Origin of the sequence: Desulfomicrobium escambiense DSM 10707, from assembly GCF_000428825.1 — a bacterium.
GTDB lineage: Bacteria > Desulfobacterota > Desulfovibrionia > Desulfovibrionales > Desulfomicrobiaceae > Desulfomicrobium > Desulfomicrobium escambiense.
Genome location: NZ_AUAR01000007.1, coordinates 115,344 through 212,955 on the forward strand (window position 1 = coordinate 115,344; position 97,612 = coordinate 212,955).

Genomic DNA, 97,612 nt, shown 5'->3' on the forward strand with positions numbered 1-97,612 from the left:
TGCGCACGTAGCGGGCCAAGTCCGAGCTGCACCCAACGACATCACCGGCCGGGTCGGGGGAAAACGACTCGTCGAACCCCATGTGACTCCGTTTTGGGGCGGCGCGTGCCGCCCCGGTTTATTCCGCGCCCACCCCGAGATAGTTTCGCACGCGCTGGCTCTCGTACTTGGCCTGTGCGTCGGAGTCAGGAACCAGGACCGATCCCAGCCATCCGGCAAAGAAGGCAGCGGGAAGCGAGATGAGGGCCGGGTTCTTCCACGGGAAGATCGCCTGGGCGTTGCCGAGCACGTCGACCCAGACCGTGGGGCTGAGGATGATCAGCCCTACCGCGAGAACGGCACCCACGGCAATGCTAGCCGTGGCGCCGACGGTGCTGAAGCGACTCCAGACGATGGACATGAGCAGGGCCGGGAAGTTGGCGCTGGCCGCGATGGCGAAGGCCAGGCCGACCATGAAGGCCACATTCTGGCCTTTGAAGGCGATGCCCAGGCAGATGGCCAGGATGCCCAGGGCCACGGTGGCGCGCTTGGCCATCTTGACCTCGGCCTCCTCGGTGGAGCGGCCCGAGCGGAAGACGTTGGCGTAGAGATCGTGGGAGAAGGTCGTGGCCCCGGCCAGGGTCAGGCCGGCCACCACGGCCAGGATGGTGGCGAAAGCCACGGCCGCGATGAAGCCCAGGAACATGATGCCGCCCGTGACCTCGGCCAGGAGCGGGGCCGCCATGTTGCCGCCCTTGTCGAAGCCGGTGATGACGTCCTGGCCCACGAGGACCATGGCCCCGAAGCCGATGATGAAGGTCAGTATGTAGAAATAGGAGATCAGGCCCGTGGCGTAGAACACGGATTTGCGCGCGGCCTTGGCGTCGGGCACGGTGTAGAAGCGCATGAGAATGTGCGGCAGGCCGGCCGTGCCGAACATGAGGGCGATGCCCAGGGACACGGCGTCCCAGGGGTTGGAGACCAGTCCGCCCGGCTCCAGGACCTTGGGGCCGTACCGGAGCACGGCGGCGTCGAACAGGTTGACGGGGTCGTAGTCGAAGCGCGCCAGGACCATGACGACGACGATGGTCGCCCCGCCCAGGAGCAGCACGGCCTTGATGATCTGCACCCAAGTCGTGGCCAGCATCCCGCCGAAGAGCACGTAGGCGATCATGATGCCGCCGACCACGACGACGGCCGCCTCGTAGGGCAGGCCGAACATGAGCTTGACCAGGGACCCGGACCCGACCATCTGCGCGATGAGGTAGAAGGCCACGGTCATGAGGGAACCGCACGAAGCGGCCACGCGGATGGGTTTCTGGCGCAGGCGGTAGGCCACCACGTCGGCGAAGGTGTACTTGCCGAGGTTGCGCAGGGGTTCGGCGATGAGGAACATGATGACGGGCCAGCCCACAAGGAAGCCGATGGAGTATATGAGGCCGTCGTAGCCCTTGAGGGACACCAAGCCGGCGATGCCCAGGAAGGACGCCGCGCTCATGTAGTCGCCGGCCAGGGCTATGCCGTTCTGCAGGCCCGTGACCGAGCGGCCGGCGGCGTAGAACTCGGAGGCCGTCCTGCTACGCTTGGCCGCGTAGTAGGTGATGACCAGGGTGAAGGCCACAAAGACCAGGAAGAAGCCAATGGACACGGCGTTGGGCTGGCCGATGGAGGACGCGAACTCGTTCATTTCCCCTCCCCCCTCATGCCGTCCACGAGGTTGCGCACGGACTCGTCGTAGACGCTGTTGGCCCAGGCCACGTAGATGCCGGTCAGCACGCAGGCCGAGAGAATAACGGCCAGGCCCACGGGCACCCCGAGGGTCAGGTGCTCGCCGACCTTGAGGGCCAGGAGATCGCGGCGAAAGGCCAGAATCAGGATGAAGCCGAAGTAAATTGCCAGGATGAGGGTGCTGAGAACGGCCGAAACGGCCCTCTTCCTGGTGACGAGTTCCTGGAATCGCGTCTGATCCAGGCTGCCGATGGACACGATTGGCATGAAGTCCTCCCTTGCTGCGGTGAAACGGGGCGCCGGTTCATTCCGGCAGCCCCCTTCGTACCATAGTTCACAAGGGAGACACGCCTTTCTCGGTCAGAGGGACGTTGAGCCCACTGTACGGCATGGCGCCATCGGCGTCCCGCAAGAGGCCATTGGCCTGCGCCCCGCCGCCGCTGACCGCGGGCATCCCCCGGCGGCCCTTGTCAGCCGCCCGGTTTGCGGGATTCGATCCGGTCAAGATGCGGCCTCGGAACGGTCGCGAGATGTCGATTCCGACCGCCATCCATCGGCGAGCGGCGCGTTTTGCCGGGCGGATGCACACACGTACGTAATCTGCGTCTTGTCTGGTAACCTCGAATGTGCGATACTTTCCATCGATTCGTCAGACATGTGTATGACAAGCAGACCGAAACCGGAGCCCGTATGTCCATCCCCCCCGTCATCCTGATCATCGAGGATGAGGATTTTCTCCGCTCATCCCTGGCCGACTACCTGGAGGACCATGGCCATACGGTCATGACGTCCCCCAACGCCGAAGACGGTCTGCGTCAGGTGGAAACGGGCAGTCCGCAGATCTGCATCGTGGACATGCGCCTGCCCGACATGAACGGCAACGAGTTCATCCTGCGCGCCTGCCGCCTCGATCCCAAGCTCAGGTTCATCATTTTTACGGGCTCGGTTGAATACAACCTGCCCGAGAGCCTGTCTGCCATCGGCCTGACCACGTCGGATATCCTGTTCAAACCCCTGACGGACATGAACGTCCTGCTCACCAAGATCGCCGAGTTCGCACCCGCCTTCTGACCTATCGCCTTAGCCTTGAATTTCCTGGAAATTTCCTTTAGGTGCAAAGCGATTTCCGACCACCGCCCACCAAGGACTGCACATGCGCATCGGACTCGTCACAGCACCCGTTCCCGCGTCCATCGATGACGCCGTCGAGACGATACTCGGCTTCATCACCCAGGCGGCGTCTTTCGACGTCGAACTCCTCTGCTTTCCCGCGGCGTATCTGCCCGGACTGCGCGGCCGGAAATTCCGCATCCCGCTCTGCGAACAGCATCAGATCCGGGAGGCCCGTGACCTCATCCGCCGGGCGGCCGCCGAGCACGCCATCGGCGTCATCCTGCCCATGGAGTGGCCCTCGGACAAAGGGCTCTACAACATGGTCCAGGTCATTTCGCCCACCGGCAGCATCATGGGCACACAGTGCAAGATCCAGCTCGATCCCGGCGAGGAGGACATCTATGTGCCCGGCAAGGGCAGGCGGATGTTCGAAATGGCGGGGGTCAGGTTCGGCGTGGTCATCTGCGACGAAGGCTGGAAATACCCGGAGACCGTGCGCTGGGCCGCCCGTCGCGGGGCCAGCATCGTTTTCCACCCGCAGTGCACGGGCAGCAACGTGGCCGGGCACACGCCCCGGCACTGGTGCGACCCCGACGCCCCCTACTATGAAAAGGCCATGATCTGCCGCAGCGCGGAGAACGGCGTCTACTTCGCCAGCGTGAACTACGCCCTGGCCCGCCAGGAGTCGGCCACGAGCGTCATCGCCCCCGACGGCACCTGCCTGGCCCACCAGCCTTACGGACAGCCAGGCCTGCTCATCCAGCTGGTGGAGACGGACCTGGCCGACAACCGCACGGCCGACCGCTACGCCCCCGAACGCTACTGACGCGTCTCAGGGCTCAAGCCCGAACTTCCTCATCTTGCTGCGCAGGGTGACTCTGGTCACCCCGAGCACCCGCGCGGCCTCGCTCTTGTTGTGGCCGACCTGCTCCAGGGTGCGCGTGATGGCCTCGCGCTCGGCGTCCTCCAGCGACACTCCGGCGGTGCGCCCGGAGCTTTCGTGGTCGAGTCCGGGCCCCCGGTCTCCTGCGCGCAGGCCCGCTGGCAGGTCCCTTTCCGTGATCATCTCGCCCGGTGCAAGGATGACGGCCCGCTCCACGGCGTTCTCCAACTCGCGCACGTTGCCCGGCCAGTCGTGGCGCAGCATGAGGTCCATGGCGCGGGGTGTGAAGCCGCGGAAACTCTTGCGGTTGCGCTGGGCGAAGCGGTCGAGGAAATGTCTGGCCAGGAGCGGAATGTCCTCCGGCCTTTCACGCAGGGCCGGAACGCGCAGGGCGATGACGTTCAGGCGGTAATAGAGGTCCTCGCGGAAATGCCCCGCGGCCACTTCGGCCTGCAGGTCGCGGTTGGTGGCGGCGATGATCCGCACGTCCACGCGCACGGGCCTGTCGCTGCCCAGGCGCTGCACCTCGCCCTGCTGCAGGGCCCGCAGCAGCTTGGCCTGCAGGGCCACGGGCATCTCGCCGATCTCGTCCATGAACAGCGTGCCGCCGTCGGCCTGCACGAAAAGCCCGTCACGCTGGCGCTGGGCCCCGGTGAAGGCGCCCTTCTCGTGCCCGAACAGCTCGCTCTCCAGCAGATTCTCGGCCAAGGCGGCGCAGTTGACCGTAACCAGCCGTCGCGCGCCGCGCGGGCTGCCCTCGTGCAGGGCACGGGCCACCAGTTCCTTGCCCGTGCCGGACTCGCCCAGAACCAGGACCGAGGCCTCGGACGGGGCCACGGCCCGGATCATGGCGAAAAGCTCGCGCATGGCCGGGGCGGACCCGATCATGCCGGCCGGGACGGCCGGCGACTCCCCTTCCTGGCCCTGCCGCAGACCGCCGTGCGCCAACGCCCGTTCCAGGCCGCTGCGCAGCTCGTCGAAATCCAGGGGTTTGTGCAGATAGTCGAAAGCCCCGGCCTTGAGGGCGCCGATGGCCGTGTCCACGGAGGAATAGGCGGTCATGATCAGCACGGGCAGGCAGGGGTTGAAGCCCTTGATCCGGCGCAGGGCCTCGATACCGTCCACCTCGGCCATGCGCACGTCGGTCAGGATGGCGTCGTAGGCCTTGCCGCGGACCATGTCGACGGCATCCGAACCGTCGGGGGCCGTCTCGACCTCGTACCCCCAGCTTTCGAGCATGGCCGTGAGCATGGTCAGGTGGGCCCGGTCGTCGTCGACCACGAGAATGCGCGCCTTCATCGTTTTTCTCCTCGTTTCGGCAGATCCAACGTCACCTCGGTCCCGCGACCGGGTTCCGAGACGATGCGCACGCGGCCGCCGTGAGCCTCGACGACGGTCCGCACCGTGGCCAGCCCAAGCCCCGTGCCCTGGTTCTTGGTGGTGAAATAGGGGTCGAAGACCCGGTCCAGGTCCTCGCGCGGGATGCCGGAGCCCGTGTCGGCCACGCGCAGTTCCAGGCGGTCCCGCACGGCCTGGGCCGAAACGCTCAGAGTCCCGCCGTCCGGCATGGCCTGGATGGCGTTCAACAACAAGTTCAAGACGGCTTGCAGCATGCGGTCCGCGTCCAGCACAACCGGGCCGACGTCTCCGAAACGCGTCTGCACGGCGATGCCCCGGGAACGGCAATCGTCCTCCACAAGCCTGAGGGCATGGGTCAGCAGGACCGCAGGGACCGTGCCGGCCAGCCGCAGCTCCGACGGACGCGTCAGTTCCAACAGCTCCGAAACGACGCGGTTCAGCCGGTCCGCCTCGCCGATCATGACCTCGGCCAGATCATGGTCCTTGGAGCCGGGTTCGAACTTGGTCCGGAAATACGTGGCGAAGCCCTTGATGGAGCTCAAGGGGTTGCGGATCTCGTGCGCCACGCCCGAGGCCAGGGTGCCCATGGCGGCCAGGCGTTCCTGGCGGACCACCTCGGCCTGCAGGGCGGCCACCTTGCGCCTCCAGGAAAGCGAGGCGCCGCCGGCGAAGACAAGGGTCAATCCCAGCCCTGCAGCCATGGCCAGGGTCAGGATGTCCTTGCGCGCGGCCTGCAAATAGAGGGCGGCGTCCAGCCCCACTGCGATGACGACGCGTCCCTCCGGCTGCGCTTCCGGGGAGTGCATGCCCCCGTGCATGGAATTGCGTATCGGTCGACGGGGCGGCCGCGACAGGCGGTAGACCACAAAGACCGGCTCACGGCCTTCGCGCACGACACGCCAGGAGGGATCTTCCGAGACGGGCAGCGCCGACAGGACCGTAGCCGGTGCGGCCGCCCCGTCCTCGGCCTCGCTCAGGCTCTCGATGCTGCCGTTTTCGTCGATGACGGCCACAAAGCGCAGGTCGCCCTCGCGGACCATCTCGTCCATCAGCCCGCGCAGGCGGAACTGCCGCCCCTCCATGCCGCGCATGCCCATGCGCCGGCCGGCCTCGACGGCGCGGATGAGGGTCTCCCCCTGGGTGGTCAGGATGCGGGCGATGGTCCGCTGCTCCCGCGCCCGGCCCTGAACCGCGATCCAGATGAGAATAAGGGCCGCGGCGACGGCCAGGATGATCAGGGCCCGTCGGTAGCCGGAGGGCACGGCCGTGCCCGTGGATTTCGTATGTGTGGCGTCCATGATGCCTCGCGCGGGACGTGGAACGGATGTTCCCGTAGGTTCCCGCGGTGTTGGTGTGAAAGGAAAGGTACCAGTGAAGGGAATGCATAGCAATTTCCCTGCCCGAGCGCCCAGGCCAAACCGCGTTGCCAGGCCGGGCGGTATTTCGTAGGCGTGAGAAAAAGGAGGGGCAATGCAGCTTCGCGAACTTCAGGACGACATCGACGCATGGGTCAGGACCTACGGGGTCCGCTATTTTTCCGAACTGACCAACCTCGGCATCCTCATGGAGGAAGTCGGTGAAGTGGCCCGGATCATGACCCGGCGCTACGGGGATCAGAGTTTCAAGGGGACCGAGAAGAACGATCTGGCCGACGAACTGGCAGACGTGCTCTTCGTGCTGACCTGCATCGCCAACCAGACCGGCGTGGACCTGACCGAAGCCGTGCGCTCCAATCTGGAGAAGAAGACCAGACGCGACAAGGATCGGCATTGGAACAACCCCAAGCTGACCCGCGGCACGGATGGTCAATAACTGACCAGGCGGCATGGCGGGCCTGATCAGTTTCTATCCGCCGGGACGTCCCGAATCCTGCCCGAACACCGATCTGAAAAAATAAACCAATTCAATTCAGCGAGTTAAACATAAGAAAACAACTTGGCACGGCCCTTGATATTCTCTGTGCACAAACGATGTCACATCAACCACCGGAGGATATCATGAAAAGAACGAGCATCATCGCAACGCTGGCCATCGTCGGCATCATCGCCGTCAGTTCCCTCGGCTTCGCCGGCCCCATGCGCGGCATGGGCGGACGCGGCGACTGCCAGGCCCTGGACCGCAACCCGGCCGTGGCCCAGCTGACCCAGGAAAAGCAGGATCTGCTGAAGGCCATCCTGGACGAGCATCGCAAGGAAACCCAGCCCCTGCGCGATACCATGTGGGAGAAGCGCACTCTGCTGAAGGCCCTTTCGGGCAACCCCAACACCAAGCCCGAAGCGATCACCGCCCTGGTGCGCGAAATGGGCGACCTGCGAGGCCAGCTCCACGCCAAGCGTGACGCCCTGGAAGCCCGCGTGCAGAAGGAAGTGGGCATCAACCTGCCCATGGGCTTCGGCCACCGCGACGGACATCGCGGCATGGGCGGACGCGGCCAAGGCGACTTCGGGCCCCGCGGCATGGGCGGATACGGCCAGAACGACTTCGGGCCTCGCGGCATGGGCGGCTTCGCCCCCTGCACGGCGAACCCGGACAATTCCGGCCCGGACGGCGACAACATCTAACCCCGCGCATCCCGCCCGGCACGGCGCCATCGCCCCTCTCCCTCCGGCGGCCTTCGGGCCGCCTTTTTTTGTCCTTGCCCCACGCTCCCGGGCAGCCTATAGCCCCGAACCATGAGCCTTTTCACACGCCCCACCCTGGCCCAGCCCCCCTTCCTGCCCATGACCCGTACTGAAATGGAACGTCTGGGCTGGGACGAGCTCGACGTGCTTCTGGTCAGCGGCGACGCCTACGTCGACCACCCGTCCTTCGCCATGGCGCTCCTGGGCCGGACCCTCGTGGCCCACGGCCTGCGCACCGGCATCGTCACCCAGCCGCGCTGGGAAGGACCCGAGGACCTGACCGCCATGGGCCGGCCACGCCTCTTCGCCGGGGTCTCGGCGGGTGCCATCGACTCCATGCTGGCCCACTACACGGCCTTCCGCAAGAAGCGCTCCGAAGACGCCTACACCCCGGGCGGGATGGCCGGGGCGCGACCCAACAGGGCGTGCATCGTCTACACCAACCTCCTGCGCCGGGCCTTCCCCGGGCTGACGGTGGTCCTGGGCGGCATCGAGGCCTCCCTGCGGCGCATCACGCACTACGATTTCTGGACCGACGCCCTGCGCAAGCCCATCATCCTCGACGCCAAGGCCGATGCCGTGGTCTACGGCATGGGCGAGCGGGCCCTCATCGACATCGCCCTACGGCTGGAGAGAGGTTCGGATCTGACGGGTATTCCCGGCACCGTGACCGCGCCGACGGGCGCGGCCGCCGATGCCATCGAAGCGGCCATCCTCTTCCCCTGCCACGAGGAAATCGTGGCCGACCCGAAGCTCCTCATGCGCGCCACCCTGCTCATGGAAAAGCAGGTCCACGACGGGACGGACCGGGCCGCCCAGCGTGCGGGCGACCGCGTCGTCGTGGTCGAGCCGCCGGCGCAGCGCCTGGCCACGTCGGAGATGGACCGTCTCTACGCCCTGCCCTTCGCCCGCACCGCCCACCCATCCTACGACAAGCCGATCCCGGCCGAGGAGATGATCCGAGACTCCGTGACAAGCCACCGCGGCTGCGGCGGCGGGTGCTCCTTCTGCACGCTGGCCCTGCACCAAGGCCGGCGCATCGCCTCGCGCAGCAGCGCCTCCATCGAGGACGAGGTCAGGCGCATGGCCCAACGCCCCGGTTTCCGGGGGCAGATCACCGACGTGGGCGGTCCCAGCGCCAACATGTGGGGGGCCGAGTGCGCCAAGGACGACAAGCCCTGCAAACGCGCCAGCTGCATGACGCCCACGGTCTGCCCCCATTTCCGCATGGACCAGAAGGCCCACCTGGACCTTCTGCGCCGGCTGCGCAAGATGCCCGGCGTGAAGGGGGTGCGCGTGGCCAGCGGCGTGCGCTTCGACCTGGCCCTGCAGGACATGCCCGCCCTGCAGGGGTACCTGCGCGAATTCGTCGGCGGCCAGCTCAAGATCGCTCCCGAACACGTCTGCGACAACGTGCTGCGCCTGATGCGCAAGCCCGGCATCCGCGTCTTCGAGGAATTCCTGACGGTTTTCGCCCGCGAATCCGAACGGGCCGGCAAGGAACAGTACGTCATCCCCTACCTCATGAGCGCCTTCCCCGGCACCACCGACGAGGACATGCGCGCCCTCGGGCGCTGGCTCGCAGCTCGCGGCTGGAAACCCCGGCAGGTGCAGTGCTTCATCCCCATCCCCGGCGCTGTGGCCACGGCCATGTTCGTGGCCGGCATCACCCCCGACGGCAAACCCGTCCATGTGGCCCGGACCGACGAGGAGCGGCTGCGCCAGCACCGCATTCTCATGCCGCCCGAGGAGCACAGACCCGCGCGCAAGGGCGCATCCCCGGTCAAGCCACACAACTCGCCGCGCCCCGCCTCCTGCGGCGCCGCCTGTCCGCGCCAGAAACCGAGCGAACGGAATGCATCACCGCAAAAACGCGCGGAAAAATCTGTGCGACGAGTGAAACGCTAGCCCAACCCTCTTTTTTTGCCCCGACCGCACCTGAAGTCGGGGTGAAATTTTTATGGCTGTCTTTTCAAGAAGATAGTTGTCTTTTTATTATTTCCGCTTTAATATCAGGGACAAGTGACATTTCCTGTCTGCCTCCCGCACGGCCTGCGGCCGCGAGATGCGGTTCCACGACGGCCCAATGAATTTTTTTTGGCAAACATGTCCAGAATAACTTCCCAAAGTTCTTGGTTTTTATTATCAAGGTTTCAATTTTCGGGGGGAAAGCCGCACGCGGACCGGACATGGCCAAGGCCGCAGCGGTGTGATGGCAGGGATGGTACATGCCGGCATGGGAGAAACCCGCGCCGCGATCCGCAGTATTCACGAATCGCAATCCGGAGCAGAAGATGAACAAAAGCGAACTTATTCAGTCCCTTGCAGAAAAAATCAAAATCTCCAATGATGAAGCGTCAACCATCGTCGACAGCTTCTTCGATTCCATGCGCGACGCGCTGCTGCGCGGGGACCGGATCGAAATCCGCGGGTTCGGCAGCTTCAAGATCAAGCAGTACGAAGGCTACGTTGGGCGCAACCCCAAGACCGGCGACTCCGTGCAGGTCAAGCCCAAGAAGATGCCTTTCTTCAAGGCGGGCAAAGGACTGCTGGACTTCCTGAACAGCTAAAACCCGTTGACAGCAGGCCGTTTCGGCGCAATTGCTCGCGGCACACTTTCAACGACGGTTTCAATCGGTCTCTCCAGGAAGGATTGAATGCCGTGTCATGGAGCTCCGGCATTGCATTCCGTTATCCAGCGCGTAGCAGCCATCCACGATCTCTCCGGATTCGGCGGGGGGTCACTCTCAGCAGTGATCCCCATTCTTTCGGCCATGGGCATACAGGTCTGCAGCCTGCCCACGGCCATCCTCTCTACCCACACTGGCGGCTTCACGGACTTCCATTTCCGCGACCTGTCCGACGACATGCGCCTCATCATCACGCACTGGCGCAGGCTGTCCCTGTCCTTTGCCGCCATCTACTCCGGGTTCCTGGGCTCCGTCGAACAGATCGACATCGTTCGCGACTTCATCCGCGACTTCCGCAACCCCGACACGCTGGTGGTCGTCGATCCGGTCCTGGGCGATGACGGCAGGCTCTACAACACCATGGGCGAAGGGATGGTGGCCGGCATGCGCAGCCTTGTCGCCTCGGCCGACGTCATCACCCCGAACATCACGGAAGCGGCCCTGCTGCTGGGCGAATCGTCCCTTCCGACCCCGTCCGACACGGCCGAGATCAAAGTCTGGACCGCCGCCCTTTCGGACCTCGGACCCCGCTGCGTCATCATCACCAGCGTGCCCGAAGACTCTGTCCGGGGCACGTCCGTCGTGGCCTACGACCGCGCGGCCGGCCGCTACTGGAAAGTCGCATGCCCTTACATTCCGGCATGTTACCCTGGGACTGGAGATATCTTCGCCAGCGTGATAAGCGGATCCCTCCTGCAGGGCGACTCGCTCCCCCTGTCCCTGGACAGGGCCGTGCAGTTCGTGTCCATGGCCATCAGGACGACATTCGGCCACAATTTTCCGGAGCGCGAAGGCGTTTTCCTGGAACGGGTGCTGCCAAGCCTGAACGCACCCGTGTCCATGAGCAGCTTCGAACTGATATGACTCCGTACCGCGGCATCTTCGTCAGCGACCTGGACGGCACCCTGCTGCGCGACGGACGCATCTCCCCCGAGGATCTCGACGCCTTCGCGACCCTCGGCAATCACGGCATCCTGCGGGTCGTCGCCACGGGACGCGCCCTGCACTCGGCCGAAGCCTGCCTGCCGGACGGCTTTCCGGCGGACTATCTCGTTCTTTCCACGGGAAATCAGGTCGTGCACTGGGGAACCCGAGAGGTACTGCGTTCTTCCCGCTTGTTGGCGGACGAAATTCAGGCTATCTGTTTAGCTTTGCGCGGGCTCGACCTGAGCTTCATGGTCCATGACGATTTCCCGGGGAACCGGGGCTTCGCCTTCAGCCGAGGCCGGAAGCGGGTCGAGGACTTCGAGCGCAGGCTGACCCTCTATGCGGCGCATGGACGCGAGATGAGCGGTTGCCCGGGCATGGACGCCGCGTCCCAGGTCCTGGCCATTGTCGACGCCGAGGACGAGGGGATGCATGCACTCCTCGCCCGGGAGTTCGCGGGCCTGAGCGTCATCCGGGCCACCTCGCCCCTGGACGACCGCTCCGTATGGATTGAGATTTTCGCGGCGGGCGTCTCCAAGGCCAAAGGCGTGCGGGACATCGTCGACCGTCACGGACTGCAGGAAACGCTGATCGCCGCCATCGGCAACGACCACAACGACAGGGACATGCTCGACATGGCGCATGTGCCCTTCAAGATCGGAAATTCATTTTTGGGCGACGACACCTACATCACCGCCCCGAACACCAGCGATGCTGTGGCCAGAGCCATCGCGCACTATATGGAATTGCTGCAGGCAGACGCAGAGCGTTCATGAAAAGCATATTCGCCTTCCCCGCGCTGATCGGGGCAACTTCGCTGTCCATCGTGCGCAACGTGGGACAGTGGGGAGTCTTCTCCCTGATGTCGCTCCTGGGCATGATCCACGTGCGCAAGCTTTTCCCCAAGGTGCTCTACAACATCCACTTCATCGGCTTCAAATCCCTGAACATCATCATTCTCGTGGCCTTCTTCACGGGCATGGTCCTGGGACTGCAGGGCTACTACACCCTCATCAAGTTCAGCGCCGAAGGCATGCTCGGCGTGGCCGTGGCCCTCTCCTTGGTGCGCGAACTGGGGCCGGTGCTGACGGCCATCATGCTGATCGGCCGGGCAGGGTCGAGCATCAGCGCCGAGATCGGCATCATGCGCATCTCCGAGCAGATCGACGCCCTGTCCACCATGGACGTGGACCCCGTGCGCTACCTCGTCACGCCCAAGGTCATCGCTTCCCTGATCTGCTTCCCGCTGCTGACGGCGATCTTCGACTGCGTGGGCATCATGGGCGGCTACTTCTCGTCCCTGCTCCTGAGTACCCGCTCGGGCATCTACTTCAGCAAGATCCAGTCGAGCCTGCTCCTGGAGGACGTCACCGGGGGCTTCATCAAATCCTTCGTCTTCGCCTTCATCGTCATCACCATCTGCTGCTACTGCGGCTACTACACCCACCAGAACCAGTCGAGCGCCGGCGCCGAAGGCGTCAGCAACTCAACGACATCGGCCGTGGTCCAATCCTGCGTGTACGTCCTCATCGCCGACTACGTCATAACCTCCTTCCTGATGTGAGCCCATGAGCGAGACACCCCTCATCCAACTGCGCAACATCACGAAGGCCTTCAGCGGCAGGACCATTCTGAAGAACGCCTCCCTGGACATCCGGCGCAACGAGATCACGGCCATCATCGGCAAGAGCGGCGGGGGCAAGAGCGTCTTGGTCAAGCACATCATCGGACTCATCGAGCCCGACAGCGGCGACATCGTCTTCGACGGACAGGCCTACTCGACCATGAACCGCCGCCAGTTCTCGGCCGTGAAGAAGCGCTGCAGCTACATGTTCCAGAACAACGCCCTCTTCGACTCCATGACGGTCTTCGAGAACATCGCTCTGCCCCTGCGGGAGAAGTTCGTCTTCAAGCGCCGTCAGATCGAGGACAAGGTCAGGGCGCGCATCGAGCAGCTCGAACTGCAGGAAGTGGCCCAGATGTACCCCAAGCAGATCTCGGGGGGCATGCAGAAGCGCGTGGCCCTGGCGCGAGCCCTGGTCACGGAGCCGGAGATCATCTTCTTTGACGAGCCCACCACGGGCCTGGACCCCATCCGCAAGAAGACCGTCTTCTCCATGATCCACCATTATTACGAGAAGCTGAACTTCACCGCGGTCATCATCACCCACGACATCCCGGACATCTTCTACATCGCCCAGACCGTAAACATCCTGGACGAGGGACACATCGTCTTTTCGGGCTCCCCCATCGCCCTGGAACAGTCGGCCGACCCGGAGCTCTACCCTTACACCCACGGCCACGAACTGCTCATCGACGAGCTGACGGGACTGCACAACAGGCTGGCCCTGACCCGCAAGATCGACGACTTCAGCGCGGAATCGGGCCGGGACGAGCACGTGGTCGTGGCCACCATCCGACTGGTCGGCATGCGGACCATCATGGACTACAAGGGGAACCTCCTGGCCCACGCCATCATCAAGCAGCTGGCCAGATACGTGCAGGGCTTCCTGCCCGCGGGCGCCTGCGCCGGAATGTTCTCCAAGGAAATCCTCGTCCTGGCTGCCAAGACCAGGGACGCATCCCTTCTCGAAACCTTCCTGAAGCGTCTCGCGGACTATTTCGGGGCCCTGAGCGTCGAAACCTTCTGCCATCGGCACAGACTGCAGGTCGAAATCGGCGGGACCTTGGCCACCAAGGGCGTCAACGCCTGCACGGCTGTTCAGGAAGCACTTGCAACCTCCAAGAAGTACGTATGAAAATCTCAAGCTCATCCATGCACATCTCCATCGGCCTGTTCATCCTGATCGGGCTCGGCTGTACGGCGTATCTGGCCATGACCCTGGCCAACACGACATTCTTTTCCGGCGACTCGTACATGATCTCGGCCAAATTCACGGCCGTGAACGGCTTGCGCCCTGGAAGCAACGTCGAAATATCCGGCGTGGCCGTGGGCAAGGTCGCCGACATCACCCTGGATCAGACCCTGTACCAGGCCGTGGTGACCATGCAGGTCCAAAACGCCGTTGGCATCCCCGTGGACTCCGTGGCGGCCATCAAGACCAGCGGCCTCATCGGCGACAAGTACGTCAGCATCACGCCCGGCGCCGATGACGCCATGCTCGAGACCGGAGGCGTGATCCAGGACACCCAGGCTGCCCTCGACATCGAGGAAATGATCTCCAAATACGTATTCGGAAGCGTCGAAAAATGAAAAAACTGTTTCTTCTCCTGCTCCTGCTGCCCTCCGCGGCCCTGGCCCTGGACACGCCGACAAGCTACATCCGCTCCAATGTCGACGCCGTGGTCGCCATCCTGGCCTCGCCGGAATACAAGGACGAGGCGACCCGTGAGGCGCAGATGCAGAAAATCGAAGGCATCGTCGACGGGTTCTTCGACTCCGAGGAACTGTCCAAGCGCTCCCTCGGACAATACTGGCGGACCTTCACTCCACAGCAGCGCGACGAGTTCCAGGTTCTGTTCCTGGAACTCATCAAGAGCGTCTACCTGAAGAAATCCGTGGCCTACAACGGTGAGGTGGTCGCCTTCAACCAGGAGATCGTCAAATCAGACACTCAGGCCGAGGTGCATACGACCATCACCTCGCCGCAGCTGAATATCCCCGTCATCTACTACATGCTGCGCAAGGACGCCTCCTGGAAGGTCTACGACGTGTCCGTGGAGAACGTCAGCCTGGTCAAGAACTACCGGTCGCAGTTCCAGAGCATTTTGCAGAAGAATTCGCCCGATCAACTCATCGCCATCCTGAAGGAAAAAACCAATGAGTAAGCGCATCCTCATCCTCGTGTGCGTCGCCCTGGCCGTGTTCATGCTTCAGGGCTGCGCAGGAAAGAAAACCGGCCCCTCCATGGCTGCGGACGCCTCGGCGCAGGCCGTTCAAAACGGAGACGAATACGAGGACAACGGGAACGGCGAGCCCTACCCCGACTCCATCGAGGGCTTCAACCGAGGCGTGTTCTCCTTCAACGACGGGTTCATCACCTACGTCTTCTCGCCCTTCGATACGTTCTACACCGGCTTCTTCCCCCAGGACATCCGCAACGGCTTCGGCAACTTCTACCGCAACCTGGCCTACCCCGTCAGGCTTGTGAACGCCCTGCTGCAGTTCAAGTTCGACAAGATGGCCAAGGAGACGGCCTCCTTCGCCCTGAACACGGTCTTTGGCGTGGGCGGCCTGTTCAACGTGACCCGCAACATGCCGGCCCTGCAGGCCTCCCCTGAGGACTTCTCCCAGACCATGGCTTTCTACGGACTCGGTGAAGGCACGTACGTCGTACTCCCCATCATGGGCCCGTCCTCGGTGCGCGACATCTTCGGCACAGTGGCGGACTCCTTCCTGAACCCCCTGTCCCTGGTCACGCCCGACAGCGCCAAGTACGCCCTCGTCGGACATGACAAGACGAACGCGGCGTCGGCGGCCTTGCCTGCCTACAAGGAGATCAAGAAGGAATCCTTCGATCACTACACGAGCATGAAGGACGTCTTCTTCCAGTATAGACGGGGCCTCGAAAAGGAATAGCGACGAGACCGTGACACCCCGTGGCTCAGCTTGACTTTTTCCCGAACGGACTATCTTTTGATGGCTGACCTCGATCAGGATCACCTCAACGATAGGGAGGAAGACATGTCCGACAAGAAGAAGCTCGTTGAAATCGAAGAAACCCGCCTGGCCTACATGGCCGGAGTTCTGCTCAAGGAAGTCGCGGAAGGTCTCTCCCGCCGCCGGTTCGAATTCAAGACTGAAGACGGCCCCGTGACGGTCGACGTACCCAAGGACGTGGAGATCGAATACAGCGTGGAACGCAAGGATAAAGACGGCGAAGCCAAGACCAAGCTGGAAATCGAAATCAGCTGGAAGACCTGCTGAGGCATCTGCCCGTTACCCGAAGCCCTGCTGAGACTCACTGCACGAAAACCCTCGTCGCTCCATGCGGCGGGGGTTTTCGTTTGCTGTATCTTTACCGCTGCTTCACTGTTGCGGCACAGGTCAGAACCCGACGGTCGGAGCACCCACCAAACGTCGTTAAAACCTTACTGGCACGCTTGAAACGCGATGGGGCCGGAATTTCTTCCGGCCCCGGTACAGACGAGTTCGAAGGAACAGGAGCGGGGCTGCGCCCGCCTGTGGTTTCGGCTACATGAGCGACGGAAGAAAAGTAACGATCTGGGGGAAGAGGAAAAGCAGGACGATGCCGAGCATGGTCGCCATCAGGAACGGGTAGATGCCGCGGAAGATGGACTCCAGGCTGATGTTCTGCTTCATGCCGGTGGTCACACCGTAGACCACGTAGACGTTGATGCCAACGGGCGGCGTGATGACGCCCATCTCCGTGACCAGGACGATGATGACCCCGAACCAGATGGGGTCGTAGCCGAGGTTCATGACCACGGGATAGAAGACGGGCACGGTCAGCATGACCATGGCCAGGGAGTCCATGAAGCAGCCGCCGAGGAAGTAGATGAGAACGATGAGCCCCATGACGGCCAGGGCCGGGACGTCCAGGCCGCCGATATAGCTTGCCGTGGTGAAGGGAATGCGGGTCACGGCCAGGAACTTGCCGAAGACCACGGCCCCGGCCACGAGAAAGAGAATCATGGCCGAGGTCCGCAGAGTCTCCTCCAGGGATTTCATGATCAGCTTCAGGTTCAGCTGACGCCGGACCAGGCCGAGCACGAGCACGCTGAAGGCGCCGACGGAGGCTGCCTCGGTCGGCGTGAACCAGCCTTTGAACAGCCCGGTGAGGACGACGGCAAAGACGATGAGCGTGTCTGTCAGCCCCGACAGGGACCGGATGCGCTCGGACCAGGAGAAGTGCTCTGCCGGCGGGCCGTACTCGGGATGGCGCCTACAGGTCACGGCGATGGCCGCCAGGAAAAGGGCCGTCAGCAGAAAGGCCGGGAGGATGCCCGAAACGAAGAGCTTGCCGATGGACTGCTCCGTGAGCACGCCGTAGATGATGAGCACCACGCTCGGCGGCATGACCATGCCGAGCCCCCCGCCGGCGGCCACGGCGCCTGCGCTCAGGCGGTCACGGTAGCCGAAGCGCTTCATCTCGGGGATGGCCACAGTGGCCATTGTTGCGGCCGTGGCCGGGCTCGATCCGCAGACCGCGCCGAAGGCCGTGCAGGCCGAAACCGTGGCCATGGCCAGGCCGCCGCGGATATGCCCGAAGAAGCGGTAGGCCGTGGAGTAGAGGCGGCGGCTGATGCCGGCGTTGAAAGCCAGTTGCCCCATGAGGATGAAGAGCGGGATGGTCGTCAGGTCATAGGAGACGAAGACTTCGTACATGCTGCGGCTGATCATGTTCAGGCCGCCCTGAACCGAGGTCAGGACAGAGAACCCGACGAAACCGACAACGGCCATGACGAAAGCCACGGGCATGCGCGTGCAGAACAGGGCGAGCATGGCCGCGATGCCGATGAAACCGATGACGGCCGGGTTCATGACTGCCTCCACTGGCGGAGGAAACGGAGGAAGTCGACGCTCATGGCCAGGGTGGTCACGGCGAAGCAGGCGGAGAGAACGTAGATCAGGACATGCTCGGGCAATCCCAGGTTCATCGACACCTCGCCCGAGAGCTGCTTGTCACGCGCGTAGAAGCCTATCATGACCGTGGCCGTGGCGAAGAAAAGGATCGAAAGGATCTCCCGAAAAAGCTTGAGCCGGCGGCGCACCCGCATCGACAGAAGCTGCACGAAAACCTCCACCCCGATGTGGGAGCGGTGCGAGTGGGCGTAGGGCAGGGTCAGCCCCAGGGCCAGAACAGCCAAAAAGCTGACCATCTCCTCGGATCCGAAGATCGGGCTCTGCTTCAGCCGCCCGCTGATGTCCGCCACCGTGATCAGGACCATGGCCATCAGGCTCAGACACGCGGCGACGCGCATGACGCTTTCGACCCTGGCCAGTATTTTTTCGATTCCTTCCACAAATACGCTCCCTTACGCGAAAAGGCGGCGACGCCCTGAGTTGCGGTGGCCACAACACAGACCGTTGCCGCCTGTCAATCGATAATCGAACTGTCTACTTCAAATTGGCGCGCATGAAGTCGACCACGGCCTTGCCGTCGGCACCGGCCTTGGCGCACTCAGCCTCATACTCGGTGAAGATGGGCTCCATGGCCTTGGTCCAGCGCTCGGCCTCGGCCGGGTCCAGGGTGACCACGGCATTGCCCGGCTGGGCCAGGAAGAAGTCGAGCCCCTCCTTGTCGCTGTCGTCCCAGGCCTGGCCGTGCTTGCCGACCCACTCGACGCTGACGTCGGTCATGGCCTTCTGCACCTCGGGGGACAGGCCAGCCCAGACACCCTTGTTGATGACCACGAAGAAGGTCGTGGTGTAGGCCACGGCCGTGGTGTCTGTCAGGTAGTCGACGACCTCGGCCATCTTCCAGCCCTTGTTGGTTTCCACGGGGTAGATGCCGCCGTTGACGACGCCCTTCTGGATGGACTGGTAGGAGTCGGGCATGGACATGGCCACGGGATTGCCGCCCAGGGCCGTGATGACGGCCGCGCTGTTGCCCGTGGCGCGGATCTTCATGCCCTTGAGGTCGTCCATGGTCTTGACCGGCTTGCCGGCGGTGTGCAGCTTGCCCGGTCCGTGGGCGTGGAAATACAGGACGTGGACGTCGTCGAACTCCTTGGGCTTGAACTTCTCGAAGACGGCGTTGGCCAGGTTGGTGGCCTGGATGCCGGACGTGTAGCCCATAGGCAGGTCAACGCCGGACAGGACCGGAAAGCGCCCCTTGGTGTAGCCAAGGGCCGAGAGGCCGATGTCGGAAATGCCCTGGACCACGCCGTCATAGCAGTCCTTGGGCTTGGTCAGGGTGCCGGCCGGGTAGTAGTCGATGACGACCTGCCCGTTCGTGCGGGCCTCGACCTCGCGGCACCACTGTTCGGCCAACTGCGACTGGATGTGGGTCGGCGGGAAGAAGTTGCTGTAGGAGAGTTTGACCGGCCCGGCGGACATGGCCGAACCCGAGAAGCCCAGGACAAGCACGGCGGCGACCAGCGCCGCGACCCGAAAAGACAGCCTCATCTCGAAAATCCTCCGTGTGACAGGTGCGGCCGCGCCCCATGCGCCGGCCCGTTTCATGCCTGGGGGTCCAGGGCGTTGGCCAGGGCCAGCCGCATGGCGGCCCGGCGGAAATCCTTGCGGTCGATGGTGCCCGTGCCCAGCAGCGAATGGATCAGGAAACCCTCGAACAGGGCCGTGTTCAGGGCCCCGATCTTGCTCGCCGGGTAGCCGCTCTTCACGTACGGGGCGACGATGTCCTCGAAGATGTCGTTGGACAGCCTGTAGAGGGACTGGTTGAGCTGGGCGCGGAGTTCCTCGTTGCGGGAGGCGTGAATGGTGAACTCCAGGAAGACCGATGACCAGTTGCGATCGTCGATCATGGTCTCCAGAAAATCGAGGATGCGGTCCATGACTTCTTCGAGACTGCGGGCATGTTTCAGGGCCGCGTCGCGCATGGCCCGGTAGGACTGCATCTTGATGGCGATGATCTCCAGCATGATCTCGTCCTTGCTCTGCCAGTGCCGATAGAAATTTCCCTTGGCATAGCCGGCGTCGGCCGTGATCTCGGCCACGGTCGTGGCCACGAATCCCTTGGCCGCGAAGAGCCTTTCGGCGGATTCGAGCAGCTCGCGCTGGGTCTGAAGCGATTTTTCCTGCTGTTTCCTGGCCACGTCATCCCCTTTATTGGACAATGGTCACAAAATGACCAAAAGTCATTTTGTGACCACTTATTCGCGCAACGACAGGAATGTCAAGCGCCATCGAGAAGATTCCGCAACCTCTCTTGCGGAACACCCGAAACGCCCCACTTTCCTTGACAGCCTCCGAGCCCCCGACTAGCCTTCCACCCACTTCGGATACCTTCGGGTGTAAAAGGGAATCCCGTGCAAATCGGGAGCGGACCCGCCGCCGTGAGTTTCAGCAAGGCCATCCTCCGCGCTGTCCACTGGGAACCATCCTGGGAAGGACGAGGACGGTGAAACGAGTCGGAAGACCTGTCCGAAGGCCAACCACAGTCTGTGCCGTCCGCAACGGGGGTTTTGCGGGCCGCGCCCCGGACCCGCGTCCGTCTTCATCCATTTCCCCCGCCAAACCTGGAGGTCTCATGTTCAAAGCCTCGCATGTTTGCGGACTCGTTCTCGTCATTTCCATTATGTTCCTCGGCGCCCAGGCTTTCGCCGGCCACGGTGGGGATCGGCCGACCAAAAAGGGCATCCTGCTGGTCGCCTTCGGCACCACGGTTCCCAAGGCTCGCGCCGCCCTGGACACCATCGACGCCAGGGCCAAGGCCCGCTTTCCCGACCTGGAGGTGCGCTGGGCCTATTCTTCGCGCATCGTGCGCCAGAAACTGGCCGGCGAGGGACTGCACTTCGATTCCCCGGCCATGGCCCTGGCGCGCATGATGGACGACGGCTTCACCCACGTGGCCGTGCAGTCCCTGCAGACCATCCCCGGCGAGGAGTTCCACGCCTTGCAGCGCACGGTCGAGGCGTTCTCGGGCCTGCCCAAGGGCATGGAACAGGTGACCCTGGGCCTGCCGCTCCTGGCCGAACCGGCCGACGTCGAGGCCTGCGCCAAGGCCGTCATGGCCAGCCTGCCGCCTGAACGGAAAAAGAATGAAGCCGTCATCCTCATGGGACATGGCACCCATCACCCGGCCAACATCTACTATCCCGGCCTGCAGTACTCGCTGAGCCGGCTCGACCCCCTGGTCCTGGTTGGCACCGTCGAGGGCACGCCCTCCCTGGACGATGTGCGCGCGACTCTGAAAGAACGAAAAGTCAGGAAAGCCTGGCTCCAGCCCCTCATGGCCGTTTCCGGCGACCATGCCGTCAACGACATGGCCGGCGACGGGGACGACTCCTGGAAGTCCGTGCTCACGGCCGACGGCGTGGCCTGCGAAGCGGTGCTGCGCGGCACGGCCGAGATCCCGGCCTTCGTGGACATCTGGCTTGACCACCTGCAGGCCGCCGTGGAGCGGTTGAACTGACCATGACCGGGCCGCGTCACACCCGGGCCTGGCTGCTTCTGGCGGCCGCCGTGCCCCTCTCGGTCTACGCGGCCCTGTTCTTCGGGTCCTACCCCCTTTCGGCTGCAGCTATCCACGAGGCCCTGACGGCATGGCTGCGGGGCGGGCCCGAAACCCAGGATCTGGTCATCGTGCGCGACATCCGCCTGGGCCGCATCATCCTCTCGTTTCTGACCGGATCAGCCCTGGCCGTCTCGGGCGGGGTCTTCCAGGGCCTGCTGCGCAACCCCCTGGCCGACCCCTTCACCCTGGGCATATCCAGCGGCGCGGCCTGCGGGGCGGCCTTGGCCCTGGGCTTTGGCTGGGCCCTGCCGGGACCGTCAGCCCTGCCCCTGGCCGCCCTGGCCGGAGCCTTCGCGGCCATGGGGATGGTCCTGGGCCTGAGCCGTCTGGCCGGGGATTTCTCGCGCGAGAGCCTGGTCCTGGGCGGCATCGTCGTCTCGACGTTTCTGGGCGCGCTCATCGCCCTCATCAAGTCCCTGAACGAGGAGTCGGTCTCGGCCATCGTCTTCTGGATCATGGGCAGCTTTCAGGGCAGAGGGTTCGACCACGTGGGTGTCATGCTGCCCTACCTGGCCGTCGGGGGCGCAACGGTTTTTCTGCTGGCCCGCGAACTGGACATCCTGGCCCTGGGGACCGAGCAGGCCGCCCAGGTCGGAGTGGCCGTGAAGCGGGTGCGCATCGCCCTGCTGGTCGGCGCCGGCATGCTGACCGCCGCGGCCGTCAGCGTCTCCGGGATCATCGGCTTCGTGGGCCTCGTGGTGCCGCATCTGGTGCGGATGCTCGTCGGGCCGGACTCCCGCCGGCTGCTCCTTTTCTCGGCCCTGGGCGGCGGGATTCTGCTGCTGTGGTCCGACGTCCTGGCCCGGACCATCCTGACACACGGTGCCGAACTGCCCGTGGGCGTGCTCACTGCCCTCTTCGGCGGGCCCTTCTTCTGCCTGATCATGGCCCGCAGGCGCACGGCATGAGCGCGCCCATGATCGAGATTTCGGGCCTGGTGGCCGGCTACGACGGCCGGGCCGTGCTGCGCGGCGTCACCCTGAGCGTGGGGGCCGGCGAATTCACCGGCGTCCTCGGGCCCAACGGCAGCGGCAAGACGACCCTCGTCCGCGCTGTGTCCGGGGTCCTGCCGCCCCTGTCGGGGAGCATCCGCATCGGCGGCGACGACATCGCGGCGCTTCCGCCCAAGGCCCGGGCCGGCCGCTGCGCCACCGTGGCCCAGAAAACCCCGGCCCTGCCCGGCGTGCGCGCCCTGTCCCTGGTGCTCATGGGCCGCTACCCCTACGTGTCCCTTTTGGGGGGCTACGGCGCCGCCGACGTGGAGCGCGCCAGGGCAGCCATGGACGAGACGCGCAGCCTGCACCTGCGGGACCGGGCCGCGGACACCCTCTCGGGCGGCGAGCTGCAGCGCGTGGTCATGGCCAAGGCCCTGACCCAGGACACGGAGCTGCTGCTTCTGGACGAGGCGGCATCCAGCCTGGACGTGGCCCGAACCGTGGACCTCTACGAGCTTTTGAAAGTCCGCAACGCCACCGGGACGACCATCCTGACCGTGGCCCATGACCTGAACCTGGCCGCCCTCTATTGCCGTCGGCTCGTCTTTCTGAAAAACGGGTCCGTCGCGGCCGACGGCCCGACCCGTGACGTGTTCACGGCCCAAACCCTGAGCGAAATCTATGAAACACCCCTTGCCGTGGCCCCGCACCCTCTCACGGGCGCTCCCCAGGCTCATCTTGTGCCTCGCCCTTAGCATCTGCCTGACGAGTTCGGCGGCGGCAGAAGTGCGCGTCACGGACGACCGGGGCGTGGAGATCCTTCTGGACGCCCCGGCCGCCCGGATTGTGCCCCTGTACGGCGCCTTCGGCGAGATCCTGGCCGACCTGGGCCGGGAGGAGGCCGTCGCCGCGCGCACGGCCGCCGACGATTTTCCGCCGGCCATCGCTTCAAAGCCGTCCATCGGCACGCACCTGCGGCCCAACGCCGAGCTGATCCTGGGCCTTTCGCCCGACCTCGTAGTGCAACTCGGCGGCCGTCCTGAAGCCCTTGAGGCCGTGCGATTTCTGGAGGAGCGGGGGCTGACCGTGGCCGTCTTCGACCTGGAAAATTTCGGGCAGCTCTTCTCGGTCATGGAGCGCCTGGGCGTGCTGACCGGCAGCGGCGAACGGGCCGCAGAACGCACGGCCGCCATGCGCGCCGAGCTGGCCGCCATCGGGGCCGCGCCCGCGGGCCCGCAGCCGCGCATCTTCTTCGAAGCCCGCTACCCCAACCTCCTGGCCGCGGGCCAGGGCTCCATGGTCGCGGAGATCATGGCCGCGGCCGGCGGCCGGAACTGTGTCGAGGCCCCGGACAAGCTCGTGCGTCTTGGCGAAGAAGAGGTTTTGCGCCTGGCGCCGGACATCTACCTCATGCAACAGGGCCCCATGAACCCTTCCCCCGTGCCCCTGGCCGAGCGTCCCCTGTTCCGCACGCTGCCCTGCCTGGGCACTGGCCAGGTCTTCACCGTGGACCAGGCCCTCTTTTCCCGGCCTGGACCGCGCAGCATCGAGGCCGTGCGGCAGCTTTCAACCATCATCGCAAACTGGAAAACGGAGGTCCGCCCATGAGCGGCCATTTATACGGCATCGGCGTCGGCCCAGGCGACCCGGAACTTTTGACCCTCAAGGCGGCGAAAATCCTCGGCAGCGTCGACGTCATCCTGGCCGCGTCCTCGACCAAGAACGACGACTCCATGGCCCTGGACATCGCCCGCCCGCACCTGCGGCCCGAAGCTCGCGTCGTCCGCCTGGGCTTCCCCATGAGCCGCGACGAGGGCACCCTCCAGGCCGCCTGGGAGGAGAACGCCCGGCTGGTCCTGGCGGAACTCGACGCCGGGCACGACGCCGCCTTCCTGACCCTGGGCGACCCCCTGCTCTACTCCACCTTCGCCTACCTGCTGCGCACCCTGCGCCGACTGGACCCCGAACGGGGCGTGACCGTGGTCCCCGGCATCACGTCCTTCCAGGCAGTGGCCGCGGCCACGGAAACCGTGCTGGCCGAAGGGTCCCAGAACCTCATGGTGCTCCCGGGCATCCGCGACGCCGGGGAATTGCGCCGCAACCTCGACGGTGCGGACAACGCCGTCATCCTCAAGGCCTACACCAATTTCGCCGCCATCCGCGAGGAACTCCGCACTTTGCCGTCGCGCCCCCATTGCGTTTTCGCCTCGAAAATGGGCATGAAGGAGCAGTTCATCACGCGCAGCCTCGAAGAGGCTCCGGACAACCCGACGTACCTATCGCTCATGCTCCTGACCGCAAACGAACCACGCTGAACCAAGGATACGCATATGCCCAAAGCCATCCTCATCGCCGGCACCTCCAGCGGGTGCGGAAAAACATCGGTCGCCCTGGGCCTGATGAAGGCCTTCGCCCGCAAGGGCCTCGTGGTCCAGGGCTTCAAATCCGGGCCGGATTTCATCGATCCGGGCCTGCACCGCATGGCCACGGCCCTGCCGAGCCACAACCTTGACGGCTGGATGCTCCCCACCGAAGAGATCCGCCGCATCTTCCGCCGCAACCACGAAGGGTGCGACATCTCCATCATCGAGGGGGCCATGGGGCTCTTCGACGGCATCGGCGCCATCAGCGAGGAAGGCTCGGCCGCGCAGCTGGCCAAGATCCTGGGCGTGCCCGTGCTGCTGGTGGTCAACGCCCGCGGCATGGCCCGCTCGGCCGCGGCCCTGGTCAAGGGCTACGCCGAGTTCGACCCGGCCCTGAGCCTCGACGCCGTGCTCTTCAACATGACCGGCAGCCAAGCCCACGGGCAGATCCTGTCCCAGGCCCTGGAAGGCCAGGACGTGCGCGTCCTGGGCAGCCTGCCGAGGATGCCCGGCCTGGAGCTGCCCTCACGGCACCTGGGCCTGGTCACGGCCGAAGACCTGGACCGCCGGGAGGAACGCCTGAACGGCCTGGCCGACTGGGTCGAGAGCGCCCTGGACCTTGACGCCCTGCTGGCGGCCCTGCCCGAGTTCTCCCTGCCCTCCCTGAACGACGGCGGCGTGAAGATGCCCGAGGTCCGCATCGGCTACGCCCGCGACCGGGCCTTCTGCTTCTACTACGAGGAGAACCTGCGCATGCTGCGCCAGGCCGGGGCCGAGCTGGTGCCCTTCTCCCCCCTGGAGGACTACAACCTGCCGCCGGCCCTCAAGGGCCTGTACCTGGGCGGCGGGTACCCCGAGCTCCACGCCGAGAAGCTGGCCGCCAACACCGCCATGCTCGGCAAGATCCGCGACTTCTGCGCCAGCGGCAAGCCGGTCTACGCCGAGTGCGGCGGCTTCATGTACCTGATGAAGAGCCTGCGCACCCGCGACGGCCGGGAGCACGCCATGGCCGGGGTCTTCGATTTCTCCTGCGCCATGCAGGGCCGGCACCAGGCCCTGGGCTACCGCGAGGTGGAGCTGGCGTCGCCAACGGCGCTGGGCGGAGCGGGCGAACGCGTTCGCGGGCACGAATTCCACTATTCGCAGCTGCGCGGCGAGGATCCGGCGGCCGCCGAGGCCTACCGCGTCTTCGACCGCTGCGGCCGCAGCGACGGGGCCGGCGGCTTCCTGAAGGGCAACTGCCTGGGCTCCTACGTGCACCTGCACTTCGGCTCAAACCCGGCCATGGCCGAGCGCTTCGTCGGAGCCTGCGGAGTATGACCCTGCGCCACGGCTTCACCACGGGCACGGCGGCGGCCGCGGCGGCCAAGGCCGCGGCCCTGCATCTGCTCGAAGGGCGGATGCCGGACGCTGTGGACGTGCCCCTGCCCATGGGCGGACGCATGTCCGTGGTCGTCCTGGAAAGCCGGCCCGAGAACGGCGGCGTGCTGGCGGCCGTGGTCAAGGATGGCGGCGACGACCCCGACGCGACACATAAGGCCGTGATCCGGGCCTTCGTGCGGCCCAAGGACGGCATCGGCATCGTCCTGCACGGCGGACGGGGTGTCGGCCTGGTGACCAGGCCGGGGCTCCCCGTGGCCGTGGGCGAGGCGGCCATCAACCCCGTCCCGCGCGAGCAGATCCGGCAGGCCGTGTCCGAGACGGGGCTCGGCGGCGCGGACGTGGAGATCCGCGTGGACCGGGGCGAGGAGATCGCGCAGAAAACCTTCAACCCGCGCCTGGGGATCGTCGGCGGCATCTCCATCCTCGGCACCAGGGGCACGGTCAAGCCCTTCAGCAACGCCGCCTACCAAGCCACCATCCGCCAATGCCTGGACGTCATGCAAGCCTGCGGCGTCAAGCGCCCCTGCCTGACCACGGGCGGCCGCAGCGAGTGCTTCCTGCGCCGGGCCCGGCCGGACACGCCCGAGACGGCCTGCGTGCAGGTAGCCGACTTCTTTTTCTACTCCATGCGCGAAGCCGGGCGGCGCGATTTCATCGCAGTGCAGTGGGGCGTGTTCTTCGGCAAGCTGGTCAAACAGGCCCAGGGGCACCGCTACACCCATGCCCGCAGCGCTGACCTGGACCTCCCGGCCCTGGCCGGCTGGTGCGCCGAGTGCGGGTTTCCGGCCGATGTCTGCGCCGACGTGGCCGGGGCCAACACGGCCATGCAGGCGCTGCAGACCGTCGCGCCCATGCCCCAGGCGCAGGGGCTCTACGCCCTGCTGACGGGCAGGGCTTCCCGGTTCGCAAGGGAATTCAGCGGCCGCGGCCTGGCCGTGGACTACCTGCTCTTCGATTTCGACGGACGCCTCCTGCACGACACCTCGGAGGCGGCATGATCCACGTCGTAGGCCTCGGCCTGTGCCCCGAGCACCGCTCCCCGGAACTGCTGCGTCTCGTGTGTTCCGCCGCCCTCGTGGCTGGCGGCCGCAAGGTCCTCGATGGCATGGGCATCGAGAAGGAGCGCAGGCTGACCCTGACCTCCATGGCGGGTTTCGCGGCCGATCTGCGCCGCCATGCCGCGAAACAGGCGGGCGACATCTGCGTCCTGGCCGACGGCGACCCCCTGCTCTTCGGCATCGGCGCGAGCCTGCTGCGCTTTTTCGAACCCGGCGAACTGACGTTCCACCCCAACATATCCGCCTTGCAGGCGGCCTGCGCCCGATTCGGGCTGCCCTGGCACGACTGCGCAGCCCTGTCCCTGCACGGCCGCGAGGGCCTCACGCCTCTTTTCGCGGCCCTGACCCACGGCCGCCTGGCCGCCCTGTACACGGACGCGCGCATGAGCCCCGACGCAGTGGCCCGGCTTCTCCTGGAAAGGGGCGTCACGGGCTGGCGCATGCACGTGGCCGAGGCCCTCTGCTCGCCAGAGGAGCGCCTGACCACCACGACCCTGGCCCAAGCCGCAGAGCGGCCCTGGCATCCGCTCAACATCGTCGTGCTGGAGCGAACCGAAACGCCGCCCTTGGCCCTGGCCCTGGGATTGGACGAAGGCGCACTGGCCCGCGAGGACGGCCTCATGACCAAGCAGCCCGTGCGCGCCCTGGCCCTGTCGTTCCTGCGCCTGGCCCCGGACTCGGTCCTGTGGGACCTCGGCGCGGGCAGCGGCGCCGTCAGCCTGGAGGCGACGCGCCTGCTGACCCGCGGTCGCGTGGTGGCCGTCGAGCGCCGGGCAGGGCGAGCGGCGCAGGTCCGGGACAACATCGTCCGGACCGGCGCTTGGCTGATCGAGGTGGCCGAGACGTCCCTCGAAGCATTCCTGAACGACCGCATGCGGGAAGCTTCCGAGGCAGCCCCGGCCCGGAAGGACGATACGCCGGAACCCGAGCCCCGCCCCGACGCTCCCACGCATGTCTTCCTCGGCGGCGGCGCCTCGGGCCCGGTCCTCCTGTCCTGCGCCCGCCTGCTGCGGCCCGGCGGACGCATGGTCGCGGCCGCCGTGCTGCTCTCGACCCTCGAAACCGTCCGCGCCGTCATCGACGAACTGGGCTGGCCCCTCACGGTTCACCAGCTCATGCACCACGCCAGCGCCCCGCTGGGGACCGATCTGCGCCTGGTGCCGTCCAACCCGGTTTTCCTGCTGGAAACGCATAAACCTTCAAGCGATACATGAATATCTCACCGCACGTGTACTTCATCGGCGCAGGCCCCGGAGACCCGGACCTGATCACGGTCCGCGGCCGCGACCTGGTGTCACGCGCGGACCTGGTGCTCTACGCCGGGTCCCTGGTCCCGGCCGAGGTCGTGGCCTGCGTGAAGCCCGGAGCGAAGATGATCGACTCGGCCGGCTTGAGCCTGGACGAGACCCACGCCCTGATCCTCGAAACCGTTCGGCGCGGCGGCACCGTCGCCCGCGTGCACACCGGCGACCCTTCCCTGTTCGGGTCCGTGCGCGAGCAGACTGCCCTGCTGGACCGCGACGGAGTGCCCTGGAGTGTCATCCCCGGCGTGACGGCGGCCTTCGCCGCCGCGGCCCGGGCCGGGGTGTCCTTCACCGTGCCCGAGGCCACCCAGAGCCTGGTCATCACCCGCCTGCACGGCCGCACACCGGTGCCGCAGGCCGAACGCCTGCGGGAGCTGGCCCGCCACCGCTCCTCCGTGGCCGTGTACCTCTCGGCCGACAAGGTTTCGGAACTGACGGCGGAACTGCGCCTGGCGGGGTTGGCCGAGGACACGGTCATCGTGGTCGGACACAAGGTCGGGCACCCGCAGGAACGGATCATCCGCACCACCCTGGCGGGGCTCGAAGCCGACATGGCGGGCGTCACGCGCCAGGCCGTCTTTCTCGTCCTGCCGGCCGAAGAGGCGCCCGTCGTCCCGTCGCGGCTCTACGACCCGGCCTTCGGACACGGCTTCCGCGCGGCCGCGCGGCCGGAATCCTGGCCGCGCCTGGCCGTGTACGCCCTGACTCGCCAAGGGCTTGAACTGGCGCAGCGCATCGCCGCCATGGCCCCGGCCGACCTGTTCGCCCCCAGGCGCCTGGCCGGGGAAGGGGTTTGCGGTTTCGAGCGCATCGCCGACCAGGTCCACACCAATTTCCATCTCCACCACGCCCACGTCTTCGTGGCCGCGTCAGGCATCGTCGTGCGCGCCATCGCGCCCCTGCTGCAATCCAAGACCACGGACCCGGCCGTGGTCGTCTGCGACCAGAACGGCGAAAACGTCATCAGCCTCCTCTCGGGGCACCTCGGCGGAGCCAACGACCTGGCCCGCCGTCTGGCCGCCCATCTCGGCGGCAGGGCAGTCATCACCACGGCCACGGACACGGCCGGGACGCCGGCCATCGACACCCTGGCCGCGGATCGCGGCTGCGCCATCGCCGACCCGGCACGCATCGCCGCGGTCAATGCCGTTCTGGCCGAAGGAGGCACGGTCACGGTCCACGACCCGCAGAACGACCTGGGACTGCGCGGGAATGCCGAATGGAGGGATTTCTTCGAACTTGCGGAGCAGCCTACGGCGCAGGTCGTGGTCACGCTGGAGGCGTCGTGCGCCGCGGGATTGGTCCTGCATCCACGCCGCCTCTTCGCCGGCGTGGGCTGCCGCCGCGGCGTCTCGCGGGACGAGGTACTGCAGGCCCTGCGCGAAGCCCTTGATGCCGGCGGCCTGGCCCCGGCCGCACTGGCCGGCTTGGCCAGCGTGGACCTCAAGGCCGACGAGGAGGGACTTCTGGAGGCGGCCGGGCACCTGAATCTGCCCACTTATTTCTTCGAACCGTCCGTGCTGGACGAAACGCCGGTCCCCAACCCCTCGCAGCGGGTACGGGACAGGATAGGAGCGGGAAGCGTATGCGAAGCGGCGAGCGTGCTGGCGGCGAGAATGAAAAACCCGGAAGCGCGGCTGATCGTGCCCAAGACCGTCCGCGGGAACGTGACGGTGGCCCTGGCCGGCTGACCGTGGTGGGCCTGGGGCCCGGCAGCGCGGACCTCCTGGCGCCCATGGCCCTGGAGAGCCTCGTGCGGGCCGGGGCCGTGGTCGGCTATGACCGGTACATGGATCTGGTGAATCCGGAGCTTCTGGCAGGCAAGACCCTGTTTTCGAGCCCCATGAAGAAGGAGATGGAACGCACGGCCAAGGCCGTGGACTTCGCCCTTTCGGGCCTGGACACGGTGGTGGTCAGCTCCGGCGACAGCGGCGTCTACGGCATGGCAGGATTGGTGCTGGAGTATCTGGAACGGGAAGGGCTCCTGGACGCCATGGAGTTGGACATCGTGCCCGGCATCCCGGCCCTGTGCGCGGCGGCCGCCCTCCTGGGCGCACCCCTCATGCACGATTTCTGCGCCGTCTCCCTCTCGGACCTGCTGACCCCGCTGCCGCTGATCATGCGCCGCGTGCGCTGCGCGGCCGAGGGCGACTTCGTCATCGCCCTCTACAACCCCAAGTCACGCAAACGCGGTTCCTACCTCGCCCAGGCCCTGGCCATGATCGCGGAACACCGCGGCCCGGACGCGCCCGTGGGCTTCGTGCGCAACGCCTACCGGCCCGACCAGGATGTGCGCACCGCCACGCTCGGCAGCTGCGACCCCGAATGGGCGGACATGCTGACCACGGTCATCGTGGGCAATTCCGCAACGCGACTCGTGAATGATAAGATGCTGACACCGCGGGGATATTACGAGAAATACGGACAGGAAAACGCCGGGAATTGATTCCGGACCGCGTTGCTCACCGTTCAGGTGAAACGCAAAAGATCGCCTTTCAGCATCCACATCACGGTAGGCGTCGCCGCCGGATGCCCTTCGGCGCGGGCCTTCAGGGACGCCCAATCCACGGGATGCCGGGTCCAGACCAGCACCATGCGCATGAGTTCCAGGTCGACCCGGCCCTCCACGCCCGCATAGACTACCGGAAAATCCTTGCCCCGGTACACGGCCTGCCCCAAGTCCGTTATTTCCAGCATATCTTTGTCTTGCAGCCTCCGCGTCGGGTAAGCGCCGAAAATCCTGCCGTGGTCCAGCGCCAGGGGATGGAGGCTCTCTCCCTCTCCCGGCGCGGGCGCAGGTTCCGCCCCCAGCCGCTCCCATAGTGCAAGATACCGCCCGATGACCGTCGGCCAGTCGAAGGCCGCCGAGTGCTCTCGGGCCGCCCGCCCCATCTCCTCCCTGACCTCCGGCCGCAGCATGACCCGAAGGCTTCCGGCCAGTTCACCCACGTCCACGGCCACGTCCTGGGCCAGCCAGAGGTGGTATGCCGTGTCGTACAGGAGCGGCGCCAGGAGCGAGACCTCGCCGACCTCGCCGCTGTCCGCCGTGGGGACCAGCAGCCCCGTTTTCCCGTGGGCCACGAGGTCACGGTAGCCGTCGTAGTCTGAGGCGATGACGGGCTTGCCCGCGGCGGCCGCCTCCAGGAGGGTCAAGCCGAAAGTCTCCTGGGGGTTGTCGGCCAGGGACACGACCACGTCGGCCCGCCCCAGAAGCGCCTTCTTGGCCGCATCGTCGGGGCAGCGCACGACCACCAGGCGCAGGCCGATGTTGGCCGCCAGGTTGGTCAGGGTCCCGGGCAGGGACGCGCCCTCGTCGGGGCTCCCGGCCAGAACCAGACAGACGCCGCCCAGGTCCGCGCCGCCCTGGCGCAGACGCTGGAAGGCCCGCAGCAGCGGCAACAAATCCATCTTCGAATAGGGGCTGATGCGCCCCGGCACCAGAAACACGGTTTTTCCCGCCGCAACGTCCGGCAGGCTTCCCCCTCCAAGATCCGCGAACTCATCCCGCCACACGCCGAGTGGTACCATGTCCACCTGCGGCGCGGGAGCGTTGCAGTGCTCGCGAAGCGCGGCCAGTTCCTCGCGCACCACAGCCGCCCCGGCCCGCGACGTGGCCACGATGCAGTCACGGGCCGTGGCCCCGGCCCAGACGTGCTGGGCGAAGGACTGGCCGTAGCGGGCGTAGGACAGGGAATGGGTCACGCCCGTTATGGGGAAGACGTTGCGGGCCAGGCGGTTGCGCACGGCGGCCAGGAAACCCTGGTGGGTCAGGCAGTCCGAGAGGTGGAAGCAGTGATACGCCGTGGAGGCCAGATACTTTGGCAGGGCTGAGCGCGGCAGGATGCGGATCTTGGGCGCCGCGCCGGGGCAGGCGGAGTGCACGAAGGTCTCCAACGCCGCCCCGCTGTGCCGGTCTGGCAGGAAGAAGTGGTACTGCTCGAACCGGTCCACGGTCAGCAGAGCGTGCAGAAATCCCGTGTTCGCGACCCTGCGGCCGAGAATGGGCCCGTCCTCCACGAACGGGTCGAGGGTGCCCCAGACGGGGCCTGATTCATGCGCCATGCCCGCATCAAGCAATATCCGGGCCTGCGCGTCGCAACGCAGCGGGATGAAGGCGCCCGTTCCCACTGTGACGCCAGACACAGCGAACGACTTACGCTCGGTCATTTGGCGAAAGAACGCACATTCCCCGCCCGAATCCGAAGACAGCGACGAAATGGCAACAAACTTGCTACTTACGTAAAAAATGTCATTTTTCCGTTGTCTGGAGGAAGCATGAATACCAGCAAACGCCCAACCCTGGGCGTGGCCCTCGCCCCGAAACTCGCTGCCGAATTGGCATCGCATCTGCCCGACTCGCACCGGCTGGACAACCTTCCCGTCGGCGAGGCGATGGCGTTCATGGCGACGAATGCGCAGGGCGGCCTCGCCTTTGTGGCTGTCTCCACCTGGGAGGCGCTGGACGCGGAAAGCAGAGAAAAAATCGCGGCCCATGAATCCTGGCAGCTCCTGCTCATCGCCGACCAGGCCGATCCGCAAGCCCTGGAATTCATGGCTACGGGTTCGTTCCTGACCCTCATGACCTGCCCCCTGGATGGGGCAAAAATTGCCCGCGCCCTGCATCAGGCGGAAGAAGTGTCCAGCATGTATCAGGATATCTTCATGATGGCGCGGGAAATAAGCCTCGAGCGCGAACTCCTGGCCCGCAAGAACGAGCAGCTGGCATTCCTCAACCAGGTCCTGACCCGTGCCAGTCAAACCCTTGACCCGGCGGTGATCCTCTCCAACAGCGCCGAGGATCTGGACCTGCTGCTCGATGTGCGCTCGGTGTTCGGAGTCTTCTGGAATGCCGCCGAAGGCCAGACCGAGGCCGAACTGTTCCTGCCTGAAAATCTCCCCCAGGCAAGGCAGGAAGACTGGGTCAACCACCTGCTGAGCGTGGCCGGGCGGCTGTGCAGGGATGCCATCCGCGGCTACCAGGTGTCCTTCCTGACGCCCCGGGAAGGCATCGAAGGCGATGCGCCGGAATTGGATCAGCTGGTCACCATCCCCTTGAGCGTTGGGCCGGAGCCCTTCGGGACCCTGGTCATCTGCTCGCGGGAGGCTTCGGCCCTCGGCCAGGACCGTCTGCGCATCCTGACCTCGGCCGCCAACCACCTTGCCCTGGCCATGCGCAACAGCCTGGAGTTCCGCAAGACCAAGGCCCGGGCCGACCATGACGGCCTGACGCGCATCTCCAATCGTCACCATTTTGACATGCGGCTGCGCGAAGAACTCAAGCGCCACCAGCGCCACCAGGACGAACTGAGCCTGATGATGATCGACCTGGACTACTTCAAGTCCGTCAACGACACCTACGGCCATCAGGCCGGCGACATGGTGCTCAAAGAGGTCGGCCGCATCCTGCAGAAGACCCTGCGCGAATCCGACTTCCCGGCCCGTTACGGCGGGGAGGAGTTCGTGGTCATCCTGCCCCAGACCAGGGAGGACCAGGCCTGGACCCTGGCTGAACGACTGCGCGCCGTCATCGGGCAGACCGTGTTCCGCGTGCAGCGCAAGCGGTTCAGGGTCACGGCCTCCATCGGTATCGCCGGCGTGCAGCCCGGCGCCCTGGCCAAGCCCGAGTCCCTCATCTTCAAGGCCGACCAGGCCCTCTACCTGGCCAAGGCCAGCGGACGGAACATGGTCTGCTGCTCGGCCATCGAGGAGACGTCCGTGGCGCACTGAAACGAAGATTTGTCCCGAAGAACGCGAATGGCCGCGGGCTGAGACACGCCCGCGGCCATTCGTTTTTCCGTGCTACCTGAGGATCGACGGCAGCCAGGTTGAGATGACCGGAATGTAGGTCACCATCAGCAGGCAGAGGAAGAGCAGGGCGAGAAACGGCAGCACGGACCGGGCGATCTCCGTCAGCGGCTTGCCGGTAATGCCCATGGCCACGAAGAGGTTCAGGCCGAAGGGGAAGGTCAGGAAGCCGATCTCGACGTTGACGATCATCATGATGCCCCAGGCCACGGGGTCGATGCCGAAATGGGTCAGCATGGGCAGGAAGATGGGCGTGAGGACCAGGATGGAGGTCACGATGTCCATGACGCAGCCGATGAGCAGCAGGAGCACGTTGACCAGAAAGAGAAAGACGTACTTGTTGCCGATGTGCGCGCTGATGAACTGGGCGGCCTGGGCCGGCAGCTGCTCCCGCGTCAGCAGCCAGATGAAGGGCATGGCGCAGGCGATGATGAACAGCAGGGCCGAGGACAGCACCGCGCTCTTGACCAAGATGGCCCGGAACTTGGCCCAGGTCAGGGAGCGGTAGACGAAGGTCTCGACCAGCAGGGCGTAGACCACGGACACCCCCGCCGCCTCGGTGGGCGTGAAGATGCCCGAGTAGATCCCGCCCAGAACGATGACCGGCATGGCCAGCCCCCACAAGGCCCGGCCGAGGATGCGCATGGTCTCCCCGAAGGAATGGGAGGACGTCGCCCCCCAGCCGTGGCGCCGGGCCATGTACAGGGCGAAGGCGCCCAGCACGACGACGCGCACCACGCCGGGCACGACCCCGGCCATGAACATGTCGCTGACCGAGGTGTTGCCCACCAGGGAATAGAGGACCATGGGGATGGACGGCGGGATGAGGATGCCCAGGGTGCCGGCGCTGGTGATGAGGCCGATGCTGAACTTCTCGTCGTAGCCCGCGCGGATGAGGGCCGGGATCATGATACTGCCAACGGCGATGACCGTGGCCGGGCTCGACCCCGAGATGGCCGCGAAGAACATGCAGGTCAGGATGCCGGCCAGGGCCAGGCCGCCCCGGAAGCGCCCCACGCAGGCGTTCATGGACTCGACGAGATAATGCGCGATGCGCCCCTCGGCCATGATGTTCCCGGCCAGGATGAAGAACGGGATGGACAGGAGCAGGAAGTTGTCCAGGCCGCGGAAGAGCTGCTGCACCAGGGCCGTCAGGGGCACGTTCATGAACAGCGTCACTGCCCCGGCCGTGGTGGCCAGGACAACGATGGCGATGGGCGTGGACAGCAGGAGCAGTCCCAGAAAAACGCAGACGATGAACCAGACCATCAGGCCCCCTCCCCTTCTCCGCCGGCAAGGACGATGCGCACCTGCTCCCAAGCCTTGTGGCCAAAACGTGCGGCGATGCTGAGCCCGAAGACGGGAATGGGCAGATAGGCCACCCACATGGGCAGGCCGAGGGCTGCCATGGTCATGCCGTAACGGGCCAGCAGCGCGGTCTGCTCCCAGCCGAACCAGGCGATGACCAGCATGACCGCGGCGCTCAGAAGGTTGGCCAGGGCGCGCAGGCCCGCGCCGACGCGTCTGGGGGCGTACTGGGTCACGGCCTCCATGGAGAAATGCGCCCCGTGTTTCACGGCCATTCCCGCCCCGGCGAAGGTGGCGAAGACTACGAGGTAGCGGCTGCCTTCGTCGAACCAGTCGAAGGTCAGACCAAGGAAATAGCGGGTCAGGACCTGGATGGTCGTGCCCACGGCCAGGAGCAGGAGCAGGCCGCCCACGGCCAGCTCTTCCAGATTGCCGAGAATGTTCAGAAACTTCTTCATGTCGCTCTCAAAAAAGGCAGGGCCCGCAGGCCCTGCATCGTTGGCATCATATGCGGCCACGGCACCGGGTCCGGGGCCGTCAGCAGAAGCCTATTTACTGTACTCGCTCACCTTGGCCACGATCAGGTCGTAGTAGCGCTTGCCCGCCCACTTGCCGAACTTGGGGTCGTTCGGGATGGTACCGGCCTGCTGGGCGAACTTCTCGTGCACGGGCAGGACCGCGTCGTGGAAGGCCTGACGCTCTTCGGGCGTCAGTTCGGCGATGGTCGCCCCGAACTTGTCCTTGGCCAGCTGTTCGAGCTCCGCGCGCATCTTCGTGTTCTCGGAGCGGTTGATGTCCTCGGCGATCTTGGCCGCATCGACGAAGATCTTCTGCTGCTCCGGAGTCAGGCTTTCCCAGACCGGCAGGCTGACCATCTTGTACAGGCAGGTCAGGGAGTGGGAGGAACGCGTGAGGAACTTGGCCACTTCCGTGAACTTCATCATGACCGAGGTCGGGATGGGGTTCTCCTGCATGTCCACGGCGCCCTGCTGCAGGGCCGTGTACAGTTCGGGGAACGGGATGCCCACGGGGTTGGCGCCCAGGGCCCGGAAGCTGTCCAGGAAGACGGGGGAGTCCATGACGCGCACGCGCACGCCCTTCATCTGCTCAGGCGACGTGATGGTGCGGTCGCGCACGCCGAAATCGCGCATCTCGTTCTCGGCGTAGCCGATGGGCATGAGCCCCATCTGCGGCATGAGGGCGTCCATGACGGTCTTGAACTCCTCGTCGGCCAGGACCTTGTAGGCCACCTCCTTGCTCGGGAAAAGGAAGAAGAGGTCCAGCAGTCCCACCTGCGGGATGAGGTTGGACATGACCGCCGTGGTGCAGTCCATCATGTCCAGGGTGCCGAACTGGACCTGCTCCAGCATGGAGCGCTCGTTGCCGAGCTGGCCCAGGGGGAAGACCTCGATCTTGATCTCGCCCTTCGTCTCCTTCTCGACGTGCTCGGCGAAGGCCAGTGCCGCGCGGTGCATGGGGAAGGGCTTGTTGTCGATCTGGGTCGGGGCGATGTGGCCGAACTTCAGGACGCGCGCGGCCTGGGCCGAGACGGCGCAGAACAGGGCCAGGACCAGGAACAGGATCGCAACTCCTTTCGCTTTCATTGGGGACTCCTGCGGAACCGTGCTGAACGATCTCGTCGCAACAGCACAACCCTCTGTTTTTATTGATTATATTGAAAAAAAGACCGTATGCGAAGTATAAACAATTATCGATCGTCGCGTCCCTTGGCAACCCTTTTCTGACCATCGGTCACTCCGACAGAAGGGCGGAAAACGCGGCGCATTGACTTCAACACAACCGGCACCTAGTGATTCTGACTTTCAAGCATACCCGCCCCGGCTCAGCGTTTCCGGGGCCTTGACCATACGGAGCGACCATGCTGCCACCAGATCTTTGCGCCGGGCTGGCGCGCATCCTGCCCCCCGACCGCGTCCACCTCGATGCCGTGCGTGCACGCGTGTTCGCCCTGGACGCGAGCATCTACCAGCCCCGCGCCAGGGCCGTCGTGGACATCGAGCGCGAAGCCGAAGTCCTGGCCCTGCTTGAGCTGATGCGCGTGCACGGCGCAGGCGTGACCTTCCGCGGCGCGGGCACGAGCCTCAACGGACAGGCCACGGGCGAGGACATCGTGGCGCGCATCCGCGGGCCGCGGTGGCGGGACCATAAGGTGCTGGAGGAGGGACGCTTCATCCGCCTGGGCTGCGGGCTGACGGGCGGCGAGGCCGACGCGCTGCTGGCGCCCTTCGGGCGGCGCATCGGCCCGGACCCGGCCTCGGCCGCGGCCGCGACCATCGGCGGCATCGTCGCCAACAACGCGGCGGGCATGTGCTGCACCGTGGACCAGAACACCTTCGCCACCTTGCGCTCCCTGCGCGTCATCCTGGCCGACGGCGCGGTTCTCGACACCGGCGACGCGGACAGCGTGGCGGCCTTCCGCGCCAGCCACGCCCCCGTCCTGGAGCGCCTCACGGCCCTGCGCGAACGCATCATGGCCGACCCGCAGCTCGCGGCGCGCATCCGGCGCAAGTACTCCATCAAGAACACCACGGGCTACGCCGTGAACGCCCTGACCGAGTGCGAGGACCCCGTCGACATCCTGACCCACCTCATGATCGGCTCCGAGGGGACGCTCGGCTTCGTCAGCTCCGTGACTCTGGAGACCGTGCCCGTTTTCCCCCTGCGGGCCACGGCCCTGGTGGTCTTCCCCGACCTCGACGCCGCGGCACGGGCGGTCATGGCCCTGCGCGGCTGCTGCCCGGTGCAGGCCGCCGAACTGCTGGACCGCACCTCCATCCGCGCCGTTGAGAACCTGCCCGCCGCCCCGCCCCTGCTGCGCGAACTGGGTGACGACGCCTGCGCCGTGCTCATGGAGACCCGCGCGACAGACCCGGAAACCCTGCGGCGCAACACGGCTGACATTCTCGCCGCCCTGGAGGGCATTGCGCAGGTCGCCCCGGCGCGCTTCACCACGGACGGGGCCGAATGCGAACGGCTGTGGGCCGTGCGGCGCGGACTCTTCTCGGCCGTGAGCAGCTACCGGGCCGCCGACGAGTACGTCATCACCGAGGACATCAATATCCCGGTGGAGCGCCTGGCCGAAGGGTGCGCGGCCTTCAGGCGCCTCTTCGCCCGCCACGGCTACGAAGCCGGGGTCATGGGGCACGCCTTCCACGGCAATTTCCACTTCACCCTGCCCACGCGCATCAGCGACCCCCGCGAACTGGACCGCCTGCACGGCTTCCTGGACGATCTGGCCGAGGTCATCACCCGCGACTTCGACGGCTCCCTCAAGGCCGAACACGGCACGGGCCGGGCCATCGCGCCCTACGTGCGTCTGGAGTGGGGGGACACGGTCTACGCGGTCATGCGCGAGATCAAGGCCCTGCTGGACCCGCACGGCGTCCTCAACCCCGGCGTCATGTTCGACGAGGACCCGCACGCCCACCTGCGGGGGCTGAAACTCCCCCTGACCAGCCACCCGCGCATCGACATGTGCGTGGACTGCGGTTTCTGCGAGCCTGTCTGCCCCTCGCGGCACATGGCCTTCACCCCGCGTCAGCGCATCGCGGCCTGGCGGGAGATCAGCCGGTTGGAACAGGATGGCCGAAGCGACGAGGCCCGACATTGGCGCGCCGCCTTCGCGGAACTGGGCGAATCGACCTGCGCCACGGACGGCCTGTGCACGACCCGCTGCCCCCTGGCCATCGACGTGGCGTCCTTCATCCGCGACCTGCGCCACGACGCCCTTTCTCCGGCGGCCCGCACCGTCGCCAACGCCGCGGCCGGCCATTTCGCAGGCGCAACGGCCCTGGCCCGGACCGCCCTCGGCACGGCCGACCTGGCGCACCTGGCCCTGGGGCCCGAAAAACTCGAATCCGTGAGTCGCATCATGACCAGGCTGAGCGGACAGCGCCTGCCTGGCTGGATGCCCGGCCTGCCCCGGCCGGCAGCTCGGATCGTGCGGAAACCCGCCGCCGAGCACAGGGAGACCGTCGTCTACCTGCCGTCCTGCGCCACGCGCACCATGGGCGACACGCGCCGCGCCCCTGCCGAGAGTCTGGTCGAGGTCACGGTGCGCCTGCTGGAGCGGGCCGGCTTCGCCGTGCGCATCCCTGACGGCGTCGAGGGCCTGTGCTGCGGCAAGGCCTTCGAAACCAAGGGTCTGTATGCCCAAGCCGAGACGAAGCTGCGCGAACTGGAGCGGGCCCTGCACGCCGCGTCGGACAACGGCCGACACCCCGTCCTGTGCGACACAAGCCCATGCCTGGCGCGTATGAAAAAGGATATCCGGGGCCTGTCGCTGTTCGAGCCCGTCGAGTTCGCCCGCGTCTTCCTGCTCCCCCGGCTGCGCTTTCAGCCGGTGGATCGGCGCATCGCCCTGCACCCGACCTGCTCCACCCGCCTCATGGGCCTGGCCGACGCCTTCCACGAACTGGCCCGCGGCCTGGCGGTGGAAGTCGTCCTGCCGCGGGGGATTCTGTGCTGCGGCTTCGCCGGCGACAAGGGCTTCCACCGCCCGGAGCTGAACGCCTCGGCCCTGGCCGGTCTGGCCGAGCAGGTCCGGGACTGCGCCGAAGGCTACTCGACCTCGCGCACCTGCGAGATCGGACTGGCAATCCATGGGGGCATCCCGTACCGCAACATCCTCTACCTGCTGGAGGAATGCTCCAGATAGCCGGAATGGCTCAGATGAATGACACGGCTCTCCGCCTGCCCATGCACGGCTCACGTTGGCAGGCATTACTTGGTGCGGTGCCGGAAGACGTCAAAGGCATAGATCCCCGCCTTCGCGGGGATGACGTGTTCCAGATGCGTCATGCTGCAACATGTCCGCGATGTCCTCAGGCTCCACACCGGGTCATCCCCGCGAAGGCGGGGATCCATTGGCCGGACGACTCCGCTCGCGTCCGTCCTGCAACGGACGGAATCCGCATCGTTCTGAGCATCCGGCTCCGCCTTGCTGCACCGGACACCACGGACTCCGTTCTACACCAAAACTAATCAGGCCCCCTCTGCGGAGTTTGCCCCACAGATCCTGGGTGAAATCCCCCACCTTCACCCGACTCCTTCCCCGCCTCATCACCCAACCAGCTGAAAACACATCACGAAAGTGCCCGGCATTTCTGGCACGCATCCTGCCTAAGATACGGCAAACGAAATCACCCAGGAGGACGTATGGGACCAACCCCAGAGGTTTTGGAAAAATTCAGGAAAAAAGCGGAACTCGTCTCGGCCATCGTTTCGGAAGTTGATTCCATGGCCCAGGCCATTGCCTATACTGTCGACCTGTGCACCCAGAAAGAGGCCTGCCAGCTGCTCATGAGCGGATGCGAGGAGTCCCTTTCGGACAGGGGCCATGACCTGTGCGAACTCAAGCAGTGGGGCAAAGTCATCGCCGCCCCGGCCCTGAACGACGCCGACATGGCCGAACTGGTCAAGCAGGCCGCCAGCCGCGGCATCTCGGTCATCAAGGAAGGGATGCGCAAGAACCTGGCCGGCATCGACATCGGATTCACCATGGCCGACTACGGCATCGGCGAGACCGGGAGCCTGGTCATCGACTCCTCCAGCGAGGAACTGCGCCTGGCGACCATGATCAGCGAAATCCACGTCGCGGTCATTCCCAAGTCCCGCATCCGGGCCACGGCCGAGGACATGTACGACGAGATCAAGGGCTTCCAGAGCCGCAAGCCCAACTATCTGGCCTTCGTCACCGGCGCGAGCCGCACGGCCGACATCGAACGCGTTCTGGCCCTGGGCGTGCACGGGCCCCTGGAACTGCACATCCTGATTCTGGAGGACAAATAATGCAGACGGCCAAAACTCTTTCCGATTACAACAAGGAGCTGCGCGAGGCTCTGGACAACACCTTCCTGCGCGGCGCCATGGAAAAGTTCGCCACGGCCTACCCCGTCGGCCGGGCCAACGCCTTCCGTGAATACGACGTGACCGCCCTCATCGACGAGGTCGCCAAGGTCAAGGACGCCGGCATCTCCCGCCTGAACGACCTCTACGCCGAATTCAAGGCCAAGGCCGAAGCCAACGGCGTGAAGGTGCACTGGGCCAAGGACGGCGACGAGGCCAACGAGATCGTGGCCCGCATCGCCAAGGAAAACAGCTGCAAGATGATCGTCAAGTCCAAGTCCATGACGGCCGAGGAGACCCTCCTCAACCACCGTCTGGAAAAGGACGGGCTCGAAGTCGTCGAGACCGACCTCGGCGAGTGGATCATCCAGCTGCGCAGCGAAGGCCCGAGCCACATGGTCATGCCGGCCATCCACCTGTCCCGCTACCAGGTCGCCGAACTCTTCTCCCAGGTCACCAGGCAGGACCAGTCCTCGGACATCCAGCGCCTGGTCAAGGTCGCCCGTCGCGAGCTGCGCGCCAAGTACGCCCAGGCCGACATGGGCGTCAGCGGCGCCAATTTCGCCATCGCCGAGACGGGCACCATCGGCCTGATGACCAACGAGGGCAACGCCCGCCTGGTCACCACCCTGCCCCGCGTGCACGTCGCCATCGCCGGCATCGACAAGCTCTGCGGCACCCTGGAGGACGCCCTGAAGATCCTGCGCGTGGTGCCCAAGAACGCCACGGGCCAGGCCATCACCTCCTACGTGACCTGGATCAGCGGCGCCAACGAGTGCCAGACCGCGCCCGGCGGCAAGAAGGAGATGCACATCATCTTCCTCGACAACGGCAGAAGCGAGATGGCCAAAGACCCGCTCTTCGCCCAGGTCCTGCGCTGCGTGCGCTGCGGCGCCTGCGCCAACGTCTGCCCGGTCTACCGCATGGTCGGCGGCCACCAGATGGGCCACATCTACATCGGCGCCATCGGCCTCATCCTGACCTACTTCTTCCACGGCAAGGACAAGGCCCGCAACCTGGTGCAGAACTGCATCAACTGCGAAGCCTGCAAGCACATCTGCGCCGCGGGCATCGACCTGCCCAGGCTCATCAAGGAAATTCACTCCCGCATCCTGGACGAGGAAGGCCACCCGCTGCCGTCCCTTCTGCTCGGCAAGCTGATGAAGAACCGCAAGCTCTTCCACACCTTCCTGCGCACGGCCAAGATGGCCCAGCGCCCGCTGACGGGCGGCACGCAGTACATCCGGCACCTGCCCCACATCTTCTCCAAGGATCACGGGTTCAAGGCCCTGCCGGCCATTGCGGCCAAGCCCTTCCGCGACCGCTTCGAGGCCATCAAGCCGCGGGTGTCCGCGCCCAAGTACCGCATCGCCCTGTTCTCGGGCTGCGTGCAGGACTTCGTCTACCCCGAGCAGCTCGAAGCGGCCGTGAAGGTCCTGGGCGCCCACGGCGTCGAGATCGACTTCCCCATGGACCAGTCCTGCTGCGGCCTGCCCCTGCAGATGATGGGCGAGAAGAAGGCCAGCATCGACGTGGCGAAGCAGAACATCGAGGCCATGGCCGGCAACTATGACTACATCATCACGCTGTGCGCCTCCTGCGCCTCGCACCTCAAGCACAACTACCCGTTCCTGCTGGGCGAGAACGACGCGGCGGCCAAGGCCTTCGCCGACAAGGTCATCCCCTTCTCGGCCTTCATGACCGACGTGCTCGGCGTGACCGACGAGAAGTTCACGCAGACCCACCAGCGCGCCACCATGCACGCCCCCTGCCACCTCTGCCGCGGCATGGGCGTGGTGGAGCAGCCCCGCAAGCTGCTGGCCCTGGGCGGCTACGAGTACGCCCAGGCCGAACAGGAGCAGGTCTGCTGCGGCTTCGGCGGCACCTACTCCGCCAAGTTCCCGGGCGTGTCCGAACAGATCCTCAAGAACAAGCTGGCCGACGCGGCCCGCACCGCGGCCGAGGTCCTGGTGACCGAATGCCCGGGCTGCATCATGCAGCTCAGGGGCGGCGCGGAAGTGAACAAGTCCGGCTTCGCCGTGCGGCACATCGCCGAAGTCTTGGCGGACCACCTCAAATAGCAAACGGGCCGGCGAAAGCCGGCCCGCATTTTTCTCTCCTTGCGCGCCGGGAGCCTCAATTGCGAGGGGCTCCCGGCTTTTTCATTCGGATGGATGCCCAGACCCTTCAGGGCGCGCAGGACAGGCAGGGCCGCGCCCCAAGCTCCTCTCCCGCCGGTCGTGCTCAGTCGGCCGAAAACCTGGGCTGCCCGTACCAGGCCCGGGCGCTCTGACCCGAATTGTCGGTGTCGGTCATGATGGCCACGGCGTCGATCTCCGCGATGTCCTCTCCAAAAGCCCGCATCCAGTCCTCCCGGATGTTGCGCTTTTCCGTGACGAGTCGTCCCAGACTGTCCGTCCCGCTTCGCACTGCGACCATGTAGGCGTTGGAGGTGAAGGCGTTGGGCCACATGGCGTCCTGCGCTTCGGTGCTGGACCAGACGTAGGACAGGGCTTTCGTCTTCCAGAAGGCGATGCCGCCCTTGGCCACGACGTAAATGCGGGCCGGATAGTCGTCACCGGATTTCTCCCGCTCGTTCACGCCTGCCAGCACGTTTTCCACCTTCCAGGACCAGGTCAGCCACGGAGTCAGGCGCAGATCGACGCGCCCCTCGTGGAACAGCCCCGAAGCCGTGCCCCCGCTCTCGGCCATGAGCAGCCCCTCGGCCGGCAGCGGGGTGTAGACCGTGCGCCCCGCGAAGACCTTTTCCTTCCAGCCTGGATGATCCGGCGCGGTCAGGTCGGGCAGGCTCCCGGCCCACAGCGCCGTCACGCAGCACAGCAGCAGGCAGGCCGTCAACCGGGCTGGAACCTTTCCTGCAACCTGTCCTGCGCGCGGGAAAAAAATGCCGCGTCGACCACGATTTCCCTCAGCCGCGGAGGCGCCCATGAGTATCTCCTCGTCCATCTATATCGGCACGACCGGCATGATCGCCCATCAGGAAAAGATGTCCGTCATCTCCGACAACATCGCCAACATGAACACCGTGGGGTTCAAGTCTTCACGGATGCTTTTCAGCACCCTTATCAGCGAGCAGCTTCCGGCGTCCACCGTGGGCAACCAGATCGGCCAGGGCGTGGGCATCAGCTCCATCCATCGCGACATGACCGTCGGGGCTCTGGAGCCGACCAACACAGCCACGGACCTGTCCATCGCCGGCCAGGGCTTCTTCATCGTCTCGCCGGACACCTCGGACGCCACCTACTACACTCGGGCCGGAAGCTTCCGCTTCGACAAGGACGGATACCTGCGCGACCCGCAGGGCAACGTCCTGCAGGGCTACAGGCTGCCCGTCGGCGACCCGGACGACGCCGAACTGAACCTTCCGCAGGCCGCATCCGCCAACCTCCAGGATATCGTCCTGTCCACCAACGAGGGAGGCATGGCCGTGTCCGAGCCCGAGGCGACCACCGAAATCCAGATGATCATCAATCTGAACTCGGGATCCCCGGAACGCAGCACCGATGGCGCAAACCCCTTCACGTCGCTCTTCGACAAGTGGGACCCGACAGCGGAGGATCCCTTGGGCTCCAGTTCCTACGCCTACGGATCACAGCTCAAGATCTACGACGCAGCGGGCCAGGCCCACGAACTGAGCGTCTACTTCGACCCGGTCAACGACCTCTCGGGCGACACCAACGGCACGCGGGTCTGGGAGTACGTGGTGGCCATCCCGCCGGGCGAGGACGCCTCGGCCCTGTCCGCCAAGAAGGGCATCGTCATGACCGGCACCATGACCTTCACCCCCGCGGGCGAACTCCTCGGCATGAGCGCCTTCTCGGGAACGTCCGACGACAAGAGCGACTGGACGCCCGTGTCCTTCGATGAAAACGGGTTTCCCGTCTTCACGGCCACGGTGAACGGAGCGGCGCCGATCAGCAGTTCCCTCAATTTCGGGCTGCGCTCGTCGGGGGGGTGGAGCATGCCCGCCGGAGTGGCCACACTGGACGATCTGGGCACGGACATCGCCAACCTGCCGAACATGCTCGACCCCGACAGACAGGTCCTGGGCATGACCAACTTCAGCGCCGGGTCGAGCACCCTGTCACAATCCCAGAACGGATACTCGCGCGGCATCCTGCAAAGCGTGTCCGTGGACGCCGGGGGGACGATGCTCGGCAACTTCTCCAACGGGCAGATCCAGGCCCTCTACAAGATCCCCCTGGCCGACTTCATCAATCCGCAGGGCCTCTACCGCGAAGGCGGCAACCTCTTCTCGGCCACCAAAGACTCCGGCGGGGTGATCCTGGGCTGGGCCACGGAAGGCCGCCTGGGAGAGGTCGTCTCCAGTTCCCTGGAGAACTCCAACGTCGACCTGGCCACGGAATTCGTGCACATGATCATGACACAAAAGGGATTCGACGCGAACAGCAAGGTCATCACCACCAGCGACCAGGTCGTGCAGACGGCCCTGCAGATTAAGAAGTAGTCACACGAAGGCTTCGCCCCGGGCCACCAGATCCACGGGGCCGTGAATCCAGGCCCGGCGGACGGGGCCGGATTCTTCGAGGCGGACCCCGATGGAGTTGCCGCTGGGCTGCAGCACCGCGAGGTCCGTAGGAAAATTTTGCCCTCTCCCCAGCCACAGGGCCAGGGCCAGGCTGCCGGAGCCGCACCCGGTCTCGAAATGGGTCGAGGCGGTGGAACGGACCCAGACCACGGGCTTGATGGCGCAGGACGGGTCCGTCCGGTACCAGATGCAGCCCACGGCCTCGGCCTCCACGCCGAAACGGGTCCGCAGGCTCTCGGCGGCCCCTGCGACGTCGCCGGGAAAGGGGTGCCGTTCCTCGTCGAGGCAGATATGGGCGATGCCGGGCAGACGCACCAGCCCGAGGCCCTGGCCGAGTTCGCGCACACCCATGCCGGCCTCTTTGGGCAGCGGCATCTGCGCCCAGCACTCTCCGCCTTCCACGCGCAGCCCCACCGGCGCATCGACCCCGGACACCGAAAGCTCGCCGCGCACGCCGCCCTCGTGGGGCGAAAGCCCCGAACCCTCACACGCCATCACTGCGGCCGCGGCCCGGCACGCGTTGCCGCAGAACTCCCCGCCCATCATGTCCAGACGCACGGGCCGGGCCGACAGGTCCAGGTAGCCGACCTGCTCTGCCTGGAGGTGCCCCGCTCCCATGAGCACCCGCGACACGGCGGCCCTTTCGCCCGCAGGCACGGGGTCGAGGATCAGGATGGTGGGGTTGCCCCCCGGAACGGCCTTGTAGAATCGCAGTGTGCGCACCTCTGCCTCCTTGCGCGGTCGAAAAGCCTGACTTAGTCCATGAACACCCGTCGGGCAAGGCGCTCTTGACCCCCACCGCCCCGCGCGCGTAGGAGGTTCTTTTTTCACGTTCCAGCCCCACACCCCATGACAACATACCTGAACGCCATCATCCTGGGCATCGTCGAAGGCCTGACCGAGTTTCTGCCCGTGTCCTCCACCGGCCACCTGATCATCGCCGGACACCTCCTGGGCTTCACGGGCCCCAAGGCGGAAACCTTCGAAATCGTCATCCAGCTCGGCGCCATCCTGGCCGTGGTGGCCATGTACCTGCCGACCTTCTGGGGGCTCGTGCGGCCCACGGGACGGGCCTTCGGGGGCGTGCGCGGGCTGTGGCTGCTTTTCCTCACGTCCCTGCCCGCGTCTCTGCTGGGCCTCTTCGCCCACTCGGCCATCAAGGAGCACCTCTTCTCGCCCGTGACCGTGGCCTTCGCCCTGATCATCGGCGCCCTGGCCATCCTCCTGGTCGAACGTCTCAAGATCAAAAAAAGCGTCGGGGACCTGGACGCCATGACCCCGGCCCTGGCCCTTGGCGTCGGCTGCTTCCAGTGCCTGGCCCTGTGGCCCGGCTTCTCGCGCTCGGCCGCGACCATCATGGGCGGCATGATCCTGGGCGTGGACCGGCGGGTGGCGGCGGAATACTCCTTCATCGCCGCCGTGCCCATCATGTTCGCGGCCACGGGCTACGACCTGCTCAAGAGCTGGCGGATCTTCGGCACCGACGATTTCCTCGTTCTGGCCGTGGGCTTCGCCATATCGTTCGTCTCGGCCTGGGCCGCGGTCAAGGTCTTCATCGCGCTGCTCTCCCGCCTGACCCTGCGGCCCTTCGCCTGGTACCGCCTGGCCCTGGCCCCGGTCGTGCTCTGGATCTTCTGGTGAGGCCATGACCGTCGAACACGAAGCCAAATTTCCCCTGACCGAATGCACGGGCCTCGAAGAACGGCTCCGCGCCCTCGGCAGCCTGCGCACGTCCTGGCACTTCGAGTCCAACACGGTCTACGATCGCGGAGAAGAGCTTGCGTCCACGGGCCGCCTCCTGCGCCTTCGCCGCGCGCTGGTCGTGACGCTGACCTTCAAGGAGCCCGTGCCCGGCCCCGGCGTACCCGGCGTCAAAAGCCGCCTGGAACGGGAGTGCCGAGTTGACGATCCCGGATGCATGGACCTCATCCTGCGCGGCCTGGGCTACACCGCGAGCTTCACGTACGAAAAATTCCGCGCCATGTGGGATGTGGACGGCGCCACCGTGTGCCTGGACATCCTGCCCTTCGGCCACTTCGCCGAGATCGAAGGGGCGCCCGCGGCCATCCCGGAGCTGGCCGGCCGCCTCGGCCTGGACATGGCGGCGGCCCTGGCCGTCAGCTACCACAGATTGCACCGCGAATGGCGAAGCGCGCAGGGGCTCCCCCCAGCCGAGAGCTTCGTCTTCGAACCCGCCGAACGAGAACGTCTGAACACCCTGCTGGGCTGCGAGGCCCGGACCGGAGGAGATACATGCTAAGCGACATCCAGCTCGAAAAATACGCCAAGGTCCTGTTCTGGGGCATGCAGAAGGCCCGCGTCACCCCCTTCGCCCCCGGCGACATCGTCCTCATCCGCACGGACCTGCAGGCACTGGCCCTGGCCGAGAAGATGCAGGCCCTGGTCTTGGAAAAGGGCCTCAACCCCGTGGTGCGCATGAACCTGCCGAGCACCCTGGAAAAGGGATTCTTCACCGGTGCCGGACAGGACCAGCTGTCCTTCGTCGTGCCCGGCGACCGCGAACTTTTCGAAGACCTGGGCGGCCTCGTCTCGCTCCTGGCCCCGGACTCCATCACGCATCTGAAGGACACCCCGCCGGCCAAGATCGCCAGCTTCTCCCTGGCCCGCAAATACCTGCGCGACATCCTGGACCGCCGGGAGGCCATGCGCAAATTCGGTTGGACCCTGTGCCTCATGCCCACCCCGGCCCTGGCCGAGAACTCCGGGCTGTCCCTCGCCGACTACGCCGCCCAGATCGTCCGCGCCTCCTACCTCGACGACGCCGACCCCGTGGCGGCCTGGGAGGGCATCTTCCGCCAGGCCGAAGGCGTCAAGGCCTGGCTCAACGGCATGGACGTCGAACACTATCACGTGCAGTCCGCCTCCACGGACCTCAAGGTCTTCCCCGGCCGCGACCGGCGCTGGATCGGCGTTTCGGGGCACAACATCCCGAGCTTCGAGCTGTTCATGTCCCCGGATCACCGCCTGACCGAGGGCGTCTACCACGCCGACCAACCCTCCTACCGCAGCGGCAACCTCGTCAGCGGCGTGACCCTGGAGTTTACCGGGGGCAAGGCCCGCGTGGCCGGGGCCGACCAGGGCGAGGCGTTCGTGCGGTCCCAGCTGGAGATGGACCCCGGTGCCTGCCAGCTTGGCGAATTCTCACTGACGGACAAGCGCTTCTCACGCATCGACGCCTTCATGGCCCACACCCTCTTCGACGAAAACTTCGGCGGCGAGCACGGAAACTGTCACGTGGCCGTGGGCGCGTCCTACGCGGACACCTATGCGGGGGACCCGGCCGAACTGACCGAGGAGAGAAAAAAGGAACTGGGCTTCAACGACTCGGCCCTGCACTGGGACCTCGTCAACACCGAGCCCAAAAAAGTGACCGCCTTCCTGCGCGACGGCACGAAGACGGTCATTTACGAAGACGGCATGTTCGCCATGCCGCAGGCAGGCTAGGAACCGCCGCAGAACTCGCGCATGGCCTCCAGGGTCTGGCCGCAGACGCGGTCCAGATCCCGGCGGAGCCGGTCCACGTCATCCCAGGACCCGGCCTTGGCGGCCCGCTCGGTCTCGGCCGCGATCTCGCATAGCTGGGACGCGCCCACCGTGGCCGAAGCGCCCTTGAGGGAGTGGGCCGTGCGCTCCACGCCGAAGAGATCCCGCTCCGCGGAGCAAGCGTCCATCTTTTCGAGCTTCTTGGGAGCGTCGCTGACGAAAAGCTGGAACAGGCTGACCAGCAGTTCCCGGTCCCCGGACATGCGTTCCAGGGTCTCCTCCATGGACAGAAGCGGTGCATTCGTCACGTCTGCTCTCCTCATATGCGGCTGAATGAATTCGACATCACTCACGTACTTTTTTTTCACGTTGCTGAAAAGCGCTTTTCCTCCCCGAACCGGCATGCCCGGCTTTTCGCCATCCCGCACGCCCCTTGCCACTTCACAATCTTGCCTATAGTCTTATCTAACTTTTTCCCGAGCACAACGCCAACAGGACGACACTGCCATGGACCACATGTCCTCCAATCTGGAAGACTATCTCGAAGTCATCTTTTCCCTGGAATCCGCGCATTCCGAGGCACGCGCCAAGGATATCGCCGACGCCATGGGCGTGCAGCGCGCCTCCGTGACCAACGCCCTGCAGAAACTCTCCCAGCGCGGCCTCATCAACTACCAGCCCTACAGTTCGGTGACGCTCACTCCCGAGGGCTTCCGCACGGCCACGCGCATCGTGCACCGCCACAAGGTGCTTTTCGACTTCCTGCACACGTTCCTGCAGATCCGCCCCGAAGTGGCCGAGGACACGGCCTGCAAGCTGGAGCACCACATCGACGACGAGAGCCTGGAGACCCTGACCAGGTTCGCCCGCTTCATCATGACCTGCCCGCGCACGGGCAAGGACTGGCTCGATAACTTCACCAGGACCTGCAACGAACGGGGCACCTGCACCAACTGCGCGGAATGCATCCGCTCCTGCCTGGAACGTCAGGACGACAAATGCTCCAAGTCGTCCTGACGAACGGCTTGCGCGACGGGCCCCGAATGATCGGGAAAAAACTGCGGAATCCGGCCGCTCTGCGGCGGCCTCTTGGCTTGACAAATTAGACGTCCTAAATATTCTTCCCCCCGGCGTGAATCCGGCCGACCATGCAGCTTCAAGGAGAACTCGTGTCAACCATCGTCAACTTGCGACAAATGCACGTGGACCAGCGCGGCATCATCAAGACCGTCGCCGCCCAGGGCGAACTCGGCCGCCGCATCCGGGACATGGGGCTTGTCCCCGGGACCGAAGTCACCGTCATCGGTCGAGCTCCCCTGAAGGACCCCGTCGCCCTGCGCCTCAAGGGTTTCACGCTGACCCTGCGCAACAGCGAGGCGGACTTCATCACCGTCGAACTCCCGGAAAAAGCCCTTGACTGAAGCCATCGCCACCATAGCCCTGGCCGGCAACCCCAACGCCGGCAAGACCACGCTCTTCAACGCCCTGACGGGGTCGAGGCAGCACGTCGGCAACTATCCCGGCATCACCGTCGAGAAGAAGGAAGGTTTCGTGGAGATGCCCTCGGGCGCGGTCCGCGTCATCGACCTGCCCGGCACCTACTCCATGACGGCCTATTCCCAGGAAGAGCTCGTGGCCCGGGACTTTCTCGTCAAGGAGCGCCCCCAGGGCATCATCAACGTCATCGACGCCACCAGCCTGGAGCGCAACCTGTACCTGACCGTGCAGTTTCTGGAACTGGGCATCCCGGTGACCCTGGCCCTGAACATGGTCGACGCCCTGGAGTCCAAGGGCATCCGCATCGACTCGGACCGCCTGGCCGACCTCATGCGCCTGCCCGTGGTCCGCACCGTGGCCCGCAGCGGCCTGGGCGTGCGCGAGGCTCTGCAGGCCGCCCTGTCGCATCCCCGACAATCATGGGAACCCCTGTTCATTTCCTACGGCCCCGACCTGGACCCCGTCCTCGCGGAGATGACCGCGCTGATCGCGGCGGCGGGATTCATGGCCGACACGTACCCCCCGCGCTGGCTGGCCCTCAAGTTCCTGGAAAACGACCTGGTCGTTCGCCAGCTCTTCGAGGCCGACTACGAGTTGCACCGGCGCCTGCGCGACATGGCCGCAGAGGTGTCCCGCCACTGCGAGAAAACCCTCAAGACCCAGCCCGAATTTCTCATCGCCGACTACCGCTACGGCTACATATCCTCCATCCTGCGTCAGGGCGTGCTGACCGTCATGCCCGACCTGCAGGGCCGGGCCGACCTGTCGGACAAGATCGACGCCGTGCTGACCCATCAGGTGGCCGGCCCGGCCATCATGTTCGCCATCCTCTACGGCCTGTTCAGCCTGACCTTCACCCTCGGAGAGGCGCCCATGGGCTGGGTCGAGGCCGTCTTCACCCGGCTGGCCGAACTGGCCGGCAAGATGCCGCCCGGCCTGACGCGCTCCCTGATCATCGACGGCGTCATCGCCGGCGTGGGCGGGGTGCTGGGCTTCGTGCCCCTGATCCTGATCATGTTCCTGGGCATCACCTTCCTGGAGGATTCGGGGTACATGGCGCGCATGGCCTACATGCTCGACCGCGTCTTCCGCATCTTCGGGCTGCACGGCAGCTCCGTGGTCCCGTTCATCATCTCCGGCGGCATCCCCGGCGGCTGCGCCGTGCCGGGCGTCATGGCGGCGCGCACGCTCAGAAGCCCCAAGGAGAAGCTGGCCACGCTCCTGACGGCGCCCTTCATGGCCTGCGGGGCCAAGGTCCCGGTCTTCATCCTGCTGGCGGCCGCGTTTTTCCCCGAGCACGGGGCGCAGGTCATGTTCCTCATCACCCTGGCCGGCTGGGCAGCGGCCCTGGTGGCGGCCAAATTGATGCGCTCCACCATCATCCGCGGCCCGTCGACCCCCTTCGTCATGGAACTTCCACCCTACCGCATGCCCACGCTCATGGGCCTCGTGCTGCACACCTGGGAGCGCGGCTGGCAGTACATCAGGAAGGCCGGCACCATCATCCTGGCCATCGCCGTGCTGATCTGGGCCATGATGACCTTCCCCGGACTGCCCCAGGAAAAGGCCGCGCCCTACGAGGCCGAAATGTCCGGCATCCGGGAGCAGTTGCAGACTGCACCCGACGAGGTTGCCCGCGGCAACCTCGAGGCCTCCCTCGCGGCCCTGGAGCTGCACCTCAAGGAGGAGGCCCTGACCTATTCCCTGGCCGGCCGCCTGGGCCAGGCCATCGAGCCCGTCACGTCCTGGGCCGGCTTCGACTGGCGCACCAACATCGCCCTGCTGGGCGGCATCGCGGCCAAGGAGGTCATCGTCTCCACCCTGGCCACGGCCCACGCCCTGAGCGACGCGGAGGACCAGAACTTCGCCGCCCGCATTGCCTCCGCGCCGGGCTGGAACACCAGCGTGGCCGTGAGCCTCATGATCTTCGTGCTCCTCTACTCGCCGTGCTTCGTCACCGTGGTGGCCATCGCCCGCGAGGCGTCCTGGGGCTGGGCGGCCTTCAGCGTCGTCTTCAACACGACATTCGCCTTTGCCCTGGCCACGGCAACCTATCAACTCGGCATGCGCATGGGGTGGTGATGTTCTTCTGCAAAACCAAGGACACGGCCGGTGGGGTACGGACCCTGAACGACCTCAAGGACGGCGAGAAGGCCGTGGTGCGCTGCCTTTCCCGTTCCCAGGGCTGCCATCTGAGCAAACTCACGGCCATGGGCATCACCCCGGGCACCGAGATCGAGATGCTCTCCAACTCCGGCGGGCCGCTTCTCGTCCTGGTCCGATCCAGCCGGCTCTGCCTCTGCCGCAGCCTGGGGCAGGCCGTCGTCGTGGAATGAAGGTCTCCGTCGTCATCCCGGTCTTCAGGGAAGGGGAAATCGCCACGCTGCTGGCCGACCTCCTGGCCAGACCGGACGCCGGCGCCCTCGAAATCGTCGTGGTCGACGGCGCTCCCGGACAGGACACCCTGAGCCGCATCCCGGCCCATCTGGCCCAAAACCCTCGCCTGTCCCTCCTGGCCTCCCCTCCCGGTCGGGCCGTCCAGCAGAACGCCGGGGCCGGGGCCGCACGGGGCGACATCCTCCTTTTCCTCCACGCCGACACACGCCTCCCGGACAACGCCTTCTCCCTCGTCCGCCAGTGCCTGGCCGACCCGGCGCTGTCCGGCGGCGCCTTCAGCCTGGGCTACGCTGAAGCCTCCGCGGGACTTGCGTTCATCGCTGCCGCGGCCAACGCGCGGTCGAACTTCACGCGCGTGCCCTACGGCGACCAGGCCATCTTCCTGCGCCGGTCGGTTTTTCGGCAGCTCGGCGGTTTCCCGGCCCTGCCAGTCATGGAGGATCTGGAACTCATGACCAGACTGCGCCGACAGGGGCACGCCATCCGCATCCTGGCCTTCCCCGTGCGCACCTCGGGCCGCAGGCAACTGCGCGAAGGCCTCGTGCGCTGCACCCTGCGCAACCTTTTCCTGCGCCTGCTGTACCATCTCGGCGTTCCGGCCGAACTCCTGGCCGGCCTGTACCTCAGGCACGGAGGCTAGGGTGCGCGTGCTGCTCTTCACCAGATACCCCCGCCCCGGGGCGGTCAAGACGCGGCTGGGCGCGGTCGTCGGCATGGACCGGGCCGCGGCCCTGCAGACCGCCTTCATCCGCGACGAACTGCGCATGCTCCAAAGCCTGGGGGTGCGCGTGACCGTCTGCTGCGAACCGTCGACGCCGACAGATGCATACCGGGCCCTTTTCGGGCCGCACCACGACTACGCCGCCCAGCGCGGGGCGGACCTGGGCGAACGGATGCTTGGCGCCCTGCACGACGCCCTGGACACGGGCGAACCTGGCGCCGTGCTCATCGGCAGCGATCTGCCGGACCTCCCGGCGGGCAGCATCGATAAGGCTTTCGACGCACTGACGCAGTCCGCCCTCTGCCTGGGCCCGACGCCCGACGGCGGCTTCCACCTCCTGGGGCTGGCCGCCCCGCTGCCGGCCGACGTTTTTGCCGGCGTTTCGTGGGGAGGCCCGCATGTCCTGGCCCGCACCCTGGACAACTGCCGCCGCCATGGGCTCCCACCAATCCTCCTCGACCCCTGGCCCGACGTGGACACGGTCGAGGATCTGGCCGACTATGCCCGGCGCAACCGCGACGCCGATTCGCAGACCATGGCCTGCATCCGCCGCTTCAACCTGGTGCCCGACGCATGGAAAAGCTGATCTCCGAGTTTCTGCTGGAACAGGGCTGGGTGAACGACGTTCCCGCAATCTCCTTCCTGGCCGCTGGCGAATACAACCAGAACTTCCGCGTGCGCTGCGGCGGCCGGGACATGGTCTTCCGCATCAACCGCGGCAGCCAGCTGGGCCTGGACGACCAGATCGGCTACGAGTTCCGAGTCCTTAAGTGCGTGGCCCACTCGGGCGTGACGCCGCGTCCCCTGCGCGTCCACACGGACCACGCGCCCTTCGGCGGCGGGGTCATGCTCATGGAGTTCCTGCCCGGCTCGGCGCTCGATTACGGCCGCGACCTGCACAAGGCTGCCCGGATCTTCGCCCGCATCCACGCCCTGCCGCCCTGCCCCGGCCTGCTCGCCCAGGAGGACCCCGTGGCGGCCATCGCGGCCGAAAGCCTCGGGCTCATCAACCGCTACCCGGACCACGCGCTGACCGGCGAGCGCGCGCGCCTGCTTGATTACCACGCACGCATCGTCCGCCTGGGCGAAGACAGCCGCCCGCTCTTCGCCGGGGACCGCCCGTGCGTGGTCAACACCGAGGTCAACTCCGGCAATTTCCTCATCGGGCCGGACGGCGCCTTTCTCGTGGACTGGGAAAAGGCCGTCGTCTCCAGCCGCCACCAGGACCTCGGCCACTTCCTGGCCCCGACGACCACGCTGTGGCGAACGGAAACCGTCATCGCCCCCGACCGGCGCCGGGCATTCCTGGCCGCCTACCACGCCGACCTGGACGACGCGCCGCCCCTGGAGGCCCTGGACCGCCTCTGCGCCGTCATGGAGCGGGTCATCGTCCTGCGCGGCCTGTCCTGGTGCTTCATGGCCCACCACGAGTACGCGCACGGCATGAAGCCCCTGACCGACCCGCTGACCAGGGAGAAGATCGGCCGCTACATGCGCGAACTGGATTTCTTCATCGCCTCCCGCGCCTGAGCCCCGCCGGGCGGCGTATGACAGAGACACTTGCCAGCGGCCCGGCTTTGCCGCAATGTCTGACGCGCCACTGCCGCCGTGAGGGTGAAATTCCATGTCCAAAGACGCCTACAAGACTGTCTATTCCACCGAAAATACCGTGTGCCGCAAATGCGGCCGACCGACCTGCGTCTGCGCCGCCAAGTCGGCCAAACCCGCCGCGGCCGCGGGGCCCGTGCGCGTCGGACGGGAGACGAAGGGTCGCAAGGGCGCCGGGGTCACCGTCGTGACCGGCCTGTCCATGAGTGAAACCCAACTTCGGGACCTGCTCTCGGCCTGCAAGAAGCGCCTGGGTTGCGGCGGCACCCTGCGCGACGGGGTGCTCGAGTTCCAGGGCGAGCACCGCGACGCCCTGCTGGCCCATCTCGCCGGTCTGGGCATCGCCGCCAAGAAATCGGGGAACTGATGCAGGGCGACAGCGAACTCTCTCTCAAACGCCGTCTCGCCCACTTCGAACGCGCCCAGCGCCATGCGCGCATCGGGTCCTTCGAGCACGACATGCGTACGGGGCAGACCTTCTGGTCCGACGAGATGTATCACCTGCTTGGCTTCGAACCCGGCGAGGTCTCCCCGTCCCTGGACCATTTCCTGAAGCTCCTGGTCAAGGAGAGCCGGGCGCGCTTCCTGCGCAAGATGCGCATCAGCGCCGTCACCGGGCGCCCCTTCCGCATCGAGATCCGCTACGTCCTGAAGACCGATTCCCCGCGCGTGGCCCATATCAGGGCCGAATTCGAGGCGGATGAAACCGGGGCGATGAGCATCGTCTCCGGCACCTTCCAGGACGTGACCCGCCGGCGCAACACGGAAAACGCCCTACGCCGCAGCGAAGCCCGCTACCGCTCCATCTTCGACCACGCCCTGGAGGGCATTTCCCAGACCACTCCAAGCGGCGCCTTCCTGAGCGCCAACTCCGCCATGGCCTCGATCCTGGGCTTCAATAGCCCCGAGGAACTCATGGCCTCCATCGGCAACATCGACCGCGATCTCTACGTCGACCCCGAAGACCGCGAACGCTACCTCGACCTGCTGCACGAGCACGGGAGCATCCGCGGCTTCCAGACACGCATGAAGCGCAAGGACGGAGCGGTCATCTGGGTCTCCCTCAACGCGAGCCTCATCCGGGACGCGGCCACGGGCGAACCCTGCCTGCTCGGGACCATGGAGGACATCAGCCGGCGCAAGCGCTTCGAACTGGCCCTCATGGAGTCGCAAAAGCGCTTCCAGAACCTTCTGCAGCGGATCAACTTCATCGCCGTCACCCTGGACCTGGGTGACCGCATCGTCTTCGCCAACCCCTACCTGCAGCGCCTGACGGGCTGGCACGACGCGGAACTGCTCGGCCGCAACTGGTTCGAAAAGCTGGTGCCAACGGATCAGGGCGAAGCCATGCGCTCGGTCCTCGAAGCAGCCTCCGACACGGCGCCCGCCGATCCCCGCGAGTCCGACGCCGAGATCCTGACCCGCGATGGCAGGCGCCTGCTCATCCGCTGGAATACCGTGACCGAAACGGACATCCAGGGCGCGGTCACGGGCGTGACCTGCATGGGCGTGGACATCACGGCCATCCGCAAGGCCGGCGACACCCTGGCCCGCAGCGCCCTCCTGCACTCCATGCGCCTGCGCATCCACGAAGCGGCCCACGCCACGAAGGACTTCTCGGCCCTCATGCGCAGCGTGCACGCGATCCTGTGCGAGGCCATCGACGCCAAGAACCTCATCACGGCGATCCTCAACACCGACAGGAACTCCCTGGAATTCCCCTACTGGGTCGATGAAACGACCGACATCGCGAGCGCCTCCCCGCGCATCGAGAACGTGGACGACCCCGAAAACCGGCGCCTGACCCTCGAACTCATGCGCGGCAACATCCCCAACATCCTGAGCGGCGAGGACATGCGCGCCCTGTCCGACGCCGGAAAACTCACGGTCGTGGGCGGCGTCCCGCGAAGCTGGATGGGCGTCCCCCTTACGGTGCGCGGAGCGGGCATCGGCGCGCTCATCGTGCAGAACTACGCCACCGCGAAGCAGTACACCCGTCATGACCTGGACATCCTGCTCGAGGTTTCGGAGCAGATCGCCCTGGCCATTGAACGCCAGCGGCACGACGAGTTCTCCCAGACGGCCGAGGAGATCATCCGGGACATCCCCGCGGGCCTCTTCATCTACAAGTACCAGGATCCCGACAACCTCGTCCTGGAGAACGCCAACCCCGTGGCCCTGCGCCTCATCGGCCGGCGCCTGGAGGAGGCCCGGGGCATGCTCTTCACGGACATCTGGCCGCGCGGGACCATGCTCGAAACTTATCTGAACTGCCTGCGCACCAAGGTCCGTTTCAACTGCGACGCCCACCGCTACGAGGACGAGCGCATCAAGGGCTACTTCCGCCTCCACGCCTTCGCCCTGCCCGGCGAGAAGCTGGCCGTGGCCTTCGATGACGTGACGGAACGCCAGCGCACCCAGCAGGCCCTCATCCGGGCCAAGGAGGCGGCGGAATCGGCCAACCGGGCCAAGAGCGAATTTCTGGCCAACATCAGCCACGAGGTGCGCACGCCGCTGAACGGCATCATGGGCATGCTGCAGCTCTGCCTGCAGTCCGAAGCGCCCCCGGAGCTGGCGGAATACCTACGCACTGCCCTGGAGTCCTCGCGCAACCTGCTACGGGTGCTGAACGACGTCCTCGATTTCACCAAGGTCGACGCGGGCAAGATGGAGCTGCTGGAATGGGTGTTCGATCTGGACGATCTGCTGGGGCAGGCCGTGAATTTCTTCAAGGCCCTGGCCATGGACAAGAGGATACGCCTGCACCTGGAAAAGCCGCCGGTCCTCGGCCGTTTCGTCGGGGATGAGGGACGCCTGCGGCAGATTCTCTTCAACCTGATGGGCAACGCACTCAAGTTCACGGACTCAGGCCAAGTCACCCTCGAAGCCTGGCCCGTAGGCCGGACCAACGGTCACGAACGCCTGCTCTTCGCGGTCCGGGACCAGGGCATCGGCATTCCGCCGGAAAAGCTGGACTACATCTTCGAGTCCTTCACCCAGGTCGATGGCAGCTACTCGCGGCGCTACCAGGGCACCGGGCTGGGGCTGCCCATCGTGCGCAGGCTCGTGCACCTCATGGGCGGCAACATCTCCGTGGAGAGCGTCGAGAACGAAGGCACGACCATCTTCTTCGTCCTGCCCCTGCTGCGGTCCGAAGCCATGCCTGCCAGTAAGGCCGAAACCGCCGCCCCGGCCGGCGAGGTCCGCCCCCTGCACGTGCTGCTGGTGGAGGACGACGTGGTCAACATGACCATGGCCAGGCGCATGCTCGAAAAGATGGGCCACAGCGTCGCCTGCGCCCGCACGGGCCTGGAGGCCCTCGACTGCCTGCAGGTCCCCGGCATCGACATCGTGCTCATGGACATCCAGATGCCGGACATGGACGGCATGGAGGCCACGGGCATCGTCCGCACCGACGCCCGCTTCGCGCCCTACGCCCGGGTCCCGATCATCGCCCTGACGGCCCACGCCATGGCCGGTGACGAAGAGCGATTCCTGTCGTCCGGCATGGACGCCTACCTCTCCAAACCCTTCGACCACACCCGCCTGCAGGCGCTACTGCACCGCTTCTTCTGATTCCCGACGGGCCGCGACGCCCCGCTTGGCGTACGGCATGACTCGGCACGACGAAAGACATGGATTCCCGCCTTCGCGGGAATGACATGTGGCCTGGCCGCGGGATGCGTTCTTCCGCCGGCTTGGACGAAGCGCGTTCTGACGGGCCGCCTCACCGTCATTCCCGCGAAGGCGGGAATCCACTCTTTCCCCCAAAACGGGCGCAAAAAAACCTCCGCAGGTCGCCCCGCGGAGGTCGTGTCTCACGCCTTGTTGCGCAGTCCGTCTACTTGAGCCCGGCCGTTCCCTGGAAGGTCACGGAGACGACCTCGTAGTCCACGCGGCCTTTGGGGACCTGCACGGAAATCTCGTCGCCCTCCCGCTTGCCGAGCAGGGCGCGGCCCACGGGGGATTCGATGGAGATGGTGCCCTTGGTGTGGTCGGCCTCGTCGGGGCCGAGCAGGGTGTAGGTCTTCTGGTCGCCCGTCTCCATGTCCTCGAGGGTCACGGTGGCGCCGAACACGGCCCGGTCGCTCTGCAGTGTGTCGATGTCGATGACGTCGAAGCGGATCATGCGCGACTCGATGTGGCTGATCCGGGCCTCAAGCAGGCCCTGGCGCTCGCGGGCCGCATCGTACCCCGCGTTCTCGCGCAGGTCGCCCTCCTCGCGGGCTTCCTTGATTGCCTGAATGACGGCGGGCCGTTCCTTCTTCAGTTCGTCCAGTTCCTTTTCCAAGCGCTTGTAGCCTTCGACTGAAATGGGAATCCTGTTCATCGTCGTCCTTACTGTGCAGAGATTGTCGTATGGCAATAAAAAAAGATGCTTTGCCCGCCAATGGACTGACGGGCAAAGCGGGATCGTCTTTTCAAAAGCAAAACTGCTCCCTACGTAGTGCATCGGGCACTGCGGGTCAAGGGGCGCAACGGTTCAATCGGCCATGACCTCTCCCAGGCGGGCGAAGGTTTCCGTCGCGGCGGGCCGCAGGCGCACGTCGTGCACGTCCTGCAGCTTGCGCATCTGGCGGATCATCTGCTCCAACCGGTCGTCCTCGTTGACCAGGAGCCAGATGCGGCTCTCGCCGCCGCCGTTCAAGGGCAGGCAGAGAATGGCTTCGACGTTGAAGGCGCGCCGGGAGAAGAGCCCGCAGACGTGGGACATGACGCCGGGGTGGTTGCTGACAAGGACATCGAGGACGGTGCGCGGGCTACTCATGGTTCTCACCTCCGAGCATGGTTCTGTTGGCGGCCCCGGGAGGGACCATGGGCCAGACTTTCTCGTCGCGGTCCACGGGCACGTGGATGAGGGCCGGCCCCTTGTGGGACAGAGCCTCGCGCAGCACGGCGTCGGGGTCCGCCGCTCCGGCCAGGTCCCAGGTCTTCCAGCCGAAGCCCTGGGCGATGCGCGGGAAATCGACGTTCACCTCGTAGAGGGACGAGAAGTAGTTGGCCTTGAAGAAGAGTTCCTGCTGCTGGTGCACGAGGCCCAGGCAAACGTTGTTCAGCAGGACGACGGTCACGTCCGCGCCCTGCTCGGCGGCCGTGGCCATCTCCTGGATGTTCATGAGCAGGCTCCCGTCGCCGCTCACGCAGACGACCTTGCGCTCCGGGGCGGCCAGAGCCGCGCCGATGGCCGTGGGCAAGCCGAAGCCCATGGTCCCCAGGCCACCCGAGGTCAGCCAGGACATGCCGGGCTGAAAGGGGTAGCTCTGGGCCGCCCACATCTGGTGCTTGCCCACGTCGGTCACGACCACGGCCGTGTCGCCGCACAGCTCACCCACGCGGCGGATGAGTTCCTGAGGCGTGGCGTGCCCGCCCTTGTCCGGGATGCACGACGGGAAGGCGCGCTTGAGAGCCGCGATGTAGTCGAGCCACTCCTGACGAGGCGCTTGCGAGACCTTGGGCAGGATGGCCCGCACCACGTCGCCCACGTCGCCGAGGATGGCCACCGAGGCGGGCCGAAGCTTTTCCAGTTCGCTGTGGTCGATGTCGATGTGGATGACCCGGGCCTGGGGGCAGAACTCCGCCACCTTGCCCGTGGCCCTGTCGTCGAAGCGCACGCCCGCGGCCACGATGAGGTCGCAGGCCTCCATGGCCATGTTGGTGTGGCGCTGGGCGTGCATGCCGAGCATCCCCATGCTCAGGGGGTGGTCGTGGGGCACGGCCGTGAGGCCCATGAGGGTCGAGGTCACGGGCATGGACGCGCGCTCGGCCAGTTCGAGGATCTCCCGGCCCGCGCCCGAGGCCACCACCCCGCCGCCGACCCACAGGACGGGCCGCCGGGCGGCGTCGATCATGCTCACGGCCGACTCCAGGTCGGCGTCGAAGAAGGCCGGAGCCGGGTCCTTTTCGCCGGGCTCGGGCCAGCTCTCGAACGTCACGGTTTCCAGCTGCACGTCGCGGGGGATGTCGACGAGCACCGGGCCGGGGCGGCCCGAGGCCGCGATGGCGAAGGCCTCGGGGATGACGCGCAGGAGGTCGGCGGCCTCGCGCACCAGGAAGTTGTGCTTGGTGATGGGGATGCTCATGCCGTAGGTGTCCACCTCCTGGAAGGCGTCGGTGCCGATCATGGCCCGGGGCACCTGGCCGGTGATGCAGACCACGGGCACGGAGTCGAGCTTGGCGTCGGCGATGGCCGTCAGGATGTTGGTCGCGCCGGGGCCGGAGGTGGCAAAGCACACGGCCGGGCGGCCCGTGACCCGGGCCATGCCCTGGGCCGCGAAGCCGGCGCCCTGTTCGTGGCGGGCCAGGACGTGGCGGATGCGCGCGCTGCGCGAGAGGGCGTCGTAGAGGGGGAGGTTTGCGCCGCCGGGAATCCCCGCGATGGTGCGGATGCCCTGGCGTTCGAGAAGGCTGATGGTCAGTTGCGCGCCGGTCATGGAAAACATCGTGCACTCCTTGTTCGGCTCGTCCGTTGACCGGCGAGGGGGTGAGCCGAAAAAGGAAAACCCCCGCCGGCGCCTGCGCTGGCGGGGGTGAAGCGTCGTCCAAATCCCGTTACAGCGTCAGGGCGTCCCTAACTACGCATACTACGACGACTACGACTAGGCTGACGAAGGCGTTGCAGATGCGGTTCATGGGATGTTCCTCGGGATTTCGGGTAATCGAGTATCGAATGATTCGTGCCTATGACTTTCGAAATTCCATGTCAAGGGACTCTTGACCGCGAAGGGACGGCAGGTCAAAAAACACCTTCATACGGTCGCGCCCGGTCAGTGCGGCGAATTCGCGCCGGGCCTTGATTCAGACCCGCGATGCGGGCATAGTGAGCCCGCGGCCAATCTTCGTGTTCACCTTCAACCACACAGAGGAGGGCTCATGCCCACATCGGAATACACGCTTTTCAGCGGCGGCGCACCGGGAGCGGAAGCGGAATTCGGCCGGATGGCCGAAAAATTCGGCGTGCAGGAAGTGACCTTCACCTTCGAAGGCCACAAGATCGAACGTTCCAGAGGCCTGAGAGTCCTGACCCCCGAAGAACTCATGCGCAAGGACGTGAGCCTGAGCTACGTCTCGAAGCTGCTGAACCGCACCTTCACCAACGCGCCCACGATGCGCAGCATCCTGCAGACCATCATGTACCAGATCGACTCGGGCCACGAGGTCTTCGTCGTCGGCACCATCATGGAGGACGGCACGGTCAAGGGCGGCACGGGCTGGGGCACCGAGTTCGCCAAGATCTGCAACAAGCCCCTCTACGCCTTCGGCCAGGTCCGCAACGCCTGGCACAAGTGGACCGGCGAGATCTGGGAGCGCTGCGAGACCCCGACCATCACCAACCACCACTTCTGCGGCACCGGCACCCGCTTCCTGGAAGACAACGGCCGCCAGGCCATCGCCGACCTGTTCGCCAAGTCCTTCGGCAAATAGAGCCTTCCCGCCTTTCCATAGGTCCTATGGGTCCCATCCGACCCATAGGACCTATTTTTTCATCTCCCGCAGCACCGCCTGCGCCACCGCCACCCCGTCCATGGCCGCCGAGACGATGCCCCCCGCATAACCCGCCCCTTCCCCGCAGGGAAAAAGCCCGGACACCTCCGGGTGCATGAGCGTCTCGCGGTCGCGCGGGATGCGCACCGGCGAACTCGTGCGCGACTCCGCGGCCAAAAGCGTGGCCTCGGCGCTGTCGAAGCCCTTGTGCTTGGCGCCCAGGATGGACAGGCCCTCGCGCAGGGCCCGGGCCACGAAGCCGGGCAGCAGCTCGTGCAGCGGGGCCGCGTATACCCCGGGGATGTAGGAGGTCTTGCCCAGGACCCCGGACAGCCGCCCGGCTAGGAAATCCGGCACGCGCTGGGCCGGGGCGCGCTGCGTCGTCCCGTCGCCGGCCCGGAACATGTCCTGCTCCACCGAAGCCTGGAACCGCAGCAAGGCCAGGGGATCGCGTTCCGCTACGTCGTCGGGCCGGACCTCGGCCACCAGTCCGGCGTTGGCGAAGGGCGCGCTGCGGCTGGCCAGGCTCATGCCGTTCAGGACCAGTTCGCCCGGCGCCGTGGAGGCCGGAACCACGAACCCACCCGGACACATGCAGAAAGAGAAGACGCCCCGCTCGGCCGTCTGGCAGGCCAGCCGGTAGCTGGCCGCGGGCAGGGCCGGATGGCGCGGCGACTGGTGGTAGAACATGCGGTCCACCAGCGCCTGCGGGTGTTCGATGCGCACGCCCAGGGCAAAGGGCTTGGCCTCGATGCGCACACCCTGCCGCTGCAGGAGATGGTAGACGTCGCGGGCCGAATGCCCTGTGGCCAGGATCACGGCGTCGCCCTCGACGCTCTCCCCGCCCGCCAGGCGCACGCCCCGCACCCTACCCCCGTCGAGGAGGAGGTCGGACACGTGGGCCCCAAAATGAATCTCACCGCCGGCGGCCACAATGGCCTCGCGCATGCCCCGCACGAGCCGCGGCAGGACGTTGGAGCCCAGATGCGGGTGGGCATCCACGCGGATGTCTTCCGATGCCCCGAAGGACACGAAGAGGTCCAGGATGCGGTCCACGTCGCCGCGCTTGGTGGCGCGGGTGTAGAGCTTGCCGTCGGAATAGGTGCCGGCCCCGCCCTCGCCGAAGCAGTAGTTGGAATGCGGGTCGATGAGCCCTTCGGAATAGATCCTCTTCACGTCCTTGAGGCGCGAGCGCACGTCCCGGCCGCGCTCCAGAAGCACGGGCCTGATGCCCGCCTCCAGAAGCGTCAGGGCGGCGAAGTACCCGCCGGGCCCGGCCCCGACCACCACCGCCCGTTTCCCGCCAAGCGGAGCCGGCCGGAAGATCGAGGCGCCCCGTTCCTCCCCGCCCACGGCCACGCGCAACTGAAAGCGCGGCATGCGGGCGCGGGCGTCGATGGAGCGGCGCACCACGCGCACGGGCGCGGGGTCGCTGTCCGGGCGCCCGGCCTTGGCCAGGGCGTGAGCGCGGATGTGCGCGGCGTCGCCGATCCGGTCGGGTTCGACCAGGATCTCGACATGAACCGTGTCGGTCGTCGATGTCCGTTGATTCGTCAAAACCATTCCTCCCGCATGAGCAGCGCCCGGGACAGGGACGGGTACATGGCCGCGGCCCCCCCGCGCACGTCGTCCTCGGGCACGGCCAGATCCGGGACCATGATGGCCCGGGCGCCGGACGCGATGGCCGCCCGCATGCCGGGGTTCGAGTCCTCGAACACGACGCAGTCCGCCGCGCGCACCCCGAGGCAGGCGCTGGCCCGGTGGTAGATGTCCGGGTCCGGCTTGGGGCGCTCGACCTGCTCGACGGTCATCGTGGCCGCAAAGCGGAAGAGCTCGGGCCAGGCCTCGCGGTTGCGCTCCACGGCCTCGCGCGACGAGGACGTGGCCAGGGCCATGGGCACGCCCTGCCCTTCGAGCCACAGCACCATCTCCAGGGCGCCCTCCTTGGGCGGGATGGCCGCCGTCCTGCGCTCTGCCTCGCGCGCCGCCTTCCAGTTGCGCCGGAACTCGTCGAGGGGAAAATCCTTAAACCACTGAGTGAGCTTTTGCTCGCACAGCACATTGGGCACGCCCACGAGATGGGCGTAGTGCGCGTCGTCGAGATCGAAACCCAGCAGGGCGGCCTCGCGTTGCCAGATCCGCTTGAGGGTGACCTCGGTGTCGAGAAGCAGGCCGTCCATGTCGAAGAGGACGGCCGCGGGGCGTTTGGTGTTCATGGGGTAAGGAGCTAAGGCCGAACGGGGCAGGAAGCAAGAGTCAAATCGACCGGTAGGACAGCGTCGACTGCGGCGCCCCGAGTCAGCGCCCTGCGGCGGAAGGAACGGAAACGAAGCACTGGCGCACGACCCGCCCCCAATAGGGGTCGTCGAACTCGTCCTGGGAGTACTCGCACCCCGTGAATTCGTCGATGACTCGGCACCAGAAGCAGGTGGCGTACCCCGCATCCCGAAGCTGCTTGACCTGCCAGGGGCCTGGGTGCGCCGCGAAAATGCGGCTCGCGAAATCCTTGCCCAGGCGGCGCCCCCGCATGGACGGCACGATGTAGAACTCGCAGACCTCGCAGCCCTCCCCTTCCGCGACCTTGATGGCGGCGAAGCCGACGGGGGAACCGTCGACGTGAAGCAGATAGCCCCTGACAGGCCCGCCCAGGGCCGTGTCGAGGTCGAACAGCCCATCCGGGCCGGGAAGCTTGCCGGTGATGGCCGAGAATTCGGCTTCGTAGGCCTGGCAGAGGTTCAAATAGACGTGGATGTTTGCGTCGTCGACGTCGCGTATTTCCATGAAAGGCCTCCCTGCAGCGTGAAGAAACCCGCTGATGTCCCGACGCGTCCACACTGTCAACCGCATGGGGCCGATGCGACGGCGGGAGCCTGAACGGGCGATGATGCCGCCGATCCGCCTTGATCCCCGCGGCCATCCTGGGCTAGGCTCACGTTTCAACGCCAACACCGAAGGACACACATGAAATTCCTGGTCTCGCAGATGACGGCTTTGGTCAACCGCGCCAAGCAGCGAAGCAACACGCGCCTCATGAACAGATTCCTGCTCATCCTGCTCGGCTTCTTCCTCTTCTACACCGTCATCTTCCACTTCGTCATGGCCTACGAAGGGCAGAAGCACTCCTGGCTCACGGGCCTGTACTGGACCCTGACGGTCATGAGCACCCTGGGCTTCGGCGACATCACCTTCACCTCGGACCTGGGACGCCTCTTCTCCATCATCGTCATGCTGAGCGGCGTCGTCTTCCTGCTCATTGTCTTCCCCTTCACCTTCATCCAGTTCTTCTACGCGCCCTGGCTGGACGCCCAGAACAGGGCCAGGGCCCCGCGCTTCGTGCCCGAAGGTGTCCGCGGCCACGTCATCCTGACCCATTTCGACGCCGTCTCCCTCAACCTGGTCGACAAACTCGACCAGTACGGCATCCCCAACGTCATCCTCGTGGCCGATCTGCAGCAGGCCCTGAACCTGCACGACACGGGCCTCAACGTGGTCGTGGGGGAAGTCGACGACCCCGAGACCTACAACCGGCTGCGCGTCCACGACGCGGCCATGGTCGTGGTCATGAACGACGACGTGGCCAGCACGAACATCATCTTCACCATCCGCGAGGTCAACGACACCGTGCCGGTCATCGCCAACGCCGACATGGAGGACTCCGTCGACATCCTCGACCTGGCGGGCAGCACGCACACCTTCCAGTTCACCAAAAAACTGGGGGAAGTCCTGGCCGGACGGGTCCTGGGGCTGAACACGAAGGCCAACGTCATCGGCGCCTTCAACGAACTGCTCATCGCCGAGGCTCCGGTCTCGGACTCGCCGCTGCAGGGCAAGACCCTGGCCGAAAGCCACCTGCGCGAACTGACCGGGGTCAATGTCGTCGGCGTGTGGGAAAAGGGCCGGATCGGGCTTCCGGGTCCGCGGACCGTCATCGGGGCGTCGACGATCCTGGTCCTGGCCGGTTCGCGGGCGCAGCTGGACGGCTACGACAGGCTCGTCGGCGCGGGGGAACGCGATCCCGAAAACCGGGGGCCGGTTCTGATCCTCGGCGGCGGACGGGTCGGGATGTCCGTCGCCCAGACCCTGGCCGGGCGGGGCATCGATTACCGGATCGTGGAAAAAAAGGCACCGAAAACAGGGGGCGACGAGCGCCTCATCCTCGGCAGTGCGTCGGATCTGGACGTCCTCATCCAAGCGGGCATCCAGGACACGCCCTCCATCATCATCACCACCCACGACGACGACCTGAACATCTTCCTGACCATCTACTGCCGCCGCCTGCGACCCGACGCCCAGATCATCAGCAGGGCCAGCCTGGACCGCAACGTCAACACCATGCACCGCGCCGGGGCCAACCTCGTCATGTCCTACGCGTCGCTGTGCACCACAACCATCATCAACCTGCTCAAGCCCGAAAAGCTGCTCGTGATCTCCGAAGGACTGAACATCTTCCGCTCCCAGCCGGGCACGGCCATCATCGGCAAGGCCCTGCGGGATCAGGACATCCGCGAGGAAACAGGCTGCAGCGTCATCGCCATCAGGCGCGGCGAAAGCATGCTCATCAACCCCGACCCCGATACCGTCACGGAAGCGAAGGACGAACTCATCCTCATCGCCACGGCCGAAGCCGAGAAGAAATTCACGGAGCGGTATCAGGGGCCCGTCGGCATGCGAAAATAAAGCACTCGGCGGACGCAATGCCCGTCGCCGCCCAAACCGCCGTTCGAACTCCAGGCCTGCCTCACCCGCACGTCCCCGCCCGGGTCATGCGTCACGTCAATTCATGCCGCTTCTTACATATTTCTACGAAAAAACATTGATTCGCACTGAAGTTTCAGTGTATCGTCTTGTAAAATTCATTATTTTCTATTTACATTACTGAAATATTAACAATTTTAAATTCAAGCATCCGTTTTTCGCAATGACGAGACTTCTGAGATGCATGTCATTATTCTCGATGACAGAAGCGTCATATCCTTCATACATGCTCATTAATGATATTTTTTCGCAATAAAGACACCCTGATTTGCCGCCATGACATCACAGCCCGCAACAAACATCTCGCATTCCGCACAGGGCCGCGCACACGGCAATTCGGAGTCACGGCCCGGACGGCAGATTTCCGGCAGGCTCGCCGAATATTCCCGTACAACAGCCATCGAAACGGAAGGGGGAATTCGATGAAAAAATTCCTGAAACCGACCCTCTTGATCGTATTTGGGATTGTGATCGGTTTTCCAATCTTCAGCATGACATACTACACCATGGTGAGGACAAGCACTCCGCAATTCTGCGCATCGTGCCACGAAATCCAGTGGGCCTACGATACCTGGAAGACATCGACGCATGTGAACAACCTTCAAGGCTTTGTAGCGGACTGCATGGATTGTCACCTTCCTGCGCCGCATGACACGGTGAATTTCTTCTATATGAAGACTGTGCATGGAATCAAAGACGTCGTCGCGCATTTCATGATGGATTCTCCAGATGACTACGACCATGGGGAAAACCGCAGGAAAGCCTACGCGTCATTCAAAAATGACCAATGTCTCAAATGTCACCGCAACATCCAATACATCCCCAACAAGCGAGGAGCGATGCTCGCTCACAAGCAGGTTCTCTATCCAATGGCAGGCATGGAGAAACGCTGCGTGGAATGCCACTACGACCTCGTGCATAACAACAGAAAAATCTACGACTACCACAGACTCGACTTGATCGCCAAAAGGTGAATATTTTCGACACGACAATTCTCAAGGAGGGAAGGAATGAAACACGCTGTATTTTCGATCCTCATCACCCTTTTTCTGCTCTGCCTTGCGTCCGGCGTCGGAGCGGACATGAGCAAGGTCAAGGAGTTCCGCATCGAACGCGGCATGTCCGAACAGGCCAAAGCCTGCATCGAGTGCCACAAGACAGAGACTCCCGGCCTCTTCGCCGACTGGGCGGGCAGCCGCCACGCCAACGCCAACATCAGCTGCCTGGACTGCCATCAGGCCGAGGAACATGACGCCGACGTTTCCGACCCCCACTACAAGCAGTACCAGCGGGACGACAACAAGTGGGGCAAGCAGGAATACCGCGTTCCCGTCGCCGCGGCGGTCACGCCCAAAGACTGCTCACGCTGCCACCCCGACGAGGTCAAGCAGTACGGCCGGAGCAAGCACGCCAACACCATCGAGATCATGTGGAAAATCGACCCCTGGCTCAACAAGGGCATGAACAGCGACTGGGAGCGCACGGCAGGCTGCTACTACTGCCACGGGACCGTGCTGAAGAAGGACGCCAAGGGCAACCTCGACGCATCGACCTGGCCCAACGTGGGCGTGGGCCGCGTGAACATGGACGGTTCCCTGGGCAGCTGCACCTCCTGCCACACCAGGCACCGCTTCTCCGTGGCCGAGGCACGCAAGCCGGAGGCATGCGGTCAGTGCCACCTCGGCCCCGACCACCCGCAAATCGAAATCTACACCGAGTCCAAGCACGGCGCCATCACCGAGACCAACAAGCATGAATATCGCTGGGACGCCGCTCCGGGCACCTGGACGGCCGGCGTCGACTACCGTTCGCCAAGCTGCGCGGCCTGCCACATGTCCGGCTCGGGCGAAGTCATCGGCTCGCATGACGTCACCGAGCGCCTCGGCTGGGAGCTGCAGGCCCCGCTGACCGTCCGGCCCCAGGACTTCGCGGCCTTTCCGGCCAAGACCAACTGGCAGGACGAACAGGAAAAGATGAAGAAGGTCTGCGTGCAGTGTCACAGCAAGAGCTGGGTGGACGCGCACTACGTCAAGACCGACCAGTCCGTGACCGAGTACAACGAGGTCTACTACAAGCCCGCCAAAGCCATGCTCGACGACTTGTACGCCAAAGGCCTTCTCGACAGCGGAAAATTCTTCGACGAGAAGCTCGAGGTCGAGTTCTACGAGCTCTGGCATCACGAAGGCCGCCGGGCCCGCATGGGCACGGCCATGATGGCCCCGGATTACACGTGGTGGCATGGTTTCTACGAATGCAAGCACCGCTACAACAACTTCATGGCCGAGGCGCGCCACCTCATCGCCACAGGCACCAAGGCCGAGATCTTCAAGGATTTCCCCAACGCCAACGGCGACACCACCAAGCCGCAGGTCATCTTCGGATCCAAGCAGTAGCCATCTGCGCCACGAACGAAAGCGGGGATTCGGGCTTGATGCCCGCATCCCCGCTTCCCTATTTCCGGCGCCCCCCGCCGCAGCGTGGGCCGGTATCGGGCAGGCGGAACCGTCACCGGCCCATGGCCCGTCTCAGGATGGACGTCAGCCGGTCATGGTCCAGGGCCACCGGATTGCCTTTCATGCTCGACGCCGCGGCGGCCTTGCGCGCAGCCTCGTCCACACGCTCGTCGTCCAGCCCGAGCGCGCGCAGGTCCCTGATCCCGAGGTCGGCGCACAGCGAACGGACGAACCGGACCCCGGCCGAGGCGTCCCTCTGTCCCGTCAGCAACCGGCTCGCCTCGGCATAGCGGTCCAGGGCCGGATGGTCCGGATCGGCAGCGTACAGGGCCGCGATGTTGGCCTCCATGACGTGCGGGAGCAGCGCTGCGCAGATCTCGCCGTGGGCGGCGCCGAGCATGGCGCCCAGGGGCGCGGCGAACCCGTGCACGGCCCCGAGCTTGGCGTTGGCCAGGGCCATGCCCGAGAAGAGGCTGGCCAGAGCCATGTCCGAACGCGCCGCCAAGTCCGTCCCGTCGGCCACGGCCCGGCGCAGGGAGCGTGCGGCGCGGACCATGCCGTCCCGGCACAGGGGGTCGGTCAGGGGGTTGGCGGCGTGGGAGACGAAGGCCTCCATGAGCTGGGTCAGGGCGTCCATGCCCGTGGCCGCGGTCTGCCTGGGAGGCAGGGTCACGGCCAACTCCGGATCGACCACGGCCAGACGGGGGATCATCTCGGGAGAGCGCAGGCTGACCTTCACCCCGTGCGCCCCTGACAGCAGCACGGCGTTGGCCGTGACCTCGGAGCCCGTCCCGGCCGTGGTCGGCGCGGCGATCAGGGGCAGGGGCGGGTGTTCGAGGGGCATGCCCCGCCCCACCACTTCGAGATAGTCGAAGACGTCCCGCGTGTTGGGCACAAGGGCGGCCATGGCCTTGCCCGCGTCCAGGACGCTACCGCCGCCCACGGCCACGACCGCGTCGCAGCCCCTGGTTCTGGCCGACAGGGCGTGCGCGGCAACGAAAGCGGCTTCGGGCTCTCCCTTTACGGGGATGACGAACACGTCGTCCATGACAGCGGACAGCGCTTCGGCCAGCCAGGCGCAGCCTTCGGGCCGGCTTCCGGTCACCAGCAGGCAACGCCTGCCCAGGCGGGAGGCCTGCGCGGCTATTTCCAGACGCGAGCCGGGGCCGAAAAGAACGCGGGCCGTGGAGAACGTGAACGCCATGGAACCTCCCATCTGCTCAAGGACGCGGTACGGCGGGAATCAACCGTCCGGACGGGATGTATACCCGGCCCTGCGCATCGCCACAACCCGGACTTTCCAGCCGCACGCCACGAAAAAAGCCGCGTCCTTGCGGAGGCGGCTTCTTTCCCGGCGCAGCGGCAACGCCTAAAGGTTGCGGTACATCTTCGCCCCGGGGGGCACGTCGTCCACGACCCACATGTTGCCGCCGATGACCGCGCCCTCGCCAATGGTGATGCGGCCGAGGATGGTCGCCCCGGAGTAGACCGTCACGTTGTCCTCGACGATGGGGTGGCGGGCGATGCCCTTGACCAGGTGCCCGTTCTCGCCCTTGGGGAAGCTCTTGGCTCCCAGGGTCACGCCCTGGTAGAGGCGGACGTTCCGGCCGATGATGCACGTCTCGCCGATGACCGTGCCCGTGCCGTGGTCGATGAAGAAGGACTCGCCGATGGTCGCGCCGGGATGGATGTCGATGCCCGTGGCCGAGTGGGCCATCTCGCTGATGATGCGCGGGATGAGCGGTACGCCGAGCTTGTGCAGCTCGTGGGCGATGCGGTGGTTGGTCACGGCCCGGATGGACGGGTAGCAGAAGATGGTCTCGCCGGGGTTCTTGGCCGCCGGGTCGCCTGCGAAGGCGGCCTGCACGTCCGTGGCCAGCAGCCGGCGCACGTGCGGCAGCGTCTGCAGGAACTGGTTGCACATGCTTTCGGCGCGCACGGCGCAGTCGGCCGAGCAGGCGTGCTCGTCCTTGTCGCAGGCGAAGCAGAAGCCGCGCTCGACCTGCTTGGTCAGCTCGCGGCGGACCTTCTCCAACTTGGAACCGACGAAATAGGCCATGTTCTCGGGAGTGATGAAGGGCTCCTTGAAAAAGCCGGGGAACAGCACCGAGCGCAGGCGCTCGACGATGTCCGAGAGGAGCTCCACCGAGGGCATGGGCGAGCCGAAGGACGGCTGGTGGTAGACGCCCATGTAGGATTCCGGGGCGCAGAGGCTTTCCACCACACCCGAAAGGACACTGTCGATCTTCAAATATTTTGCCATGATCAGCTCTGAGAAGCGAAAAGTTCGGTGGAAAGGTAGCGCTCGCCCGTGTCGCAAACGATGGCCGCGATGAGCTTGCCTTCCATCTGCGGCTCACGGGCCAGCTGCAGGGCAGCCCAGACGTTGGCGCCGGAGGAGATGCCACAGAGAATGCCCTCCTCGCGGGCCAGGGCGCGGGCCGTGGCCATGGCGTCCTCGTTGGTCACGGTGACGATGCGGTCGATGACCTTGCGGTTCAGCACCTCGGGCACGAAATTGGGGCCGATGCCCTGGATCTTGTGCGGCCCGGCCGTGCCCTGGCTCAGCAGCGGCGAGGCTGCCGGCTCTACGGCCACGGCCAGAAAACCGTCCTTGCGGCGTTTGAGGGTCCGGCCCACGCCGGTGATGGTCCCGCCCGTGCCCACGCCGGCCACAAGTGCGTCGATGCGGCCGTCGGTGTCGCGCCACAGCTCCTCGGCCGTGGTCCGCTCGTGCATGGCCGGGTTGGCCGGGTTGACGAACTGACCGGGCATGAAGGCGTCCTCCATGGAGGACAGGATCCTCTCGGCCTCGGCCACGGCTCCGGCCATGCCCTTGGCCGCCGGGGTGAGGACCAGCTCGGCGCCCATGGCGGCCAGCAGCATGCGCCGCTCGACGCTCATGGATTCGGGCATGGTCAGGATGAGGTGGTAGCCACGCACGGCGCAGACGAAGGCCAGGCCCACGCCCGTGTTGCCGCTGGTGGGCTCAACGAGGACGGTGCCGGGGCGGATGAGCCCGGCCCGCTCGGCTTCGTCGATCATGTTCAGGGCGATGCGGTCCTTGATGGACGACAAGGGGTTGTAGAATTCGAGCTTGACCACGACCTCGGCCAAACAGCCCTCGGTCATCCTGTTCAGCCGCACCAGGGGGGTGTTGCCGACCAGTTCGGTCATGGAGTTGGCGATCTTCATGTTTCCTCCTCGAAGCGGGAAAGCCTGGGCATGACCCATGGCCACGTCGAAGTCCAGACAAAAAAAACCGGCCAGAGGCCGGCGCACAACGCTGGGAGAGCGGAACTACTCCAGGCCCTTGGTGATGAAATCCAGGGACGTGAGGGCGTCCTTGAGGCGCTTGCCAGGCGAAAACTTGATGCCCCGGACCGGCCTGTCCGTCTCCTGCCCGGTCTCGGGGTCGACGGACTTGCGCGGGGCGCGGTCCACCACGGCCATGGTCCCGATGCCGGGCAGGGTGATCCTGTCTCCCTGGCTCAGGGACTCGGTCATGCTCTCCATCATGGCGTCCACGACGCGGGACGCCTCTTCGTCGGAATATCCCATCTCCTTGCGGAGCCGGTCAATCAAGTCGGTCCTTTCCATGTGAACCTCGGGGTTTGAGCGCGGGGAATGGCGATTTTCTATGATTCAGTATATAGGCAATCCAGGCGGGCCGGTAAAGACTTTCCTCAAGCTTTGTGAAATATTTATTAAAATGGCCGCGTCTGCATCTCATGCATATAAACGAGTATCGATTTGACACACCTTCCGGAGAATCCGCATGAAACATCGCCTCGTCGAAGAACGTGACGCCTGCGCCATCATCGCCTTTGTGGACAAGCGCGGCCGGGCCACCCACGCCAACATAGTGAAGACCATAGACGCCCTGAAGAAGATGGCCCACCGCTCGGGCGACATCAACAGCGAGGGCGACGGCTGCGGCGTCCTGACGGACATCCCGCGGGCCATCTGGGGGCAGCGCCTGCAGGACGCGGGATTGAGCCGCCACCTGAGCGAGAGCCGTGGCTTCTTCGTCGGCCACTTCTTCCTGCCCGCAGGCCCGGGGGCCGACGAGGCCAAGGAACGCGTGCGCGCCATCCTGACGGGCGAGGGCAGCGAAGTGCTCGTCGAGGCCGACGACCGCATGCAGCCCGGCGAACTGGGCCCCATGGCCCGGGCCGAGGCCCCTCTCTTCTGGCAGGTCTGCGGCCTGGTCCGCGACGAGACGCGCCAGGAAGGGGCCAGAAGGCTCTTCGCCATGCAGATGGCCGTCGAACGCGCCGCGCCCGAGGCCCACGTCTGCTCCTTGAGCCTCGACAGCGCCGTCTACAAGCTGCGCGGCACGCCCGACCTGCTGCCCCGCGTCTACCCCGACCTGCGCGACCCCGCCAGCAAGTCCATCATCACCCTGGGCCACAGCCGCTACTCCACCAACACCCTGCCTACGGCCGAGCGCGCCCAGCCCTTCTCGCTGCTGGGCCACAACGGCGAGATCAACACCATCGAGAAGATGCGCTCCTCGGCCCGGGACCTAGGCATCACCCCCACTCCCGGCGGCAGCGACTCCCAGGATCTGAACCGCATCCTGGAGGGACTCATCCACCTCCACGGCTTCGAGTTCATGGAGGCTCTGGAGATGGTCTTCCCGGCCATCCACTCTGAGGTGGAACACATGAGCCCGGAACTGCGGCGCATGTACGGGTTCTACCGCTGGTTCTTCATGCCCTCGGCCCAGGGGCCGGCGGCCGTGGTCTCGCGCTTCGGCGACACGTGCATGGGCAGCGTCGACGCCCTGGGGCTGCGGCCCCTGTGGTTCGGCGAGAGCGACTACGACTACTTCCTGTCCTCGGAAAAGGGCGTGGTGGACCTGCAGAACACCATCCACGACCCGCGCCCCCTGGCGCCCGGCGAAAAGATCGCCGTGGTCTCGGGGCCCGGCAAGCGCGGGGAGGTCGTGAACCACTGCGCCCTGCAGGAGCGCCTGCTGCGCCTCTTCCAGCAGGGGCGCCTGGCCCACCTGGCCGACAACCTGCACGGCGAGATTCCCGAGCCCATCCTGGCCTGCCCCGAAGGGTCCTGCCGCGACCTGCGCCGCTTCTTCCGGGACAGACAGGTCTTCGACGACCGGCCCGGCCACGACGCCACGACGGTCCTGGCAGCCTTCGGCTGGCGCAAGTACGACCAGGACATGCGCAAGCACGTGGCCGCCACGGGCAAGGGCCCCATCGGCTCCATGGGCCACCAGGGTCCCCTGGCCTGCCTGGAGGCCGACGGGCTGTCCAACCTCAGCGAGTATTTCAAGGAGAACGTGGCCGTGGTCACCAACCCGGCCATCGACCGCGAGCGCGAGGCCGAGCACTTCTCCACGGCCGTCATCCTCGGCGACCGGCCCGACAACCCCGACCGGCCGCCCGTGGGCCTGCGCCTGAAGACGCCCATCCTGCTGGGCGGCGAGTTCACGCCGGCCCTGTCCTCCCTGGACATCCTGGCCGTGTGCCGCGAGCACGGCACCCACACCCTGGAGCAGGTCCTGGACTTCTTCACGGCCCAGCAGCGCGACCCGTCGCGCCTGGCCATCCTGGACGCGACCTTCGTGCCCGAGGAGGGGCTTGAAAATCGCCTGGAAGCCATTGAGGCCGAGGCCCGGCAGGCAGTGTCGGCCGGGGCCGCCATCCTCGTCCTGGACGACAGCGCGAGCTTCGTGGACGGCCGCTGCTACATCGACCCCGGCCTGGCCACGGCCCGGCTGCGCCGAGCCGCCGAGTCCGGGCGCATCCCCCGCCTGCCGTCGATCATCGTACGCAGCGGCGCCATCCGCAACATGCACGACGTCATGTTCGTCCTGGGCCTGGGCGCGGCGGCCGTGAACCCCTACATGCTCTGGAAACAGGCCTACGCCCAGGCCGAGAACGCCGAAGGGCTGCAGCGCACCCTGTCAAACACCCTGACGGCCCTGCAGGCCAGCGTGGAGAAGATCATGTCGACCATGGGCATCCACGAGCTGTGCGGGTACGGCCGCATCTTCTCGTCCATCGGCCTCAAGGCCGAGCTGGCCGAAGTCTTCGGCTGCGCCAACTTCTGCTCGTCCAATGCTGCGGGGATGGGCTTCGCCGAACAGGAAAGCCGGGCCGCGCGGCGCATCGCTCTGGTCCGGGAGGGCTCTGAAGGCAAGCTGCCGGGCGACCCCAAGCGAAACGCCCGCGTCGGCAAGATCCTGCGCTCCGTGGCCGTGGGCAAGACCGGCTACCTGCAGATGGCCGAGGGCCTGGAGGAGGTGGACCGCGACACCCCCGTGGGCCTACGCCATCTCCTGGACATCGCCCCGCGCAGCGCAGCCCCCCTGCCCCTGGAGGCAGTAGACATCTCCGTCGGCCAGCACGCCATGCCGTTGCTGATCTGCGCCATGTCCTTCGGCTCCCAAGGCGAAAGCTCATTTAGGGCCTACGCCGAAGCCGCGCGCAAGGTGAACATCATCTGCATGAACGGCGAAGGCGGCGAGATCCCGGACATGCTCGGCAAGTACCGCGAGAACCGGGGCCAGCAGGTGGCCTCGGGCCGTTTCGGCGTGTCCATCGAACTGCTGAACTCGGCCCGGTACCTCGAAATCAAGATCGGCCAGGGCGCCAAGCCCGGCGAAGGCGGCCACCTGCCCGGCTCCAAGGTCACGGACATGGTCGCCCAGGCCCGGCACTGCAAGCCCGGCATCGCCCTCATCTCGCCCTCGAACCACCACGACATCTACTCCATCGAGGACCTCTGCCAGATCATCACGGAGCTCAAGACCGCCAACCCCGGCGCGCGCATCTCCGTCAAGATCCCGGTCACCAGCGGCGTGGCCACCATCGCCGTGGGCGTGGCCAAGGCCGGGGCGCACATCGTCAACATCAGCGGCTTCGAGGGCGGCACGGGCGCGGCCCGCGAACACGCCAAGAAGTACGTGGGCCTGCCCGTCGAGATCGGCGTGACCCAGGCCCACCGCGGCCTGGTGGAGGCGGGCCTGCGCCGCCAGGTCGAGATCTGGTGCGACGGCGGCGTGCGCTCGGGGGCCGACGTGGTCAAGCTCGTCTGCCTCGGCGCAGACCGCGTCGGCGTGGGCACCGTGGCGCTGATGGGCGTGGGCTGCATCAGCTGCGAGCAGTGCCACCTGGACGTCTGCCCGCGCGGCATCTCCACCCAGCTGCGCAGCATCGAGGAGGCGCAGCAGCGCGGCGTGAAGCTCTTCAAGCCCCTGCAGGGCGAGGTCGAGGCCGAGAACCTGGCCCGGCTCCTGCGCGCCTTCGGCGACCAGATCCGCCACATCCTGGCTGGCCTGGGAGAGAGGCGCCTGGCCGACCTGGTGGGCCGCACGTACCTCCTGGTCCAGGCCCGTGGCAAGGACAAGGTGGACCTGACGGACCTCCTCGTCCCGGCGCCCATGGACGCCATGCAGGCCTACTGCCCGGTGCCGCGCATCGTGCGCAAGCCCCTGGACAACCTGACGCGGCTCATCTCCGACATGGCCCTCTCCACGGCCCGCGACGGCTGCGGCTACGTGCAGTACCGTGAGGAGAACGTGCGCTCCGTGGACCGGGCCGTGGGCACCTACCTGGCCGGGGCCATGGTCCGCGAGGGCGACGGCGCCAAGGTCGACCTCATGCTCGACTCCTCGGTGCCGGGCAACGGCCTGTGCGCCTTCAACGTCGACGGCATCAGCACCTGCGTCCAGGGCGGCGGCCAGGACGGCATCGCCAAGGGCGCGCGCGGCGGCCGGGTCTGCATCCTGAAAGGGGCCAACATCCTGGGTCAGCGCGTGGACGGCTCAGTGGGCAAGTCCCTGGCCTACGGCGCCCTGTCCGGGACCGTCGTGGTCCAGAACTTCGCCGACTCCCGTGCCTGCATCCGCATGTCCGGCGCCGACGCCATCTTCGGCGGCCGCATCACCGCCCCCGTACGCGACGAGCTGGGCAACATCGCCTCGCGCGCGCATCTGAAGGGCTTCGCCTTCGAGTACATGACCGGCGGCCGGGCCGTGGTCCTGGGCGACCCGGGCCCGTGGATGTGCGCGGGCATGACCGGCGGCGTCGTCTACCAGTGCCTCTACCCGGAACACGGCTTCGGCCGCGAGAACCTGAAGCACCGCTTCGCCCGCGGCGCCCACGTGGTCATCCGCGGACTCGACGGCGACGACGCGGAGCAGATCAGGGAGCTTCTGGGCAAATACACGGCATCCCTGCGCCAGAGCTTCCAGGACGCCGAGGCCGACCTGGTCCAGGCCCTGGCCGACGAGGCCGAAAGCCGCTTCGTGAAGGTCGTGCCGGGTTCGAGCACCGGCATCAAACCGGAATAGAAACGCCCACGGCGCCGGGCAACCCGCCCGGCGCCGTGTTTCCCGCCTTCCCTCCCCAGCATCCTCCGCCCCGCGCAGCGCACAGCGCGCCCCGGCACGCCGGGCCGCGCAGGCGCGGTTCGGAACTTTATTTCCAACGACTTGACGTTATCCTTTCCCCGCTACTACAACTGCCGCGCAAGAAAAGATTATCGGTGGAGCGCCATCACAATGGCGATCCGCCAACTCCCTGTGCCAGGTGGCACTGTGCGCGCCTCCCAACAGGACGGCGGCGCAGACCGGAGCAGCGCGGCCGCCGGCTTTACAAGAGCCGCTGCGGGGGCGCGACGTTGGGTCATTCTCCAATCAGCTAACGTTTTTCACAGGGGTGTTGTGCATGAAAAAGTGCGTTGTCCTGGTCGTGCTGTGTCTGGTGCTGTCATCGCTTACGGTCTGCGCTGCGGAGTACAAGGCGGAATACCGCCTGTCCACGGTGCTCGGTCCCGCCTTCCCGTGGGGCCGCGCCGCCGAGCGCTGGGCAAACCTGGTCCGTGAAAAGACCGAAGGCCGCATCAACATCAAGGTCTATCCGGGCACCAGCCTCGTCGGCGGCGACCAGACCAAGGAATTCACGGCCATCCGCCAGGGTGTGATCGACCTGGCCGTCGGCTCGTCCATCAACTGGTCCCCCCAGATCAAGCAGCTCAACCTCTTCTCCCTGCCCTTCCTCATGCCAGACGAGAAGGCCTTCGACGCCCTCATCTCCGGCCCCGTGGTCGAGGACCTCTTCGCCATCCTCGACAAGCAGGGCGTGGTTCCCCTGGCCATCGGCGAGAACGGGTTCCGCGAGCTGTCCAACTCCAAGCAGCCCGTCACGTCCCCGGCCGACCTGAAGGGCCTCAAGATCCGCGTCGTCGGCTCCCCCATCTTCATCGACGGCTTCACGGCCCTGGGCGCCAACCCGACCCAGATGAGCTGGGCCGACGCGCAGCCGGCCCTGGCCACCAAGGCCGTGGACGGGCAGGAGAACCCGCTGTCCGTGTTCAACGCCGCCAAGCTGCACACCGTCGAGCAGAAGTACCTGACCCTGTGGGGCTACATGGCCGATCCCCTGTTCTTCGTCGTCAGCAAGACCGTGTGGGCCCAGTGGAGCGAAGCGGACCGCGCCGTCGTGGCCGAAGCGGCCAGACAGGCCGCGGCCGAAAACCTGGTCGACGCGCGCAAGGGCATCACGCCCGAGGACGACGCCCTGCTCAAGGAAATCGAGAAGAACGGCGTGACCATCACCCGCCTGACGGACGAACAGCGCAAGCCGTTCCGCGAGGCCACCCGGCCCGTGTTCGACAAGTGGGCGGAGATCGTCGGCAAGGATCTGGTGAAGAAGGCCGAAGACGCCATCGCCGCATCCCGTTAGGGACCGGACGGCCCGCCCCCGCGGCGGGCCGCTTCCGTTTGCAGGGGCGCGTGCGCCCCGTTCATTGACGCATTCCAAGGATTTTTCGTCATGGAACCCACCAAGAAACAGCCGGCCCGCATCGAGCGGGCCCTGGCCGCGCTGGTCATGGCCGCGCTGACGCTCATCACCGGCGCCAACGTCGTCATGCGCTACTGCACCAACATCTCCTTCGCCATGACCGAAGAGGTCTCGGTCTTCCTGCTCATGGTCCTGACCCTCGTCGGAGCAGTGTCCGCCTTCGCCGAAGGGCGGCATGTGCGCATCACCCTGTTCGTCAACGCCCTGCCCGTCGGCGGCCGCAAGGTATGCGACGCGCTGGCCTGGTGCTGCAACGTGGCCATGTTCGCCATGCTGACGTGGCTCGGCGCCCTGGCGGCCTGGGACGACTTCGCCTTCGAGGTGACCTCGCCGGCCCTGGGCGTGCCGCAATGGTGGTACAGCTGCTGGCTGCCGGCGTTCGCGGCGGTCATCGTGCTGCGCCTGGTCCTCAACCTTTTCAGGCGGGGGGAACAGGCATGACCATGCTCCTCTTCGGACTCTTCGCGGTCATGATGCTCATGGGCGTGCCGCTGGCCACGGCCATGGGGCTGTCCGGCGCAGCGGCCATCGCCGCGGCCAAGCTCGGACTCCTGTCCGTACCCATCAGCGTCTACACCGGCGTGGCCAAGTACCCGTTGCTGGCCATTCCCATGTTCGTCTTCGCGGGCATGGTCTTCGAACGCTCGGGCGTGGCCCTGCGCCTGGTCAACTTCACCGTGGCCCTGGTCGGCCCCCTGCGCGGAGGCCTGGCCGTGGCGGCCATTCTGGTCTGCATGGTCCTGGGCGGCATCTCCGGGTCGGGCCCGGCCGACGCCGCGGCGGTGGCCATGGTCATGATCCCGGGCATGGCGGCCGCCGGATACCCGAAGGCCTTCTCGTCGAGCCTCATCGCCGCCGCCGGGTCCACGGCCATCCTCATCCCGCCGTCCATCGCCTTCATCCTCTACAGCGTGCTCGTGCCGCAGGCGTCCGTGCCGGCCCTGTTCGCGGCCGGCCTCATCCCCGGCTTCCTGGCGGGCCTGGCGCTGGTCATCCCGGCCTGGGCCCTGTCCGTGCGCCACGGCTTCGGCCTCGTCGAGGACGGCGCATCCTGCGGGAGCATCCTCATCGCCTTCAAGGAGGCGGTCTGGGGGCTGCTCGCCCCGGTCATCATCCTGGGCGGCATCAGGTCCGGTTACTTCACCCCGACGGAGGCTGCCGTGGCCGCGGTCTTCTACGGCCTGTTCGTCGGCTTTTTCGTCTATCGCACCCTGACCCTGCGCAGCATGTACGAACTGCTGGTCGAATCGGCCGAGGTTTCGGCCGTGGTCATGTTGATCATCGCCCTGTCCTCTGTCTTCGCCTGGGCCGGCAGCACGCTGGGCGCCTTCGAGGCCATGGGCCACGCGCTGATCGGCGTCTCGACCAACGAAACGGTCACCCTGCTGGCCGTGATCGTGGTGCTGTTCATCGCCGGCATGTTTCTGGACGGCGTGTCCATCCTGTTCATCTTCATCCCCATCCTGCTGCCCGTGATGGCCCATTTCGGCTGGAACGCCGTATGGTTCGGCGTGCTCATGACCATGAGCCTGGCCATCGGGCAGTTCACCCCGCCCCTGGCCCTCAACCTCATGGTCACGACGCGCATCGCGGGCATCGGCATGGAGGAGACCGTACCGTGGGTGCTGTGGTTCGTGCTGGCCATGACCCTCGCCATGCTGCTGGTCATGTTCGTGCCGCAACTGACGCTCCTGGTGCCGGGCTACCTGGGATACCTCTGATCCTGCCGGAGATGGCCGGGACCACGCGCCCCGGCCATGCCGGGGCGCTGGTTTCGCCGCCTGCGGCGTTTCCGAACGGCAGCCGGAAGCGGTGCGCGGCCCGTACTCGCGGAAGCGCCGCACGCGCCGTCGTCACCCGGCCTCGCCGGATACGGAGCCGCGCCCGGTGCGCAAAGCGCCTTGAGAAACTTGCCACACGAGCCTGGCCTGCCGTAGGATGCGGGTGTTTCGAAAACGGATGCGCCTCGCCCTGATTTTCACGGTCCCGGGGTGCAGTCGATTTTTTCGGGAGGGTCCACATGCTCGTCGATACCGCCAGTCCTGATCCGGAACTTCCCCCTTTCCCTGTGGTCATGCGCCCCGTGGGGCGTTTCGTGTTGCCCGTTCCCGAGAGCATGGAGCTGTCCGCGGCATGGTTCAAGGTCAACGGTATCGCCGTCGAGGAACTGCCCTGGAAATCAGGGCCCCAGCAAGGGCGCGCCATGGACGCGCTCAGGAGATCGCTCGGGACGGACGCGGGGGGAGCGCACGAGATCACGGGACTGGCTGTCCGCGAGAGATGGGATGAAACGGACGTCAGCGACCTCTGCGGGTTTCCGGCCCTGCTTCGCTGCTGCAACGGCAGCAAGGCCGACCACAACCTCGAAGTCCATATCGGCATGCCGGACCTGATACTGCGCCTGACGGATAACCGGCCCTTCGACACATGCGGCCCGTGCCTGACCATCAACGGGCCGATCCTGAACCTGTTCAGGCACTATCGCCACGACGATGTGCGTGTTCCGTCGGAAAGCTTCTTTTTCTCCGCCGGCAGAGTCGAAGGCCTGAAAACCTGGAGCGAACAGGCCGGCATAAGTCTCGAACGCCCTCCGGCCGGATCGCTGCAAAGAATCCGCCTCCGGTTTGCGACGCATCTTTTCGCACACCCCTGCGACCCGCCCCGGATCACCGAAGTCGTCAAGTCGGTGACCAGCAAGTACCGCATCGATCTGAAGATCCTGCGTTCTCGGGAGAGGATCCTGGCAGGCTTGAACGGGCTGGAAGAGATCTACATCCTTCAGCCCAAGGACAAGGCCTGCCCCGACGCCCCAAGGCTGACCGCCTGCTGGGAGTATGAAGGCGCGGGCGGGGACCCGCAAAAACCGCACATCGAGCTCAAGCTGTCCTGCCGGGCCGAGGCCCGGGAAGACGCCCTGCGCATGTGGGACGCCGTCGTCACGAATTTCAGTTCGGTACGGCGGCATTACGCCACATGACCGCGGACGGGGCAGCGCTCTCCTTACGCCTGGACCCTAAGGCAGCATGCGCTCCGCCGCACATGCCCGGATGCGTCACAGCAAGGCCTGCCCCCTGTCCATGACCCCTTGCCCGAAATAACAGGCCGGACGGACATCAAGCCCGTCCGGCCTGGCCGTTTTCAGCAGCCGAGCCTGCGGGCGATCTCCTTGGCCGCCAGCCGTCCGGCGCCCATGGCCAGGATGACCGTGGCCGCGCCGGTGACGATGTCGCCGCCGGCGAAGACGTTCGGCATGCTCGTTTCACCGGTCTCCTCGTTGACCTGGATGTAGCCCCGCTTGTCGAGGGCCAGGCCGGGCTCGTTCTCCAGCAGCACGGGGTTGGAGCGTGTACCCACGGCGATGACCGCCAGGTCCGTCGGCAGTTCGTAGATGTCCCCCTCGACGGGTTTGGGGCTGCGGCGCCCGGAGGCGTCGGGCTCGCCGAGTTCCATGCGCTGCAGACGGACCGTGCCCAGGTTCCCGTCCTCGCCGGGGATGAACTCCAACGGCGCGGCCAGGCATTCCATGATCACGCCCTCCTCGATGGCGTGCTCGACCTCCTCGCGCCGGGCGGGCATGGCGTCCACCGTGCGCCTGTAGACGATACGCACGCTCTCGGCGCCCAGGCGCCGGGCCGTGCGCGCCGCGTCCATGGCCACGTTGCCGCCGCCGTAGACCGTGACGTGGCGGCCACGGATGATGGGCGTGTCGAAGTTCGGGAAATCATAGGCCCGGCCGAGGTTGACGCGGGTCAGGTACTCGTTGGCCGAGAAGACGCCGTTGAGGTTCTCGCCGGGGATGTTCATGAACCGGGGCAGGCCCGCGCCCACGCCGATGAACACGGCCTTGTGGCCCTTGTCGAAGAGGTCCTGGATGCCGAAGGTCTTGCCGCCCACGGCGTTGCGCACGAACTCGACCTGCAGGTCCTGCAGGGCGTTGACCTCCTTGGCCACGATCTTGTTCTTGGGCAGCCGGAACTCCGGAATGCCGTAGACAAGCACGCCGCCCAGCTCGTGCAGGGCCTCGTAGACCGTGACCTTGCAGCCGCGCGAGGCCAGGAACCCGGCCACGGTCAGGGACGAGGGGCCCGAGCCGATGCAGGCCACCTTCCTGTCCGGATCGATGGAGGGGCATTCGAACTTGTCGGAGATGAGGTCGCAGGAGTCGCGGTGGAAGAACTCGTCGGCCACGAAGCGCTCCAGGCGGCCGATGGCCACGGGCTCGCCCTTGGGATGCACCCGCAGGATGACGAAATTTCCGGGCCGGGCCTTGGCCGCGATCTCCGGGGCATGGATGACGAGTTTGGAGGTCTGGTCGGGAATGAGCTGTTTTTTTTCCAGGATGGTATTCGGCATGCTTTATCCTCTCGGTTTCGGTCCTCGGACCTGATCTTGAAATGTCCCGGGCGGCCGCCCAGCAATCCCTGCACCATGAGGATACATGCACCGGACAAGGCGCCGCGTCTCGTTTCGCGACTAACGTGAATTAAGATACCTTTCTTTACGACCCATGCACGGCATCATCCCGCGCAGAAGAGGAACGGACGCGCGTCGGCCGGAAACAACCGTCCGAAGAGTGTCGCCCCGCAGGAATCATGGTTCGGCGGCCGAAGACGTCGGTCCCGGCTCGACCCAGCGGCGCGAATCGGTCGAAATCGGATTTGCGCCTTGAAAATGGGTTACATCAGCCCCGGAGCCTGCGCCCTGGAAATTCGCTCATATCGCGCCTTAAAACGGGGGACGGGGCGGATCACTGCAAGGGTGGGCAGGAGAGGCAAAGACAGGAGCTCAAGCAGGCGATCGGTCGCGCACAGCCAAGAATATACCCAGCGTTGACCTGCCGGGATGGAAGACGCCGTACGGGAAGGATACGCGAGGAACAGCGCTTCGAGGGGAGAGGAACGGGCAGGGGCGGAGTGTGTGGAACATGGTCAATCAGCTGTGGACTGCGTACGCGGGCAGATTCGTCAAAGGACGACTTGATCCCTTGCCTTCGTTTGCCCAGGCTGACCATCGAATTTCTGATCGACGACAAGGAGATCATTCCCATCGATATCGGGACGCATGACAGGATGTATTGGATTTGGATGGAATCGGATGGATTTTTGAAAATTCAAGATTCAAGACGCGACCCCGCTTCCCCTGTCGCAAATTCAAGCGCCATCGCTCTTGCACCCGCAAGATCCTTCTTGCCGGTCCCGAGTTTCGGAATTTCCTCAACGGCGAAAAATTTGTCGGGGACAAGAAGGGGATTCGTCCCGCTTTCCAGCATGGCTTTCCTGAGGGTCGCCGGCTCGTTCATCCCACTGACCAGGGCCACGATCCGCTCCCCTTTCTTCACGTCGCGCACGGCTACTGCCACGGTATCCGCACCCGAAGGGGCGTTGCGCAGCAACGCCTCCTCCACGGCGGCAAGGCTGACCATCTCCCCGCCGATTTTTGCGAAACGGGAATATCGATCCAGAATGACCAGAAAACCGTCCTCATCGATGCGTCCCTTGTCGCCACTCTTGTACCAGCGAATGCCGTCCTGCTCGATAATGGCGCCCCTGGTCCTGGCCTCGTCATCAAAATATCCCTTCATGATCTGGGTGCCGCCAATGAGAATCAGGCCGGCTTCCCCAGCGGGCAGATCCTCAAAGGTTTCCGGGTCGACTACGCGCAAGGCGCTTCCGGGCAACGGCAGGCCCACCGTCCCCGTCTTCGAGCCCACCTGCACAGAAAACCCGTTGGTGTTGAGCACGTCCACGGTGTTCACGGTGGCAACCGGCGTTGTCTCCGTGGTGCCGTAGCCTTCATGAACCTCAAGCCCGAACTTTTCCTTGAAGGCCCTTCGTGTCTCGTCGTTGAGCCTCTCCGCACCGGCGACCACCAGTCGCAGCGAGGAGAACATGAGACGGTGCAGTTTCTGATTGCGGGTGTAGAGACCGAGGAATGTGGGGGTGGCGCAGAGGAACGTCGCCTGATATTCGGCTGCAACGCATCCGATTCTATAGGCGTCCGTGGGGTCGGGATGGCAAACCACGGGTATGCCCTCGATCAGCGGCATGAATGTGGTCACCGTGAGGCCGAAGGCGTGAAAGAGCGGCAGCGTCCCGAGGAAGACATCGTGGTCCCGGGCGTTGAACAGGCAGGACACCTGCTTGATGTTGCCCATGATGTTCTTGTGACTGAGCATGACTCCCTTGGGGGATCCTTCGGAACCGCTGCTGAAGAGAATGGCCGCGGTGTCGTCCAGGCAGACCCTCTGGAAAAAGAGACGCCGCAGGACAAAGGTGGGCAGCACCTGCGACGCGATCATGGCAGCGATGAAAGCGCCCTTGCCGATACCCGAGCGCAGCGTTTCCATGAAAAACACCTCACGGTCCTGTAAAATTCCGCTCAGGTCGATCCCCCTGCCCCGGAGCCTGGCGAGAAACGCCTCGGATGTGACGATGGTCCCGATATGCGCCCGCTCGAGAATTCCATGCAGCGTGTCAGCCCCCGAGGTGTAGTTGAGATTCACCACGGTCTTGCCGAGCATGAGCAGGGACATGTTGGCGATGACCCCGCCGACGCTGGCCGGCAGGAGCACGCCCACATTCTTCTGGCCGACGGTTTTTTTTCGCAGCATGCGGGAGGCGAGAATGCACACGGACAGGAGTCGCCGATGAGACATGTCGCTCCCCGTCGAGTCGGCCACGGCGCGGCGCCCCGGATACCGTTTGGCTGTTTTGAGCCAGGCCGTGTGCAGGGGATCGAAGGTTTGAGAGTACTCCTTCCAGGCCGCGATGGACAGCCTGGAGACGGCCTTCTTGACCTCCGGAGCCGCGGCCATCGGCGGCCCGAAGCAGACCGTCACGTCGCGGAAGCTGCGGATGCGTGACGTCTCCCGCAGTCGCGGTCCGGCGAAGGAAAACAGGCTGCCCCAGAGACCGCGCAGATAAAAGGGAACAATGGCGCAGCCCGACTCGCGGGCCGGAATCTCGAAACCGCGCTTGAACTCGCCGAGCTGTCCGTTGCGGCTGATGGCGCCTTCGGGGAATATGACTACGCACTGACCGGCCTTGAGGGCCGTCTCCACGTCCCGCAGGGCCTGTCTGCTGCCCCGCGAGGAAATGGGGATCATGCCCAGGCGCCGGAGCAACCACTTCAGATACCAGCGTTCATAAATGGAACGCTCCATGACGAAACGCAAGCGGCGCGGGACGGCCAGATGCAGCACCGCCCAGTCGATCCAGCTGACATGGTTGCCCAGCAGAAGCACACCGCCGTCTGCGGGCAGATGGTTGAGTCCGGACACCGACAGCCTGTAGCGCTGCGAGAACAGAATGTAGAGCAGGTACCGCAACAGGGACTGCGGCAGTTTCCCGAGCGTATATATCGTGCTGCCCAGAGCGACTGCCGCGAGAATATAGAAAAGAGGCACGCTGCCAATGCCTGCGAGCGACATGACCAGGGTCAGCCCCAGAAAGGCCAGCATTCCGATATTCTGGAGAAAATTGTTTCCGGCCAGAATCTTCCCCATTTCCCGGTCCCGGGCCGTGAACTGGATCAGGGCATTGAGCGGCACGACCAAAAGCCCCCCGCAGACGCCGTAGCCGAAAAGGAGCGCGCTGAGCAGTGCCCGACTCTCGATGTTCGGCAAGAGGAAGAGGCACACGGTCATGCCCATGGCCCCCAGGGGGATGGTGCCGGTCTCGATGAAATTGCGCGATACCTTCCCCGCCATCACGGAACCGACGATGATGCCCAGGCCGCCCAGGGCCAGCATGCCCTGGGTCACGACCGTGTTCGTCTCCCCGGCGACATCCTTGAGGTACGCCCCGAATGTCGCGAGAAGGACCTGGTTCACGGACCAGAAAATGGTCAGTCCGATGATGGAGAGCCAGATGACCTGCTTTTCCTTCAGCAACTTCACGTTGTCCCGCAGATACCCTCCCCGGAGGTATTTCACGCTGTCGATGGAGACCTGTCGGTCTCCGGGTCGGATATCCGGCAGCCGGAAGGCGAGGATGGTTTCCAGGACGGTCCCGGCCACCAGAATGTACCCGCACGGTGCGATGGCCTTCAGAATTTCATGCGGACTGTCCGGCATGATTGCCGGCAAAAACGCTTCGAAAAACACGGAAAAGATCACGGCGCCGAGGAGAATGGCCACAATGGTTACCGCCTGTACGGCGGCATTGGCCTGTGCGAGGCCCTCCTGTCCGGTCATCTCCTTGATGTAGCCGTACTTGGCTGGAGAATAGAAGGCGCTCTGCACGGCCAGCAGGAACGTCATGAGAAAGGCGGGCCAGAACAGCCCGGCATGGTAAAAGATCACGATCAGCACGGCCAGGGGGATCGCAGCCGCCGCGGAGATCCTGATGACCCGGCTCTTGGCGAACCTGTCGGCGATGCAGGCTGCCGGAGTGAAGAGCAGGATGAACGGCAGCAACAGGAGCGCGTTCACCATGGCGGTCAGTGCGATTTGTTCAGTCCCCGAAAAAACCTTGAACACCGTGTTCTGAATAACGATTTTATGTCCCAGGTCGGTGATCGCGTTGAGGAGCACGACCAGGATGTAGGGCGTGAATCCGCACATTTTTCTCAGACTTTTCATTGCCGGTATCCTTGTTCTCGGTTGCGTCGGAAAGGACTTCGAAACTCCACTGCTGCGGGCCTTGAAGCGAAAAAATCACGGTGTGCCGCGGAGATACGGATCAGGATCGAGGTAGAACGCCTTCCAGAACCCTTGCGTCGAACCGTCTATGTCCCACGAGTCGGGAAAAATGCGCGCCACGGAGTAGTGCAGATGGGGCGGCGTGCCGCGCGCGTTGCCGGTATCACCGAGTGTTCCCAGTTCGCCGCCGGGCGGGACAAGACGAAGCGCTGACGTCGTGACGGAGTCCATGTCGGCGTAATAATGCTGACGCCATTTCGGCCCCAGCATCACGGCCACGTTGCCGCCTCGGTCGATGCTTCCGACAAAAACACAATTCCCGCCGTGGCGCTCGTCACGACTGTCCCCCGGCGCCCGAAGATGTCGATGCCCTTGTGGACCCCGGACATGCCCCACGGCTCGTGCCAGAAGGATTTCCGGTTCCAGTCGCCGGGTGTCGCTCCGGCCACCGGGATCACGATCCTTTCCGGAATCGCGAAACCGGCGGCGATGATGCACAGGATGATTACGAGGATTCCTTTCATTTCCGCCTGATGGACATCAGTCCCGAGTCGTACACGTTTGCAGAAAAGACACGACTTCATCGCGCACCACCAGACCAGGCCTCTTCCCGCGCAACAGATCAACCGCATCACGGGCGTCCCCGCAGTCTCCCTTTTCGAGGAGATAGCCGCCGATGATCGCGGCGCTGCGCGAATACCCGACCTTGCAGTGCACATAGACCGTTCCACGCTCCATTTCGCGTTTGATGAACGAGACGGCTTCGGCGAACTGGGCGCTGGTCGGGGCGGTCAGGTCGAGGATGGGCACAGTCAGATAGCGCGCGGCTCGAAAGGAAGGGACCTCGGAGAATTCCGACGTCAGATCCAAAACTGCGGTGACGCCCAGGCCCATTGCCTGACGCGCCTGCGCATCAGACAGTCTCCGACCCATCCAGAGACCGGGAAGTATTTCGTTCCATGGATCGGATCGACGGGAGTAATACAGCAGCGACACGAAATGGCCGAGAATGACGGGGGCCAGCAATATGCGGGAGCAGAGCGCCAACCGGCCGCCGTGCTTGCGATACACGTTGGGAAAAAGCCCGAAGTATGCGCAGCAGACCAGGAGCATTGCCGCGGCCGGCCACGCCGGAAGCAGATGCCCCGTTGCTGCCGCTGCCAGGCCGAACAAGACCGCGCCGATACCGTAGAGACGCGCTACACGATAATTCGCGCTTCCCTGCCCGCTCCGACTGCGCGAAAAAAGGTAACAGCAGAATACGGCCAGAACGAAGCCGCCGATGACATCGACGACATGATGCTGCCAGGTGAGAACGGTCGAAAATCCGACCAGACCGAACCATGCGAGCAGAGCCAATCGCAGCAGCCCTGTGGTGGCGGCTGCGTACACTTCGGCGAGAATGCCTTGCAACGCGATATGCAGCGAAGGAAACATATTGTACGGGCGGTCGAACGCGTGCAAAAAGCTGAATATCGCTCCAAGCCATCCGTCAGGAACCGGACGTTCGAAGGCGAACCGCAGCGGGAAGCACAAAAAAAACAGGCCTGCGATCAGAATGGCGAAACTGACGCGCATGGCGAACATCCGGCGTTCGTCAGATCTCCTGCAGACAAAGGGCGCCATGACGAAAAACAGGTCTATGGACATGTACGGAATGATCATGAGGGGCACGAAAGGGATCATCCGCTCCCACGCAAAGACCACGGAGCCGACATCGCCGCGCAGCGACGTCAGCCAGGAACAGCCTCCGTACACCACGATGAACAGCACCGACGTGAATGCGGCGACCAGGGCCGCCTCTGTCAGCCCCCGGCGCGACGCGCCGTCGAGACGGTGAATATTCCCCATGGGTCGATCTCCATGCCTGTTTTCTCGAATCCGGCCGACCTGACCATCTCGTCCAGTTCCGCCTGGGAACGTCGGCGCATGATCCATGGCGCGCCGTCGCGATTGGGCAGGACCCTGGCGATGACCTCGAGCTGCGGATGCCAGGGCTGCCCCGTATAGACCAGATACCCTCCCGGCTCGATCACCTCGCCGATGGCCTTCAGGGAAGCGAGAACCCGGTCATTGTCGGGAAACAACTCGTACAGGCCGGACACGACGACCACATTGGGACGCGACCTGACCGTCCGGATCGACTCAGGGTCAAAGGCGTCGGCCCGTTCGAAACGCGTTCGACCGAGACCGAGGCTTGAAGCCAGCGCCCGGCCCTGCTCCAGATTGCCCTCGTCCCAATCCCGCAACGTCGCATCGACTTTGCCCTCCCGCGCCTTGAGGACGCTCAGGACATAGCGGCCGCAGCCTGTTGCAACATCCAGAAGCGTGACCTGGGACGCAGCGGCTTCAAGAGTGTCCATCACGGCGTGAAGCTGTTTTTCCAGATGCCGGCGGCGCATGCGGATGCCTTTCCAGCCGATGGCGTCGAGGTAGGCGCGGTCGATGGCCCGGCCTATGCGCCCGAGGCCACGGGCGCTGTCTTCATACACGTAATCAAGACTTCTCCCCGAATCGAAACCGGTCTCAAGACCGATCGCGATTCCGCGGCTCAGCCTGCCCAGCGCCCGCAACGCGAGTTTTTGCATGGAAAAGAACGCTGTCCTCAGAACTGACGTGGACTGCCGGAGCAGGTCATACTCCACGCGCATGGTGCCTCCCCGGTGGGCGTTCAGCAGATGCGAGCGGTCCACTTCCTCCGTGAAGGACCGGATGACGAATTCGCGGATATCCTCCATGACGCGCTCCCGGCCCACCTCTTGAAGCAGGGCGTGATGGAAGCCGGGATACTCGTGCATTTCCTTCCGGGTCGCCCCGAGATCTCTGTAGAATTTTCTCTGGGCCTCGGCTTCGACGACGCAGTCCGACCCCGCCGCGAGAATCAGCGTCGGCGTGGTGATGGCGTGGGCGTCGTCCATGATCCGGCCGGCCGTATCGTGCATTTCCGCAAGGACATTGACGGCGATACGACGCGTGATCAGAGGGTCTGTTCGATAGAGACGCCGCTGCTCGGAATCGTGAGTCAGCATAGCCGCGCTCACGTAGCTGCTGACAAAGGCCTTCTCCTTGAATTTGAGAAGCATGCGCAGCAGCGGCATGGCCATGGGGACATAGAGCCTGATGCGGAAAGCTGGGGCTAGAAGGACCATGGCCCGAATTCGCGGCGCGAAATCGTGCGCCCAGGCACAGGCCGTGACCGCGCCCACGCTGTTGGCCACGATGACGATGTTTTCCGGCGAAATGCCGTGTCCGGTTCTGACGAAGTGGACGAACGCATCGAGGTCTCTGACCAGATCGTAGTAGTTATCCGCATGTCCTCGGTCTCCGGGTGATCGGCCATGTCCCCGCGTGTCCCAGGAAAAGGCGCGGAAATCGCCCAGCCCCAGTTCCTGCAACGCGCGGGACAGACGCCCGGAGTGTTCATGGCCGCGATGCAGGAAGATCAGCGCCCTGTCTGTCGCCTGTGATGTGCACCAGCTGCGATAGAACAACTCAGCGCCATCCCAGCTGGAGAATGTTCCTTCGGATTCGATCCAGTCCATAATGCTCCTCCCGAATCTGTTGCGCCCGCTACCGGCCAGTCCTTAGTCGACGCCATGGCGGCCCGCCGTCGCCGCCAACTTTTCGAAGCTGTCCGCGAGACGTTTCATGAAACTCTTGCGGCATCCGTCCCAATGCAACGCGGCTCCGACGACAACGTCACAAATGACAGGAATCAGAACCCATTCGCCCTTGGGCAATGATTTGCCGGTCCCCTGCAGAAAAATCGGAATTACAGGGATATCCGGATGCCGTCTGGCCAGGTGCGCAATTCCGGTCCTGAATTCAGCCATGCGCTCCGGTTCCCCCCTGCTGCCCTCGGGAAAGAAAATCAGGGTCTCTCCGACGGCCAGCGCCGCCGAGCAGGCGGCAAAGGGGTCATCCCTGCGCCCCTCGGCCAGACGCCGGAAGGGAATGATGCCGATGACGTTCAGGGCGAACCAGGCCAGCCACCTGTTTTTCAAGAAATAGTCCTGCGCGGCCACCGGACGCACTTTTCTCAGACTGGACAGGGGGAACAGGGACATGAGGACCAGAGCGTCGAGGTGGCTGTTGTGATTGGCGACCACGATGGACGGGGAAGTTGCGCCGAGGCTCTGGCGGTTTCTGGTGTTCACCCCCATGATCAAAAAAATCAGGGGCCTGGCGAACAGGGTGAACCAAAGCAATCGAAGAATGCCTTTCATGTCTCAGTGATACGTGTAGTAGATGAAATGAAAGAAGATCGGGGCCGTGAAGGTCAGACTGTCCACCCGATCCAGAATGCCGCCGTGACCGGGCAGCATGTTTCCCGTGTCCTTTATGCCGATGTCGCGCTTGATGGCCGACACGCAGATGTCCCCGAAAAAACCGGAAATGCCGATCAGCGCCCCTACCAGCAGCGCCTGCGACACCGCCATTGAGATGAGAAAGGGTCCGGCCAGGCCCGCCAACAGCGCCGTGGTGGCCACACCGCCGATCAGACCCGCCCATGTTTTGTTCGGACTGACCGAAGGCACCACCTTGGCGTGACCAAACCCCTTGCCCCAGCAGAACTGAGCGATATCATTGGCTTCCGTCAGAATGACGAGGAGCAGAACCAGACTTACTCCATAGTCGCCATCGACATCCTCGCCGCTGAGGGTGAGCAGAAAGGCCGCATGGCTCAGACTGAACACCGTGGTCATGAGGCCCCAATGCAGCGTTCCCACGGCCTTGAGAAACCCCTGCGTATCCCCGCGCAGCAGCATCCTGACGGGGAGCAGCAAGAAGCAGTAGACCGGAATGAAGATGATAAACATCCCGTACCAGGAGATGTAGGCCAAATAATACTGGATCGGTATGGCGAGGTAAGCCCAGAACAGGACTCTGTGATCGGCCCTTCTGGTTGGGATGAACGTGAGATACTCTTTGAAGGCCAGATAGGACACGATGCAGAAAAAACTGATCGCGGCCCCCCGTGAGACGGACAGGGCCCCGAACAGCGGAAGCACGATGAGCCACCATGTTCTCGTGCGCACCAGTACTTCACTGCGTTGCCTGTCTTGGCCGGAGCGATGTGCCTCCCTCAGGGCCACACCAAGGGTGACCACAGCCAGGATGGCAAGAGTCAAGATCATGAAGAGCTTGGAAGGCGGCAACGCGTGAAGCGCGATCATGCCGCACCGCCATGCAAGGCCCTCATGGCCCTTCGGAAAATCGTGACGACCAGCAGCACGACAATCCCGGCCATCGCGACATGAAGCCAGACTCCTCGCGGCGCTCCGCTCGCAAGGGCCAGGGCCAAAAGGCCAAAGGCCGCGGCGCGATCACTCTTGCCCATGGGGCCGTCATATCGCCGGCCGCCCCCGAACTGGACTCCGAGAATCCCGACCATCTCGCTGAGCGCCGCCAGCACCACGGCCATCACGACCAACGGCGCCGGGCACCCCGGCACCGCGGACAGAGGCAGATACAGCGCCGCGTCGGAGACCACGTCGCCCAGTTCGTTCAGCATGGCGCCCACATCGGACTCCATTCCGTGCTCCCGCGCCAGCATTCCATCCAGCGCATTGAGGGCCATCCGCACGAACAAGGTGCACGGAACAACCGAAAGGGCCCATCTTTCCCCTGCGGAGAGCCAGACAAGACTGCCCGCCGCCGCAGACAGAACCATGGCCGCGACAGTGACCTGATTGGCAGTCACCCCGTGGGCCGCCAAAAATCGGCAGGCGGGGCGGAGCATACTCTGAAACCGGGATTTCAACGCATAGACGGTCATGGCAGAACTCATCGCCGACCCTACGCGCAAAAACGCACAGTTCAGCTGGTTGTCATGAGCGGGAGAGACGATTCCGTCCCGTGCTTGCGTCGAGACAGTGCAAAGGAATTTATTAAATCACAATCAGGATAACTGCCTATTTTAAAAGAAGAATATATAATATGCATTGTGGAATTCCACTGAAATCGACTAGGCATTTCGGGAAGAAGCACCCGGCCCCTGGAATTCATCGGCATGGGCATCCGTCCGTCGCTACCGGTGCCGAATGAAGTAGGCATGACCGAGAATCAGAAGACTCAGCATGTACGTGCCTGCGGGGCTGCTCCGGCATGAGAACCGGGCATATTTCTTCCGCTACGGCCGCCGGTACCTGCAACGGCCGGACGCCATCCCCCTCGACCCGGCCAGGATGCCTCTGGCCGACATCGAGTTTTCCGCGAGCACCCTTTTCAGCGCCCTGCGCGACGCCGCCCCGGACCGCTGGGGCCGCAAGGTGCTGGGGCTGATGGCCGGCCGTGCTCCAGGGACGCTGAACGAGTTCGAGATGCTGACGGCGGCCCACCACCCGCAGCGCATGGGTGCCCTGGCCTTCGGTCCTACGCCTGATGCCCCAGCGTCCCTAGCTCCGTGGGCCACGGGCGAAGCGTTCTGCATGGTGCCCGAAGACCTTGGGCGCGTGGCGGCCATCGTCGCCCGCGTCGACGAGTTCGAAGACGACGAGGACCTCGACGAATTACGGGACGGCTTGCCCGAAGACGCCTTCCTGGCCGCCCTCGCCTCCAGCCTGTCCCTGGGCGGCGCCAGACCCAAGGCCATGGTCACCCTGGACGGGGCGTCGTGGATCGCCAAATTCTCCAAACGCGGAGACCCGTGGCGTGAACCCGTTGTCGAGCACGCGACCATGACCCTGGCCGCACGCTGCGGCATCACGGTCGCATCCACCCGCCTGATGGAACTGAACGGGCATTTCGTCCTGCTGGTCCAGCGCTTCGACCGCCTGGAAGGCGACTCGCGGCACGTCATTTCCGGCTTCACGGTGACGGGGGCCGAGGAAGACGGCGACTGGGGCAGCTATCAGAACCTGGCCGAACAGGCCCGCAGGCTCGGCGACACGCAGTCCGGGCCGGAGATATTCCGGCGCATGGCTTTCAACGCCCTGTGCTCGAACCGGGACGACCACCTGCGCAACCACGCCTTTTTCGTCTCCCGCAAAGCCATCGCCATGACCCCGGCCTACGACCTGGTGCCCTCCTCCATCCGCTTCAGGCAATGGGATCTGTCCCTGCGCTGCGGGCTGGAAGGCCGGGCGGCCACGCGGTCCAATATTCTGAGCGATGTCCGCCCCTTCGGGATCGACGAAAGGGAGGCCAGGGGGATCTGGGAAGAGATGCGGGAAACGGCCGCAGGCTGGCGGGAACACTTCGCCGGGTGCGGCGTGACGGAACGGGAGATGGACGAACTCGGGCGCCGCTTCACGTTGGCGGAAGCTTCAGCAAGGGCCTCATAGAACGTATTCTCTGGCAGATCAGCTCACGCGTTCAATAATCGTCAGAAGTGCTTCCATGAACCCCATTCCGGCGTACTCGCCCATGAATGACCGGAGAAACAGGCGTCCCCGTTCCGTCAACATCCAACCAAGAACGCCGCAATTCAGCACGACGGTCCACCAGAAGACGACGCGAAACGACTGTTTGCGGGATTTGTGACGCAGCAGTGTCTGTGCGGCCAGGGCGCCGGGCCATCCCCCGGCAAGGGACAACAGGTGCAAGGTGCTTTCCTGCGTCCGCCACCGTCCCCCTTGCGCGGCCCACTTGTCTTTGGCGTAGACGAGAAAGGCAAGGATGCTCGCAGCGGCGTACCAGCCGGAGGCAAAGGACGGCAGGCGGCCTGTTGCGGAAGCAACGAAAACGGCGAGCAGCGCAGCGCCGGACAGGCCGAGGAGTACGAGGACGCGTCCGCTCGGCACAGGCAGGGCCCCGGAATAAACGACCTGTTCAGCCCTGGGGCGGCCCTTGGGGTCGCTGCCGGACACGAAATTCACGGCATCGTCAACGCCCGGCCTTCGCGCACGGTCACGAAAGGCTGAAACATGCGCGAACACGTCCTCCCCTCCGTCATCGGGCCTGACAAAACCGAAACCCCGGTCCTCGTTCCAACTGACAATTCTTCCGCTTCGACGCATGTCATTCTTCCTTTCGCAATGTTTCAGCTTCCAACGAAAATAAAGCTAACAATCACACCGTGGCAGCCTGCCCTGGTTCGTCAAAGGCATGGCCTGCGCGCCTCGATTTAAAACACACCGGACACCAAGACCATCTATTGACGTTGTTGGCACACGAGACATCCTCCCGCTATTTACTCTTTGGCTGGCATGTTGGGTTGACGTCGGCCGCTTTCGAAGTCCTGGAAGATATCCAGCATTTCCTCCGTCTGGAGTTGCCCGATATAGCGGAACCACGTCCGCCCGTCCGGGCCGATGAGCAGGTGCTGGGGGATGACCCGGTTGTCGGGCTCGGTGCCAAAGAGGATGCGGGCCGGGTCAATGCCGTGCTCTGAAGCCCAGGCGCGGGCTTCTTCGACAGGAGTTTCGACAGTTTCTGGTCAAATGAGCCGGCTATTCCCAATAATACAGCATATTAGCTCTTGATTTTCTGTAAGACCCCACGCTCGACTTCATAGCCGAACGCAGTCAGGACCCTGGCCTGATCCGGCGTTGGCTCCTCGATCATCCGCCATGCCTTTTCCTTCTCTCCGTTCCAGCACAGACACGAGTGCAGATTGCGCATGAGGTCCATGGTCCGCTGCGCGGTCATGTGGATGCCGGCGTCTTCCAGCTTCAGTTCGATCAAACGCAGATACGCCAAAGCTATGATGCAGCTCAGGAAGTGGCACCTGATTTTCGAATCGGTCCAGTGTCGTAT

General features: G+C 65.3%; 87 protein-coding genes, 1 pseudogene and 1 riboswitch (1 of these 89 running past the window's edge). Of the genes and pseudogenes, 51 read left to right on the forward strand and 37 right to left on the reverse strand.

The window, feature by feature from the left end; genetic code table 11:
- The 3 genes in view from G394_RS18495 to G394_RS0108220 are tightly spaced (at most 36 nt apart) and all read right to left on the reverse strand, a layout consistent with a single transcriptional unit that may run on beyond the window.
- On the reverse strand, positions 1 to 82 hold the start of the coding sequence (locus G394_RS18495) for a putative nucleotidyltransferase substrate binding domain-containing protein (RefSeq protein WP_051307050.1). It extends 968 nt beyond the left edge of the window; 82 of the gene's 1,050 nt are visible here — the first part of the coding sequence; the start codon lies at positions 80 to 82; the stop codon falls past the left edge of the window.
- A gap of 36 nt (positions 83 to 118) precedes the next feature.
- A complete protein-coding gene (locus G394_RS0108215; protein ID WP_028577250.1) occupies positions 119 to 1,666 on the reverse strand; it encodes a sodium:solute symporter family transporter in 1,548 nt (515 codons plus the stop codon).
- Positions 1,663 to 1,974 carry a DUF485 domain-containing protein gene (locus G394_RS0108220; protein WP_043775156.1) on the reverse strand — a complete coding sequence of 104 codons (312 nt, stop codon included), beginning with the start codon at positions 1,972 to 1,974 and terminating at the stop codon, positions 1,663 to 1,665. The genes G394_RS0108215 and G394_RS0108220 overlap by 4 nt, the downstream gene beginning before the upstream one ends.
- Before the next feature lie 423 nt (positions 1,975 to 2,397).
- On the opposite strand from G394_RS0108220, the gene G394_RS0108230 reads away from it, so the two are divergent.
- Together G394_RS0108230 and G394_RS0108235 are read left to right on the forward strand one after the other, a co-directional pair.
- Positions 2,398 to 2,778, forward strand: coding sequence for a response regulator (locus tag G394_RS0108230; protein WP_028577253.1), 381 nt, complete (start codon positions 2,398 to 2,400; stop codon positions 2,776 to 2,778).
- A gap of 82 nt (positions 2,779 to 2,860) precedes the next feature.
- Positions 2,861 to 3,646 carry a carbon-nitrogen hydrolase family protein gene (locus G394_RS0108235; protein ID WP_028577254.1) on the forward strand — a complete coding sequence of 262 codons (786 nt, stop codon included), beginning with the start codon at positions 2,861 to 2,863 and terminating at the stop codon, positions 3,644 to 3,646.
- A 6-nt stretch (positions 3,647 to 3,652) separates the two neighbouring features.
- Here G394_RS0108235 and G394_RS0108240 read toward each other — a convergent pair whose 3' ends face one another.
- Together G394_RS0108240 and zraS are read right to left on the reverse strand one after the other, a co-directional pair.
- Positions 3,653 to 5,002: a sigma-54-dependent transcriptional regulator gene (locus G394_RS0108240; RefSeq protein WP_028577255.1), complete on the reverse strand. Its 1,350-nt coding sequence runs from the start codon at positions 5,000 to 5,002 to the stop codon at positions 3,653 to 3,655.
- Complete coding sequence (gene zraS / locus G394_RS0108245; RefSeq protein WP_051307051.1) at positions 4,999 to 6,360, reverse strand: two-component system sensor histidine kinase ZraS; 1,362 nt, start codon at positions 6,358 to 6,360, stop codon at positions 4,999 to 5,001. The genes G394_RS0108240 and zraS overlap by 4 nt, the downstream gene beginning before the upstream one ends.
- A gap of 172 nt (positions 6,361 to 6,532) precedes the next feature.
- Here zraS and G394_RS0108250 point away from each other — a divergent pair, with 172 nt between their 5' ends.
- From G394_RS0108250 to G394_RS0108305, 12 genes are all read left to right on the forward strand, one after another.
- Positions 6,533 to 6,874: a nucleotide pyrophosphohydrolase gene (locus G394_RS0108250; RefSeq protein WP_028577257.1), complete on the forward strand. Its 342-nt coding sequence runs from the start codon at positions 6,533 to 6,535 to the stop codon at positions 6,872 to 6,874.
- A 185-nt stretch (positions 6,875 to 7,059) separates the two neighbouring features.
- Positions 7,060 to 7,623, forward strand: coding sequence for a periplasmic heavy metal sensor (locus tag G394_RS20130; RefSeq protein ID WP_051307052.1), 564 nt, complete (start codon positions 7,060 to 7,062; stop codon positions 7,621 to 7,623).
- A 111-nt stretch (positions 7,624 to 7,734) separates the two neighbouring features.
- Complete coding sequence (locus G394_RS18505; RefSeq protein WP_051307053.1) at positions 7,735 to 9,591, forward strand: YgiQ family radical SAM protein; 1,857 nt, start codon at positions 7,735 to 7,737, stop codon at positions 9,589 to 9,591.
- 386 nt (positions 9,592 to 9,977) lie between these two features.
- Positions 9,978 to 10,253 carry an HU family DNA-binding protein gene (locus G394_RS0108265; RefSeq protein ID WP_028577258.1) on the forward strand — a complete coding sequence of 92 codons (276 nt, stop codon included), beginning with the start codon at positions 9,978 to 9,980 and terminating at the stop codon, positions 10,251 to 10,253.
- A gap of 111 nt (positions 10,254 to 10,364) precedes the next feature.
- Positions 10,365 to 11,237: a pyridoxamine kinase gene (locus G394_RS0108270; RefSeq protein ID WP_028577259.1), complete on the forward strand. Its 873-nt coding sequence runs from the start codon at positions 10,365 to 10,367 to the stop codon at positions 11,235 to 11,237.
- A complete protein-coding gene (locus G394_RS0108275) occupies positions 11,234 to 12,076 on the forward strand; it encodes an HAD hydrolase family protein (protein ID WP_028577260.1) in 843 nt (280 codons plus the stop codon). Before G394_RS0108270 ends, G394_RS0108275 begins: the two co-directional genes overlap by 4 nt.
- Positions 12,073 to 12,864 carry an MlaE family ABC transporter permease gene (locus G394_RS0108280; RefSeq protein WP_028577261.1) on the forward strand — a complete coding sequence of 264 codons (792 nt, stop codon included), beginning with the start codon at positions 12,073 to 12,075 and terminating at the stop codon, positions 12,862 to 12,864. The genes G394_RS0108275 and G394_RS0108280 overlap by 4 nt, the downstream gene beginning before the upstream one ends.
- 4 nt (positions 12,865 to 12,868) lie before the next feature.
- On the forward strand, positions 12,869 to 14,059 hold the full coding sequence (locus G394_RS20735; protein WP_084435463.1) for an ATP-binding cassette domain-containing protein: 1,191 nt from the start codon (positions 12,869 to 12,871) through the stop codon (positions 14,057 to 14,059).
- Positions 14,056 to 14,514 carry an outer membrane lipid asymmetry maintenance protein MlaD gene (gene mlaD, locus G394_RS0108290; protein WP_028577262.1) on the forward strand — a complete coding sequence of 153 codons (459 nt, stop codon included), beginning with the start codon at positions 14,056 to 14,058 and terminating at the stop codon, positions 14,512 to 14,514. Before G394_RS20735 ends, mlaD begins: the two co-directional genes overlap by 4 nt.
- Positions 14,511 to 15,089 carry an MlaC/ttg2D family ABC transporter substrate-binding protein gene (locus G394_RS0108295; RefSeq protein WP_043775162.1) on the forward strand — a complete coding sequence of 193 codons (579 nt, stop codon included), beginning with the start codon at positions 14,511 to 14,513 and terminating at the stop codon, positions 15,087 to 15,089. Before mlaD ends, G394_RS0108295 begins: the two co-directional genes overlap by 4 nt.
- The gene (locus tag G394_RS18515; RefSeq protein ID WP_051307054.1) at positions 15,082 to 15,840 is read left to right on the forward strand and encodes an MlaA family lipoprotein; all 759 of its coding nucleotides are present in this window, start codon (positions 15,082 to 15,084) and stop codon (positions 15,838 to 15,840) included. Before G394_RS0108295 ends, G394_RS18515 begins: the two co-directional genes overlap by 8 nt.
- 105 nt (positions 15,841 to 15,945) lie before the next feature.
- Positions 15,946 to 16,188 carry an amphi-Trp domain-containing protein gene (locus G394_RS0108305; protein WP_028577264.1) on the forward strand — a complete coding sequence of 81 codons (243 nt, stop codon included), beginning with the start codon at positions 15,946 to 15,948 and terminating at the stop codon, positions 16,186 to 16,188.
- Positions 16,189 to 16,455: 267 nt separating this feature from the next.
- On the opposite strand, the gene G394_RS0108310 is transcribed toward G394_RS0108305, so the two are convergent.
- From G394_RS0108310 to G394_RS0108325, 4 genes are all read right to left on the reverse strand, one after another.
- On the reverse strand, positions 16,456 to 17,766 hold the full coding sequence (locus tag G394_RS0108310) for a TRAP transporter large permease (RefSeq protein WP_028577265.1): 1,311 nt from the start codon (positions 17,764 to 17,766) through the stop codon (positions 16,456 to 16,458).
- Complete coding sequence (locus tag G394_RS0108315) at positions 17,763 to 18,248, reverse strand: TRAP transporter small permease (RefSeq protein ID WP_028577266.1); 486 nt, start codon at positions 18,246 to 18,248, stop codon at positions 17,763 to 17,765. The genes G394_RS0108310 and G394_RS0108315 overlap by 4 nt, the downstream gene beginning before the upstream one ends.
- A 94-nt stretch (positions 18,249 to 18,342) precedes the next feature.
- Positions 18,343 to 19,353 (reverse strand): TRAP transporter substrate-binding protein, encoded by a 1,011-nt coding sequence (locus tag G394_RS0108320; RefSeq protein ID WP_028577267.1) that lies wholly within the window; start codon positions 19,351 to 19,353, stop codon positions 18,343 to 18,345.
- Positions 19,354 to 19,406: 53 nt separating this feature from the next.
- Complete coding sequence (locus tag G394_RS0108325) at positions 19,407 to 20,003, reverse strand: TetR/AcrR family transcriptional regulator (RefSeq protein ID WP_028577268.1); 597 nt, start codon at positions 20,001 to 20,003, stop codon at positions 19,407 to 19,409.
- A gap of 167 nt (positions 20,004 to 20,170) precedes the next feature.
- A riboswitch (cobalamin riboswitch) is annotated at positions 20,171 to 20,349 on the forward strand.
- An 88-nt stretch (positions 20,350 to 20,437) separates the two neighbouring features.
- Between G394_RS0108325 and G394_RS0108330 the strand changes: the two genes are divergently transcribed.
- The 10 genes from G394_RS0108330 to cobJ are packed head-to-tail and all read left to right on the forward strand — an operon-like array spanning position 20,438 to position 30,913.
- Positions 20,438 to 21,322, forward strand: a complete 885-nt coding sequence (locus G394_RS0108330; RefSeq protein WP_028577269.1) for a sirohydrochlorin cobaltochelatase — start codon at positions 20,438 to 20,440, stop codon at positions 21,320 to 21,322.
- 2 nt (positions 21,323 to 21,324) lie between these two features.
- Positions 21,325 to 22,332 carry a FecCD family ABC transporter permease gene (locus tag G394_RS0108335; protein WP_028577270.1) on the forward strand — a complete coding sequence of 336 codons (1,008 nt, stop codon included), beginning with the start codon at positions 21,325 to 21,327 and terminating at the stop codon, positions 22,330 to 22,332.
- On the forward strand, positions 22,329 to 23,114 hold the full coding sequence (locus tag G394_RS0108340) for an ABC transporter ATP-binding protein (protein WP_028577271.1): 786 nt from the start codon (positions 22,329 to 22,331) through the stop codon (positions 23,112 to 23,114). The genes G394_RS0108335 and G394_RS0108340 overlap by 4 nt, the downstream gene beginning before the upstream one ends.
- A 31-nt stretch (positions 23,115 to 23,145) precedes the next feature.
- The gene (locus tag G394_RS0108345) at positions 23,146 to 23,967 is read left to right on the forward strand and encodes an ABC transporter substrate-binding protein (RefSeq protein WP_245578293.1); all 822 of its coding nucleotides are present in this window, start codon (positions 23,146 to 23,148) and stop codon (positions 23,965 to 23,967) included.
- A complete protein-coding gene (cobI, locus tag G394_RS0108350) occupies positions 23,964 to 24,674 on the forward strand; it encodes a precorrin-2 C(20)-methyltransferase (RefSeq protein WP_028577273.1) in 711 nt (236 codons plus the stop codon). Before G394_RS0108345 ends, cobI begins: the two co-directional genes overlap by 4 nt.
- A 15-nt stretch (positions 24,675 to 24,689) precedes the next feature.
- Positions 24,690 to 26,042 carry a cobyrinic acid a,c-diamide synthase CobB gene (locus G394_RS0108355; RefSeq protein WP_028577274.1) on the forward strand — a complete coding sequence of 451 codons (1,353 nt, stop codon included), beginning with the start codon at positions 24,690 to 24,692 and terminating at the stop codon, positions 26,040 to 26,042.
- Positions 26,039 to 27,103 (forward strand): cobalt-precorrin-5B (C(1))-methyltransferase, encoded by a 1,065-nt coding sequence (locus G394_RS0108360; RefSeq protein ID WP_028577275.1) that lies wholly within the window; start codon positions 26,039 to 26,041, stop codon positions 27,101 to 27,103. The genes G394_RS0108355 and G394_RS0108360 overlap by 4 nt, the downstream gene beginning before the upstream one ends.
- A complete protein-coding gene (cbiE, locus tag G394_RS0108365) occupies positions 27,100 to 28,377 on the forward strand; it encodes a precorrin-6y C5,15-methyltransferase (decarboxylating) subunit CbiE (protein WP_028577276.1) in 1,278 nt (425 codons plus the stop codon). Before G394_RS0108360 ends, cbiE begins: the two co-directional genes overlap by 4 nt.
- Positions 28,374 to 30,158, forward strand: coding sequence for a precorrin-4 C(11)-methyltransferase (cobM, locus tag G394_RS21775; protein WP_084435465.1), 1,785 nt, complete (start codon positions 28,374 to 28,376; stop codon positions 30,156 to 30,158). Before cbiE ends, cobM begins: the two co-directional genes overlap by 4 nt.
- Positions 30,159 to 30,160: 2 nt before the next feature.
- Entirely contained in the window at positions 30,161 to 30,913 is a 753-nt protein-coding gene (cobJ, locus tag G394_RS0108380; protein ID WP_043775165.1) for a precorrin-3B C(17)-methyltransferase, read from the forward strand.
- A 23-nt stretch (positions 30,914 to 30,936) separates the two neighbouring features.
- Here the strand turns inward: cobJ and G394_RS0108385 are convergent, their stop codons facing one another.
- Positions 30,937 to 32,529 carry a glycosyltransferase family 4 protein gene (locus G394_RS0108385; RefSeq protein WP_028577278.1) on the reverse strand — a complete coding sequence of 531 codons (1,593 nt, stop codon included), beginning with the start codon at positions 32,527 to 32,529 and terminating at the stop codon, positions 30,937 to 30,939.
- 213 nt (positions 32,530 to 32,742) lie between these two features.
- Here G394_RS0108385 and G394_RS0108390 point away from each other — a divergent pair, with 213 nt between their 5' ends.
- A complete protein-coding gene (locus G394_RS0108390) occupies positions 32,743 to 34,194 on the forward strand; it encodes a GGDEF domain-containing protein (RefSeq protein ID WP_028577279.1) in 1,452 nt (483 codons plus the stop codon).
- Between the two features lie 72 nt (positions 34,195 to 34,266).
- On the opposite strand, the gene G394_RS0108395 is transcribed toward G394_RS0108390, so the two are convergent.
- From G394_RS0108395 to G394_RS18525, 3 genes are all read right to left on the reverse strand, one after another.
- Positions 34,267 to 35,541, reverse strand: coding sequence for a TRAP transporter large permease (locus G394_RS0108395; protein ID WP_028577280.1), 1,275 nt, complete (start codon positions 35,539 to 35,541; stop codon positions 34,267 to 34,269).
- Positions 35,541 to 36,038: a TRAP transporter small permease gene (locus G394_RS0108400; protein ID WP_156902535.1), complete on the reverse strand. Its 498-nt coding sequence runs from the start codon at positions 36,036 to 36,038 to the stop codon at positions 35,541 to 35,543. Before G394_RS0108400 ends, G394_RS0108395 begins: the two co-directional genes overlap by 1 nt.
- Before the next feature lie 90 nt (positions 36,039 to 36,128).
- Entirely contained in the window at positions 36,129 to 37,184 is a 1,056-nt protein-coding gene (locus tag G394_RS18525; RefSeq protein WP_051307055.1) for a DctP family TRAP transporter solute-binding subunit, read from the reverse strand.
- A 275-nt stretch (positions 37,185 to 37,459) separates the two neighbouring features.
- Here G394_RS18525 and G394_RS0108410 point away from each other — a divergent pair, with 275 nt between their 5' ends.
- The 3 genes from G394_RS0108410 to ldhH all read left to right on the forward strand — a co-directional run bounded on the left by G394_RS0108410 (position 37,460) and on the right by ldhH (position 43,529).
- Positions 37,460 to 40,258, forward strand: a complete 2,799-nt coding sequence (locus G394_RS0108410) for an FAD-binding and (Fe-S)-binding domain-containing protein (protein ID WP_028577282.1) — start codon at positions 37,460 to 37,462, stop codon at positions 40,256 to 40,258.
- Between the two features lie 500 nt (positions 40,259 to 40,758).
- A complete protein-coding gene (locus G394_RS0108420; RefSeq protein ID WP_028577283.1) occupies positions 40,759 to 41,391 on the forward strand; it encodes a LutC/YkgG family protein in 633 nt (210 codons plus the stop codon).
- Positions 41,391 to 43,529, forward strand: coding sequence for an L-lactate dehydrogenase (quinone) large subunit LdhH (gene ldhH / locus G394_RS0108425; protein WP_028577284.1), 2,139 nt, complete (start codon positions 41,391 to 41,393; stop codon positions 43,527 to 43,529). Before G394_RS0108420 ends, ldhH begins: the two co-directional genes overlap by 1 nt.
- Before the next feature lie 163 nt (positions 43,530 to 43,692).
- Here the strand turns inward: ldhH and G394_RS0108430 are convergent, their stop codons facing one another.
- Positions 43,693 to 44,307 carry a DUF3047 domain-containing protein gene (locus tag G394_RS0108430; RefSeq protein WP_245578295.1) on the reverse strand — a complete coding sequence of 205 codons (615 nt, stop codon included), beginning with the start codon at positions 44,305 to 44,307 and terminating at the stop codon, positions 43,693 to 43,695.
- Between the two features lie 88 nt (positions 44,308 to 44,395).
- Here G394_RS0108430 and G394_RS0108435 point away from each other — a divergent pair, with 88 nt between their 5' ends.
- Entirely contained in the window at positions 44,396 to 45,937 is a 1,542-nt protein-coding gene (locus G394_RS0108435; RefSeq protein WP_028577286.1) for a flagellar hook protein FlgE, read from the forward strand.
- Here G394_RS0108435 and G394_RS0108440 read toward each other — a convergent pair whose 3' ends face one another.
- Positions 45,938 to 46,741, reverse strand: a complete 804-nt coding sequence (locus G394_RS0108440) for a histidine racemase CntK family protein (RefSeq protein WP_028577287.1) — start codon at positions 46,739 to 46,741, stop codon at positions 45,938 to 45,940.
- A gap of 126 nt (positions 46,742 to 46,867) precedes the next feature.
- Here G394_RS0108440 and G394_RS0108445 point away from each other — a divergent pair, with 126 nt between their 5' ends.
- The 3 genes from G394_RS0108445 to G394_RS0108455 are packed head-to-tail and all read left to right on the forward strand — an operon-like array spanning position 46,868 to position 49,483.
- On the forward strand, positions 46,868 to 47,659 hold the full coding sequence (locus G394_RS0108445) for an undecaprenyl-diphosphate phosphatase (RefSeq protein WP_028577288.1): 792 nt from the start codon (positions 46,868 to 46,870) through the stop codon (positions 47,657 to 47,659).
- A 4-nt stretch (positions 47,660 to 47,663) separates the two neighbouring features.
- Positions 47,664 to 48,278, forward strand: coding sequence for a class IV adenylate cyclase (locus tag G394_RS18530; protein ID WP_051307057.1), 615 nt, complete (start codon positions 47,664 to 47,666; stop codon positions 48,276 to 48,278).
- A complete protein-coding gene (locus G394_RS0108455; RefSeq protein ID WP_028577289.1) occupies positions 48,272 to 49,483 on the forward strand; it encodes an aminopeptidase in 1,212 nt (403 codons plus the stop codon). The genes G394_RS18530 and G394_RS0108455 overlap by 7 nt, the downstream gene beginning before the upstream one ends.
- Here G394_RS0108455 and G394_RS20135 read toward each other — a convergent pair.
- Positions 49,480 to 49,830 carry an Hpt domain-containing protein gene (locus tag G394_RS20135; RefSeq protein ID WP_169725545.1) on the reverse strand — a complete coding sequence of 117 codons (351 nt, stop codon included), beginning with the start codon at positions 49,828 to 49,830 and terminating at the stop codon, positions 49,480 to 49,482. The two genes, G394_RS0108455 and G394_RS20135, sit on opposite strands and share 4 nt — an antisense overlap.
- 199 nt (positions 49,831 to 50,029) lie before the next feature.
- Between G394_RS20135 and G394_RS0108465 the strand changes: the two genes are divergently transcribed.
- The 9 genes from G394_RS0108465 (at position 50,030) to G394_RS20140 (ending at position 59,321) form a co-directional block, all read left to right on the forward strand.
- The gene (locus tag G394_RS0108465; protein WP_028577290.1) at positions 50,030 to 50,539 is read left to right on the forward strand and encodes a metal-dependent transcriptional regulator; all 510 of its coding nucleotides are present in this window, start codon (positions 50,030 to 50,032) and stop codon (positions 50,537 to 50,539) included.
- Between the two features lie 179 nt (positions 50,540 to 50,718).
- Positions 50,719 to 50,943 carry a FeoA family protein gene (locus G394_RS0108470; RefSeq protein ID WP_425387233.1) on the forward strand — a complete coding sequence of 75 codons (225 nt, stop codon included), beginning with the start codon at positions 50,719 to 50,721 and terminating at the stop codon, positions 50,941 to 50,943.
- Positions 50,936 to 53,101: a ferrous iron transport protein B gene (feoB, locus tag G394_RS0108475; protein ID WP_028577292.1), complete on the forward strand. Its 2,166-nt coding sequence runs from the start codon at positions 50,936 to 50,938 to the stop codon at positions 53,099 to 53,101. Before G394_RS0108470 ends, feoB begins: the two co-directional genes overlap by 8 nt.
- Positions 53,101 to 53,355 (forward strand): FeoA family protein, encoded by a 255-nt coding sequence (locus G394_RS0108480; RefSeq protein WP_043775169.1) that lies wholly within the window; start codon positions 53,101 to 53,103, stop codon positions 53,353 to 53,355. Before feoB ends, G394_RS0108480 begins: the two co-directional genes overlap by 1 nt.
- Complete coding sequence (locus G394_RS0108485; RefSeq protein WP_028577294.1) at positions 53,352 to 54,056, forward strand: TIGR04283 family arsenosugar biosynthesis glycosyltransferase; 705 nt, start codon at positions 53,352 to 53,354, stop codon at positions 54,054 to 54,056. Before G394_RS0108480 ends, G394_RS0108485 begins: the two co-directional genes overlap by 4 nt.
- A gap of 1 nt (position 54,057) precedes the next feature.
- Positions 54,058 to 54,723, forward strand: coding sequence for a TIGR04282 family arsenosugar biosynthesis glycosyltransferase (locus G394_RS18540; protein ID WP_051307059.1), 666 nt, complete (start codon positions 54,058 to 54,060; stop codon positions 54,721 to 54,723).
- Complete coding sequence (locus G394_RS0108495; RefSeq protein ID WP_028577295.1) at positions 54,711 to 55,667, forward strand: phosphotransferase family protein; 957 nt, start codon at positions 54,711 to 54,713, stop codon at positions 55,665 to 55,667. The genes G394_RS18540 and G394_RS0108495 overlap by 13 nt, the downstream gene beginning before the upstream one ends.
- Before the next feature lie 94 nt (positions 55,668 to 55,761).
- A complete protein-coding gene (locus G394_RS0108500; RefSeq protein ID WP_028577296.1) occupies positions 55,762 to 56,112 on the forward strand; it encodes an SUI1 family translation initiation factor in 351 nt (116 codons plus the stop codon).
- Positions 56,112 to 59,321, forward strand: coding sequence for a PAS domain S-box protein (locus tag G394_RS20140; RefSeq protein WP_051307060.1), 3,210 nt, complete (start codon positions 56,112 to 56,114; stop codon positions 59,319 to 59,321). The genes G394_RS0108500 and G394_RS20140 overlap by 1 nt, the downstream gene beginning before the upstream one ends.
- Before the next feature lie 265 nt (positions 59,322 to 59,586).
- Here the strand turns inward: G394_RS20140 and greA are convergent, their stop codons facing one another.
- From greA to ilvB, 3 genes are all read right to left on the reverse strand, one after another.
- Positions 59,587 to 60,075, reverse strand: a complete 489-nt coding sequence (gene greA, locus G394_RS0108510) for a transcription elongation factor GreA (protein ID WP_028577297.1) — start codon at positions 60,073 to 60,075, stop codon at positions 59,587 to 59,589.
- A 153-nt stretch (positions 60,076 to 60,228) separates the two neighbouring features.
- On the reverse strand, positions 60,229 to 60,513 hold the full coding sequence (gene ilvN, locus G394_RS0108515; RefSeq protein ID WP_051307061.1) for an acetolactate synthase small subunit: 285 nt from the start codon (positions 60,511 to 60,513) through the stop codon (positions 60,229 to 60,231).
- Positions 60,506 to 62,185 carry an acetolactate synthase large subunit gene (ilvB, locus tag G394_RS0108520; protein WP_028577299.1) on the reverse strand — a complete coding sequence of 560 codons (1,680 nt, stop codon included), beginning with the start codon at positions 62,183 to 62,185 and terminating at the stop codon, positions 60,506 to 60,508. Before ilvB ends, ilvN begins: the two co-directional genes overlap by 8 nt.
- 430 nt (positions 62,186 to 62,615) lie before the next feature.
- Here ilvB and G394_RS0108530 point away from each other — a divergent pair, with 430 nt between their 5' ends.
- Positions 62,616 to 63,167 carry a hypothetical protein gene (locus G394_RS0108530; protein ID WP_028577300.1) on the forward strand — a complete coding sequence of 184 codons (552 nt, stop codon included), beginning with the start codon at positions 62,616 to 62,618 and terminating at the stop codon, positions 63,165 to 63,167.
- Positions 63,168 to 63,218: 51 nt separating this feature from the next.
- Here G394_RS0108530 and G394_RS0108535 read toward each other — a convergent pair whose 3' ends face one another.
- The 3 genes from G394_RS0108535 to G394_RS18550 form a co-directional block, all read right to left on the reverse strand.
- Positions 63,219 to 64,784 (reverse strand): NAD(P)/FAD-dependent oxidoreductase, encoded by a 1,566-nt coding sequence (locus G394_RS0108535; protein ID WP_028577301.1) that lies wholly within the window; start codon positions 64,782 to 64,784, stop codon positions 63,219 to 63,221.
- Positions 64,781 to 65,443, reverse strand: a complete 663-nt coding sequence (locus G394_RS0108540) for an HAD family hydrolase (RefSeq protein WP_028577322.1) — start codon at positions 65,441 to 65,443, stop codon at positions 64,781 to 64,783. The genes G394_RS0108535 and G394_RS0108540 overlap by 4 nt, the downstream gene beginning before the upstream one ends.
- 82 nt (positions 65,444 to 65,525) lie before the next feature.
- Positions 65,526 to 66,008, reverse strand: a complete 483-nt coding sequence (locus tag G394_RS18550; protein WP_043775173.1) for a GNAT family N-acetyltransferase — start codon at positions 66,006 to 66,008, stop codon at positions 65,526 to 65,528.
- A 180-nt stretch (positions 66,009 to 66,188) separates the two neighbouring features.
- Here G394_RS18550 and G394_RS0108550 point away from each other — a divergent pair, with 180 nt between their 5' ends.
- From G394_RS0108550 to G394_RS0108560, 3 genes are all read left to right on the forward strand, one after another.
- The gene (locus tag G394_RS0108550) at positions 66,189 to 67,904 is read left to right on the forward strand and encodes a potassium channel family protein (protein WP_028577302.1); all 1,716 of its coding nucleotides are present in this window, start codon (positions 66,189 to 66,191) and stop codon (positions 67,902 to 67,904) included.
- Between the two features lie 500 nt (positions 67,905 to 68,404).
- Complete coding sequence (locus G394_RS0108555; protein ID WP_028577303.1) at positions 68,405 to 68,956, forward strand: cytochrome c3 family protein; 552 nt, start codon at positions 68,405 to 68,407, stop codon at positions 68,954 to 68,956.
- Positions 68,957 to 68,992: 36 nt separating this feature from the next.
- Positions 68,993 to 70,375: a multiheme c-type cytochrome gene (locus G394_RS0108560; protein WP_028577304.1), complete on the forward strand. Its 1,383-nt coding sequence runs from the start codon at positions 68,993 to 68,995 to the stop codon at positions 70,373 to 70,375.
- Positions 70,376 to 70,487: 112 nt separating this feature from the next.
- On the opposite strand, the gene G394_RS0108565 is transcribed toward G394_RS0108560, so the two are convergent.
- From G394_RS0108565 to G394_RS18555, 4 genes are all read right to left on the reverse strand, one after another.
- Positions 70,488 to 71,639, reverse strand: a complete 1,152-nt coding sequence (locus tag G394_RS0108565; RefSeq protein WP_028577305.1) for an iron-containing alcohol dehydrogenase — start codon at positions 71,637 to 71,639, stop codon at positions 70,488 to 70,490.
- Positions 71,640 to 71,804: 165 nt separating this feature from the next.
- Entirely contained in the window at positions 71,805 to 72,698 is an 894-nt protein-coding gene (epsC, locus tag G394_RS0108570) for a serine O-acetyltransferase EpsC (RefSeq protein WP_028577306.1), read from the reverse strand.
- Between the two features lie 2 nt (positions 72,699 to 72,700).
- Complete coding sequence (gene cysK, locus G394_RS0108575; protein ID WP_028577307.1) at positions 72,701 to 73,630, reverse strand: cysteine synthase A; 930 nt, start codon at positions 73,628 to 73,630, stop codon at positions 72,701 to 72,703.
- Between the two features lie 105 nt (positions 73,631 to 73,735).
- Positions 73,736 to 74,080 (reverse strand): HU family DNA-binding protein, encoded by a 345-nt coding sequence (locus G394_RS18555; RefSeq protein WP_342663412.1) that lies wholly within the window; start codon positions 74,078 to 74,080, stop codon positions 73,736 to 73,738.
- A gap of 133 nt (positions 74,081 to 74,213) precedes the next feature.
- On the opposite strand from G394_RS18555, the gene G394_RS0108585 reads away from it, so the two are divergent.
- The 5 genes from G394_RS0108585 to G394_RS0108605 all read left to right on the forward strand — a co-directional run bounded on the left by G394_RS0108585 (position 74,214) and on the right by G394_RS0108605 (position 83,248).
- Positions 74,214 to 78,758, forward strand: a complete 4,545-nt coding sequence (locus G394_RS0108585) for a glutamate synthase-related protein (RefSeq protein ID WP_028577308.1) — start codon at positions 74,214 to 74,216, stop codon at positions 78,756 to 78,758.
- 376 nt (positions 78,759 to 79,134) lie between these two features.
- The gene (locus G394_RS0108590) at positions 79,135 to 80,151 is read left to right on the forward strand and encodes a DctP family TRAP transporter solute-binding subunit (protein ID WP_028577309.1); all 1,017 of its coding nucleotides are present in this window, start codon (positions 79,135 to 79,137) and stop codon (positions 80,149 to 80,151) included.
- Positions 80,152 to 80,241: 90 nt separating this feature from the next.
- A complete protein-coding gene (locus G394_RS0108595) occupies positions 80,242 to 80,712 on the forward strand; it encodes a TRAP transporter small permease (RefSeq protein WP_028577310.1) in 471 nt (156 codons plus the stop codon).
- Positions 80,709 to 81,992, forward strand: a complete 1,284-nt coding sequence (locus G394_RS0108600; protein WP_028577311.1) for a TRAP transporter large permease — start codon at positions 80,709 to 80,711, stop codon at positions 81,990 to 81,992. Before G394_RS0108595 ends, G394_RS0108600 begins: the two co-directional genes overlap by 4 nt.
- Positions 81,993 to 82,291: 299 nt before the next feature.
- The gene (locus tag G394_RS0108605; RefSeq protein WP_028577312.1) at positions 82,292 to 83,248 is read left to right on the forward strand and encodes a hypothetical protein; all 957 of its coding nucleotides are present in this window, start codon (positions 82,292 to 82,294) and stop codon (positions 83,246 to 83,248) included.
- A 161-nt stretch (positions 83,249 to 83,409) separates the two neighbouring features.
- On the opposite strand, the gene G394_RS18560 is transcribed toward G394_RS0108605, so the two are convergent.
- The 9 genes from G394_RS18560 to G394_RS0108645 all read right to left on the reverse strand — a co-directional run bounded on the left by G394_RS18560 (position 83,410) and on the right by G394_RS0108645 (position 94,691).
- On the reverse strand, positions 83,410 to 84,624 hold the full coding sequence (locus tag G394_RS18560; protein ID WP_084435475.1) for an FAD-dependent oxidoreductase: 1,215 nt from the start codon (positions 84,622 to 84,624) through the stop codon (positions 83,410 to 83,412).
- Positions 84,625 to 85,381: 757 nt separating this feature from the next.
- Entirely contained in the window at positions 85,382 to 88,852 is a 3,471-nt protein-coding gene (locus G394_RS0108615) for an acyl-[ACP]--phospholipid O-acyltransferase (RefSeq protein ID WP_028577313.1), read from the reverse strand.
- A 75-nt stretch (positions 88,853 to 88,927) separates the two neighbouring features.
- Positions 88,928 to 89,182, reverse strand: coding sequence for a M23 family metallopeptidase (locus G394_RS21625; RefSeq protein ID WP_245578299.1), 255 nt, complete (start codon positions 89,180 to 89,182; stop codon positions 88,928 to 88,930).
- Positions 89,182 to 89,436 carry a M23 family metallopeptidase gene (locus G394_RS21630; RefSeq protein WP_245578296.1) on the reverse strand — a complete coding sequence of 85 codons (255 nt, stop codon included), beginning with the start codon at positions 89,434 to 89,436 and terminating at the stop codon, positions 89,182 to 89,184. The genes G394_RS21625 and G394_RS21630 overlap by 1 nt, the downstream gene beginning before the upstream one ends.
- Positions 89,437 to 89,452: 16 nt before the next feature.
- On the reverse strand, positions 89,453 to 90,763 hold the full coding sequence (locus G394_RS0108625; protein WP_028577314.1) for a phosphatase PAP2/dual specificity phosphatase family protein: 1,311 nt from the start codon (positions 90,761 to 90,763) through the stop codon (positions 89,453 to 89,455).
- Positions 90,718 to 92,454 carry a bifunctional alpha/beta hydrolase/class I SAM-dependent methyltransferase gene (locus tag G394_RS0108630; protein WP_028577315.1) on the reverse strand — a complete coding sequence of 579 codons (1,737 nt, stop codon included), beginning with the start codon at positions 92,452 to 92,454 and terminating at the stop codon, positions 90,718 to 90,720. The genes G394_RS0108625 and G394_RS0108630 overlap by 46 nt, the downstream gene beginning before the upstream one ends.
- 42 nt (positions 92,455 to 92,496) lie before the next feature.
- The gene (locus G394_RS0108635) at positions 92,497 to 93,138 is read right to left on the reverse strand and encodes a lysophospholipid acyltransferase family protein (RefSeq protein WP_028577316.1); all 642 of its coding nucleotides are present in this window, start codon (positions 93,136 to 93,138) and stop codon (positions 92,497 to 92,499) included.
- A 3-nt stretch (positions 93,139 to 93,141) separates the two neighbouring features.
- Positions 93,142 to 94,089 carry a phosphatidate cytidylyltransferase gene (locus G394_RS0108640; protein WP_028577317.1) on the reverse strand — a complete coding sequence of 316 codons (948 nt, stop codon included), beginning with the start codon at positions 94,087 to 94,089 and terminating at the stop codon, positions 93,142 to 93,144.
- Positions 94,086 to 94,691: a CDP-alcohol phosphatidyltransferase family protein gene (locus G394_RS0108645; protein ID WP_028577318.1), complete on the reverse strand. Its 606-nt coding sequence runs from the start codon at positions 94,689 to 94,691 to the stop codon at positions 94,086 to 94,088. The genes G394_RS0108640 and G394_RS0108645 overlap by 4 nt, the downstream gene beginning before the upstream one ends.
- Before the next feature lie 301 nt (positions 94,692 to 94,992).
- On the opposite strand from G394_RS0108645, the gene G394_RS0108650 reads away from it, so the two are divergent.
- Entirely contained in the window at positions 94,993 to 96,198 is a 1,206-nt protein-coding gene (locus G394_RS0108650) for a type II toxin-antitoxin system HipA family toxin (protein WP_051307064.1), read from the forward strand.
- An 18-nt stretch (positions 96,199 to 96,216) separates the two neighbouring features.
- Here the strand turns inward: G394_RS0108650 and G394_RS18570 are convergent, their stop codons facing one another.
- Positions 96,217 to 96,873 (reverse strand): cold shock and DUF1294 domain-containing protein, encoded by a 657-nt coding sequence (locus tag G394_RS18570; RefSeq protein ID WP_051307065.1) that lies wholly within the window; start codon positions 96,871 to 96,873, stop codon positions 96,217 to 96,219.
- A gap of 454 nt (positions 96,874 to 97,327) precedes the next feature.
- A pseudogene (locus G394_RS0108665) lies at positions 97,328 to 97,612 on the reverse strand (IS1634 family transposase); the annotation flags it as partial.

What these genes read in the sequence shown, in the direction of transcription:
- G394_RS0108455 (WP_028577289.1), top strand. Translation starts at nt 48,272, where the DNA reads ATGCTAAGCGACATCCAGCTCGAAAAATACGCCAAGGTCCTGTTCTGG.
- G394_RS0108280 (WP_028577261.1), top strand. Translation starts at nt 12,073, where the DNA reads ATGAAAAGCATATTCGCCTTCCCCGCGCTGATCGGGGCAACTTCGCTG.
- G394_RS0108265 (WP_028577258.1), top strand. Translation starts at nt 9,978, where the DNA reads ATGAACAAAAGCGAACTTATTCAGTCCCTTGCAGAAAAAATCAAAATC.
- G394_RS0108235 (WP_028577254.1), top strand. Translation starts at nt 2,861, where the DNA reads ATGCGCATCGGACTCGTCACAGCACCCGTTCCCGCGTCCATCGATGAC.
- G394_RS0108340 (WP_028577271.1), top strand. Translation starts at nt 22,329, where the DNA reads ATGAGCGCGCCCATGATCGAGATTTCGGGCCTGGTGGCCGGCTACGAC.
- G394_RS0108335 (WP_028577270.1), top strand. Translation starts at nt 21,325, where the DNA reads ATGACCGGGCCGCGTCACACCCGGGCCTGGCTGCTTCTGGCGGCCGCC.
- G394_RS18505 (WP_051307053.1), top strand. Translation starts at nt 7,735, where the DNA reads ATGAGCCTTTTCACACGCCCCACCCTGGCCCAGCCCCCCTTCCTGCCC.
- G394_RS0108605 (WP_028577312.1), top strand. Translation starts at nt 82,292, where the DNA reads ATGCTCGTCGATACCGCCAGTCCTGATCCGGAACTTCCCCCTTTCCCT.
- G394_RS21630 (WP_245578296.1), bottom strand. Translation starts at nt 89,436, where the DNA reads ATGAAAGGAATCCTCGTAATCATCCTGTGCATCATCGCCGCCGGTTTC.
- G394_RS0108275 (WP_028577260.1), top strand. Translation starts at nt 11,234, where the DNA reads ATGACTCCGTACCGCGGCATCTTCGTCAGCGACCTGGACGGCACCCTG.
- G394_RS0108330 (WP_028577269.1), top strand. Translation starts at nt 20,438, where the DNA reads ATGTTCAAAGCCTCGCATGTTTGCGGACTCGTTCTCGTCATTTCCATT.
- G394_RS0108435 (WP_028577286.1), top strand. Translation starts at nt 44,396, where the DNA reads ATGAGTATCTCCTCGTCCATCTATATCGGCACGACCGGCATGATCGCC.
- G394_RS0108640 (WP_028577317.1), bottom strand. Translation starts at nt 94,089, where the DNA reads ATGATCGCGCTTCACGCGTTGCCGCCTTCCAAGCTCTTCATGATCTTG.
- cobM (WP_084435465.1), top strand. Translation starts at nt 28,374, where the DNA reads ATGAATATCTCACCGCACGTGTACTTCATCGGCGCAGGCCCCGGAGAC.
- cysK (WP_028577307.1), bottom strand. Translation starts at nt 73,630, where the DNA reads ATGAAGATCGCCAACTCCATGACCGAACTGGTCGGCAACACCCCCCTG.
- G394_RS0108600 (WP_028577311.1), top strand. Translation starts at nt 80,709, where the DNA reads ATGACCATGCTCCTCTTCGGACTCTTCGCGGTCATGATGCTCATGGGC.
- G394_RS20735 (WP_084435463.1), top strand. Translation starts at nt 12,869, where the DNA reads ATGAGCGAGACACCCCTCATCCAACTGCGCAACATCACGAAGGCCTTC.
- G394_RS0108320 (WP_028577267.1), bottom strand. Translation starts at nt 19,353, where the DNA reads ATGAGGCTGTCTTTTCGGGTCGCGGCGCTGGTCGCCGCCGTGCTTGTC.
- G394_RS0108650 (WP_051307064.1), top strand. Translation starts at nt 94,993, where the DNA reads ATGTACGTGCCTGCGGGGCTGCTCCGGCATGAGAACCGGGCATATTTC.
- G394_RS21625 (WP_245578299.1), bottom strand. Translation starts at nt 89,182, where the DNA reads ATGCTGGGGCCGAAATGGCGTCAGCATTATTACGCCGACATGGACTCC.
- G394_RS0108220 (WP_043775156.1), bottom strand. Translation starts at nt 1,974, where the DNA reads ATGCCAATCGTGTCCATCGGCAGCCTGGATCAGACGCGATTCCAGGAA.
- G394_RS0108445 (WP_028577288.1), top strand. Translation starts at nt 46,868, where the DNA reads ATGACAACATACCTGAACGCCATCATCCTGGGCATCGTCGAAGGCCTG.
- G394_RS0108305 (WP_028577264.1), top strand. Translation starts at nt 15,946, where the DNA reads ATGTCCGACAAGAAGAAGCTCGTTGAAATCGAAGAAACCCGCCTGGCC.
- G394_RS0108560 (WP_028577304.1), top strand. Translation starts at nt 68,993, where the DNA reads ATGAAACACGCTGTATTTTCGATCCTCATCACCCTTTTTCTGCTCTGC.
- G394_RS0108550 (WP_028577302.1), top strand. Translation starts at nt 66,189, where the DNA reads ATGAAATTCCTGGTCTCGCAGATGACGGCTTTGGTCAACCGCGCCAAG.
- G394_RS0108355 (WP_028577274.1), top strand. Translation starts at nt 24,690, where the DNA reads ATGCCCAAAGCCATCCTCATCGCCGGCACCTCCAGCGGGTGCGGAAAA.
- G394_RS0108360 (WP_028577275.1), top strand. Translation starts at nt 26,039, where the DNA reads ATGACCCTGCGCCACGGCTTCACCACGGGCACGGCGGCGGCCGCGGCG.
- G394_RS18515 (WP_051307054.1), top strand. Translation starts at nt 15,082, where the DNA reads ATGAGTAAGCGCATCCTCATCCTCGTGTGCGTCGCCCTGGCCGTGTTC.
- G394_RS0108400 (WP_156902535.1), bottom strand. Translation starts at nt 36,038, where the DNA reads ATGAAGAAGTTTCTGAACATTCTCGGCAATCTGGAAGAGCTGGCCGTG.
- G394_RS0108630 (WP_028577315.1), bottom strand. Translation starts at nt 92,454, where the DNA reads ATGGACTGGATCGAATCCGAAGGAACATTCTCCAGCTGGGATGGCGCT.
- G394_RS0108585 (WP_028577308.1), top strand. Translation starts at nt 74,214, where the DNA reads ATGAAACATCGCCTCGTCGAAGAACGTGACGCCTGCGCCATCATCGCC.
- cbiE (WP_028577276.1), top strand. Translation starts at nt 27,100, where the DNA reads ATGATCCACGTCGTAGGCCTCGGCCTGTGCCCCGAGCACCGCTCCCCG.
- greA (WP_028577297.1), bottom strand. Translation starts at nt 60,075, where the DNA reads ATGAACAGGATTCCCATTTCAGTCGAAGGCTACAAGCGCTTGGAAAAG.
- ilvN (WP_051307061.1), bottom strand. Translation starts at nt 60,513, where the DNA reads ATGAGTAGCCCGCGCACCGTCCTCGATGTCCTTGTCAGCAACCACCCC.
- G394_RS0108410 (WP_028577282.1), top strand. Translation starts at nt 37,460, where the DNA reads ATGCTGCCACCAGATCTTTGCGCCGGGCTGGCGCGCATCCTGCCCCCC.
- G394_RS0108310 (WP_028577265.1), bottom strand. Translation starts at nt 17,766, where the DNA reads ATGAACCCGGCCGTCATCGGTTTCATCGGCATCGCGGCCATGCTCGCC.
- G394_RS0108645 (WP_028577318.1), bottom strand. Translation starts at nt 94,691, where the DNA reads ATGACCGTCTATGCGTTGAAATCCCGGTTTCAGAGTATGCTCCGCCCC.
- G394_RS18560 (WP_084435475.1), bottom strand. Translation starts at nt 84,624, where the DNA reads ATGCCGAATACCATCCTGGAAAAAAAACAGCTCATTCCCGACCAGACC.
- G394_RS0108485 (WP_028577294.1), top strand. Translation starts at nt 53,352, where the DNA reads ATGAAGGTCTCCGTCGTCATCCCGGTCTTCAGGGAAGGGGAAATCGCC.
- G394_RS18525 (WP_051307055.1), bottom strand. Translation starts at nt 37,184, where the DNA reads ATGAAAGCGAAAGGAGTTGCGATCCTGTTCCTGGTCCTGGCCCTGTTC.
- G394_RS18530 (WP_051307057.1), top strand. Translation starts at nt 47,664, where the DNA reads ATGACCGTCGAACACGAAGCCAAATTTCCCCTGACCGAATGCACGGGC.
- G394_RS18570 (WP_051307065.1), bottom strand. Translation starts at nt 96,873, where the DNA reads ATGCGTCGAAGCGGAAGAATTGTCAGTTGGAACGAGGACCGGGGTTTC.
- G394_RS0108590 (WP_028577309.1), top strand. Translation starts at nt 79,135, where the DNA reads ATGAAAAAGTGCGTTGTCCTGGTCGTGCTGTGTCTGGTGCTGTCATCG.
- zraS (WP_051307051.1), bottom strand. Translation starts at nt 6,360, where the DNA reads ATGGACGCCACACATACGAAATCCACGGGCACGGCCGTGCCCTCCGGC.
- ldhH (WP_028577284.1), top strand. Translation starts at nt 41,391, where the DNA reads ATGCAGACGGCCAAAACTCTTTCCGATTACAACAAGGAGCTGCGCGAG.
- G394_RS0108470 (WP_425387233.1), top strand. Translation starts at nt 50,719, where the DNA reads ATGCACGTGGACCAGCGCGGCATCATCAAGACCGTCGCCGCCCAGGGC.
- G394_RS0108555 (WP_028577303.1), top strand. Translation starts at nt 68,405, where the DNA reads ATGAAAAAATTCCTGAAACCGACCCTCTTGATCGTATTTGGGATTGTG.
- G394_RS0108530 (WP_028577300.1), top strand. Translation starts at nt 62,616, where the DNA reads ATGCCCACATCGGAATACACGCTTTTCAGCGGCGGCGCACCGGGAGCG.
- G394_RS0108625 (WP_028577314.1), bottom strand. Translation starts at nt 90,763, where the DNA reads ATGGGGAATATTCACCGTCTCGACGGCGCGTCGCGCCGGGGGCTGACA.
- G394_RS0108500 (WP_028577296.1), top strand. Translation starts at nt 55,762, where the DNA reads ATGTCCAAAGACGCCTACAAGACTGTCTATTCCACCGAAAATACCGTG.
- G394_RS0108240 (WP_028577255.1), bottom strand. Translation starts at nt 5,002, where the DNA reads ATGAAGGCGCGCATTCTCGTGGTCGACGACGACCGGGCCCACCTGACC.
- G394_RS0108565 (WP_028577305.1), bottom strand. Translation starts at nt 71,639, where the DNA reads ATGGCGTTCACGTTCTCCACGGCCCGCGTTCTTTTCGGCCCCGGCTCG.
- G394_RS0108465 (WP_028577290.1), top strand. Translation starts at nt 50,030, where the DNA reads ATGGACCACATGTCCTCCAATCTGGAAGACTATCTCGAAGTCATCTTT.
- G394_RS20140 (WP_051307060.1), top strand. Translation starts at nt 56,112, where the DNA reads ATGCAGGGCGACAGCGAACTCTCTCTCAAACGCCGTCTCGCCCACTTC.
- G394_RS0108595 (WP_028577310.1), top strand. Translation starts at nt 80,242, where the DNA reads ATGGAACCCACCAAGAAACAGCCGGCCCGCATCGAGCGGGCCCTGGCC.
- G394_RS0108215 (WP_028577250.1), bottom strand. Translation starts at nt 1,666, where the DNA reads ATGAACGAGTTCGCGTCCTCCATCGGCCAGCCCAACGCCGTGTCCATT.
- G394_RS0108390 (WP_028577279.1), top strand. Translation starts at nt 32,743, where the DNA reads ATGAATACCAGCAAACGCCCAACCCTGGGCGTGGCCCTCGCCCCGAAA.
- epsC (WP_028577306.1), bottom strand. Translation starts at nt 72,698, where the DNA reads ATGGCAAAATATTTGAAGATCGACAGTGTCCTTTCGGGTGTGGTGGAA.
- G394_RS0108230 (WP_028577253.1), top strand. Translation starts at nt 2,398, where the DNA reads ATGTCCATCCCCCCCGTCATCCTGATCATCGAGGATGAGGATTTTCTC.
- G394_RS0108635 (WP_028577316.1), bottom strand. Translation starts at nt 93,138, where the DNA reads ATGAAAGGCATTCTTCGATTGCTTTGGTTCACCCTGTTCGCCAGGCCC.
- G394_RS18550 (WP_043775173.1), bottom strand. Translation starts at nt 66,008, where the DNA reads ATGGAAATACGCGACGTCGACGACGCAAACATCCACGTCTATTTGAAC.
- G394_RS20130 (WP_051307052.1), top strand. Translation starts at nt 7,060, where the DNA reads ATGAAAAGAACGAGCATCATCGCAACGCTGGCCATCGTCGGCATCATC.
- G394_RS0108540 (WP_028577322.1), bottom strand. Translation starts at nt 65,443, where the DNA reads ATGAACACCAAACGCCCCGCGGCCGTCCTCTTCGACATGGACGGCCTG.
- G394_RS0108295 (WP_043775162.1), top strand. Translation starts at nt 14,511, where the DNA reads ATGAAAAAACTGTTTCTTCTCCTGCTCCTGCTGCCCTCCGCGGCCCTG.
- G394_RS0108385 (WP_028577278.1), bottom strand. Translation starts at nt 32,529, where the DNA reads ATGGCGCATGAATCAGGCCCCGTCTGGGGCACCCTCGACCCGTTCGTG.
- ilvB (WP_028577299.1), bottom strand. Translation starts at nt 62,185, where the DNA reads ATGTTTTCCATGACCGGCGCGCAACTGACCATCAGCCTTCTCGAACGC.
- G394_RS0108420 (WP_028577283.1), top strand. Translation starts at nt 40,759, where the DNA reads ATGGGACCAACCCCAGAGGTTTTGGAAAAATTCAGGAAAAAAGCGGAA.
- G394_RS0108495 (WP_028577295.1), top strand. Translation starts at nt 54,711, where the DNA reads ATGGAAAAGCTGATCTCCGAGTTTCTGCTGGAACAGGGCTGGGTGAAC.
- G394_RS0108250 (WP_028577257.1), top strand. Translation starts at nt 6,533, where the DNA reads ATGCAGCTTCGCGAACTTCAGGACGACATCGACGCATGGGTCAGGACC.
- cobI (WP_028577273.1), top strand. Translation starts at nt 23,964, where the DNA reads ATGAGCGGCCATTTATACGGCATCGGCGTCGGCCCAGGCGACCCGGAA.
- G394_RS0108615 (WP_028577313.1), bottom strand. Translation starts at nt 88,852, where the DNA reads ATGAAAAGTCTGAGAAAAATGTGCGGATTCACGCCCTACATCCTGGTC.
- mlaD (WP_028577262.1), top strand. Translation starts at nt 14,056, where the DNA reads ATGAAAATCTCAAGCTCATCCATGCACATCTCCATCGGCCTGTTCATC.
- G394_RS0108480 (WP_043775169.1), top strand. Translation starts at nt 53,101, where the DNA reads ATGTTCTTCTGCAAAACCAAGGACACGGCCGGTGGGGTACGGACCCTG.
- G394_RS0108395 (WP_028577280.1), bottom strand. Translation starts at nt 35,541, where the DNA reads ATGGTCTGGTTCATCGTCTGCGTTTTTCTGGGACTGCTCCTGCTGTCC.